This window comes from Myxococcaceae bacterium JPH2, from assembly GCA_016458225.1.
Classification (GTDB): Bacteria; Myxococcota; Myxococcia; order Myxococcales; family Myxococcaceae; genus Citreicoccus.
This window is the reverse complement of record JAEMGR010000030.1, coordinates 1-115343: the sequence shown is the minus strand read 5'-3', so window position 1 is coordinate 115343 and position 115343 is coordinate 1. Positions and strand designations below refer to the sequence as shown.

Below are 115343 nucleotides of genomic sequence, written 5' to 3'. Positions count from 1 at the left end.
CGTCCTGCGCGGACACCCCACCCTGCTCCAGGACATAGACGTCCTCGGCCACCGTGCCCGCGAAGGCCGTGACGCGCACGAGCCCCCCGGCCGCCAGCGGCAGCACACCCAGGCCCGCCAGCAGCACCGCGGCCACCACCCGCTCGGCGACCGAGAGGTACAGCGCCACCACGGCGAAGCCGATGAGCAGGACGGGCAGCACGCCCCAGCCCAGCACCAGCGGGAGGCTCAGCAGGAGCACACCCAGGACGGTGGACTGCCAGCGGGACACGACGCGGGGCAGGAGGTGATGGAAGTCATGCAGCGCATAGCGCAGCCGCCGCAGGATGAGGACGGCCACCACCACCATCGCCGTCGCGGCCCAGGCCAAGAGCCCCAGCGCGCCCAGGTCCGCCAGCGCGGGCCTTCGGTAGCGTGCGTCCATCGCGAGGGACATGAAGGCCTCGCGCAGCTCCCCGCCCCAGCGCCCGGCGGACAACGGATCCGCGGCCACGTAGGTCTCGGCACGCGCGAAGCGGACCGACGGCAGCCGGGGTGACAGCTCCACCGCGAGATCCAACAAGCGCAGCGCTCCGGACACATCTCCCGCGCGACGCCGCACGCTCGCCTCTCGCGCGAGCCCCACGCTCAATGGCTCCAGGCCCAGCGCGAGCACTTCGTCCTTCAGTCGGGCGAGGTCCTTCAGCGCCGCCTCGGCCGTGACGTTGTCGTTGCGACTGCGCGCCTGGCGCCAATGGTCCCACACCGCCAGCAGATCCGCGTCCGTCACCTTCGGAGCCAGCACCGGGGTCAACGCGGGGCGAGGCGGAGGCGGAGGCGTCACCGGGGCGGGCGCGGCGATGGGGGCCGTGGGCGGAGGCGCCACGACCTCGGCCGCGGCCTTGCCCTTGCCAGGGCGCGAGCGAGCGGGCGGCTCCTCGGCCTCCGGCTCGGGGTCGTCCTGCTCCTGGGTGTCATCCGGCGAGGTGGCATCCTCGGCGTCCGGATCCACCTCTTGAAGGCGCGTGGGCGCCTGGAGCTGCGCGGACGCCCCCAGAGGGACGAGGAGCACGAGGGCGCTGCAGAGGGCCAGCAGGGAGAACAGGCGGATCATCCGGGGCGCCGATGATAGGCCACGCCCGGGGCCCCTCAAAGGGGACGACCACTCCGGGGCCCTCGGATTTCCGAGCATGCCCCCGCCACAGCGCGTGTTACAGGACGCGCGAAATGAGCGGAGGTGAACGCATGGCGGCGCCCGGGACCGAGCTGGAACGACTGGTGGGAATCATGAGCCGGCTGCGTGCCGAGGGCGGCTGCCCCTGGGACCGCGAGCAGGACCTGCGCTCGCTCCGCCCGTACCTCATCGAGGAGGCCTTCGAGGTCCTCGACGAGATGGACCGCGTGGCGCTCGGCGGGCCGTGGCGACCGCTCTGCGAGGAGCTGGGCGACCTGCTGTTCCAGATCGTCTTCCACGCGCAGCTCGCATCGGAGCTGGGCGAGTTCACCATGGCCGATGTGTGCCAGGCCATCAGCGACAAGATCACCAGCCGCCATCCCCATGTGTTCGGCGCCGAGCAGGTGGAGGGCGCCGAGCACGTGCTCGCCAACTGGGCGAAGCTGAAGGCCGAGGAGCGCAAGCGCAAGACGGGCCGCGCGGGCTCGGTGCTGGACGGGGTGCCCACCGCGGCCCCGGCGCTCCTGCGCGCCGAGCGCCTCACCGAGAAGGCCAGCCGCATCGGCTTCGACTGGCCGGACCTCGCCGGGGTTCGCGGCAAGCTGGACGAGGAGCTGCGCGAGTTGGACGAGGCCATCGCCTCGGGCGACCGGGACGCCATCGAGCACGAGCTGGGGGATGTCCTCTTCTCGCTGGCCAACCTCGCCCGCTTCGTGAAAGCCCCCGCCGAGGACGCGCTGCGCATGGCCAGCCGCCGCTTCACCGCGCGCGTCCAGTACATCGAGGCCCGCCTGCAGGAAGAAGGGGTGCCCTTCGGCGAGGCGACGCTGGCCCAGATGGAGCGCCACTGGCAGGGCGCCAAGGCCGCCGGCAAGGCGCTCCCGCCTCCTGTGAAGGCCACGCGGACCCCGGTCACCACCCTGAACCTGCCCGTGGCGGACCTGAGCGCCCAGCGGGCCTTCTGGGACGCCGTGGCCCCCCGCCTCGGCTGGACCGTGGAGGCCCCCTCGCCCGAGGCCGCCTTCTACACAGACGGCGCCCTGCGCATCCGGTTCCAGCAGGGCCCCACACCCGCCCAGGGCACGGGGATGACCGTGGAGGCCCTCTCCCCCCACGCCGTGGGCCGCCTGGCGCGCCTGTTGGAGGCAAACCACCCAGGCAGCGTCCAGGCCCATGCGCCCGGCCGGCTGGCGTTCCGTGATCCTGCGGGGCTGGTGTGGGAATACGTCGCCCCTGCACCATGATTCCTCCCCGCAATCGTCGTCAGATCCTGCGCGCGGGCGTCCAGGAGCCGGAAATCCGGGCCCGGAGCGCACGCGCGCCTTGACGCCACGGGGGCGTCGCAGTAAGGACGGCCCCTCTTTTTCCTTGCCTTCCGCTGGAGCATTGCCTTGGCCAACACCAAGTCCGCAGAGAAGCGTCACCGCCAGTCCCTGAAGCGCCGCGCCCGGAACATCACGGTGCGGACCAACGTGAAGGACGCCGTCAAGGCCGCCCGCGAGGCGATCGCCACGAAGGACTCGGCGAAGAAGACGGACTCGCTGAAGGCCGCGTCCAAGAGCCTGAACAAGGCCGCGTCCAAGGGCGTCCTCCACAAGCGCACCGCCGCGCGCCGTATCTCCCGGCTGGCCAAGGCCGCCGCCAAGCAGGCCTGAGCGCGACTCACGTCGTGGAGGGCCGATTCCCGGCCCTCACCAGGCGCTGGCCAACCGAGCGTAGCCGTCCCGCATGAGCGCCTCCGCCAGGCGCGCGAGCGCTGCCTGCCGGTTGGCCTCCGCCTCCAGGATGTCTCCTGTTCCCTGAAGGTAGTCCTCCGTCCCGGAGACCACCGTCTCGCCGAGCACCCGCTCGTCCTTCATGAGTCGCAGTCGGACCATGGACGTGACGCGGTAGTTGTTGGCGATGATGGTGGGGGACGTGCCCACGTTCATCACCGTCCCCTCGATGCGGCCGTCACACGCGGCGCCGGTGCCGAGGCGTCCGGCCTGCGTGAGCTGCTGGCGCAGGAAGCGCGTGAAGAGCGTCTCCAGCGCGGGCTCGGCCGTTTCGTTGCCCATCACCGGGGCGCAGACGGAGTGGAGCCCCTCGGGCAGGTTCGCGCCCCAAGGCGTGAAGCGATAACCACACCCGACGCTCAGCCACGACACGAGGACCAGCGCCGCGCCCGCGCGAGGCCGGCGGACGCACCAGAAGGGACGCATGGCGGAGCACCCTACCCGCCCTCGCCCCTCCGTCAAGCGCGCGGGCGCTCAGACTCTTCTTGAGCCTCGGGAGCCACTGCGACGCCTCGCTCACGCGCCATCGCCGCGAGCGCCCTCCAGACGGCCTCCACGCGCGCCTGCCGCGCCGAGCCCCGGAGCGCCATGCCCAGCGGCCACCGCAGCCGCGCACCGCCCGTCACCTCCAGCGTGAGGGCGCAGTGACGGTAGAGCCCGGCCAGCAGCAGGCCCATGACACCCGCGACGAGCCCCATGACCTCCATGTCCCGCGTGGGCGCCCACAGTCCCAGCACCGCGAACGCGAGCAACCCGAGCGCCTCCAGGTACGGCCGGCGCTCCCACTCCAAGCGCCGCACCTGCGACCACGGCACCGTGGCGGGAGGCCCGGCCGGCCGGCCCCGATAGGTCAGCTGCTCGGGCCCCACGAAGAGGCCCCGGCCACGGCCCAGCTCCAAACGGACTTCCGCGGCGGGCCGTGGGGCCTCCGGCAGAGGCTCGCCACAGAACGCGCAGCGCGGCGGGCCCTCGGGCTGGGGCCTGCCGCACGCGCGACACATGACGAGGACCTCGGCCGGCACCAGGCCCTCGGCTCAGCCGACGACGAAGTTCACCAGGCGCTTGGGGACGAAGACGAACTTGCGCAGCGTCTTGCCCGCCAACGCGGCCTGCACCTTCTCGTCCGCCTCGGCCGCGGCGCGCACATCCGCCTCGACCGCGTCCGCCGCGACGTGGATCTCCGCGCGCAGCTTGCCGTTGACCTGCACGGCGTACGGAATCGTCTCGTCCACCACGAGCGCGGGGTCGAACGCGGGCCAGCCGTCCTGCACCGTGAAGCGCTTCGCGCCGTAGGCCTCCGCCAGCTCGTCCGCGATGTGCGGCGCGATGGGAGTGAGCACCACCGCGAGGATGCGGATGGCCTCGGCCATGGCCGCCTTCTCCGCGGGCGTCTCCGGCGTGCCGAGCAGGTAGAGCGCGTTGACGCACTCCATCACCCCGGCGATGGCCGTGTTGAACGACAGCCGCTCGATGGCCTCGCCCACGCGCTTGAGGCACTTGTGCGCCACGCGGCGGATGTCGAGCGCCTTGCCCTCATACGGCCCCTCGTGCGTGGCACCCACCACGGCGGCGTGGTGCGTGGCCGCGAGCGTCCACACGCGCTTGAGGAAGCGGAACACGCCCTCCACCTGCTTGTCGGACCAGTCGAAGTCGCGCTCCGGCGGACCGGCGAACAGCACGTAGGCGCGCGCCGTGTCCGCGCCGTACTTCTCCACGATGCTCGCGGGCGCCACCACGTTGCCCCACCGCTTGGACATCTTCCGGGCATCCGGCCCGTTGACGATGCCCTGGGTGATGAGCCGCGTGACGGGCTCGTCCACCGGCGACAGCCCGAGGAGCTTCATCACCCGGGTCCAGAACCGGAAGTAGAGCAGGTGCATCACGGCGTGCTCGGGGCCGCCCACGTACACGTCCACCGGCAACCAGCGCTGCGCCTCCTTGGGGTCGAAGGGGGCCCCTTCGAAGTGCGGCGAGAGGTAGCGCGCGAAGTACCAGCAGGAGTCGACGAAGGTGTCCATCGTCTCCGTCTCGCGGCGCGCGGGGCCCTTGCACTTCGGGCACGTCGCGTTGACGAACGACGGCACCTTGGCGAGCGGCGGCTCGCCCTTGCCCGTCAGCACCTCCTGCACGTCGATCTCGGGCAGGCGCACCGGGAGCTGCTCCACGGGCACGGGGATGCCCTTGCGCTCGGGATCGCACGTCTCGCAGTACACGATGGGGATGGGCGTGCCCCAGTAGCGCTGGCGGCTGAAGCCCCAGTCCTTCTGGCGGTACGTCACCGTGGACCGCCCGCGACCTTCCGCCTCCAGCTTCGCGGCCATCTTCTGCCGCGCCGCCGCGGACGTAAGCCCGGTGTACTCACCCGAGTCCACCAGCACGCCGTACTCCGTGAACGCCGCCTCGAGCGCATCGCCCGAGGGGAGCTTTTCCCCCGTGGCCGGCTGGATGACGACCTTCACGGGCAGCTGGTACTTGCGCGCGAAGGCGAAGTCGCGCACGTCATGCGCGGGCACGCTCATCACCGCGCCCGTGCCGTAGTCGCTCACCACGAAGTTGGCGATCCAGATGGGCACCGGCTGGCCCGTGAACGGATTCATCGCGTGCGCACCGGTGAAGACGCCTTCCTTCTCCGCGTCCTCGCCCAACCGCTCCGTCTTCGACTGCGCGCTCATCCGCTTCGCGAACGCCTCGACGTCCGCGCGCCGCTCCGGCGTCGTCACCTGCGCCACGAGCTTGTGGTCCGGCGCCAGCACCACGTAGGTGCAGCCGTAGAGGGTGTCGATGCGGGTGGTGAAGACGCGCATCGAGGCGTCATGCCCCTGGACCTTGAACTCGGCCTCGGCGCCATCCGAGCGGCCAATCCAGTTGCGCTGCATGGCCGTGATGCGCTCGGGCCACTCCTTGAGCGTGTCCAGCGAGTCGAGCAGGTCCTGCGAGTAGCGGGTGATGCGGAACGCCCACTCGGGCATCTCCTTGTCCACCACGGGCGAGTCGCAGCGCTCGCAGACGCCTTCCTTCACCTGCTCGTTGGCGATGACGGTGAGGCAGCCGGTACACCAGTTCACCTTGCTGAAGCGGCGGTAGACGAGCCCACGCTCCAGCATCTGGATGAAGAACCACTGGTTCCAGCGGTAGTACTCGGGCTTGCTGGTGTTGACCTCGCGCGTCCAGTCGTAGCTGTACCCGAGGCTGCGCATCTCCTTCTTGAACGAGGCGATGTTCTCCTCGGTGCGCACGGCCGGGTGCACGCCGTCCTTGATGGCCGCGTTCTCCGCCGGCAGTCCGAAGGCATCCCACCCCATCGGGTGCAGGACGTCGAAACCCTTCATCTGGAAGTAGCGCGCGAAGACATCCCCGATGAGGTAGTTGCGCACGTGCCCCATGTGCATCTTCCCGCTGGGGTACGGCAGCATCTCCAGGATGTACTTCTTCGGGGCGTCCGGGCTCGTGCCTGCCCGGAAGAGGCCCTCGCTCTCCCAACGGGTTTGCCACTTGCCTTCGATTGACTGCGGCTCGTAACTCTCGTTCATCGCCATGGCGTGTGAGTCTCTTATGAGAGGCCCGCCCCCCCGAGCAACAAGTCTCACCGCACGGGAGTTGCCCGCCTATCAGGCAATGCGAGCCCCAAGACGGGCGGACGACGCCATCACACCCGGCTGACAGGTGAAAACCTCCGGGTCCGCCCCCTTCCCTCCCGCCAGGCCCCAGGGGTCAGGCCTCCACGTCGGGGCCCCCTGGGTCGGGGCGGCGCCCGGCCGGCCGCGTGCCGGCGGACGGGAAGCGCGGGAAGGATGGTCTCCAGGCTTGCCCTCGGGCCCGGGCGCGGCTAACTCGCTTTTCCGACTTCGCTCAAGGGAGAGCGTCATGCAGGTGGTCAGTGTGAAGAGGGCCCTGTCGGGCTCGGTCGAGGCGGGGACGAAGGTGGAGGTGCGCGGTTGGGTGCGCACGCGTCGCGACTCGAAGGCCGGCATCAGCTTCGTCAACGTCAGCGATGGGTCGTGCTTCGACCCCATCCAGGTGGTCGCGCCCAATTCGCTGCCCAACTACGCCGACAAGATCCTTCACCTCACCGCGGGCAGCTCGGTCATCTGCCGCGGCACGCTGGTCGCGTCGCAGGGCAAGGGCCAGGCCTTCGAGATCCAGGCGGACGAGGTCCAGGTGCTGGGGCTCGTGGATGATCCGGACACGTACCCCATCCAGCCGAAGCAGCACTCGCTGGAGTTCCTCCGCGAGGTGGCGCACCTGCGCGTGCGCACCAACACCTTCGGCGCCATCACCCGCGTTCGCAACAGCGCGGCGCAGGCGGTGCACCGCTTCTTCCACGAGGAGGGCTTCTGTTGGGTGAACACGCCCATCATCACCGCCAGCGACGCCGAGGGCGCCGGGCAGATGTTCCGCGTGTCCACGCTGGACGCCATGAACCCGCCGCGCACGCCGGAGGGCAAGGTCGACTGGCACCAGGACTTCTTCGGCCGTGAGGCGTACCTCACCGTGTCCGGCCAGCTGAACGTCGAGGCGTACTGCCTCGCCATGTCCAAGGTCTACACGTTCGGCCCCACGTTCCGCGCGGAGAACTCGAACACCACGCGGCACCTGGCCGAGTTCTGGATGATCGAGCCGGAGATCGCCTTCGCGAACCTCCACGACGACGCGGACCTGGCCGAGCGCTTCCTCAAGTACGTCTTCAAGGCCGTGCTCAACGAGTGCGGGCCCGACATGAAGTTCTTCGAGGAGCGTCAGCAGAAGGGCGTCATCGAGCGGCTGGAGAAGTTCATCCAGTCCAGCTTCGAGCGCATCGACTACACGGACGCCATCGAGATCCTCAAGAAGGCCAAGAAGAAGTTCGAGTACGTGCCCGAGTGGGGCAAGGACCTGCAGACCGAGCACGAGCGCTACCTCGCCGAGGAGCACGTGGGCCGGCCCGTGGTGGTGATGAACTACCCGGAGCAGATCAAGGCCTTCTACATGCGCATCAACGAGGACGGGAAGACCGTCGCCGCGATGGACGTGCTCGCCCCCGGCATTGGCGAGATCATCGGCGGCAGCCAGCGCGAGGAGCGCCTGGACGTGCTCGACCAGCGCATGAAGCGCTTCGGCTTGGACCCCTCGCATTACCAGTGGTACCGCGACCTGCGCCGCTACGGCACGGTGCCACACGCGGGCTTCGGGCTCGGGTTCGAGCGCCTCATCGTCTACATGTGCGGCCTGCAGAACATCCGCGACGCCATCCCCTACCCGCGCGTGCCGGGCTGGGCGCAGTTCTGATGAATCCACCGCCTCGCGACCTCCCTGGATTGACGCCAGGGAGGCCGTGGCTATCGTGAGGCGGTGCTCCGGCGCATGCGTCAGATGATTCGTGGACTGAGCCTGGCGCTGACCTGCGCCATGCTCGCCCTCGGCGCGGGCGCATCGGCGCATCCCCTCCCCACTCGCGAAGATTCGATCGCGGTCGTCATCGGCCGGAGCGCTGCAGCCGCGCGCCCCAGTGCCGTGCGGCGCGCGGCGCTCGCTTCCCCGCCTCGCGTTCGAGTTCGCCGCGTCGAGGCTTCACGCCCTCGCGCGCATTGGACGACCACGCGCGGCACGGCGCCTCCTCGGCGCCTGTTCCTCCACCATCGCGCGCTCCTGCACTGAGCCGCTTCCGAGGCCTGTCCCCGGAAGTGTTCTCTCGTGCCCTGGAGCACGTCATGTCTTCGTTCGCACGTGCGGGCCGCGCCTTCGGGCGGGGTCTCGCGACGGGCGCGCGCCTGCTCACGCGCGCCTGCAAGCTCACGCTGATTCTCATCCTCGTCGCCCTGCCCAACCCCCTCGTCATGGTCCTCTCCGCGTTCATCCACCGGGAGCGGCGCAACCTTCCCGCGGAGGTGCTGCGCAAGAAGCAATAGGCCCGGCCACTACTTCGCAGGTGGCTCAAGCCCCGCTCGCTGCGCGGCGATGGCGCCCAAGGCCGACCAGTCCAACGCACCCATTCCCTGCGCCAGCCCGCCGAGAAAGTTGTCTCGGATGAGGCTGGCCAGGGGCATGGGGACCTCCGCGGCGCGCGCCGCGTCCAGCACCAGCGACACGTCCTTCAATCCCAGGCGCAGCGCGAAGCCAGCGGGCGAGTACTGCTCCTTGGCGACGGCTGTCGCGTAGCCCTCGAACACAGGCGAGCGCGCGAAGACGGCATGGAACACCTCCAGGAAGCGGGCCGGCTCCACTCCGGACTTGCGCACCAGCGCGAAGGACTCCGACAGGGCCTCCAGCATCGACGCGATGAGGAAGTTCCCGGACAGCTTCACGACGTTGGCCGCCGAGGCCTCCTCGCCCAGCTCCGTCACGCCACGCCCCAAAGCCGAGAGCAACGGGCGCACGCGCTCCACATGCGGCGAGGGCCCGGCCGCGAGGACCCAGAGCTGTTTCGATTCAGCGGCGGCGGGACGTCCGAAGACGGGCGCGGCCACATAGCCCTGGCCCGAGCCCGCGTGCACCTGGGCCAGCTTCCGCGCGAGCGCCACCGAGATGGTGCTCGACGAGACATGCACCGCGCCCCGCGCGAGCCCCGCATGGATGCCCGCCAGTCCCAACGTGGCGGTCTCGGCGGCCGCATCGTCCGCGACCATGCTGATGACGACCTCGGCCTCCCGCGCGGCATCGGCGGGCGTGGCGGCCACTGTCGCGCCCGCTTGCTTCAGGGGCTCGGCCTTCGCGGGCGTCCGGTTCCACACCGCGAGGGAGTGTCCAGCGGCGATCAGATTGCGCGCCATCGCCGAGCCCATGTTTCCCAACCCGATGAAGCCGACCTTCATGTGCCGCCTCCTCGCTCGGGCAGTGGCCGCCTTCCTCACCGAAGCGACACGTCTCGCGAGCGCGCGGAGTGTAGTGAGGCCGCGCGTGCCGACCCGTCACGAGGTTCCGGCAGTGTTCAACGGGCGGCGCATCGTGTGGCTACTCCGTCTGCTCATCCGCGAGGTCGAGCGCCTCGAAGACTCCTCCGAGCCAGCGAGTGCCCAACGAGACCTCGCCCGCGAGGACAGCCGCCGCCACGAGTCCCGCGACGAAGAAGGCCCACGCGCCGAACCGGTCGAACAGCGGGTAGCCCACCACCAGCGCCACGAAGGCCGCGGGGACCAGCCCCACCAACGTCACGACGAGCGTCCCCGCCAAGGTCAGCAACCGCTGCCCCAGCGCCTCGATGCCGCGCGCGCGCTCCATGCCCACGGGCACCCACGAGGGCAGCAGCACCACCGCCGCATTCTGCACGAACAAGCCCGCCAGCGAGAGCGCGGGTAAGAACGCCATCAGCCCGAGCAGCGCGGGCACCCATGCGCCCTCGAAGCCCAGGTCTTCCTCACGGCCCACGAGCAGCGCTCCCGCCAACAGCGCCACCTGGAACGCGCCCAGCGTCAGCGCGGAGGCCGCCAGCTCCGCGCCCACCACCTGCCAGCCCGCCAGCGGCATCACTCGCAGCAGCTCCAGCTTCGGCAGGTCCATGCGGAGATCCATCCGGAACGCGCTCGGGCCCACCACCGCCATCACCACCGCCAGCGTGAGACACAGCGGGCTCACGACCCGCCGCGAGTCCTCCAGCACCGTCGGATCTCCCAACAGCGCCGCCAGCGTCCCGCCGAGCACCACGGTGATGAGCAGCCAGATCAGCCCTCCGCCCATCCGCTTGCGGGCGATGAGGTTCTTCCAGATCAGCGCCACTTCCGGCCGGCCGCGCGCCCTCAGCGTGAACGGCTGGCGCCCCACGCGAATGCCTCCCATCGCGGCACCACGCCCCGGGGCTCGCACGGCCCGCTCCCGCTCGCGGGCCTCGGCGCGGACGAGCGCGGACTCCTCGAAGGGCGTCTGCGCCCACAACACCCAGACGTAATGCGCCACCAGGAGCAAGAGCACGGGCGGGAGCGCGGCAAGGAAGTCATCGGTGCTCTTGGCCAGGGCCGGGCCCACCAACAAACGCCCCGGCCACAGCACCGCGCGCGGGCCCGGAGCGTCGAGGAAGGACAGCAGCCACTGGCGTCCCTGCCGCGCCGACCCAATGCCCGAAGGCAGCGGATGCGTTCGCAGCGCGTCCAGGACCACCCATCCCACGCCCGCGAGCACCAAGGCCAGCACGGCCCATCTCGCGAACACGGCCCATCCACCGCGCGCCGCGAACCGCGTGCGCATGAACGAAGCCGCGGTGCCATGTAGCGACAGCGTCGTCAAAGACAGACATGCGCCCAGGAAGAAGAGCCCTGGAGTGGAGCTGACCCATCGCCCGACGAAGAGTGTCGCCGCCAGCGCGCCCGCGGCGGTGCCCATGACGCTCCTCGCGAGCTTGTAGTGCAGCAAGGCGCCACGCGTGACGGGCGCCGGAAACAACTGCTGCACCTCGGTCTCCGTGAACGTCAGCGAGGGGCGATCCGCGCCCAGCGCCCAGGCGCTGAACAGCGTCCCCCACACCGACACCACCAAGGACAGCTCAGCGAAGAGCCGCACGCCCGGAGGTGCGCTCCCTGCCCCCTCGCGGAACAGCAGCGTGCGCCCCACGAGGGAGTACAGATAGGCGAGCCCCACCAGCGCGCCCACGAGATAGCGCGGGCGCTTCAGCCGCTGGAGCTGACGCAGGACGCGATTGCGCCCCGAGCGCAGCCACACGAAAAACACCGCGCCGTGCAGACTCACGGTCCGCCAAGCTCCGTCCGCGCGTGGTCCAAATCGCCCCCCGTGATGCGCACGAACAAGTCTTCGAGCGAGGTGTTCGCGCCCCCAGGTCCGCTCAATCGCTCCCGGATCTCCGCGAGCGTGCCCAGCGCCACCACCTGTCCCTTGGCGATGACGAGGATGCGGTGGCACAGCTCCTCCACCAGCGGGAGCAAGTGCGACGACAGCACCAGCGCCGAGCCCTGCTCCGCCCTGCGCCGCAGCGATGCCTTCATCCGGCGGATGCCCAGCGGATCCAACCCCGTGAGCGGCTCGTCCAGGAGGATGAGCCGAGGCGAGTGCAGGAAGCCGCACGCGATGGACAGCTTCTGCTTCATGCCGCGGGACAGCTCTCCAGGCAGTGCACGCTCGCGGCCCCCCAGCTCCATCTCCTCCAGCAGCCCGCGCGCCCGAGCCTCCCAGTCCTCCACGCCGTAGAGCCGTGCCGTGAAGTTGAGGTGCTCCCACACCGTGAGGTACTCGAAGAAGCGCGGTTCATCCGGCAGGAAGGCCAGCTCTCGCTTCGCCTCCACCGACATCATCGCGAGGTCAAAGCCCGCCACGCGCACGCGCCCGGTCGAGGGCGGCAGGATTCCCGCGAGGCAGCGCAGCGTGGAGGTCTTCCCCGCGCCGTTGGGCCCCACCAAGCCCAGCACCTCACCGGGCGCCACCCGAAAGGTCAGCCCCTCCACCGCCCGCACCGCGCCATACGTCTTCGCCAGCCCTTGCACGTCCAGGACGGTTTCCATTCGCCTGCGCGGCTCCAGGGAAGTCATTCGAGGTTCAGCAGTTCCTTCACCGTATCCACCACCACCTTGGCCTGCACGGGTTTCACCAGATACGCGCTCGCGCCCAACACCATCGCGCGCTGGCGATCCACCGCAGCGGCCTCGGTGGTGATGACGACGATGGGCACGGTGCGGTGGTCGGTCGCCTGCCGGATGTGGCTGATCAACTTCAACCCGTCCATCAACGGCATGTTGATGTCCGTCAGCACCAGGTCGAAGCGCCCCTGCGTGGTGAGCTTCTTCAGGCCCTCGGCGCCGTCCTGCGCCTCGATGCAGGTGACCCCGCCGAGACGCTGGAGTGCGTACATGATGCTGCGCCGCATGGCTTGCGAGTCATCCACCACCAGCGCGCGGATCTGCTGCGACATGCTCGCAGCCTAACACCCTGGCCTCGCGCGGCCCCGGAATGTGTCCGGCGCTCCCCGCTCGAAATCCGACAACGCCCCTCAGGTGCCTCGCCGCCTGCGCACCAGCGACGCCAGGGCCGGCCCCATCTCCCCCAACGGCAACACCCGCTTCACCGCGCCCGTGGCGATGGCCTCTTGCGGCATCCCGAAGACGACCGCTGTCTCCTCGGACTCGGCCCAGACCTCGCCACCCGCCGCGTGCACGGCCCGGGCGCCCTGAGCGCCATCCGAGCCCATGCCCGTCAGCACCACCGCCACCGCCCGAGCGCCGAGCACCTGCGCCACGCTCTCGAACAAGCGGTCCACCGAGGGCGCGTACTTGTCCTGTCCCACCGGCGCCGGCGTGTGCAGCTCCAGCCGCCCCGAGCGCTCCGACACCACGAGGTGCCGCCCGCCTGGCGCGATGAAGACGTGCCCGGGCTCGACCACGTCGCCCTCGCGCGCCTCGGTCACCGTGAAGGGGCCCATTCGATCCAAGCGGTCCGCGAACGCGCGCGTGAAGTGCGCGGGCATGTGCTGGCCCACGAGCACGCACGGCGAGGGCTCGGACGTCAGTCCCTCCAACAGTCGCTGCACCGCGGGAGGCCCGCCCGTCGACGCGCCGATGGCGAGCACCTGAGGCGCCTCGCCCGCCACCACCGGGCCCCGAGCGGGCGCGGGCATGCGCGCGGCCGTCCGCACGTGGCGAGCGGCGCGCACCTTCTCCAGCAGCTCCGCGCGAAGCTGCTCCAAGGATTCGGGCGTGCCTCGCGCGGGCTTCGCGATGAAGTCGAAGGCGCCCAGCTCCAGCGCCTTGAAGACGTCCGACCGGTGCGCGTAGCTGGAGATGACGATGACCGGCGTGGGCGCCGTGCGCATCAAGAGCCGCAGGAACGTGTAGCCCCCCAGTCGAGGCATCTCCAGGTCCAACGTCACCACGTCCGGCTTGAGCTCGAGGACCTTGCGCAGCCCCTCCTCGCCATCCGCGGCCCGATCCAACACCCGCACGTCCGAGGCCGACTCCAGCAGCGTGGTGAGCGTGCGACGGTTCTGCGCCGAGTCGTCGATGACGAGCACGGAGAGCGGCCGGATCATCAGCGCACCTCTCCACCCGGCAGCTCGGGCTTGCGGTAGACGAGGTCCCCGCGCAGGTGCACCAGTTCGAAGTCCGCGCCCAGGTTGAGCAGGTTCTCCGAGTGGCCCAGCAGCAGGTAGCCGCCCGGGTTGAGCCGGTCGCGGATGATGCGCAGCACGCGGCGCCGCGCGGATTGATCAAAGTAGATCATCACGTTGCGGCAGAAGACGACGTCCATCCGGGCGACGAGATGGCTGCTGGCCTCGTCCAGCAGGTTCTGGTGTCCGAAGCTCACCCACGCCCGCACGTCGTCGCGCACGCGAACGCGGTTGCCCGGCAGCGGCACGAAGTAGCGCTCCAGCATCTCCGGCGCCGTGGCCCGGAGCGCGCTCGGCCCGTACTCCGCTCGCCGGGCCGTGGCCAGCACACGCCTGGAGATATCCGTCCCGTACACTTCCACGTCCCACTCGTCGAAGCGCCGGCTCTCCTTGAGCAGCATGGCCAGCGTGTAGGCCTCTTCGCCGGACGAACATCCCGCCGACCACAGGCGCAGCCGCTTCAACCGTCCGTTCCGCTTCTCCAGCAGGGGGAACAGCTCGTCGGTGAAGGCTCGGAGCTGAACGGGCTCGCGGAAGAAGTACGTCTCGTGCGTGGTGAGCGACTCGACGGCGGCCTCCAGCTCCGCGTGGCGCTGGACGTCGTAGCGCAGGAAGCGGTGGTAGGCGCCGAAGTCCGCCAGGCCCAGCGCCTCCAAGCGAGGCCACAGCCGGCGCTCCATCACGAACTTCATGTCGTCATGAACCAGGATGCCGCAGTGCGAGTAGACGTGGTCACGCAGCAGGCGGAACTGCTCCACCGTCATCTCTGGCCGACTCTCATCGAAGCGTGCCACCCGAGTCCCCCCTCCTCACCCTATCGCCGCGACAGGCGCTCCACCGTGTCCAGGAGCGCCCGCCGCGCCAGGCTGTCCGTCTCGGCGCCCAACGCTCGCTGCGCCAGCCGCAGGGCCTCTTCGGCTCCAGGCCCCTCCACGTCCCCCAGTACCCGCGCCGCCGCCGCGCGAACATCCCACTCGGCATGGCCCAACAGCGCTTCGGCCAACGTCCATCCCGGTGGCGTCCCCGCGCCCGCCGCCAGCGCGGCCTTGACCACCTCCGAGTCCGCATGGCCCGCCGCGCCTCGGAGCACCTCCGGCCCCGCCGCGCCCAGCCTCGCGAGCGCGCGCACGGCCTGCACCGCCAGCGCGCCGTCCTCGTGACGCGCGAGCATCTCCAGCTCCGGCACCCGCTCCAGCGCGCCACACTCGCCCACCGCGTCCACGCCCGCCAGCCGCACGCCCAGGTCCTCATCCGCGAGCGCGGGGCGCAGCAGCGCGGCCGCGTCCGGCCCGCCCAGACGTCCCGTGGCGCGCACCGCCGCGATGCGAACCGCCGCGGCCTCGTCCGCGAGCGCGCCACGCGCCAGCTCGCCGCCCGCGCGGAAGTCCACCTCGCCCGCGGCCTCCACCGCCGCCGCGCGCCACGCGGGCTCCGCATCCCGAGCCAGGCGCCGCAGCACCGGCAGCGCGAGCGCTCCCCCGACCCGACCGAGCACCGCCACCGCCGCGGGCGTCGCGCGTCGAGACACGGACTCATCCAGCGCCTTCAGCACCGCGCTCGCATGGGGCTCGGCCAGCGCGACCAACGCGCGCATCGCCGCGCCCGACAGTGATGGGTCTCCGAGCAGTTCGACCAGCGGACGCACCGCCTCGGGAGCGCTCGTGCGCCCGAGCGCCCGAACCACCACGGCGCGCAGATCGTCCTCGGCCCAGTCGAGCAGCGACTCCAGCGCCGGCACGGAGTCGGCATCCACCAGGTCCACCAGCGCCTCGGTCGCCGCCGTGCGCGCAGGCAGGGACAGCTCACCCATGTGCCGCAGCAGGACCCGTCCGCCCTCGGGCCCCAGTCGCCCCAGCGTGTGAAGCACCTCGCGCAGCAGCCGATCCTCTCGCGCCACCTCCGCCACGGGCACCGCGAGCGCCGCGTCCTCCAGCACGCCCGCGGCGAGCAACGCGCCTGCCCGCACCGACACGTCCTCCGACTCCAGCGCCCGCTGCACGCGCGAGGCTGCGTCGGGCAGCTTCGCCAGCGCACCTCGCACGAGCACATCCAGCTCGTCGCGCCGGGCTCCGTCACGCCGCGCCACCTGCGTCCCCAGCGCGCCCAGGGCCGCCTCGAGCACCGAGCGAGACGCCACCCCCAGCCCCGCGCAGACGCGCTCCAGGGCCGCGCGCTCGGGCCTCAGCCCCAGCACGCGCAGGGCGCTGCGCCGCAGGCTCACGTCGTCCGCCAGCGCCAGCGCCACGTCCAGCGGCGGCGGCTGGCCCAGCAGCGCCAGGCCCTCCAGCGCCGCCAGCCGGAGCAGCGACTCATCGGCGTCCAGGAGGGACTCCAGCGCCCGCGCCGCGCCCGCGCCCCCCACGCGCCCCAGCGCTTCGGCGGCGGACACGCGCACGTTGAGGTCCCCATCGCCCAGGGCTCGCACGAGCACGGACTCCACCACGTCGCCCCGCCGCCCGAGCTGCCCCAGGATGTCCGCCGCGAACTTGCGCTGATCCGGGTCCTCGTGCGCGAGCAAGCGCACCAGCGGCCCCAGCGCCGCGTCGCCCAGGCCCGCCAGCGCCTCGGCCGCGGCATTGCGTGCGCCCGCTTCGCCACGCTCTCCCAGGACGGAGATCAGCCGCGTCGCGACCCGGGAGGCCTCCGGCAGCCGCTGGAGTCCTTCCGCGGCGGCGTGCCTCACCCGCCAGCTCTCGTCGTGCAGGCCCCCGATGAAGGACTCCAGCGCGTCCGACGCGAGCGGATCCAAGGCCTGCATCGCCCGGTAGCGCGCCTCCTCGCGCGAAGGCACGTCGGCCACGTCGCTCATTCCGCCCCTCCGGGCCGCGCTGCCTCACGCTCCAGCTCCGAGCGCAGGAGCGCCTTGATGTCCAGCAACAGGCGCAGCCGCTCGGGAGGCCCGCACACGCCCACCACGAACGGAGAACGTCCCGCGCTCACCACGGCGGGCGCGGGCTGGATGTCGGCCCGGCGCACCCGCAGCACCTCGGCCACCCGGTCCACCCGCACCACCACGCGCCGATTCCCCACCCTGCACACGAGCAGCCGCGTCTTGGGCGTCGCGGGCCCCTCTTGTCCCTGCAAACGCCGCCGCAAATCCACCACGGGGAGGATGGCGCCGCGCAAGTGCAGCACGCCCTCCACGAACGAGGGCGTGTGCGGGATGGGGATGACGCGCTGGAGCGGGAGGATCTCCTCCACCCGCTGGATGTCGAGCACGTACTCCTCGCGGCCCACGAAGAAGGCGCACAACTGCACGACGGGGTCATGCGCGGCGGCGTCCGCTTCCGTCACCGCGCGAGGGCGGCGCGCCAACAGGTTCACGGGGTTCGTCATGAGGCGAGCGCCAGCTCGGGGTCCAGGAGGATGTAGAGCTGCGAGCCTCGGCGGCCCAGCCCCACCACGCAGTCGCGCTCGCCACGAAGTCCCGGCGGCGCCGCCTCCAACATCGAGGGCTTGAGCCGCACCACCCCCAGCACGCTGTCCACCCACACACCCGCGGGCCCCTCCTCCGTCTTCAGCACCAGGATGCGCGCCGCACGGGGCGCAGGCAGCGCCTCCGGCCCCGCCACCTTCGCGGGCACCTCCGCGAGCCGCAGGCGCAGCTTCACGTCGTACACGGGCAGCAGCTCGCCGCGCAGGTTCATCACGCCCAACAGCCAGGGCTCCGCGCGCGGAATCTCCGTCAGGGGCGGCACCTTGCAGATCTCCCGCACGGCGAGCAGCGGCACCGCGTAGCACTCGTCCTCCAGCAGGAAGGACAGGTACTCCTCGGGCACTTCTTCCACGGCCTGGGGCGTCGCGCCGTGGCTGCCAGCCGCGAAGTCCACCAGCCCCGAGACGTCCTCGTCCGGTCGGTAGAAGAAGTCGTCGAGCAGCGAGTCGAAGCGGGGCACAGCGGCCAAGGATAGCAGCCCGCACGGTGAGGTGCGCGGGGCTCAGGCGCGGCGCCGCTCCTGGGCGATGCCTTCCTCCAGCAGCTCCGCCACATCCAGCACCAACACGGTGCGGCGGTTGCCCAGGTCCGTGGCCCCCGAGATGCCCCGGACCGAGCGCAAGCGACCACCCAGGGGCTTGGTGACGATGTCCTGTTGCCCATGCAACTCGTCCACCGCGATGCCCATGCGCTGCTGCGCCAGGCCCACCACCACCACGAAGTGACGCCCCACCGGGCGCTCCGGCAGATGGAACAGCCGCGCGAGGCGCAGGAACGGCAGCGTCTGGCCCCGCAGGTCCAGCACCTCCCGGCGCTCCACCGTGCTGATGTCCTCCGGCCGCACCGCGAGGATCTCCAGCACGCTGTTGAGCGGCACCGCGTACGTGCGGCCGCTCACGCCCACCACCAGCGCGCGGATGATGGCCAGCGTCACCGGCAAGGTCAGGTGGAACGCGGTGCCGCGCCCTCGCTCGCTCCACACGTCGATGATGCCGGACAGGTTGCCCAGGTTGTTCTTCACCACGTCCAGGCCCACGCCTCGGCCGGACAGCTCGCTCACCCGGTCGCGCGTGGAGAAGCCAGGCAGGAAGATGAGGTTGAGCAGCTCACGACGGCTCATCTCCGCCGCCTGCGCGGGCGTGACGAGCCGCCGCGCGAGCGCCACGTCTCGCACCCCGGTCTCGTCGATGCCCGAGCCGTCGTCGCTCACGCTGATGACGACGTGGTTGCCCTTCTGCTCGGCGTGCAGCTGCACCACCGCGCGCCGCGACTTGCCCGCCGCGAGCCGCGCCTCCGGAGGCTCCGCGCCATGGTCGATGGCGTTGCGGATGAGGTGCATGAGCGGATCGCTCAGCTCCTCGACGATGAGCTTGTCCAGCTCGACCTCGCCGCCGCTGATGACGAAGTCGATCTCCTTCCCCGCATCGCGGGCGATGCGACGCACCAGTCGGGCCAGCTTGTCGAACACCTGACCCACCGGCACCATGCGCGCCTCGAGCAGCCCTTCCTGGAGCGCCTCCAGCTTGCGCTCGAGCTGCCGCGTCTCGCGCGCCAGCTCTTGCCCGAAGAGCTTCGACACCGCGATGGCGCCATCCTGCCGCGTCGTCTCCGCGAGCCGCTGGAGGTTCGCCTTGATGAGCAGGAGCTCTCCCACCATGTTGATGAGCCCATCCAGCCGCCCGATGTCCACGCGCACCGTCTGCGTCAGCGAGCGCAGCGACGGCTCCACCTCGGGACGCGCCGAGCCGGCCTCTGTCACCACGGGTGCCGCGCTCTCCACCGCCGGCACGGCGCGCATGCGCGGCGGAGCCACGGGCGCGGGGCGAGGAGCCTCGCCCGTCTTGCCCTCCGTCGCTGGGAGCACCGGGGGCTCTTCCGAGGGAGTCGGCGCGCGGGCCGCCTTCTTCCGGCCGCCTCCGCGTCGTGCCTTCGGGCTGGGAGCGGCCTCGGTCGGAGCCACCGCCGCCACGGGCATCGCCCCGAGCACCGGACGCACCGGAAGCTGGAACAGCTCCGCGGGAGTGCCCAGCAGCCCCGCCGTGAGCGCGTCGCCGTTGACCTGCGCGCCGAAGATGAGATCGAACGCGATGCCGTTCACCCCGCCCGGCCGCGCCGACGGCAAGGTGCTGATGATCTCCCCGAGCGGCTTGAGGCGCGCGTTCAGGTCCGCCAGCCCTTGATCAAAATCGGACAAATCGAACGCGGCACGCACCCGCCAGAGCGACACCTCCCGGCGCACGTTCTCGCGCAGCCGGTGCTCCTCGTACTCGGTGAAGACGGCGCGGACCTGCGGGTCCAGCTCCAACCGCTCGAGCGGATCCTCCTCGGCGGCGCGCGGCGGCGAACCCAGTCGGGCCAGCCGCGTCGCCATGTCCTCGGCGCGCCGGCTCAGGCCGTCCGTCTCCTCGCCTCGCGACGCTTCGGCCAGGAGGGACTGGAACGTGTCCAGCGCGTCCACCAGCGAGTCCAGCACCGCGTCGTCCAGCCGCAGGCGCCCCAGTCGCAGCCGGTCCAGCAGGTCCTCGGCGCCGTTCGCCAGCCGAGCGATGCGCTCCTGCCCGAACAGGCCCGCCAGCCCCTTGAGCGAGTGCGCCGCGCGGAACAGGCCGTTGACCCGCTCGGGGTCCGCGTCGTCGCGCCCGCGCACCTCGTCCAGGGCGAGCAGGTCCCGCCCGAGGGCATCCAGGATCTCCGTGGCCTCGGCGACGAACTCCGCCAATGCCTTGGCGCCGGTCATCACGGGAGCTTCAGGTACCGCCGCAGGAGCCCTTCCAGGCTGCCCGGCACGAACGGCTTCACCAGGTACTCCGCCGCGCCCAGGGCCATGCCGCGCTCTCGGTCCTGGTCACGCCCCTCGGTCGTGATGATGAACAGCGGCACGTCCCGGTAGTTGGGGTTCTTCTTGACGAAGTTGATGAGCTCCAGCCCGTTGATGTCGGGCATGTTGATGTCGGTGATGATGAGGTCGAACCGGTGGCGCGGCAGCAGCTTGAGCGCCTCGAAGCCGCTGGAGGTGCTGATGGCTTCCACCTCGTCCACGGCCTCCACGGTCGCGGCGATGAACTCGCGCGACGCCTTGGAGTCCTCCACGATCAGCACCTTGAACCTCATGCGCGCTCTCGCCCCGGGCCCCCGATGCTACCAGACTCGGGGTGCGTCCGCCGAGCGTCAGCCCTTGCGGGCTGGCAGCAATCGCACGAGCGCCTTGTCCGCCAGGAGGGACACCCGTCCTCCCTTGAACGCCGGCAGGAAGTGCCGCTGGTAGGCCTCCATCCGGGCGGTGTCATCCAGGAGCCCCCCCGCCGGGACCTCCAGGGCCACCGCGTTCACCTTCGCCCGGCCCAGCACCGTCGCCGCGCCGGCCAACGCCGCTCCCAGAGAAGCGGCGTCGAGCTTCTTCCGGGGGCCCAGGCCCACCACGAAGATGCGCGGCACGGGCAGCTTCCCGTCCGATGGCAACAGGAGCCAGTCGTCCTTCACTCCGGTGAAGAAGCCCCCCTGGAGTACCCGAGACAGCGCGCCGCACAGGCGCCAGTCCACGAACCCCGCCGTGGCCGGCAGGGGGCGATCGTCCTCGGCCACGAACAGACACAGGGCATCCACGTCGCCCAGCGCGTCCAGGCCCTCGAAGCCCACATCCAGGGGGGTCGTCTGGCTCACGGCTTCCCGAGTGCGACCGCCACGCGGTCCAGGAGTCCGTTGACGAAGGCGCTCGACTCCTCCGTCCCGAAGTTCTTGCCCAGCTCCACCGCCTCGTTGATGGACACCTTGCGGGGGATGTCCGGGCGGTACTTCAGCTCGAAGATGCCCAGCCGCAGCACGTTCCGGTCGATGCGGGACATGCGGTCCAGCCGCCAGTTGTGGCTGTGCTTCTCGATGAGCTGATCAATCTCGGTCAGGTGGCCCTGCACCCCGTCCACCAGCTCGCGGGCGAACTTCACCGCGTCGGGCTCCGGCTTGCCGTCCTCCTGGGAGGCCGCCCACGCCGAGGCAAGCGCCTCGGCCGAGCTGCCACTCGGGGTCATCTCGAGCTGGTAGAGCGCCTGAAGCGCCCGCTCGCGTCCCGTTCTACGCGCGCCCATCCGCGTTAACCCTTCTTCTCCGGCGCGGCCATGCGCGCGAAGAGATTCACCATCTCGATGCACGCCACCGCGGCCTCGGCGCCCTTGTTGCCCGCCTTCACGCCCGCCCGGTCAATGGCCTGCTCCACCGTATCGCACGTCAGCACGCCGAACGTCACCGCCGTCGCCGGAGTGCCCGCCGCCGCGTTGAACGCCACCGAGCCGATGCCCTTGGCGCACTCCCCGGCCACGTAGTCGAAGTGAGGCGTGCCGCCCCGGATGACGGCGCCCAGCGTAATCATTCCCGCGTACTGGCGCGTCTCCGCGACGCGGCGCGTGAGGCCGGGAAGCTCATACGTCCCCGGACAGCGGAAGACATCGATGTCCCCGTCCGCCACGCCGTGACGCACCAGCGTGTCCACTGCGCCCTTCAGCAGCTCCTCGGTGATGAAGCTGTTGAAGCGCGCCACGCAGATGGCGAACCGGCCCTTGGGCGGGAGGAAATCCCCTTCGAAATAGCGAGGCATGGCGCGCGTCCTACACCATCCGCGCGCCCGCGTCGCTACTCCCGAGCCCCGAAGCCCGCGGCCCGCAAGGCCGCCTCGGTCAGCCCCGGGCCCGCCTGCCCGCCCCGGAGCGTGAACAGCCGGGCCACGTACTTGCCAATCAGGTCCCCCTCCAGGTTCACCCGCGACCCCACCCCCTTGGCCCGCAGGGTGGTGCGCTCCTGCGTCTCCGGGATGAGCTGGACGCTGAACCGGTCCGCCCCCACGGTGTTCACCGTCAGACTGATGCCGTCGATGGCCACCGAGCCCTTCTCGATGAAGCACGGGGCCAGCTCGGGGGGCAGCGCGAAGACCATCACCCATGAGCCCCCTTCGGCGTACGTCTCCAGCACCTGGCTGACGGCGTCCACGTGCCCCGCCACCAGGTGCCCGCCCAGCCGGTCCCCCAGCGCCAGGGCGCGCTCCAGGTTCACCTTGTCCCCGGGCCGGAAGGCCCCCAGGGTGGTGCGCCGCAGCGTCTCGGGCGCCGCTTGGACCTGGAAGGTGTCCGCCGAGCGCGACACCACCGTGAGGCACGCGCCCTCCACGGCGATGGACTCGCCCAGCTCGAACTGGGCCGCGCCCAGCGCGGTGCGAATCCACAGGTCGGTCATCGCGCCGGGGACGACGCGCTCCACGACCCCCACATCCTGAATGAGACCGGTGAACATGGCGCCGGGCTTATCACCAAAGGCGAGCCCGGATGCGCCCGCGCGTCACAGCAGCGCTTGGAGCAGGACGTCCTCGCCGATGTGCTCCAAGGTGAGGTTCTTCACCTTCAAGGCCTGGGACATGGCCTGGACGCCCAGGTCGCCCGCCCAGGACAGGCCGGAGGCGCCAATCAGCTTGGGCGCCAGGAAGAGGGCGAGCGCGTTGGCCCGCCGCTCGCGCAGCAGGGAGGCGTACAGCTCGGAGCCACCCTCGACGAGCACGTGGCTCATCCCCGCCTTGGCCATGCGGCGCAACAGGGCGGTCAGGTCCACGCGGTCCTTCTTGGCGCGCACCTGCCACACGTCCACGCCCAACGCCGCGAGCTTCCGCGCCTTGCGGCCCTCGGGGTCCTCCAGCGTGGCCACCACCGTGCGCGCCGAGCTGCGCTGCGTGAAGACCGTGGCGTTGGCCGACAGCCGCAGCCGCGAGTCCACCACCACGCGCACCGCGTCCTTGCCGCCGCCACCGGGGAGCCGCGTGGTGAGCTTCGGGTCGTCCAGCCGCACCGTGTTGGCGCCCACGAGGATGGCGTCCACCCGGTCGCGAAGCTGATGCACCCACGCGCGCGCCGCCTCGCCCGTCACCCAGCGAGAGTCGCCGGTGGCCGTGGCCAGCTTGCCGTCGAGCGTCACCGCCGCCTTCATCGTCACCCACGGCAGGCCCGTGCGCAGCACGTGGAAGAAGGGCCGGTTGAGCGCGTCCGCTTCCTCCTGGAGCACGCCCGTCACCACCTTCACCCCGCCGCGCCGCAGCCGCGCCACGCCCTTGCCGCTCACCAGCGGGTTCGGATCCGCCGAGCCACAGAAGACGCGGCGCACGCCGGCCTCCAGGATGGCCAGGCTGCACGGCGGCGTGCGGCCATAGTGGTCGCACGGCTCCAGCGTCGTGTAGAGGTCCGCGCCGCGCGCCTTGGTGCCAGCGGCCTCCAGCGCGACGACCTCCGCGTGGGCCGTGCCGGCTTTCTTGTGAAAGCCGCGCGCGATGATCCTGCCGCCCTTCACCAGCACCGCGCCCACCACGGGGTTGGGGCTGGTGCGCCCCAGGCCCTTGGAGGCTTCCTCCAGGGCGATGCGCATGAAGAACTCGGCCACCGCGCGGTCGAAGTCCGCCGCGCGCTTCGCCCGAGGCGTCCGGGAGGCCTCCAACCGTGCCCGCGTCAGCAACCGCATACGCCCTTCCTAACCGCCCTTGACCGGAGGCGCAGCAGGCTTTGCCTTTCGCTCGCGCTCCGAGTCCTCGAGCAGGTCCTTCAACTCGTGCATGAACTCGGCGATGTCGCGGAAGCTGCGGTACACGGACGCGAAGCGCACATACGCCACTTCGTCCATCTGCTGGAGCCGGCGCATCACCTGCTCGCCCAGATAGGACGAGGGGACTTCCTTCTCCCCCATCCCCTGGAGCACCCGCTCGATGTCCTCGATGGTGGACTCCATCTGGTCCACCGACACCGGCCGCTTCTCGCAGGCCTTCTTCAGGCCATTGAGGATCTTCTCCCGGTCGAACGCCTCGCGCCGGCCGTCCTTCTTCACGATGAGCGGGTAGAGCTCCTCCACCCGCTCATACGTGGTGAAGCGTCGCTTGCACGCCAGGCACTCGCGGCGTCGGCGGATGACCGAGCCCTCGTGCGACTCGCGCGAGTCGATGACCTTGTTCTCGGCGTCCTGGCAGAAGGGGCAGCGCACGGGAGGGGACAGGCTCCTTCTACTTCAGCCGCGAGGCATACAGCGGGAAGCCCTTCGCCAGCTCCTTCACCTGCCCGCGGATCCGCGCCAGCGCCGCATCGTCCTGCGCGTGGTCCAGCGCGTCGCCGATGAGCCGGCCCACCACGGCCATGTCCGCCTCGCGCATGCCGCGCGTGGTGATGGCGGGCGTGCCCACCCGGATGCCGGACGTGACCATCGGCTTCTCCGGGTCGAACGGAATCATGTTCTTGTTCACCGTGATGCCAGCCTTGTCCAGGACCGCCTCGGCCACCTTGCCGGTGAGGTTCTTGGGGCGCAGGTCCACCAGCATCAGGTGGTTGTCCGTGCCGCCCGACGTCAGCCGCAGCCCCGCCGACTTCAGCGCCTCGGCCAGCGCCTTCGCGTTGGCGACGAGCTGCCGCTGGTAGGCCTTGAATTCGGGCGTCAGCGCTTCCTTGAAGGCCACGGCCTTGCCCGCGATGACGTGCATCAGCGGTCCGCCCTGGATGCCCGGGAAGATCTGGCTGTTGATGACCTTGGCGAACGGCTCGCGGCTGAGCACCATGCCGCCGCGCGGACCGCGCAGCGTCTTGTGCGTGGTGGTGGTGACGATCTCCGCGAAGGGCACCGGCGAGGGGTGCACGCCCGCGGCCACCAGGCCCGCGATGTGGGCCATGTCCACCATCATGGCGGCGCCCACGGCGTCGGCGATCTCACGGAACTTCGCGAAGTCGATGGTGCGCGGATAGGCGCTCGCGCCCACGACGATGACCTTGGGCTTGTGCTCCTTGGCCAGCGACTCCACCTGCGCGAAGTCGATGGTCTCCGTGTCGCGCGTCAGGCCGTAGTGGACGACCTTGTAGAGCTTGCCGGAGAAGTTGAAGGCCGCGCCGTGGGTGAGGTGTCCGCCGGAGTTCAGGTCCAGGGACAGCATGGTGTCACCCGGCTTCATCAGCGCCATGTACGCGCCCATGTTCGCCTGGCTGCCCGAGTGCGCCTGCACGTTGACCGAGTCCGCGCCGAACAGCTCCTTCGCGCGGCTGATGGCCAGGTTCTCGGCCACGTCCACCACCTCGCAACCGCCGTAGTAGCGCTTGCCGGGGTAGCCTTCGGCGTACTTGTTGGTGAGCACCGAGCCCACCGCCTCCATCACCGCCGGACTGACGAAGTTCTCCGAGGCGATGAGCTCCAGGCCCTCTTCCTGGCGCTGCGTCTCCTCGCGGAGGACGTGCGCGATCTCCGGATCAACCTGGACCAGCGTGCGGGTGTTCTCCATGGGTTCCCTCGGTGCAAAGACTGCGGGTAACGGGCGAACTAGCCCTGCGATTCCGCCTCGCGAATCTTCTGAACGCGCTTCTCGTGGCGCCCGCCCTCGAAGGCGGTGGACAGGAACGCCTCCAGGATGCCGCGCGCCACGCCGGCCCCCACCACGCGCTGGCCCAGGCACAGCACGTTGGCGTCGTTGTGGGCACGCGCCATCCGCGCCTCGAACTCGGTGGTGCACAAGGCCGCGCGCACGCCGCGGTGCTTGTTGGCCACGATGCTCATCCCAATGCCCGTGCCGCACACGAGTACGCCGAGCGTGGCCTCGCCCGCCGCCACGGCCCGCGACACCTTGGACGCGAAGTCGGGGTAGTCCACCGACTCACGCGTCTGAGGGCCCGCGTCCTCGAAGGCGACGCCGCGCTCCTTGAGCGCCGCGACCAGCTCCTGGCGCAGCTCGATGCCCGCGTGGTCGGAAGCAAGGAGGATTCTCACCCGGGACTCCGAAGAAGGCGGGGCGGTCAGGGCTTGCGCCCCCCGCCCCGGAAGAGAGGGTCTCGGCGAGGCCCGCGCCTGGAAGGACGCGAGCCGCCGAGCCGTGGACTACTTGAAGCGCTTGAACAGCAGCACCGCGTTGGTGCCACCGAAGCCGAACGAGTTGCTCATCACCGCGTCCACCTTCGCCTCGCGGGCGTGGTTGGGGACGTAGTCCAGGTCACACGTCGGATCCGGCGTGGTCTGGTTGATGGTGGGCGGCAGCACGTTGCGCGTGAGCACCTGCACGCTCACCACCGCCTCCGCGCCACCCGCCGCGCCGAGCATGTGGCCCGTCATGGACTTGGTGGACGACACCGCCAGCTTGCGGGCGTGGTCGCCGAACACCGCCTTGATGGCCTTGGTCTCGTTCGCGTCGTTGAACTCGGTGGAGGTGCCGTGCGCGTTGATGTAGCCCACGTCCTCGGGCCGCATGCCCGCCGTCTGCAGCGCCAGCCGCATGCACCGCGCCGCGCCCTCGCCCTCGGGCGCCGGCTGCGTCACGTGGTAGGCGTCCGAGTTCGCGCCGTAGCCCACCAGCTCCGCGAGGATGTTGGCGCCGCGCTTCTTCGCGGCCTCCAGCTCCTCCAGGATGATGATGCCGGCGCCCTCGCCCATCACGAAGCCATCCCGCTCCTTGTCGAACGGGCGGCTGGACCCCGCGGGGTCGTGATTGCGCGTGGACAGCGCCTTCATCACCGCGAAGCCACCCAGCCCCAACGGGGTGATGGAGGCCTCGGCTCCACCGGCGATGGCCGCGTCCGTCTCACCCAGGCGGATGGACTTCCAGGCCTCACCAATGGCGTGAGCGCTGGTGGCGCACGCGGACACAGGAGCCCAGTTGGGGCCCTTGCAGTTGTAGCGCATGGAGATGAGCCCAGGCGCCATGTTGACGATCATCTGGATGATGAAGAAGGGCGACAGCCGGTCGAACCCCTTCTCCAGGCCCTTGCGGTGCTGCTCCTCCAGGGAGGAGATGCCCCCGATGCCCGAGCCGACGATGACGCCCACCTTCTCCGGCGCATAGCCGTTGGGCGTATCCAGGCCGATGGGAATCCCAGACTCCTTCACGGCCATGTCCGCAGCGGCCATGGCGTACTGCGCGAACAGGTCCATCCGGCGCACTTCGCGCCTGTCGATGAACTCCTCCGGAACGAAGTCCTTCACCTCGCCCGCGATACGCGCGTCGATCTTTCCCGGGTCGAACCGGGTGACGAGACCGATGCCAGACTTGCCGGCGAGCATCGCCTGCCAGTTCTTCTCGGTCCCGGTGCCCAGCGCCGAAATCATTCCGGTGCCGGTGACGACGACTCGACGGTTTGTCACGTTCCTCTCCGCGCTGGCCGCGAAGGGCATGGGAACGCCGTTACCAGCGCTCCACCTGCCCCGACACGCCGTGGTGCTACAAGCTACTTCTTGTGGGTGTTGATGTAGTTGATGGCATCCCCGACGGTCTTGATGTTCTCGGCCTCCTCGTCGGGGATCTCGACCTCGAACTCCTCCTCCATCGCCATCACGAGCTCCACGATGTCGAGGCTGTCCGCGCCGAGGTCCTCGATGAAGGAGGACTCAGGCTTGATCTCATCCTCCCCCACCCCGAGCTGGTCGGCGATGATGGACTTGACCTTGGACTCGACGACCTTGGGGTCGATGGTTGACGTCGACATAAGTGTAGAACCCTCCAGGGGGAACCAGATGGGGCCCCGGCGTTACTCCCGGGCCGATGTAAGGCGGGCGCGGTATATCCCACGCCCGGCGGCAATCCAACCGTGGCTTACATGTACATGCCGCCGTTTACCTTCAGGACCTCACCGGTGATGTAGGACGCCGCGTCACCCGCGAGGAACAACACAGCCCCCGCGACCTCATCCGCATTGCCCAACCGCCCCAGCGGGATGCCCGCGGTCATCTTCTGCCGCAGGTCGTCATCGAGGTGAGACGTCATGTCCGTTCCGATGAAACCCGGAGATACCGCGTTCACGCGGATATTCCGACTCGCCAGCTCCTTGGCCACGGACTTGGTCAAGCCGATGAGGCCCGCCTTGGAGGCCGCGTAGGCGGCCTGGCCGCCGTTGCCCATCTCGCCCACCACGGAGGTGAGGTTGATGATGGCCCCGCCGCGCTGCTTCATCATGGGACGGCTGGCGGCGCGGATGAGGGCGAAGGCGCCCTTGAGGTTGGTGTCGAGCTGCTTGTCCCAGTCCTCGTCCTTCACGCGCATCACGAGCCCGTCCACCGCGACGCCCGCGTTGTTGACGAGCACGTCCAGCCGGCCGTGGGCCTTGATGATGCTGTCCACCGCGCTGCCACACGCGGTGGCGTCCGCCACGTCGAAGCGCACGGCCTCGGCCTTGGCGCCTTCCTTCTGGAGGAGGGCCACCGTCTCCTGCGCGGCCGCCTCGTTGCCCACGTAGCTGATGACCACGGTGGCCGCGCCCGCCTTCGCGAACGCCAGCGCACACGCCCGGCCGATGCCGCGCGAACCGCCTGTCACCAGCACGACCTTGTCCTTGAAGCCGCTCATTGCGCCCCCAGCGCCGCGAGCACCTTGTCCAGGGTCGCGGTGTTCTCCACGTTGAACGTCTCGATGTCCTTCGTGATGCGCTTCACGAGTCCGCACAGCACCTTGCCCGGCCCCAGCTCAATCACGCGCGTGACGCCCTCGGCCTTGAGGGCCTCCACGCACTCGATCCACCGCACCGGCGCGCTCACCTGCTCGAGCAGCAGCGGCACCACGCGGGCCACGTCCGAGTTCGGCCGCGCCTCCACGTTGGTCACCACCGGCACCTGGGGCGCGGAGAGCGACACGCGGCCCAGCACCTCGGCGAGCCGCGGCTTCACGGGGTCCATCAGCGCGCAGTGGAACGGCGCGGACACGGGCAGCGGCATGACCTTCTTGGCGCCCGCCTCCTTGCACAGGACGCCCGCGCGCTCGACGGCGGCGGCGTCTCCGGCGATGACGGTCTGCTCGGGTGAATTGTAGTTGGCCGGGGACACCACCTGCCCCTGCGCGGCCGCATCACACGCGGCCTTCACCTTCTCAGGCGCCAGGCCAAGCACGGCGGCCATGGCCCCCACGCCCGCGGGCACGGCGTCCTGCATGAAGGTGCCGCGCGCGCGCACGGACCGGGCGGCATCCGCCAGCCCCATGGCCCCAGCGGCCACCAGCGCGGAGTACTCGCCCAGCGAGTGGCCCGCCACGAAGGCCGGCGCGGGTCCGCGCTTGGCGAAGACCGCGTGGACGGCCAGGGACACCGTCAGGATGGCGGGCTGCGTGTTGGCGGTGAGCTTGAGCGCCTCTTCGGGGCCCTCGAAGCACGTCGTGGAGAGCTTCTCGCCGAGCGCATCATCCACGGCGTCGAAGACGGCCCGGGCCTCGGGGAATGCCTCGTAGAGATCCTTGCCCATCCCAACGACCTGACTGCCCTGCCCCGGGAAAACGAACGCGACCTTCGACATGTTGCGGTCCTACCTCCTGTTGTCCTACCAGCGCACCACCGCGGTTCCCCAGGTCATCCCCGCGCCAATGGCCATCATCACGATGATGTCCCCGCGCTTCAGGCGACCAGCGCGCAGCGCTTCATCCAGGGAAATGGGCAGCGAAGCGGACGACGTGTTGCCGTACTTGTGCAGGTTGAGCCAGCACTTTTCACGCGGAATCTCCAGCCGAGCCAGCACCGCCTCCAGGATTCGCAGATTGGCTTGGTGCGCAATGACGTGGTCCACCTGGCCCGCTTCGAGCCCATGCGCCGCCAGGGCCTCCTGGGTGCAGTCGACCAGGGCTCGCACGGCGAACTTGAAGACCTCCCGGCCATTCATGTGGACGGTGTTCAGCCGCTCGTGCAGCACCTCCTCCGTCATGGGCATGCGCGAGCCGCCGCCAGGGATGGTGAGAATCTCCGCGTGGGCGCCGTCCGTGCGCAGGTGCGTGGAGAGGATGCCGCGCGGAGGGCCGGAGTCCTCCGCCTCCGACGCGGGCGCCAGCACCAACGCCCCCGCCCCATCGCCGAAGAGCACACAGGTATTGCGGTCCGACCAGTCGAGCGACCGGCTGAAGAGCTCCGCCCCAATCACCAGGGCGCGCCGTGCCTGGCCCGTGCGCACGAACTGGTCCGCGACGCTGAGCGCGTAGAGCGAGCCCGAGCAGGCCGCGGCAACGTCGAAGGCAAAGGCGCGCCGAGCCCCCAGCTTCGCCTGCACGAAGGCCGCGCAGGAGGGCATGGGCATGTCGGGCGTCACGGTGCCGACGACGATGAGGTCCAGGTCTTCGGGCTGGAGCCCCGCCATGGCCAGCGCGGGCCTTGCCGCCTGGACGGCCATGTCGCTCGTGGACTCATCTGGAGCGGCCTGACGGCGCTCCTCGATGCCGGTGCGCTCTCGAATCCACGCATCGGTGGTGTCAACGAGGCGCTCCAAGTCCTGATTGGTGAGGACGCGCGCTGGGGCGTACGAACCGGTTCCGACGATTTGGGTGCGTTCCACGGGAACTCCGGAGTGTCTTCGGAACCCAACGCTCGGCCATCGTTCTCTAATCGGATTCGTTAGCGTCTGTCGCCTTCTTTCCCTTCTGCTGGGCAGGGAGCCATGCAGCTGCGTTGCGAATGCAACGTGTCATTTCCTCCTGCATGCCCGCGCGCGCCGCCTGCAGCGCCGTGACGAGCGCGTTGAAGATGGCGCGAGGCGAGGAACGACCATGGGCGACGATGCCCACGCCCTGGATTCCGAGGAGCGGCGCACCGCCGTACTCGGCGTAATCCATGACGCGGCGCAGCCCCGCGAGGGTCGGCTTGAGGAGCAGCGCACCGAGCTTCTCGGGCAGGCCGCCCCGCTTCTCGATGGCCTGCCGCATGAGCCCCGCCATGCCCATGCCCACGCCCTCGGATGTCTTGAGCACGACATTTCCGGTGAACCCATCCGTCACGACGACCTCCACGTCGCCGGAGAACAGGTCCTTGCCCTCAACGTAGCCCACGAACTCCAGCGGGGAGCCGCGCAGCAGCGCGCTCGCCTCGCGGGTGAGCACCGTGCCCTTGGAGGGCTCCTCACCGTTGGAGAGCACCGCCACGCGAGGACGCGCGATGCCCAATCGCATCCGCACGTACGCCTCGCCGAGCACGGCGAACTGGGCCAGGTGCAAGGGCCGGCAGTCCACATTGGCGCCCGCGTCCAACAGCAGGCACCGCCCACCGCCCTTGAGCGCTGGGAACAGCGCCGCGATGGCAGGCCGCTCGACTCCGGGGATGCGCCCCAGCGTCAGCAGCCCTCCGGCCATCACCGCGCCCGAGTTGCCAGCTGACACCAACGCGGACGCCTCGCCATCTCGGACGAGCTCGAAGCCCACCCGGAGCGAGGAATCACGCTTGCGTCGGAAGGCCGCCGACGCGTGTTCGTCCATCTCCACCACCTCGGAGGCATGGCGGAAGAGGACGTTCTCGGGCGGCTCCGCTTTTTCCAGCACGGGACGCACGCGGGCCTCATCCCCGACCAGCACGACTTCGTGCCCGGGGTAGGCCCGCGCGAACAGTACGCCCCCATCAACGACGGCACCGGGGGCGTGATCGCCGCCCATGGCATCGAGGACGAGGCGCACTGGCGTGGCGTCCGTGGACTACGCCTGCGTCGCGATGACCTCTCGGCCGCCGTACGTTCCGCACGCCGCGCAGGCGCGGTGAGGAAGCACCGGCTCCTTGCACTTGGCGCACTTGATGACCTGCACGGCCGACCGCAGGTTGTTGTTGGCCGCCCGGCGGCGATCCCGGCGCATCTTCGACGTCCGCTTCTTGGGAACTCCCACGACTCACCTCGGCTTCGATCCCGTCCCCCCTCGCGCCTTGCGAGGGGCATAGGGACCGTCAGTTCAGCTTGATGTTCTTGAGCGGTGCCAGCCGAGGGTCAACGACCTTCGTCTCACAGCCGCACTTCTTCTCATTGAGGTTCTGGCCGCACTGCGCACAGAGCCCCTGGCAGTCTTCCCGACAGACAGCGTTCATCGGGAGCGCGAGCAATACCTGTTCCCGGACGATCGGATCCAGATCGATCGTCTTTCCATCGAAGACCTGCTGGTCCGCCGACTCCAACTCGAACGAGCCGCCGGACTCCCCCTGCCCTCGCTCCTTCTTCTCCATGGAGGACTCGTCGTCATCCTTGAAGTCGTCGCCCCGGGCCAGGGACGCGGGCACCAGGTTGAGCAGGAAGGACACAGGCAGGTCGAGCGACACGTCGGCGAGGCAGCGCTTGCAGGGCGCCTTCAGGTGCGCCGTGAGCTTGCCCTCGAGCAGCACGCCGCCGCTGACCTTGCGGAAGGTCGCGTGGAGCGTGGACGGACCGGTCGCCTGAAAGCCGGTGTCCGTGCCGGACGCCGCGCCCTCCAGCACCTCCGTCAGCAGAGGGAGACCCACGGGCTCGTCGAGCGTCAGCCCCGTCTCTTTGATTTGTTCAATCTTTACGACCATCTACAAGGCTTCCAGGCAAAAGGGCGCGCAACATAGAGGGACTCCCCCTTGCAGTCAACACGCCGGATTCCACGATCGGCTCCGTGTCCCCGTTGCCCCATCGTAACGCGTCGGCTCACGCCCACCATGGATCCCCCAGACACGCCTCTGGTACTTTCCGCCCACTGATGCGTCGTCAAGCCACCAGCATGCGTGTGGGTGTCTGTATTCTGGGCGTGGCGCTCGCCGTGCCCAGCTCCGCCCGTCCCCTCTACCCTCCTCTTCCTTTCTCACAGATTGGGCTCGCGAGTCCGGAGATCACCCAGGCACGGGCCCAGCTGGACGCCGGTGAGTTCGAGGCGGCCCTGAAGACGGTGCAGGCCGGCCTGGACGCGCCGGACGTGACCGATGATCAGCTGGTGGAGCTCTACCGCCTGCAGGGCCTCACGGCGCTCTACCTCGGTGACGAGACGCTCGCGCGCGCGGCCTACGAGAAGCTGCTCCAGGCCCGTCCGGACTTCGAGCTGGCCCGCAGCGCGCCGCCGAAAATTCGAGCGCTGTTCGCGAAGCTGAAGGAGGACATCAAGAGCCGCCGGCTGCGCCCCGTCACACTGGAGGTGGACCCCATCCCGGACCCCACTCCGGGCGAGCCCGTGGTGGTGACCGCGACCATCCAGGACATGGCGCTCGGCGCCCGGGCGCGCCTCTTCTACCGGCGCGTGGGCGCGCAGGGCTTCAACTCGGTGGACTTCTCGCGTGAGCGTGGCGCGCCGGAGCACTACCGCGCGACGGTGCCCGCCTACGAACTGCCGGCGGAGCCCACCTCGTACGAGGTCGAGTACTACTTCGAGGTCGCGGACGCGGCGCAGCGCCGGCTGGCCGGACGCGGGGACTCGTATCAGCCGCTCGTGTTCCAGGTGATGCCCCGGGCCGTGGCGGCTCCGGCCGTCGCCGAGGACACCTCCCGGCCCTGGTACAAGAGCCCCTGGCTGTGGGTGGCCGTGGGCGCGGTCGCCATCGGGGGCACGGCGGGCGTCGTGGCCCTGTCGTCCTCGGGGGAGCGTGGTCGCGTCCCCATCACCGTCCGCGTGGATCCGCAATGAGCAAGCGCCTCTTTCTTTCCGCCGTGCTGTGCCTGGGGCTCTCCGCGTGCGGCGCCGAGTCCGCCGATGCGGGTGGAAACCTGGGCATGGAGCTGCGCGTCAGCGCCTCGGCCGCCAGCCAGCTCGGGGCCTTCCAGGTGGTCGTCCTCAAGGACGGCTCGCGCCGCAGCTGCGCCGACCTGCAGCGCACCTGTCTGGCCGGGCAGGTGACCTCCAACGACCTCCTCATGCTGACCAATGGCTCCGGGCACCAGGCCCGCGCGCTGCGCTTTCCGGTCAACCTGGAGAGCGCATCCCAGGCGCTGGAGGTGGATGTGCCCGTGGGCCGCGACTACGCCCTGGTCATCGAGGCGCTGTCCTCGGACAGCCCGCCGCGCTTCCTGGGCAGCTCCTGCAACTACCTCCGAGAGGTCAACGGGGGCCGCAACGCCACGCTGGTCGCCGCGCCGCTGACGCTCGCCGCCCAGGACTGCGACCCCACGCTCGCGCAGTGAGCGGCCTTCGGGTTGCCCGGCGAGAGGGCAAGCCCGGAGCGCTGGGGTTTCGTCGCAGGCTTGCTACAAAGCGCACGACACGGATTCTGGTAGGGGGGCCGGACACATGGCACGCATCCTGATCATCGAGGACGAGCAGGACCTCGCCGGGCTCGTCGACTACAACCTTCGCGCCGCGGGCTTCGAGACCGAGTCGTCGAACACGGGAGCTGGAGGATTGGCCCGTGCTCGCGCCGCCCCGCCGGACCTCGTCCTGCTGGACCTCATGCTGCCCGATGTCGCGGGCGGCGAGGTCCTGCGGATGCTCAAGAGCGATCCCGACCTCAAGAAGACCGCCGTCGTCATCGTCAGCGCGCGCGGACAGGAAGCCGACCGCATCCAGGGGTTGGAGCTGGGCGCGGATGACTACGTGGTGAAGCCCTTCTCGGTCCGCGAGCTGCTCCTGCGCGTCAAGGCCGTGCTGCGCCGCGCGGACGCGGAGGAAGGGCCCGCGGCGGTGCTCTCGGCGGGGGACATCAGCCTGGACACGTCGCGGCATCAGGTGCGCGTCAAGGGCGAGGAAGTGGTGCTCACCGCGCTGGAGTTCCGGCTGCTGCGCACCCTGCTGGAGCGCAGCGACCGCGTGCAGACGCGCGAGGTGCTCCTGTCCGATGTCTGGGGCATCCAGGCGGAGATCCACACCCGCACGGTGGACACGCACATCAAGCGCCTTCGCGAGAAGCTCGGCCCCGCCGGCGACATCATCGAGACGGTGCGAGGCGTTGGCTACAAGCTCAGCCCCCCCTGAGGCGACATGTCCCTGCGCACCCTCCTGGTCCCGCTGCTGCTTCCAGCCGCGCTGGTGGCCGTGTTGCTCGCGCTCTTTGGTCAGCCGGGAGGCGCGCTGGCCGCGTCGCTCGTGACGCTGGCGGGCTCCGCCATCGCGCTGGGGACGAGCCGACAGGTGTCCGAGCAGCAGCTCCGCGCCCTGGCGCGCAAGACGCTCGGGCGCGCCGACGGGACGTCCACCATGGCCCCGCCGTCGGACCGGCTCGATGAGTTCACGAGCCTGGAGGGCGCCATCGACTCGCTCCACTCCCAGCTATCCGCGCGCAACGCGGAGCTCATCCAGGGCGCTCGCACGCTGACCGCCGTCCTGGATGGCATGGCCGAGGGCATCTGGGTCACCGATGCCGAGGGCACCGTGGTGCGCCACAACGACGCGCTCACGCAGCTGCTCCACCAGCCCGCGGGCGGAATCATCGGCCAGCGCCCCCTCGCCCTCATCCGCAACGAGGCCCTCAACGACGCGGTGAGCCGCGCGTGCCGGGAGGGAGAGTCCACGCGGCTGGAGCTGACACTCGAGGGCCTGTTCCCCCGCACCCTGTCGCTGCGGGTGACGCCGCTCGGTGGGGACCTGCCCGGCAGCGCCGCCGTCTTCCACGACGTCACCGAGCTGCGCCGCCTGGAGAAGGTGCGCAAGGACTTCGTCGCCAACGTCTCGCACGAACTGCGCACGCCCATCACCGCGATTCGCGGCTACGCCGAGACGCTCCAGGGCGGCGCGCTGAACGACCCGCAGGTGGCCCCCAAGATGGTGGACATCATCCACCGCCAGTCCGAGCGCCTCTCCGAGCTGGTGGAGGACCTGCTCGAGCTCTCCCGCCTGGAGGCCCGTGAGGTGCATCTCCAGCAGGCCCGCGTCCCCCTGGCCATCGCGTCCGCGCGCGCCGCGGAGGCCGTGCGGCTCAAGGCCGAGGGCAAGTCACAGCACATCGAGCTGCACGTCCCCCCCGACCTGCGCGCCCAGGGCGACGAGCGGGCCATCGAGCAGGTGCTCCTCAACCTGCTCGACAACGCCGTGAAGTACACCCCCGCCGGCGGCCGCGTGGATGTCTACGGCACCCTCGAGGATGGCCGCTGCGTGGTGCGCGTCCAGGACACCGGCGTCGGAATCGAGCAAAAGCATCTTTATCGTATATTCGAGAGATTCTACCGGGTGGACAAGGGCCGCAGCCGGGACATGGGCGGCACGGGGCTGGGCCTCTCCATCGTGAAACATCTGGTGGGCGCCATGGCGGGGGAGATCAAGGTGGAGAGCCAGCCGAACGTGGGCAGCACCTTCACGATTTTTCTGCCCGCGGCTACCCCGGAGGCGGCGACCGGATAGGATGGGCGCGACCATGCGGGTCGCCATCCTCGCGGACATACACGGCAATCTTCCTGCCTGCGAGGCGGTCCTCGAGGACATCGCGCGCTCGGTCGCCCCCGACTACATCGTCGCGGCCGGTGACCTGGCGCTGCGCGGTGCCCACCCTCGAGAGACGGTGGAGCTGCTCACCAGCCGCTGCGACTCGCTGCTGATGGGCAACACCGACTGCTACCTCGCGGGGAACTACCTGGGCGGGGCGTACCGCGAGCGGGACCACTGGAAGACGGAGCTGCTGCGCTGGACGCGGGATCAGCTCGGCGACACGCTCTTGCAGCAGTTGGGGGGCCTGCCCTTCTCCGTGCGCTACACGCCGCGCAAGGGGCAGGACCTGTTCGTCTGCCACGCCAATCCCCGCAACCTCGAAGAGTCCCTGGACCCCACGCTGGATGACCAGGCGGTGCGGCGCTTCTTCACGCACCTGGATGCCGCGGCGTGCGCGTTCGGGCACCTGCACTTTCCCTATCGCCGCCGCGTGGGGCGGATGCTCATCGCCGATGTCGCCAGCGCGGGCATTCCCCGTGATGGTGACCTGCGCCCCGCCTACGGCGTCTTCACCTTCACGCCCAAGGGCTGGCGGGTGCAGATCCGCCGCGTGCGCTACCCGGTGCGCAAGGCCACCCAGGCGCTCACCGCGCGGCGCGTGCCCGGTGGACCGCTGCTCATCCACAAGCTGGTGGAGGCGCGCTACCGGCACCACCACGCGCTCATGGAGGCCGCGCGCCGCCACTCGGGCCTGCCCCCACCGGGGCCCGTGCTGCGACCGCCTCCGGGCTCTGCCTCGCGTCGGCCTGTCGCCGCGCCTTGCGATGACGCCCCGCCTCCCGATGTGGATCCGTCGTCGCTGCCCACCGACATGGACGGCACGGTGACGGACGCGACGCCGCTGCCGCTCGACGTGCTGCACGACCTGGACGGGTAGGTTCCCCGTCGACCAGCGGGCGTGTCCACTCCCGGACGTGCGTGCCCTGTTGTGACGTGCAGCGGGCTTTCACACCCGATGCCACGCATTTCCTCGCGCGCCTCCAGGTGCATCCACCGCTCCGACGCCTTAGCCATGGAGGGCGGCGGCTCGAGAGGAGGGGCGCATGTCCTGGTGGACGGTCGGACTGTCGGTGGTGACGCTGTCGCTCGCCCAGGCGGGCCCTCCTCCCGAGTCCCCCCGAACCACGCACCCCGACAGCGCCCCCTTCTGCGAGGGCGAGTACGCAGACAGCTTCTCGTCGCTGTCCGCCCAGGCACGGGCGTATGAGCAGTCCACGCGCAAGTACACCTACTGCGTGCGCAGCACCGCGACGTATGAGTGCCTGTCGTACGGCCCCGAGGGCAACGTGCGCCGCAGCCGGACCCAGGTGTCGGCGCACGGCACGGCGTTCGCCTATCGGCAGCAAGGCGGCGAGACGCTGCTGCTCACCAACGAGCACGTCACCGAGTGGCCCGCCGTCACCGACGAGTCCCATCCGGTGGAGGGCGTGGCGCCGGGGTGCAAGCGCGTGGGGGACGGGCTGCGCATCGTGGACAACGAGTCGGATGCCTTCGAGCGGGATGACATTCCGTTGTCCCGCGTGGTGAGTGATCCCCAGCTCGACATGTCCATCATCAAGACGAAGTCGCCGCTCGCGGTGATGCCGTGGAAGGTGGGCCGCAGTGCATCGCTGCGCGAGCGAACCGTGGTGGACGTGCGCGGCTTCCCGCTGGGCGTGTTCAACGCGACCAACGTCGGGAAGGTCATCTCCGCGTTCGACCACGACGAGTACAAGGACTGGAACCACGATGACTTCGTCGTGGACGCGCTCTTGTCTCCGGGCAACTCGGGCTCGCCGGTGCTGGCCATCTCGTGCAAGACGGGCGAGTTCGAGCTGGTGGGCGTCTATCACGCGGGGTACTCGCGAGGCAGCGCGCTCAACGTCGTCGTGGGAATCGATCAAGTGCGCGAGCTGATGACGACGCTGCGCCGCAGCACGCGGCGAGCCTTCGAGGAGAACGCACCGCTGGATGCGTCCGCGCGCGAGCGCATGGCCAAGCGAGTGGAGGCCACCGCCACGCCGTTCTTCCCTTTCGGGAACCACACCGCCGCGGTGTATCCGCGCACGGATGGCTCGCTGCTCTTCGCCATCTACGGGCAGGACTTCCCGCGCAAGGTCTATCCGCTCGTGGTGCTCGAGGACCTCAAGGCGCGCGTGGCCGGCGCCTTCGGTGAGCCCGGGCGCGTGTGGTTCGGTGGTGAGCGAGGTCTGCGCGAGAGCATCCGCGCCGAACAGGACGCGGAGCTGCAGCAACAGCTCGCGCGACTGCTGGATGCGCTGCGCCGGGACGCGACGCTCGCCTTCTCCTTCCAGGAGGCACTGCCTTCATCCGCGGAGTCGCGGCAGACCTTCGACGCCACGGCCCGGATGCAGAAGGCGCTCGACCGCGCCATCAATGCGCATCGCGACCTCAGCGATACCGCCGCGGAGCTGGCGGACCACCTGGCACCCAAGCCCACGGACGCGGCGACCCTGGCGGAGACACTCCTGACGCTGCCGCGACCTCCGCCGTCGGGCGTGGGGCTCCACCTGGGCGCGGCGCCGGCCACGCCGCCTCGCGCACCACGGGCGCCTGCATCCACGCCTGCGACCCAACGCGAGGCGAGGAACGACTCCGCGCCGTCCCGCCCTGCGGCACAGTAGCGGCATCGGCGTGTTCGTTCGGCGCGGAGAGCAAGCAGCACCATCGGCCCTCCCTCGCGTTCTGTGCGGTCGAGCGGGCAAGTGCCCAGGTCCCCGCGGGCCGAGCGCGACGCTCCGGAGATGTACCGTCGAGCGAGCGTGAGGCTTCGAAGCCGTACCGATGAGCACGTGCGGCGCTTGGGCGCCATGCCGGGGGACGAGCGAGGAGCCCTTCCCTCGCGGGCGGTGCATCCTCAGTCGCGTCCCTACATTGCGAGAACGTGGACACCACCCCTGAATCAGCGCGAGGTGATTCCCTCCCAGGCGGGCGGGCACGCCGGCCCTTGTCGCCCCAGCTCGGTGGATTGCTCAAGGGCCTGACGAATCAGGAGCGGCGCTTCTGGGCCATGGTGGTGGGCGTGGGCCTCATCTCCGGACTGGGCGCCGTGGCCCTGCTCCAGGTGCTGCGCGTCACCCAGAACCTGTTCTGGCACGTCAACGGCGACGAGTTCATCGCGGGCGCGATGGCCTCTCCTACCTGGCGCCGCTTCCTCGTTCCCGTCCTCGGCGGCGCGCTCGTGTCGCTGGTGTCCCTGCTCGTGGGCCAGCCGCTGCGCGGCCACGGCACCGCGGGCATCATCGAGTCCATCTGGGTGAAGTCCGGACGTCTGCCCCTGCCTCGCGCGTTGTTCCGCGGGCTCGTGTCCATCATCGTCGTGGGACTCGGCGCGCCGCTGGGACGCGAAGGTGCCCTGTTGCAGACGGGCGCGGCCAGCGGATCCGCGCTCGCGCAGCGTCTGCGATTGGGCCCCGGCCAAGCCCGGTTGCTCGTGGCCTGCGGCGCCGCGGCGGGCATTGCCTCCGCGTACAACGTGCCCATCGGCGCGGCACTCTTCGGGCTCGAGGTCCTGCTCGGCAGCTTCGCGCTGGAGCTGTTCGGCCCCATCGTCGTGTCGTGCGTCGTGGCAACACTGGTGTCCCGCACGCTCATCGCGGATCACCCCAGCTACGTCATCCCGCACTACGTCCTCACCCATCCGCGCGAGCTGCTCCTCACGCTCCTGCTCGGCGTGTTGCTGGGCGCCGCGTCCGCGGGCTACGTGCGTGGCATCAACGCGCTGTCGGATCTGCTCGACCGCGCGCCGACGTGGCTGGCTCCATTCCTCCCGCTCGCGGCCATGACGGTGGTGGGCCTGGCCGCGATGGGCTGGCCCTATCTGCTCGGCAATGGATACGACCCGGTGAACATGGCGCTGCATGGGAGACTCCCCTTGCTGCTGTTGTTGGGCCTGCCCTTGGCCAAGCTCGCCGTCACGTCGCTGTGCGCGGGCGCGGGTGTTCCGGGCGGGCTCTTCACGCCATCGCTCTTCTTCGGCGCGCTGCTGGGTGGCGCGTTCGGTGTCGTCGTGGGGCACTTCGCGCCCGGTGGCGCACCGAGCGGCGCGTACGCCCTGCTGGGCATGGGCGCGGTGCTGGCGGGCACCACGCACGCGTCCGTGTCCGCGGTGCTGATGATCTTCGAGATGACCGGTGACTATGGCCTCATCCTGCCCCTCATGCTGGGCGCCGTGGTCTCCACGGCGGTGAGCCGATGGCTCGAGCCCGAGTCCCTCTATACGTCGGTGCTCAACCGCCGCGACGTGCGCGTGCCCGACTCGGTCCCCTACTGGCTTCGCGAGGAGGGTGTGCGCGGCATGCTCACGCCAGTCACCTTGCGCGTGCCGCCCTCTGCGCCCTTCGACGAGGTGGTGGTGCTCCTCTTGGAGCAGCCCCCGGGCATGGACCTCTACGTCACGGACGAGAGCGGGCGCCTGCTGGGTGTCATCGTCCTGGACGAGCTGAAGGGGCACCTGCCGGACCACTCGCTCCTCCAGGCCACGGTGGCCGCGGACGTCATGGACCGACGCGTGCAGCCCATCACGCCGGGCCTGTCACTCGCGGAGGTGGCCACCCGCTTCGCTCGCACGCCCCTGGAGCGACTGCCCGTGGTGGATGACGCGCGGCACCTGCTGGGCACCATCTCCAAGACCGAGGTGTTGAAACACGGGCGCTTCTAGCCCCTCACGAGGAGACTCACCGCATGGACAACCGGGCCCGCGCGTGGAGCATCGCCGCCCTGGCCCTGCTGTGCTCCGTGCTCTCCTACGTGCTGCTGCGCTCGCCACCCCACCCGATGCGTCCGGAGCGCCCCGAGCCCGCCCCCACCGCGCCGGAGCACCCCTATGACGCGTACCGCGCCTGGCCCATGTTCCAAGGCTGGCCCCTGCCCCAGGTGCCGGAGACCCCACCCGCTCCAGAGCATCCCGAGCCAAAGCCCCCGCCGTAACGTCCTTCCGGGCCCGTGAGCAGCCGGCCAGCCGAGCCAGGGGCTGCCAAAGGGGTTGTGCGCGGGGCGCGGGAGAGGATGATGCGCGTCGCGTGCTCGCCACCCCCTTCAACTTCGTCGCGCTCGTGATGGTCGTCTCCGTCGTGGCGGGCCTGCTCGGCTCGCTGCTGGGACTCGGCGGCGGGCTCATCCTCATCCCCATCCTCACCCTCGTGCTGAAGGTGGACATCCGCTACGCGGTGGGCGCGTCCATCGTCTCCGTCATCGCCACGTCCAGTGGCGCCGCCGCGGCGTATGTGCGCGATGGCCTGGCGAACATGCGCGTGGCGATGTTCCTGGAGCTGGCCACCACGGCCGGCGCGCTCACCGGGGCGCTGCTGGCGGGCGTGGTGGGAGGCCGCGGGCTCTACCTCCTCTTCGGCGCGGTGATGGCGTACTCGGCGCTCGCGATGCTGCGCAAGCTGCGGGAGCAACCCTCGCGCGCGGTGGAGTCGAACGACGCGCTGGCGGATCGCCTGGGCCTGCACAGCAGCTACTTCGATGAGTCCTCCGGGAGCGAGGTGGCCTATCGCGTGCGCCGGCCGCTCATCGGGCTCGGGCTCATGTACGTGGCTGGGACGGTGAGTGGCCTGCTGGGCATCGGGTCGGGCGCCCTGAAGGTGCCCGCCATGGACCTGGCCATGGGACTGCCCATCAAGGTGTCCTCGGCCACCAGCAACTTCATGATTGGCGTGACGGCGGCGGCGAGCGCGGGCATCTACTTCGCGCGCGGAGACATCGACCCGTTCATCGCCGGTCCGGTGTGCGTGGGCGTCACGCTGGGCGCGTTCGCGGGCTCGCGCTTCATGACGAAGCTGAGCAGCGGCTGGCTGCGGGCCCTGTTCGTCGTCGTGCTGCTGTGGGTGGCCTTCGAGATGCTGCGCAAGGGCGTGCACGGATGAGCCTGTCCTCTCCCGAGCCGCGGCCGAGCGCTCCCGTCGCGGCCCCCATTCCCCAGGCGCCCGCGCTCACGCCGGAGCTGCTCATCAGCATGCTGCTTCGCGGCGGCGTCATGCTGAGCCTGTCGCTGGTCGCCGTGGGCATGGGGCTGACGTTCTTCCACCACCCCGACTACTTCTCGTCTCCCACGGCGCTGGAGCGACTCACCGCGCCGGACCACGGCCTGCATCGCCTCACGGATGTCTTTCAAGGCGTGCTCGCGGTGCGCGGGCAGTCCTTCGTCATGGCGGGCCTGCTGGTGATGATGTCCGTGCCCGTGCTGCGGGTGGCGCTGTCCCTGGGCGTGTTCCGCCTCCAGAGGGATCGCGTCTTCGTCGCCATCACCGCGGGAGTGCTCGCGCTGCTGCTCGTGTCCTTCTTCGTGGGTGGCGTGGAGTAGACAACGCCCGCGCAGTTTGCGCGCTTGTCAAACGCGGACGAACGGGCTGCTCTACAACGCGCGCCCATGGCCGCACACGACCTGCCCCTGCTCATCGTTCGCCACGCCGTGGCCGAGGACTCGAACTCGCTGGGCGATGAAGCCCGCGCCCTCACCTCCGAGGGCCGCATCGCCTTCCGCCAGCACGCGCGCAAGCTGGCGCGCCGCGTGCCCCTGCGAGGCATCCTCACCAGTCCCCTCGTCCGCGCGGTGCAGACCGCGGAGCTGCTCGCGGAGGCGTTCGGCCTCTCGGAGGTGGAGGTCTCGCCCGCGCTCATGCCGCTCAATGGCGCGCACAAGCGCATCGTCAAGCTGGCGCGCGAGCGAGGCCCGGGTTGGGCGCTGGTGGGCCACAACCCCTCGCTGGAGCGCGCCGTGGCGCTCGCGCTGGGACACAGCCTTCCGGACAAATTGAGGAAGGGCGCCGCCGTCGCGCTCATCCCGAACGATGAAGGCTTCACACTCGGGTGGGTCGCCTCGCCGGGCCGCGCCTTGCTTCGCCCCTGACATCGGCTCGCCCCACCACGCCGACTTCCGCGACGACGGGACGAGCGGCGCGACCACTGCCAATCATCCCCGCGCGACTCCCCATTCTCCGAGAAATCGGAGAGTGCGGAAGGCCCTTGAACAAGGCTTGCGCCGCACACAATTCCAGGTCAGGAATACGCCCTGCGGCGAAGTGTTCGGGGTGCAGGTGATGTGTCTTCAGAAGGCCAGACACGACAAGGCATCGGCTCAGGGTCCGAGCGGTGAGTCAGCGCGAGACGCGCAGGCCACCCACGGGCTCCGCTCGGCGCTTCGCTTGCCTCTGCTGGCGCTGATCATCATTGGCCTGGGGTTCCTCCCCGGCGTGATGGCGCCCGCCAAGCCCTTCACCTCCACGGTCCGTGTGGGCCAGGGACAGGGCAACGGCCAGCAGAGTCCCTTCGAGGAGGACCATCACCGGGCGGACCTCGAGTTCAAGGTCTTCGCCGCGAAGCCTCGGAGCGCGCCTCGGCTGGGAGGTCGTCCCCTCCTCGGCGGCCCCGAGCTGGATGCCTTCCTCGCCCGCCTCTTGAAGGCCCATCCGCTGCCCGCCGCGGGCCTCTCTGGCCCCAGCGAGCCGCCGGATGACGTGGCCTCGCGCTTGCGCCGCCGACAGCTTCCTCGGCGCTGCGCCGCGCCCGAAGACGAGCCGCTCGTCTAATCCTCGCAGTCTGACTCGCGACCCGTGTGTATCGGCGTCTGGCAACACCAGACGCCGAATGGCCTCGTCGCGCGCGCCATCCTGAACGTCCTCTCGCGGGCGTATCGCTCTTCGTGTGTCTTTGGACCCACGAAGCGACACTCATGGCCGGAGGCCCACCCTTCATTCGGTAACATGCTCAATCCCACACATCCTCAATCCATCGACGCCGTACCCCGTCGACCTCACGACGGGAGAAGAAGGCGCACGCCCCTCCCCGCGCCCCGCCCCATGCATGAGCGGGCGAAGGGCACGCCCCGACTCGCCACCGGAGCCGCGATGCCCCGGCACCCCTCGCGCGAGCTGTTCCAGGCCTGGACTCGCGCCTGGGGCGAGGTCTTCACCGGCCGCCACCTGCCCGCGGATCTCCTGGCGGGCGTCACCGTGGCGGCGGTGGCGCTGCCGCTCAACCTCGCCCTCGCGGTGGCGAGCGGACTGCCTCCGGCCGCGGGCCTCATCGCGGGGGCCATCGGAGGGGGGCTCGCGGCCATCTTCGGAGGCGCGCCCCTCCAGGTGACGGGACCGGCCGCGGCGCTCAACGTCATGGTGCTGGCCATCGTCGCGGAGTTCGGCGTGGCGGGCGCGGCGGCGGCGGCGCTGCTCATCGGTGGGCTGCAAATCACCATGGGCCTGGCGCGCGGCGGCAAGCTCATCCGCGTGGTGCCGGAGTCGGTGCTCGTGGGCTTCACCACCGGCGTCGGCATCAAGCTCCTGGATGGCCAGCTCCCGGAGCTCTTCGGCTTCGACTACACCGTGGCGCAGCTGGCGCAGATGCTGGACCGCCCGGAGTGGCTGCGCGAGGTCTCGTACACGGCCGTGCTCTGCGGCCTGTTCGTCGCGTTCCTGGTCGTCTCCACGCAGCAGTTCAAGCGCTTCCCCGCGGCGCTGGTGGGCATCGCGCTCATCACCGCGCTGGCCGAGTACCTCGGCTGGGGCATCGCGCGGGTGGGCGATGTGCCCTCGTCGCTCCCCTTCCCCGCGCTGCCCGTGATGGAGGGCAGCCAGTGGCTCTCCCTCGCGTGGAAGGTCCTGCCCCTGGCGCTGCTCGCGGCCGCCGAGTCCCTGCTCGCGGCGCGCGCGGTGGAGCGCATGGCGCCCACGGCCCCGCCGCCCCACCTGGACCTGGAGCTGATTGGCCAGGGCGTGGCCAACACGGGCTCGGCGCTCTTTGGCGGCATGCCCGTCACGGGCGTCATCGTGCGCTCGGGCGTCAACGTCCAGAGCGGAGCGAAGACGCGGCTGTCCGCGCTGGTGCACGCCGCCGCGCTGCTGCTCGCGGTGCTCTACCTGTCCCAGCAGCTCTCCATCATCCCCCTGGCGGCGCTGGCCGGACTGCTCTGCGTGGTGGGCATGCGCCTCATCGAGCTGAAGACGCTCCGGCACCTGTGGCACACGGAGAAGCTGGGCGCGGTGGCCTTCATCGTCACCGCGGCCGGCACCGTCACGGGGCACCTGGTGGCGGGGCTCGCGGCGGGCATGGCCATCCACGGCGTGCACCTCCTGCTCACCCGCAAGTCGCGGGCGCAGGCGCGCGAGACGCAGGCGCGCAAGGCCACCGGCATCCGCGCGGTGCTGCACAAGGACCGCGCCGAGGCCCGCCATCCCCACGGCCACGAGGCTCCGCCGCAGGACCACGCGTGGCTGCGCAACATCCGCGCGCGGGCGCACCGGGCCGCATCGGCCTTCGTCCATGAGCAGGCCGCCGTCATCGGGCGCGTCACCATGGGCGAGCACGTGCACATCGCCGCGGGCAGCTCCGTGCGCGCGGACGAGGGCTCGCCGTTCTTCATCGGAGACAACTCCAACGTGCAGGACGGCGTGGTCATCCACGCCCTCAAGGACAAGCGCGTGCGCGTGGGCGGCGAGGAGTGGGCCGTCTACGTGGGCCGCAACGTGTCCATGGCCCACGACGCGCTGGTGCATGGCCCGTGCTTCATCGGGGACGACACCTTCGTGGGCTTCAAGGCGGTGGTGCACGACTCCATCGTCGGCTCGCACTGCTACATCGGCATCGGCGCCGTGGTGGTGGGCGTGGAAGTCCCCGACGGTCGCTTCGTGCCGCACGGGATGATCGTCGACACCGCGGAGAAGGCGGAGAAGCTGCCGCTCGTCTCGGCGTCGCACCTCGAGTTCAACGAGGACGTGGTCGACGTGAACCGCGGGCTCGCGTCCGCCTACCACAAGTACGTCAAGTCCGGCGCCCTCGTGCACGTGCCCACCGGGCACGGACCGCACGGCGAGGCCCTTGTCCCGAGCAGTCCCGGAGCGAACTCCCGCAGGCCGCGAGGCCCGGGCCGCTTCTGACTCCCTTCCATCCCTTTCGGAGGTTTCTCTCGTGATGTTCTTGTTCGGAATCCTGGGCGGCGTCGCCCTCTACGGCGCCTTCATCCTGAGCCGTTGCTTCTTCCAAGTAGAGCAGGGCCAGCTCGCGGTGCTCACGTCCTTCGGTCGCGCCGTGCATCGCGAGGATGACTCGCAGCGGCTGCGCACCTACGGCCCCGGGCTGCACCAGAAGCGGCCCTGGGAGAAGGTCATCCACGTCCCGATGATGGAGCAGAACCTGGACCTGTCCGGCGAGGAGGGGGGCCGCACCGCCATGGCGGCGGACGGCACGATCCTCCGGCTGGACTCCATCCTCCGCTACGTGCCGGTGGAGCGGGAGCTGAGCCACTTCCTCTTCGGCCTGCGCTCGCCCATCGAGCACATCACCGGCCTGTTCACCTGCCTGTTGCGCAATGAGATCGCCAACTTCCGCGAGGCGCCGGACAAGGCCCCCAGCGGAGCGGAGGAGCCGGGCTCGTACGCGCTCATCCGCCGCGAGCGGCGCCTGCTCAACGCGCGCATCGAGGAGTTCTGCCGCGCGCGCATCGGCCGGCGCTACGGCGTGGGCTTCAACGCGGTGGACCTCACGGACGTGCTGCCCCCGGACGAACTGGCCGACGCGCTCAACGCCGTCATCCAGGCGCGCTCCGAGGCGGACGCCACCCACGCGCGCGCCGAGGCCGAGACGCAGCAGCGCGTGCTCGCCGCCGAGCGCGGGCTCGCCATCGCGCGCGCGCACTCCAAGGCCGTGGAGACGGAGATTGGCACCCTGGGCCGCTACCTGCGCGAGCTGGCCCAGAAGAACACCCTGCACCACTACGTCGCCCGCCGCCGCTCCGAGGTGACGTCCGATGCCCGCACCATCTACCGGAAGGACTCGCGATGAACTCCCCTGACACCCTGCACTTCCTCGGCGGCCTCGTCCTCGGACTCGCGGCCCTTCCCTTCCTCTTCGGCATCCTCCAGCGGCTCGCCCTCCAGGTGGAGGACGAGGAGGCCGTGCTCATCACGCGCTTCGGCAGGCTGGAGCGCGTCATCACCCGCCCCGGCTGGCACTGGTTCTTCGCCCGCGCCCTGCCCTGGGTGAAGACGGTGCCCGTCTCGCTGCGACGAGACTTCCGCGAGTTCAACAACATCCACGTCAACGACGCGCGCGGCACCACCGTCATCGTGGACCTGTGGCTGGAGTTCCGCATCGCGGACCCGGCCAAGGCCCTGTTCGACGTGGCGGACTGGGATCGCTCGCTCAACAACCTCGTCACCCACTCGGCCATCTCCATCCTCGGCAACCGCGAGTTCCAGCAGATCCTCTGCGACCGCAACGAGCTGGGAGACCTCTTGCAGCGCGACGTCGCCTCCGAGACGGCGCGCTGGGGCCTGGAGGTGGACGCCGTCCTCATCCGCAACGTCAGCCTGCTGCCCGAGGTGTCCAATCAAGTGCTGGAGACCATCTCCGCGCGACTGGAGCGCGCCAAGGCGGACATCGAAGAGGAGGGCCGACAGCGCGTGGCGCTCCTCGAGGCGGAGACCGAGGCGCACATCGCGGGCATGGTCGCCGAAGCCAAGGGCCAGTACCCGTCCGCGGTGGGCCGTGCGCTCTCCGCGCTGAGCCACGAGCCCGAGGTCCTGGTGGCGTACCAGGAGCTGTACGAGCTGTCCCTCATCCGGCCGCATCGCACCATCGCGTTCAGCGGCTTCAACGGCGAGCTGCGCGCGGTGGATGCCGCCATGCTGCTGAACCCCGCGGGCGCTGAGCACGCGGGACGCGAGCACGCCGGCCACGAGCCCAACGCGATGGAGCGCGCGGCCAAGCCCCTGCCGCGGAGCTAAGGGACCGCTCCCCCGCCCGCGCCCTTGCGTGACGCGGGCGGGGAGCGCAGTCACGAACTTGTTGCCGGCGTGTCACGCGGCAGCAAAGCGACGCGCTCAGAGTGCGAGGCCGCCATGTCCCATGTCCTCATCGTTGACGACGAGCGCGACCTCGCCGAGCTGATCGATTTCAACCTGCGCGCCTCTGGCTTCACCACCCGGGTGGCGGGCACTGGAGAAGCAGCCCTGACCTCGGCACGGGAGCAGCCCCCTGATGTCGTTCTGCTGGACCTCATGCTGCCGGACATGTCCGGCGTGGACGTCTGCCGCCAGCTCCGGGCGAACGCGCACTCGCGTGACGTGCTCATCGTCATGCTCACCGCCAAGAGCGAAGAGGCCGACCGCATCCGGGGCTTCGAGGTGGGCGCGGACGACTACGTGGTCAAGCCCTTCTCCGTGCGCGAGCTGGTCTTGCGCCTCAAGGCCATCGTCCGCCGCGGCGGCTCGCCCAAGGACGGCCAGCAGCCGCTCACGCTCGGGCCCTTGCGCCTGGATGTGGCGTCCCATCGCTTCTACGTCGACGAGCGCGAGGTGGCGCTCACCGCGCTGGAGTTCCGCCTGCTGGAGCACCTCATGACGCGGCTGGGTCGCGTGCAGACGCGCGAGCTGCTCCTGGAGGAGGTCTGGGGGCTGTCCAGCTCGCTGGAGACGCGCACCATCGACACGCACGTGATGCGCCTGCGCGACAAGCTGGGCACGGCGCGCGCGCTCCTGGAGACGGTCCGAGGCGTGGGCTACCGAATCGTGGATCCGTCGGCCTCCTGAAACTCGTTGCCACGTTGTCACGCGGGGGCCGTCAAATGGCCACAAGTGCTCCGTAGAAGACAGTCCGCGGTCTTCTCAGGAGCCCTTCAAACCCATGCGTAACCTCCTTGTTGCCCTCTTCACCCTGACCACCAGCGCGGCCCTGGCGCAGTCCGCGGAGCCCCAGACGCCCGCCCCCTCCGAAGCGCAGAGCACCGAGGCCGCCCCTGCCGCCGCCGAGCCGACCATCGAGGAGCGGATCGCGATGGACGAAGGCAAGGTCGCCGCCCTGGAAGAGCAGAACACGACGGCGCAGTCCGACCTCTCCGCCCTGAAGAAGCTGAAGATCTCCGGCTACATCCAGTCGCGCTACCAGTACCAGGAGTCGCTCGATGACTACGGCAATGGCGGCTTCAGCCGCTTCACCGTGCGCCGGGGCCGCCTCAAGGCCACGTACACCACGGACCTGGCCCAGGCGATGCTGCAGATCGACGCGTCTCCCGCGGGCGTGGTCCTGAAGGACGCCGAGGCCACCCTGTTCATCCCCGGCACCAAGCAGACGTGGTCGCTCACCGCGGGCCAGACCAAGTGGCCGTTCGGCTACGAGGCGCCCCAGTCCTCCGGCGACCGCGAGTTCCCCGAGCGCAGCCGCGTCATCCGCGCCTTCCTGCCCAGCGAGCGCGACCGCGGCGTGAAGCTCAACGGCCGCTATGACTTCCTGCGCCTCAACATCGGCGTGTTCGACGGCAACGGCACGGACTCCGGCACCGTCCAGGACAACGACAAGGACAAGGACGTCATCGGCCGCGTCGGGTTCGACCTCAAGTGGATCTCCGGCGGCGTGTCCGGCTGGTACGGCGACTCGCTCGGCAAGCTGGCCAATGACGAGTTCCGCACCGCCTACAAGCGCACCCGCATTGGCGCGGACCTCCAGGTCTACCTGGATGTGCTGCCCATCGGTGGCACCGCCCTCAAGGGCGAGTTCATCGCCGGCAAGACGTTTGGCGGTGCCAACAACGCCACCAACCTGAACGCCGCGGCCCACGGCTACTGGCTCTTGCTGGTGCAGAACCTGGGCCTGAGCGACGCGGTGGCGGTGCGCTTCGACAGCTTCGATCCTCGCAACGGCGCGGCCAACGTGGCCGCCAACGGCGTGCCGGGCGCCAACAACACCGTCAACACGGTGGGCCTGCTCGTGCAGCACTACTTTGGTGAGAACCTGAAGGTTTCGGCGGTCTACGAGATCCCCATGACCGCCAAGGTCGATGACGCCAAGGACCCGAAGGACAATCTCTTCACCCTGCAGATGCAGGCGCGCTTCTAGGCCACGACCTACCTTTCCCCAGGAGACAATTCCCATGAAGAAGACTCTGCTCTCGTCCCTCACCGCCCTGCTCGCCCTGGCCACCCCGCTGGCCGCCCAGGCCGGCACAATCACCGTGAAGGGCTCGGACACCATGGTCATCCTCGTCCAGCGCTGGGCCGAGGAGTTCATGAAGAAGAACCCGGGCACCAAGGTCCAGGTGACCGGCGGCGGCTCCGGCACGGGCCTCTCCGCGCTCCAGAACGGCACCACGGACATCGCCATGTCCAGCCGCGAGATGAAGGAGGCGGAGCAGGAGAAGCTGCGCGCCCGCTTCAGCACCACCGGCGTGGAGATTCCCGTCGCCAAGGACGGCGTCACGTTCTACGTGAACGACACCAACCCCGTGACGTCCCTCACCGTGGATCAGCTCAAGGGCATCTACCTGGGTGACACCACGAACTGGAAGGACGTGGGCGGCCCCGCGGCCACCATCGTCCTCTACTCCCGCGAGAACTCCTCGGGCACCTACTCCTTCGTGAAGGACAACGTGCTGGGCGGCGATGACTACGCCTCCAACGCCCAGACGCTGCCGGGCACCGCCGCGGTCGTCAACGCGGTGGCCAAGGAGAAGAACGGCATCGGCTACGGCGGCGCCGCGTACGCCAAGGGCGTCAAGGAGCTGAAGATCAAGAAGGGCAGCGAGGAGTTCGCCCCGACGGCGGACAACGTCAAGAGCGGCAAGTACCCGCTCTCGCGCAACCTCTTCTTCTACCTGCGCAACAAGCCGTCCGGCGAGGCGAAGGCGTTCATCGACTTCACGCTCTCGCCCGAGGGCCAGGCCGTCGTCACCAAGGTCGGCTACTTCCCCGTGAAGTAACGAGCGTCACACGAATGTCACGCGAGGCCCTCGGCTGCTATGGATAGACAGGCGCTCATGCAGGAGCAGAGTCTCGCGTCACCGGTGCCCGTGCCGACGCTGTCGGCGGCGGCGCGGCGCCGGCAGTTGAAGGAGAAGCTCATCGCGGGGTTGGTCACCGCGGTGGCTTTCACGGGCATCGCGGCCCTCGTCCTCATCCTCATCTTCGTGGCGAAGGAGGCGATGGGGCTCTTCACGGATCCGCATGCCCGTCAGGAGGCCAGCCTCTCCAAGATGTTCCTGCCCCAGGTGACGCGGCCCGGACGTCCGGCCACGTTCGTGTGGCAGCCCGTGTCCAGCGTCCCGAAGGTCAGCATGATTCCGCTGTTCATCGGGACGCTGAAGACGACCCTCGTCTCCATGTTCGTCGCCGTGCCGCTGGGCGTCTTCGGCGCCCTGTTCGCGGCGGAGTTCGCCCCGCGCCGGCTGCGCGAGGTGCTCAAGCCCACCATCGAGCTGCTCGCCGGAATCCCCTCGGTGGTGCTCGGCTTCTTCGCGCTGATGGTGATGGCCAGCTTCGTCCAGGACTTCTTCGGCCTGGAGTCGCGGCTCAACGCGGTGCTGGCGGGCCTGGGCCTGGCGCTGGCCATCGTCCCGGTCATCTTCACCGTGTCCGAGGACGCGCTCACCGCCGTGCCACGCAGCTACCGCGAGGCCTCGCTCGCGCTGGGCGCCACGCCCTGGGAGACGGCGTGGAAGGTCGTCCTGCCCGCGGCGGCGCCCGGCATCCTCGCCGCGTGCGTGCTGGGCTTCGGGCGCGCCATCGGTGAGACGATGATTGTCCTCATGGCCTCCGGCAACGCCGCCATCGTGTCGGCGCGGCTGGGAGACTCGGTGCGCTCGCTCAGCGCCACCATCGCCGCGGAGATGGGCGAGGTGGTGGTGGGCAGCCCGCACTACTCGCTGCTCTTCTTCATCGGGGTGGAGCTCTTCGCCTTCACCTTCGTGCTCAACATGTTCGCCACGTCCTGGACCCGCAAGGTCATGAAGCGACTGACGGGAGGCGCGGGATGAAGCACACCACGCGCAAGGCGGTGGGCCTGGCGCTCACGTCGCTCACCGGGCTGGCCGCGTTCGTCATCGTGGCCGTGCTGGCGCTCATCCTCCTGGACGTCTTCCGCGGGGGCGCGGCGAACGTCACCTGGGCCTTCCTCACCCAGCCCCCCAGCGACGGCATGATGGGCGGCGGCATCTTCCCCGCCATCTTCGGCACCGCGGCGCTCACGCTCCTCATGACGCTGGCGGTGATGCCGGTGGGCGTGCTCACCGCGCTCTATCTGCACGAGTACGCGCCGCCCAACTCGCGCATGGCGCGCTGGGTGCGCGTGGCCGTGGCCAATCTGGCGGGCGTGCCCTCCGTCGTCTTCGGCCTGTTCGGCCTGGGCTTCTTCATCCTCTTCGTCGGCAAGGGCCTGGACCGCGCGCTCGGCTACGAGGAGATGCACTGGGCGCAGCCCGGCATCCTCTGGGCCGCGCTCACCCTGGCGGTGCTGACCTTGCCCGTCGTCATCGTCTCCACCGAGGAGGCGCTGCGCGCCGTTCCGTTGGATCACCGCACGGCGAGCCTCGCGCTGGGCGCCACGCAATCCCAGACGCTCGTGCGCGTGGTGCTGCCGGGAGCCTTGCCGGGCATCCTCACGGGCGCGGTGCTGGCCATCTCCCGCGGCGCGGGCGAGGTGGCCCCCATCCTCTTCACGGGCGCGGCCTACTTCCTGCCGGACCTGCCCACGCACCTGAACTCGCAGTTCATGCACCTGGGCTACCACACGTACGTGCTGGCCACGCAGTCACCGGACGTGGAGGCCACGCGGCCGCTGCTCTACGCCACCGTGCTGGTGCTGCTGATGCTCACCTTCGCCCTCAACCTCGTCGCGGTCATCATCCGGTCGCGCACGCGCCGCAAGGCCGCCTCCGCCGGACACTGACGGTACACGCCCACCATGCCCCTCCAGTCCCCTTCCCCGCGCAACAAGATGGAGGCGCGGGAGCTCACCCTCCGCTATGGCAGCAAGGTGGCCATCCGCACCATCTCGCTGGCCATCCCCGAGCATCAGGTGACGGCGCTCATCGGCCCGTCCGGCTGCGGCAAGTCCACCTTCCTGCGCTCGCTCAACCGGATGAACGACCTCATCCCGGGCACGCACCACACCGGCACCATCCTCCTGGATGGCACCAGCATCCATGACCGCGCCCTGGACGTGGTGGACCTGCGCCGCCGCGTGGGCATGGTCTTCCAGAAGTCCAACCCCTTCCCCAAGTCCATCTTCGAGAACGTCGCCTACGGCCTGCGCGTGGGCGGCCTCAAGGACAAGGCGGCCCTGAGCGCGCGCGTGGAGAAGTCCCTGCGCGGCGCGGCCCTGTGGGACGAGGTGAAGGACCGGCTCGACGAGAGCGCCCTGGGCCTCTCCGGTGGCCAGCAGCAGCGCCTGTGCATCGCCCGCGCGATGGCCGTGGAGCCCGAGGTGCTGCTGATGGACGAGCCCGCCAGCGCGTTGGATCCCATCGCGACGGCGAAGATCGAAGAACTCATCCACGAGCTGAAGTCGACGTACACCATCGCCATCGTCACCCACAACATGCAGCAGGCCGCGCGGGTGAGCGACCGCACCGCTTTCTTCTACATGGGAGAGCTGGTGGAGTGCGGCCCCACGGAGCAGATCTTCACGAACCCGCGCGAGAAGCGCACCGAGGACTACGTCACCGGGAAGTTCGGGTAGGAAGACACCACATCATGCCGGCGACCCATACCGACAAGGCGTTCGAGCAGGACCTGCGAGACCTTCGCGAGAAGCTGCTCGCCATGGGGGCCAAGGTGGAGGCCCTCATCGCCAACAGCGTGCGCGCCCTCACCGAGCGCGACTCCCCCCTGGCCGAGAAGGTCGTCAGCGCCGACCGCGAGGTGAACCGCCTCGAGGTGGAGATTGACGACCTGTGCCGGCGCATCCTCGCGCTGCGGCAGCCCGCGGCCAGCGACCTGCGCCTCATCACCACCGCGCTGAAGATCGTCACCGACCTGGAGCGCATTGGCGACCTGGCGGTGAACCTGGCCGAGCGCGCCATGGACCTCAACATGGTCCCGCCGCTGGCGCCCTACGTGGACATCCCCCGGCTGGCGGACCTGGCCCAGCAGCAGGTGAAGAAGGCGCTGGATGCCTTCGTGTCCGGGGACGCGGACAAGGCCGAGGACGTCCTCAAGGGCGATGACCTGTTGGATGCCCTGTTCCTCAAGATCTTCAACGAGCTCCTCGCGTACATGATGGAGGACTCGAAGAACATCCGCCGCGCCACGGCGCTGATGTTCATCGCCAAGCACCTGGAGCGCATTGGCGACCACGCGATGAACGTGGCCGAGATGGTCATCTACATGGTGCGGGGCAAGGACGTGCGCCACCCGCGCAGCCGCAACCTCACCGAGTAGCCCGGCGCGGGCTTCACGCGGCTGTCACGCCGAGTTGCCCGCTCCGCCGTCCCCGCTTCGCGGGACCGCCTTGGAGAGTCTCTAGCCTGGAGGCATGATCCTCGCCTCCAGCCTTCTCCTGGCAGCCGCCTGTGTCGGCCTCACGGCCCTGGTCATCCAGTACGCGCTCGTGCTGCGGCATCGCCGCGAGCCCCCTGCCCGCCCCGCGAGCTCCGCGCGCCCCGGCATCTCCATCCTCAAGCCCTTGTGTGGCGTGGATGACGACCTGGAGGCGAACCTCGCCCAGTTCGCCGCGCTCGACTATCCCAACTACGAAGTCATCCTCGGCGTGAAGGACGTGAGGGACCCGGCCTGGGACGTGGCCGGCGAGGCGGTGGCGCGCTGGCCGCACCGCTTCCGGCGGGTGCAGCAGGTGGGCGAGCCCGGCCTCAACCCGAAGGTGAACCAGCTGGTCACGCTGGCCGCCGCCGCGCGCCATGACCTTTGGGTCATCAGCGACAGCAACACGCGCGTGGCCCCCGGCTACCTGGATGAGATTGCCGCGGCCTTCGAGGACCCGACGGTGGGCTGCGTGACACATCCCGTCGCGGGGCTGGGCGAGGAGACCTTCGGCTCGCTCTTGGACAACCTGTACCTGACGTCGAGCGCGGCCGCGGGGATGATCGCCGCCAAGCGCTTCGCGGGGCAGGACATCGTGGTGGGCAAGTCCATGGCCCTGCGGCGCGAGGACGTGGAGGCGCTCGGTGGCTTCTTCTCCGTGAAGGACGTGCTCGCCGAGGACTTCGTCATCGGCCTGTGGGTGACGCGCAAGCTGGGCCGGCGCGTGGTGGTGGCGCGCGCGCCGGTCTTCAACGTGTCGCTGCGAAAGAGCGTGGACGCCTTCTTCCAGCGCTACCTGCGCTGGAGTGTCATTCACCGCACGGCGGTGTCGCTGGGCACGTACCTGGCCCAATCGCTGCTCAACCCCGCGCCCTGGGCCCTGTTGGGCGCGCTGCTGGCGCCCTCGCGGTTCACGGCCGCCGCCGCCGCGCTGGTGGTGGCCGGCAAGGTGCTGGTGGACCTGGCCGCCCTGCGGGCGCTGCGCCCCGGGCCGGTGCCTTTGAGCGCGGCGGGCGCGGTGCTGGTGAAGGACGCGCTGCTCTTTGCCGCATGGTGCCACGGCCTGTTCTGCCGCACGGTGAACTGGCGCGGCACGAAGCTGCGCGTGGGCCCGGGCACGCGGCTCCTGCCGGCGCCCGCGCCGGGGCTCGAGCGCCGTCCCACGCCCGCGAACGAGGCCGTGCTCGCCGGCGATTTCATCGGGTGACCGAGGCGTTGCGCAGCGCTTGCCACGCATTCACACGGCAGCCCTTACGGTGCCTCGGGACGATGACTATCTCCTCCCCATGCCGCCCCCCCGAACGCTGGCACACCTGTCGGATCTTCATCTGGACCTGAGCCCCGCGAGCGACGCCGCGGCGGCCTCCCTGGTGGAAGCGCTGCTCAAGCGGAACGTGGACCACGTCGTGGTGACCGGCGACTTGACGCACCAGGGCGCGCGCTCGGAGTTCCACCGCTTCCGGCACCACTTCGCGCCGCTGCTCGACTCAGGACGGCTCACCTTCATCCCGGGCAACCACGACCGTCCGGGCGACGACGTGGGCCGAGGATGGATGGACGGACACAAGGTTCGCACCGTCGAGCGGGAGGGCCTCTTCCTCGTGTGCGTGGACTCCACCGGGGAACACAACCGCAACTTTTTCAACAGCCACGGCGAGCTGAGCCGCGCGGTGGTGGACCAGGTGGACGCCGCGCTGTCCGAGGCGCCCCGCGACGCCCTCGCCGCTGTGCTCCTGCACCACCACGTGCTGCCGCTCCCGGAGGAGAGCTTCCCGGAGCGACTGGCCACGCGGATGGGCTGGCCGCATGCGGCCGAGCTGGCGCTGGGCGCGGAGCTCGTGAAGCGAGTGGCCGGGCGCTGCGACCTGGTGCTGCACGGCCATCGCCATGTTCCCCGCGAGCGAGACCTGGGCAGCCCCGGAGGCCGCGCGCTGAAGGTGTACAACGCGGGCAGCTCCACCGACCTGGGCCGCTTCCGTCTGTTCGCGCACGCCGCGGGGCGACTGCAGGGCACGCCCACGTGGTGCCGGACGACGCGGCCCTCGCAGCCTCGCACGGCGGCCCACAACGTGATTCCCGCGCTCCAGTACCTGATGGGGCAGCTGGGCGGAGCGCGGGGGCACCGCCCGGCCGCCTGACCGCCCCGCGAGCGGCATGCGCGCGCCACTTGTCGCGAATGCCACCCTCCCCCAGGGGCGTTGTCCCCCTGTCAGGGAGGCTGCTTGGGTCGACTCGCCGTGGGAGATGAAGCGCGAAGGGTCCTCGTCGTGGATGACGACGCCGACTGGAGGGAGTTCCTCCGGCTGAGCCTGGAGGAGCTGGGCTACGAGACCACCGAGGCCGAGAACGGGCAGGAGGCGCTCGACTCGCTGCGACGCGGCGACCGCTACGGCGTGATGCTGCTCGACTTGAACATGCCGGGGGTGAGCGGCCAGGAGGTGGTGGCGCAGCTTCCGCCGGACTCGCAGCCGCGCATCGTGTTCCTCACCGCGGCCTCCGCGCAGGACGTGGGCGCCGACCTGTTGTCCGGTCCTCGCTACTACCTGCCCAAGGGAGCGAGCCGAGACCAACTGGCGCTCCTGCTGGAGTCGCTCGGCGCCTAGTGCGCGCCCGGCACGGAGGCCGCCATCGGCTCGGAGCTCGTCATCATCCTGGTGCTCGTGCTGGCCAACGGCGTCTTCGCGGGCGCCGAGCTGGCCATCCTGTCCGTGCGCAAGACGCGCCTGAGGGAGCTGCTCGAGGAGGGCAGTCGCTCGGCGAAGTCAGTGTCCGCGCTGCGCGACGACCCCGAGCGCTTCCTCGCCACGGTGCAGATTGGCATCACCGTCATTGGCGCCACCGCGGCGGCCTTCGGCGGCGCGAGCATCGCCCGGCGACTGGGGGACCTGCTCTCGGGCTGGGGGCTCTTGTCCGAGGCCCGCGCGCAGCAGGTCGCCTTCGCGGGGGTGGTGGCCTTCGTCTCCTATCTGTCCCTGGTGCTGGGCGAGCTGGTGCCCAAGTCGCTCGCGCTCAGGACCGCGGAGCGCTACGCGCTGCTCATCGGCCGGCCGTTGAATGGGCTCGCGTGGCTGATGCGGCCCTTCGTGTGGTTCCTCACCGCCAGCTCCAACGTGGTGCTGCGCCTGTTCGGAGACCGCACGAACTTCACCGAGTCCCGCCTGTCGCCGGACGAGCTGCAGCAGTTGGTGGAGGAAGCGGCGAAGCAGGGCGCGGTGGATCCCCGCGTGGGAGAAATCGCCACGCGCGCGTTCGAGCTGGGCGACCTGATGCTCCGCGACGTCATGGTGTCACGCGAGCGCATCGTCGCGCTGCGGCGCCATGCGCGGCCCGAGGAGATCCGCCGCGTGCTCTTGGAGCGAGGCCACTCGCGCCTGCCCGTGTACGAGGACACGCTCGACAACGTGGTGGGCTACGTCATCGCCAAGGACTTGCTCGGCATCGCGTGGGAGGGCGACCTCATCGTCCTGGAGGACGTGATGCGCCCGCCCTTCTTCCTCGTGGACACGATGCGGCCCATCCCAGCGCTGAAGGAGTTCCAGCGCCGGCACATGCAGCTCGCCGTGGTGGTGGACGAGCGCGGCGCGGTGGTGGGGCTCGTGACGGTGGAGGACCTGCTGGAGGAGCTGGTGGGCGACATCCTCAGCGAGTCCGAGACGCCCGTGGAGAAGATCCGCCGAGAGGGCCCGCACGAGGCGCTCGTCCTGGGCGAGGCGCCGCTGAGGCAGGTGAAGCGCGAGCTGGGCGTGGAGCTGGAGGAAGGCGACGACTACGCGACCGTGGCCGGCCTCACCATCGCGCTGTCGGGCGGAGCCATCCCGGAGCCCGGCACGCGGCTGCGCCTGAAGGACGGCCTGGAGCTGGAGGTGGTGGACGCCACACCGCGCCGGGTCCGCACGGTGCGCATCCACCTGCATCCATCCCCCGAGCCGCCTACGGATACGGAGTGATCTCGACGGCGGCCGCGGTCGGCCCTTGGCCCGCCTCGTTGAAGGCATTCACGACGAAGCGATAGGTGCCTGAGAGGTTCGCGTACACGGGCTGCTCGAGGTAGTGGTTGCCCGTCCCGGTGTAGCCAATCTCCGTGCCTCGAAAATAGGAGTAGATCCCGAAGCCGAGCTGGTCGCCGCCGCCCGTGTCCTCGACCTCGAACTCCAGGCGGATCCGCGCCGGCTTCCCGTCATCATGGAGAAACTCAATCTTCTTCACGATGGCGATCGACGGGATGGTGCTGGTGTGGAAGATGCCGCTGCGCAAGGGCGTCCCGCCCACCACTTCGTTGTTCGCCACCACCCGGGCGATGTACTCGACGCCGTTGGTGAGCCCGGTGAACGTGGCGGTCGTCTCGGTCACCGTCTGGGTCGCGACGTCCGTCTCCGTGCCTCGGTCGATGACCGTCACCGTGTACGAAACGATGGGCATGCCATTGGGCTCAGGCGGCAGCCAGGAGAGGACGACCTTTCGGTCGGTGGACACATTCGTGATGTCCCGAGGCGCGTTGGGGACGACCCGCGGACGAACCGCCGCCGAGCGCGGGGACTGCGGGCCATCTCCCAGTGAGTTGGTGGCGGCCACGCAGAAGGAGTACGGCTTGCCGTTGACCAGTCCGGTCACCTCGGCGCTGGTGCCACGGCCGGGCACCGCGATGCTCCGCGCGGCCTTGCCCTCCTCGAAGACCCAGACTGTGTAGCCCACGATGTGGCCACCGCCCTCGCTCGCGGGCGCATTCCATGTCAGCGCCACCTTGGAATCGCCCGCCGTGACGATGAGCGCCTCGGGCGCCCCCGCCTGCTCGATGCGCGGGACGACCACCGCGTTGTTCGCGGGAACCTCAGTGCCATCACCACAGGCCGCGCCGCCCCCCAGCGCCACCAGCATCCCCACCACACAGAATCCGAGACAACGCCTCATGTCCGCTCCTTGGTCCGGCCGGCCTGAACGGCGGTGGACTCTACGCAGCCCCTCTCATGTCACAAACAGGAAACCACACGGAGCGAAGGAGCAGCATTCACAAGGAGCGGATGCGAACTGTCGGCGACCGGGCTATTTGCAGACGCCATCACAGGGGTAGCGCCACCAGGAACCGCAGCCGCTGCTCTGTCGGTGGCACCTGCCGGGCTGGCACTTGCCGTGGCTGCAGAAGGCGCTCTGGAGGCTGCATTTGCAGAGGTTCGCGGTGGTGAGCGACAGGCCCGGATCCGTGTCGGGCGGCCCCAGCGTCCGCAGGAGCGTCTGGGCCTCCTGCGTGCCGAAGGCCTCGACCACGGCGGCCTCCACCTGGGAGGTGTCCACGGAGGAGGTGGGCACGAAGACGTCCGGGGTGAGCACCGAGAGGACAGCGTCGAGCACCGCGAGCTGCTTCAGCGTGAGCCGAGGATGGTCGCGGCGATAGGTCTGGACGTGCTCGCGCCAGAGCGCGGCCTGCTGCGCGGGGGACAGCACCTGGAAGGCGGCCTCGCGGTACAGCATGGGATGCGTGCTCAACCCATGCAGGTCCGTGGGCACGTTCCCGGACTTCTTCACCAGCCAGGAGACGAACTCCGTATTGTTCCCAGGGCAGTCGTCATCCGCGCGAGCCGTCACGGGCAGAAGACAGACAAGCCCCAACAGGAGAGCGGCCCCTCGTATCGCCAGCGTGCCGAGGTGTCTCATCGAGTGCTCCAGGGATGGGCGGCGGATTCCGCGTTCCACCACCCCTACGCTTCCCCGCAGGCGACTCGCGCCCCCATCCCTCCAATCTCAGACTGAACGACACCCGAGCGCACACCGGTCGACATCCCAGGGGTTGGCCAACCAACGCCCTCGGGCCGGAGTGAGCAATCCCATCATGCTATGTTCGTCAGGCAGCACTTCCACGCGACCCGGGGGAACATCCATGAGAGCAAGCTTGGTTGGCGCAGTGATTCTCGCAGCGCTGTTCAGCGGTTGTGGCGGCAGCGAAAGCGCGGAGCCCCAGAGCCTCGGGATGAGCTCTGCACAGAGCTACCCCGCGACACTGTATTGCGGGGGGACCCTCTGTGACGCGACGGGAAAGTACGGCTGCTGCCAGAATCAGCAAGGGTACGAGGTGTGTCCCGTGCTCGGGCCCGACGGGTATCACTGCCAGTCCTCAGGGGCCCCGGTGACCGCGGCTCGCATCGCGCCTGTAGCCCCACCGCACTGAGCGCATTGGGGCCTGGGCGACTTCGCGATTCAGCGCGACTCCTGCGCGACCATGAGCTGGCCGCGCATCTCGCCGTAGTACGTGTGCGCCTTGGTATGGAGGTTGAAATACAGCACGCCCTTGCGCGCGAGGTACTCCAGGCCTGACAGCGTCCGCGTCTGGTTTGGCAGGCCGATGTCGGACGGGCAGCTCTCCGGAAGCGAGGGCTTCAAGCCCGGCATGTCCTTCACGAAGCGCACGTTCTTGTTGGTCAGCTCCACCACGAGCTTCCCCTGCGAGAACAGCTTCGACGGACTGTCGACCTCGCCGAAGTCCACGATGATGGGCCCCAGGAATCCTGGCGGCCCGCAGTGGATGTGAAACATGAGGATGTCGGCGGGATTGACGCCTTGGATTTCCACCTCGACATAGGCGCGGCTCATGTCGCGGCTGAAGCGCAGCTGCCCGTGCCCCCGAGACTTGCGCTCCTCGCGCGGAATCGACGGGGCCGTGGCCCCCAGGCTCTTCTGGAGCAGCTTCGGCGTCTCGGACTCCTCGCCCGGCTCCTGCGCGGGACTGAGGAAGCTCTCATACGTGACGTAGGTCGTCGCCCCGAGCGCGGGGTCCTTGGCGTGAGCCTCCAGCGAAAGCAGCGGAATCGAGACCGCGAGAACCGTCAGGGCGCGCATGGGCGTTCTCCTCTCTGCAAGGGAGCGTCCTGAGTAGCGCCGTGCGGCCCGCGCTCGAAGTCCAAAGACGGCCAGCGGGTGGCCGGTATCTGTGCAGGGCCGCCCGCGAGCGCCGCGCCCGGCTCAGGCCCCCAGCGCGCTCCCCGCCGAGAACACAGGCCCCCCGGGCGCGTGGCGCAGGCTCCGGCGGAACTCACCGGGCGACTGCCCGATGTGCCGCTTGAACGCCTTGCCGAAAGCGCTGTCCGTCTCGTAGCCCACGGCCTCGGCGATGTCCGCCATGGACGCGTCGCCCGCCATGAGCTGGGTGGCCGTGTGCATCCGCCACCCCGTGAGGTACGAGAGCGGGCTCTCGCCCAGGACCTTCTGGAAGCGCGCCGCGAACGTCGAGCGGGACATGCTCGCGGCCCGCGCCATGGTGTCCACCGTCCACGGATGCTGCGGCCGCTCGTGCAACTGCTTCAAGACCTTGCCGAGCTGCGCGTCCTCCAGCGCGCGCAACCAGCCGCCCTTCTCGCCCGGGAAGGACTCGACGTGCCCGCGCAGCGCCTGGACGAACAGGACATCGGCCAGGCGCGTGGAGACCAGCTCATGGCCCGGCCGGCCCGCTTCCATCTCGGAGGCGACGAGCTGCACCAGCGACTCCACCCACCGCGTCGAGTGACTCCCGTCCCCCTTCATGTGCAGCACGCGAGGCAGGCCCGAGAGCAGGCGGCTCAGCCACGTTCCCCCGAGCCCGAAGCTGAACGAGATGAGCGTCGTCTGGGGCCCCGAACCGCCGTGGCGAAGGACCCCGCCGCACTCGGCTCCGACTTCCGCGTAGAGCTCAGGCAGCGGTCGCGTGGACGTCTTGGGTGAGTCCCGCAGCGCGTGGGGACCCTTCCCCAGGATGAACACCCAATCCCCCGCCGCCAGCGGGATCCGCTGGCCATCGACCTCCAACCAGCACCCCCCGCGAGACACCGCGTGGAAGAAGCCCGGGTGCTCCAGGTCGAGCGAGATGCCCCAGGGCGCGCTCAACTCCAACCGCCCGTACACCTCGGTCTTCAACTGCAGGCTGCGCAGCGCATCCGCCAGGACATCCATTTCCCGCTCCCGCCTTGGACGATTGGACCAGAGATGCGGAGTTTCGCACATGGTTCGTCCGGATGCATCGGACTACTTCTACGCCATCGAAGGGAGTCCAGACCATGCAGACAGAGACCTCGCAGTCCTCATCGCCCTCCTCCATCCCCGAGCCCGTTCGCGTGCTCGCGGCCGGACTGGCCACCGCCATCCCCGTCGTGCTCGTCACCACCCTCGCGGTGCACACCGCGCCCCACGTCCAGGGCATCGGCTTCTTCCCCGCGCTCCGCTACGCGGTCCTCACCCCGCTGTCCGTGGCGCTCGCGCTCGCCGCGGCCGCGCTCTATCGGTTGCTCGTCTCGCGCATCGCACGCCCGCGCGCCGTCCTGGGGGCGGTGCTCGCCAGCCTCGGGCTGGTGACCGTGAGCGCCATGGGCATCGCGGGCCCCGCCGGGCTGGTCAAGGCCGCCCTCCCCGCCGTGGCGGTGGGTGCGCTCGCACTGGCCTGGCTCACGCCGCGCGCCGTCCAGCGGACACCTCGCTCGCGCATCGGCCTCGCCGGGCTCCTGTTGCTCGGGGCGCTGGAGGGCTGGGCCTTCGTCGCCGCGTCCGCCCATGAGCCTTCCGCGCCCCAGGACACGAGCGTCGCCTTCGATGTCCCTCGCGAGCTGTTCGACGCGGCCCCCAAGTTCGTCAATCTCCCGAGCGGCGCGCGCATCCACTACGTCGACGAGGGCACGGGCCCCACGCTCCTCTTCCTGCACGGCAATCCCGCCTGGTCCTTCCAGTGGCGCACGCTCATCCAGGGACTGCGGGGCTCGTATCGCACCATCGCGCTCGACTACCCCGGCTTCGGAATGTCCGAGGCGCCCAAGGGCTATGGCTTCACGCCGCGCGAGCAGAGCCACGTCGTCGAGGAGTTCGTCGAGCAGCTGCAGCTCCATGACGTGACGCTCGTGATGCAGGACTGGGGCGGCCCCATCGGCCTGGGCTTCGCCACCCGCCGGCCCGAACTCGTGCAGCGCATCATCCTGGGCAGCACCTGGGCGTGGCCCACGCAGACGAACGTGCCGCGCGGCATCTTCTCCGTCATCGCCGGTGGCCCGGTGGGGGAGTTCTTCCAGATGAACTTCAACGGGTTCGCGTCGTTCGGACTCCAGAACGGCATCGTCCGCAAGCTGGCGTCGCAGGAGCTGGACACCTACCTGCGGCCCTTCGTCCCGCTGGAGCGCCGAGGCATCGCGGCGTTCTACCCGCGCCAGATCACCGCCGCGACCGACTACTTCACCGAGGTGGAGACCGCCCTGCCCCGACTCGCGAACAAGGACGCCCTCATCTTCTGGGCGCTCAAGGACGAAGGCTTCCCCCGCGAGGACCTGGAGCACTTCCAGCGCGTCTTCCCGCGGAACCGGACGCGCGAGTTCGCGGAGGCGAATCACTTCTTCTTCGAGGACACCGCGCCGCAGATGCTCCCGGAGATCCAGGCGTTCCTCTCCGCCCCCATCTCCAGCCGCTGACGTGCGCTGTCACTTCTTGCGACGCGGCAAGCGCGTGGCGAGGCCCTCCAGGATGCACTCCAATCCCTGGTCGAACGCGACGTCGAACGAGGGATGGGTGGCCTCGCGCATCACCTTCTCCAGCATGGGGAAGCGGCCCGTGGCCACCATGCGCTCGAGATAGGGCGACGTGGCCTCCTGCCACTCCTTCTTGGTCATGCCGCTCTCTCGCTCCGCGCTCCGCTCGCTGGCCTCGTTCCGGATGGCACCAATCACGAAGGCGTTGACGGTGCCCACGGCCTGCAGAATCGCGTCGACGCTCTCGAACCCGGGCGTCCCATCCAACGCCGCGAGCGCCGCCTCCAGGTACGCCAGGGCGTGAGGCCCCAGGTGGATCCGCCCGACCAGCAGGTCCACCAACCACGGATGCTCGTGCGCTGCCCGCCGCGTGCGGTGCGCCATGGCCCGGAGCGCCTCGCGCCAGGAGCCTCGCAGCGGGCCCTCGGCCACCAGCTCCCCGTAGACAGCGTCCACCATGAGCTCCAGCAGCTCCTCCTTGGTGGACACGTAGCCGTAGAGGCGCATGGGCCCGGCATCCAACGCCGCCGCCACCTTCCGCACCGACACCGAGGCAAGTCCCTCCGTGTCGGCCAGGGTGAGCGCGGCTCGCACAATCCGCTCGCGGCTCAGCGGCTCGGGCTTCGGGCGAGGGGCCGGCTCGGGGCGCTCCCAGATGAGGGCGGACTCCGGCTCGCGCGGCTTCTGGCTCATTCGGGCCCTCTATCCGCTCCCTGCCGACATTGACAACCCGCCCGGCCTGGATACGGTGTATCGAGCGATACACCGTATCGAAAGGACGGTACCTCAATGGAATCCACCCCAGTGCTCATTGTTGGAGGCGGGCTGGTCGGCTTGTCCGCTTCGCTGTTTCTCGCGTGGCGCGGTGTCCCGTGCGTGTTGGTCGAGCGCCACCCGGGCAGTTCGCCGCACCCTCGGGCGATTGGCTACACGGCGCGAACGCTGGAGCTGCTGCGCGCGGTGGGGCTGGAGGAGCGCATCCCGCCCATCCCCGCGAACTTCCAGCTGCGCCGCGCGCGCGTGGAGAGCCTCGCGGGCACCTGGTTCGAGGAGTCTCCGTGGACGCCCGCAAGCCGCTCGGAGGCCCAGGTGGAGCAGTCACCGTGTCGCGGCGCGGCCATCGCGCAGGACTGGCTCGAGCCCCTGCTGCGTGAGCGCGCCATCTCGCTCGGGGCCGACATCCGACTGGAGACCGAGTTGCTCCGATTCGAGCAGGACGCCACGGGCGTCACCGCCACCGTGCGCCGTCGAGGCGGGGGTGAGTCCACGCTGCGCGCGGCGTATGTCATCGCGGCGGATGGCCACCGCAGTCCGGTGCGCGAGGCGCTCGGGATTGGCCGCTCCGGACGCGGCCACATGCGAACGGTGCGCAGCGTCCTGTTCCGCGCGTCGCTCGACGAGTACCTCCAGGCCGGAGTGCGTCAGTTCCAGATTGAGCAACCCGGGTTCGAGGCGTTCCTGACCACGTATGGAGATGGCCGCTGGGTGCTCATCTTCTCGGATGACGAAGAGCGCGACGAAGTCACGCTGCGCGCGCTGATCGCCCGGGCCATCGGCCGCGCCGACCTGGACATCGAGCTGCTCACCACGGGCCGCTGGGAGCTGAGCGCGCTCATCGCGGACCGCTTCGCCTCGGGCCGCGTCTTCCTCGCGGGCGACGCCGCGCACACGCTCCCGCCCAGCCGGGGAGGCTATGGCGCGAACACGGGCATCGACGATGCCCACAACCTCGCGTGGAAGCTCGCGGCGGTGCTCTCCGGAGCCTCGGAGCCAGGGCTGCTCGACACCTACGACGCGGAGCGCCGGCCCATCGCCTGGCTGCGGCATGATCAGATCTTCGCGCGCCCGGACTACCGAGCCGAGGCCGCGGGCGTGGCCCAGAACACGCCCATCTACGATGACGACGCGATGGAGTTCGGGCAGCTCTATCGCTCGACCGCGGTGCTGGGGGCCACCTCCGAGCTGCCCCCCGCGCGCCGGCCCGAGCAATGGGCCGGACAGCCGGGCACGCGCGCACCGCACCTCTGGGTGCGACAGGATGATGCGCGGCGCTCCACGCTCGACCTGCTCCAGCGCGGCTGGGTGCTCGTCGCCGAGGACGCGGCCTGGGCCACCGCCGCCACGCATGCCTCGCGGGCCGTGGGCATTCCCGTCGCGTGGCTGAACATCGGCACCACCGTGCAGCCAGAGGACCTCTCCGCGTTCCGCTCGGCCTACGGCGTGAGCCCGGGAGGCGCCACGTTGATCCGCCCCGATGGATACATCGCGTGGCGCGCGATCGACCTGCCTGACTCACCGGCCCAATCCCTTGCGGAGGCACTCTCCACAACGGCTTGCGTCACGCCACGCGTGAGTCAGCCACGCACCTGACCCGTGCTAACTTGTTTCTCCGGCTTTCAATGGAGACCAACATGAACGTGTTGCGAACTGCGTTGTTCACCGGTGTGGGCTTCCTCCTCTCCCTGGCGCCGCTCAGCGCCCAGGCCGCCATCTCCTGTGACGCGTGCGACTGCGAGACGCCCTGTGCCACCCGGTGCGTCTCGGGGCACCGGCTCACCTACTGCGCGGACTTTGGACTGACGTGCAAGGAACAGTGCGTGGGCGTGGCGGGCGAGCAGCACGCTTCGCGGGATGACGCGGCGCAATCCCAGTCCATCTGCCGTGAAGACTTGCAGGCCGAGGAAGCGGCGGCCCGCGCGAAGAGCTGAACCCGGGTGGCGCGCGTGGAGCGCCTTTCGCGCCTCCACGTCGCGCCGCGGCGGGCTGTCGAACGAGCGCACCCGGGCCGCGAGGCCAGACATCCAGCAGCCTGCGCGCCCGGGCGAGCGGCATCGCTCACTGGATGGAGAGATTGGCATTCCGCCAGATGCCATCCGTGCCCTGGATGGATCCGCTGAACGAGCCACTCGTCACACCCGTGAGCTGGAAGGTGCGCTCCGTGCCAACGTAGACGCCCCCGCTGAAGATGGGGCTGGTGCTCGTCCAGGTCACGGCCGTTCCCGCGAAGGAGCCATAGAAGGCACCCGTGCTGTAGTACTCACGAGTCTTGACGGTGACGTTGCCGTTGAAGTTACCCGTCGTCGTCGTCTTGCCCGACGTCCCCTCGCACCCGATGGTCGCGTCGCACACCTGGAAGATGGTGAGGGAGGACGTCCCTGCCATCGCGGACTTCTCGCCCCGGGGCTCAGCTTGCGTCGACGTCTCGGGCTGAGTCGGCTCACCTGTCTCCGGGCCACACCCCATCATCGACAGACCGAGAAACACTACCGCGGCCGTGCTCACAGCCAGACGTGGATGCATCATGTCAGGACCCCCTGGGCGCACTCGAACCGGAATGGGCCGAGCACGTCGCAATAGCATACGTCTCCCAGTCAACACTTCAATCCCCCAATCACAGTCTTCGCGCGGGTCATCTTCGCGTCCCCCGAGTCAGTCACGGACTCTGGGTTGGAGCGGCCATGTGTCTGCACCCACCCGGTACGAAACATTCGGGACGCTGGCGGGGCCCTCCACGCAGGAGCCCCAGGCGCCTCTCGCCGCCATGGGTCATTCGCGGCCTCGCAGCCCTGTCTTTCGTGCAATCGCGGGACACGGGCGACGTATCCTCGACACCATGCGACTTCGTCCCCAGTGGCTTCTCCTCTCGCTCACGGTTGCCTGCGCCACCGCGCCCACGGCTCCGACGGCGACGTCCACTCCCGCGCCCACCCCGGGCAAGCCCCTCGCGCTGCCAAGCCAGCTCAAGGAGGGCCGGTTCATCGTCCACCCCCGCACCTCCACCGGGAAGGAGCTGGCGCTCTTCACGGACACGGGCGGAGGCCTGTACTTCGCCGAGTCCGCGGTCCGGGCACTCGGGCTCCCCATGGAGGGCGAGGCGAGCACGACGGGCGCGCCCGCGCGTCCCACCGTCCGCATCCCGGCCTTCAGCGCCGAGGCCTGGATCCCTCCCCTGACCAACGAGACGATTTCGGCCGCCGTCATGCCGGAGGGCATCGCGAAGGCAAACACGTTTGATTGGGACGGCATGCTCGGCCAGGCGTGGTTCGCCGGGCGGGTGTGGACCTTCGACTATCCCAACCAGAAGCTCTGGCTGCGCGCGCCCGGAGATGTCCCCACCGTCGACGCCTCGCACCGCGTCTCCCTGGGCTTCCCGACCAACGCCGAGGGAGCGCGCGAGACGAACTTCCCCCGCATCCAGATCAAGGTGGATGGGGAGACGCTGGACCTCCTCTTCGACACGGGCGCGTCGGTGCTGCTGACGCAGGGAGCCCAGGACGCGCTCGCGGACGGACGCCCGGCGGACCGGGCCACGAGCTTCATCACCCGCTCCGTCTTCGAGCGCTGGCACCAGCACCATCCCGAGTGGCGCGTCGTGGAGGACGCGGACCGCCGCGTCCCCCACTCGTCGCTCATCGAGGTGCCGTCCCTGGAGGTCGCCGGCCATACCGTGGGCCCGGTCTGGTTCACGACGCGAGCCGATCCGAACTTCCACCAGGGCATGTCCCAGTTCATGGACAAGACCGTCGAGGGCGCGCTGGGAGGCAGCGCGCTGGGCTACTTCCGCGTGACGGTGGACTATCCCCAGGCCGTCGCGGTGTTCGAGCGGCTCCCCTGAGCCGCTCGGGACGGAGGTCGGAGCGCGGCCGGGTTACGGGGCCTGACTCGCCAGGGGCGGGCTGACACCCTCGACGCGCGTGCGGCCGTCCTTTCCCACCTCCAGCCGGATCTGCGTCTTGCCTGCGGCGTCGCGCACCTCCACGGTCGCGGCGCCGCTCTCGTTGATGCCCAGGGTGATGCGCTCCTGCGGTGCGCTGCCGTCCTTCGAGCGCATCTCAATCAACGGTCGCCCGTTGAGGGTCGAGACGCAGACCGCCTCAAAGCCCTCCGCATTGTCAAAACACAGGCCGTGGAAGCCGCGCTCGTCCAGCATGGCCAGTCCACCCATCTCGTGGCCCGATGCGTCCAGGAACTGGAAGCCATAGCCCGGCGCGATCCGCGGCCCCGGGAGGGGCGCCCCGATGCGGACGCGTGTCTGACCTTGCGCATCCACGATGTTCAACTCCCGAACACTCATCGATGTCGGCGGCGGTTGACCGGTACAACCCCACAGCGAACCCGCCACGAAAACCACGCCCAAACCCGACGAGCATCGACCGAATGAACCGCGCATGTTCAGAGCGACCTTTCTGGAGTGCGAACCCACCTCGAGGATTCCGCGCCGGCAGAATGGAGGAGCCCAGAGCCCAATCGCAAGCAGCCGAAGGCATTCACTGCGCGCCAAGGCGTGGCGTGGTGGCCTGGACCATCCAGTGATGCAACTGCTGGTGGTCCTTTCGCGAGCCGTCCTGCCCCAAGGCCATGAACAGTCCCATCTGGAGCAGGGAGCGACCCGTGTCGGTGCGCGACACCACCGTCACGTCGTTCCTGGCATCGACAATCATGAACTGGCCGCCCCATCCATCCGCCCACACCACCCCATCATCCTGGTCCACCCACCAGAGATAGCCATAGGCATCGAACGGCCACTGCCCCGTCGCCCGGGACAGCGACGCGGTGCTCTCCGCGATCCATGCCGCGGGGATGAGCTGCTGGCCACCCCAGCGGCCTTGATGGGCATACAAGGCGCCAAACCGGGCGAGGTCTTCCGCGGACATGAAGATGACGAACTGCCGGTGCTCGGAATAGCGAGGCTGTTCATAGATGACGTGCTCGGGACGGAAGGTCTTCATTCCCAGGGGCGTGGCGAGCCACTCGAACAGCGCCTGCCCGATGCTCATCCCCGTCTGTCGCTCGAAGATGACGCCCAGGACGTTGAAGTCCCAGTTGTTGTAATAGAAATACGAACCCGGAGCGTGCGAGCCCCTTTGCGGCCGGCCGTCCTTCATTCCCTTCACCTCCCCAGCCGCCTCGAGGTAGATGCCCGAGCGCGCCATCAAGAGGTCCTTCACCGTCGCGTGCTTCTCGACCTGCGTGAGGGGCGCCTTCGCGTCGTCGATGCCCAGCTCCTCCAGCGTCTGGTTCAAGCGAATGAGGCCCTTCTGGACCGCAATCCCATACAGCCCGCTCAGCAGGCTCTTGCGCACCGAATGGGTGTTGATGGGCAGGTCCACCTGTCCCCAGCGGGCGATGAGCCGCTCGCCCTTCAGCGCGGTGAAGGCTGCGAACGGCGTCTCCGCGGGAAGGCCGTCCAGGGCCCGTCTGACTGACGTGGGGTCCGTCACCTCGGCTGGCAACAGCTCCACCGCGGACACATTCTGCGGCCCCGCGCGAACTCGCGGGTACGCCACGACGCAGACCGTGCCCACCAGGAGCGGAACAAGCAGCCAGCCCACGACCTTCCAGGGACCTCGACGAAGAGCCTTCATCCATGACCTCGAGCAGGAGGAGGAACCACGCGAGCACCCTGCCAGTCGGGCCTCGTCACCGAACGGGCCGGTCGTCACGACCTGGACGTGCCGGAAGTCACATTCCCTCCCCGCGGCTTGCTCAGGTCCCGGGCGTACCCGATGCTTTCGCCATGTCGCGCCGCTTCCTCGTCTTGCCGGCACCGTTCGTCCTGGTGTCGCTCCTCGTGTGGCTGACCATTGGAATCGAGCTGTGGAGTCGTCCCCTCTTCGGCACGGGGCTCGTCGCGAAGTCCTCGCTCGAGCTGGTCGCGGCGGGGCTTCACGCGGGGCTGCTCGTCTTCTTCCTCGCGGCGGTCCTCATCCCCTCCCGAGCCGTGGCGCGATGCGGCTGGATGGCAGGACAGGCCCTGTGCGTGATGGGGCTCCTGGCCGTCGTGCGCTACAACTCGGCCGCCGTGCTGCTCATCATCGTCGCGGGACAGGCGGCCCAGTGGCTGGAGCGCACGTGGATCGCCGCCGCCCTGCTCGCCGTCAACGTCGCGATGTATGGTGTGGTCCGAGCCCTGTGGAGCGACCTTCCCTCGCCGTTGCTGCACGTGTTGTTGCACGCGAGCTTTCAACTCTTCGCGGTGGCACTCATCTGGTTCGCGAGGTCTGCGGAGGAAGCGCGCGAGCGATTGGCGCACATCAACGCGGACCTCCTGGCCACCCGAGCCCTGTTGTCAGACAGCGCGCGAGACGCGGAGCGACTGCGGATGGCCCGCGAGCTTCACGACGTGGCCGGGCACAAGCTCACGGCGCTCGTCCTCAACCTGCGGGCCGTGGCGCAGGACGGGCCTCTGGACTCACGGCTGGTCCAGGCCCAGACACTCACCACGGAGCTGCTCACCGAACTTCGGGGAGTGGTCCAAGCGCTGCGCGCCGAACGAGGGTTCGACCTGGAGACCGCGATGCATGCCCTGGCCGCGCCATTGCCCGGCACGCGGCTGTCGCTCGACCTCGCGCCCGATCTGCACATCGAGGATCCGCGTGTCGCGGAGGCCCTGCTGCGAGTGGTCCAGGAAGCCCTCACCAACAGCGCACGCCACGCCGAGGCGACGTGCTTGAGCGTCGGCGTCTCGCGCGACGGCTCCCAGGTGAGGCTTCGCATCGACGATGACGGACGCGTGCGAGAGCCCCTGAAGCCCGGCCATGGACTCCAGGGGATGCAGGAGCGACTGCGAACGCTGGGAGGCGATCTCACCACCCGCATCACCGCGCGCGGCTCGCTCCAACTGGAAGGCTGGCTGCGGGGATGAGTCCCCGCCTCGCCTTGGCGGACGATCAATCCTTGGTGCGCGCCGGCCTGCGCGCCCTGCTGGAGCGCCGCGGCCTCACGGTGGTGTTCGAAGCGGAGGATGGCGCCAGCCTGCTCGCGGGACTGGCCACCCAGCCCGTGGATGTCGTGTTGATGGACGTCCGCATGCCCGGCGTGGATGGCATCCAGGCGCTGCGAACCTTGCGAGAGCGAGGCGACCAGACACCGGTGCTCATGCTCACGACGTTCGATGACGCCGAGCAGTTCCTCCGAGCCTCCGAGGCGGGAGCGCAAGGCTTCCTCCTGAAGGACGTCGAGCCGGAGGAACTCGAGGAGGCCATCCTGCGACTCGCCCGGGGCGAGACGCTCTTGCAGCCCGTCAGCACCACACCGGTGCGGGCCCGTTTTCAGTACCACGCGGACGACGCCCCACGCGCCACGTTCACCGAACGCGAGGTGAGCATCTTGCGGCTGATGGCCGGGGGCTATTCGAACCGCGAGATTGCCCGTGCCCTCTTCCTCGCGGAGGGGACGGTGAAGAATTACGTGTCCATCATTCTCGACAAGCTCGACATGAGGGACCGGACGCGAGCGGTGCTGAAAGCCATCACCCTGCGGGTCATCTGAGTCCGAGCGAGTCATGACAGCGCCGTTCGCCTGTCGATGAGACGGCAGCACGCGCCGACGCTCACCTCCCGCATCTCTTGGCAGCGCGACGCGCAACCACCGCATCGGATGGTTCGTTGAGCGAGTGACGAAGAGATTCATGGCGGTCGCGGCCCAAACTCCTTGCATCGGAAATCCTTGCTCAGACCAAGCAACCCAAGAAAATAAAGCAAAAGATCATAGACCCTCCAAGACATCCGCGCGTTAAGGATTAGGCCTGAGTGAATCCCTCACCAGGGCCGGCGTGGCCGGACCTGCCGACCCATCAACAAGGTACGCGACCGATGCGGAACAAGAGTTGTTTCCCCTGGATGCTGATGCTGAGCGGACTGACGCTGTTCTCTGCTTGCGAGCATGAGCCCAGACCTGTCGAGGTCATTTCCTCTCACGGACCTGGCGACCTCGCGTTGCTGATCGAACGAGAGGGAGGCACAGGTCCCTACGTCGCAAGTACAGCGGAGCACTTCCGGGTCGTCACCTCGGGAGAAGCGCTCAAGGCGGTGCGCTGGAGCGCCACCGCGGGTGCCTTGCAGCCCGACGCGGAGCGCGTCACCTGGACGTTGCCCCCGGCGGGGACCGCTTCCTTGTCCGTCACCGTCGAGACGGAGTCCGGGAAGACGGCGGAGGGCGCGTTCCACTTCAGCGTGGTGACCTCTCCCCTCGCCGCCAGCACGGCGATCGACACGGGGCCGGACGTCACGGGTGGCAACTGCGAACTCGCGTTCGACGACGCGGGCAAGGGGCATGTCGTCTACACGAACGACACCCACAACAGCCTCTGGTACGGGCTCTGGGACGGCACGACCTGGAAGACGGAGCAGATTGACGGCCCCGGATTCAACACCGGCGGCACCTTCATCACGAAGCCCGTGCTGGCGCTCGACGCGGCCACGGGCACGCCGCACGTGGGTTACCTCAAGGGCGCGGGCGTTCTCTCCACCGCGACGCTGCGCGTCGGGTATGCCACGCGAGCGAATGGCGCGTGGATTCGCGAGAATCTGGACTCCGGGGCGACGACCAAGATTGGCATCGCGCTCAACCCCGCGCAGGGCAAGCAGCCGGCCATCGTCTTCGCCAACAACTACGTGGGGACCCTGCGGGTCGCGACCCGGACGGCGGCCAACACCTGGCCCATCGCGGCGCCGACCCTCAACACCTCTCACCTCACGGGTGAGCCCGTCTTCGATGCGAGCGGGGCGCTGTATGTCATGACGAACCAGATCAACAATCCCGCCGTCAACTACCTCCGCGTCATCCGGGGCACCGTCGTCGATTCCTTCCGAGTGGAGGAGACCGGCACCGTCTCGCCCTGGCTCGCGATGGTCTGGGGTCAGGACCAGCACCTCCTCGCGCTTGCCAATGGGATCCCTGAAGGTGGCTGGTCCGCCATCGATGACATCACCTTGGGAACACCGCTGACGGCCAGCACCGTGAGTTCCTCCCCCGTCGACTACAAGTTCGACGCCTCGGACCTTGCGTACGGCGGGGGAAAGCCCGTCGCCGTCCTCCGCACTGGAACGACCCTGGAACTCAGCACGCCGGACGCGCAGGGGCTCTGGACCTATACCCAGTTGGGAACCGTGGATGATGGCATGCGCCCGAGCGTGGCGATCCGTCCCACGGACGGCACGCCGCATGTCTGCTATCAGCGGGGCGGGAAGGTGAGCTTCCAGTAGCCTTCCGCCAGCGGGTGCCAGCTTCGAAGCCGAGGCTGGCGCCTCCCCGCGCTAGGTCGTGACCACGGGCCGCGAGGAAGGCAGCCCCCATTCGCTCCAGGAGCCATCGTAGACCGCGAGGTGCTGACGCCCCACCGACGCGGCGGCGAGCGCCAGGATGCACGCGGTCACCCCGGAGCCGCAGGTGAAGATCAGCCGCTGTTCAGGCGCGACCTTCGAGGCGAACAGGGCCGCCAGCTCCGCGGTGGGGCGCATGTGGCTCCGAGCCTGGACCTGATTGAACGGCAGATTGAGGGCCTGGGGCATATGCCCGGGCCGGAGCCCTGCCCGGGGCTCCGGCTCGCGTCCGGAGAAGCGGCCTTCCGAGCGTGCGTCCAGCACCGCGAAGGTCTTGTCCTCCAGCGCGGCCGCGACCTGTTCGGCATCACAGAACAACTGCGGCCGAGGATGCGCGATGAAGTGACCGGGCTCGACGGATGGACCGACAAGGGGCTGGGTGGAATGGCCGGCCTCCAGCCATGCGGGAAGGCCGCCATCGAGCACTGCCACCTGCTCATGGCCCATGGCCTTGAACATCCACCAGGCACGCGGGCTGGAATAGACGCCCACGCGGTCATAGACCACGAGGAGGCTGTCATTCGACACGCCCAGCGCACGAACCTCCCGCTCGAAGAGTTCGGGCGGCGGCATCATGTGGGGGAGCGTCGTGTCCGGGTCGCAGATCTTCTTGTCGAAATCAAAGACTCGCGCCCTAGGAATGCGCGCCTCCGCCTCGGGGCTCGGGGCCGGACTGCCGCGCACGACCGGCTGGATGCTGGCATCCAGCACCACCAGTCGAGGATGGTGAAGGTGATCCGCCAACCAGCGAACGGAGACAAGGGGGCCTGGCAGGACGGGCGTTGTCATCGACATCCCTCGGGATAGGAGCGACAGCGCGTGAGTCTAGAGCGGCCGTGGGCGCGTGCGCGCGAAAAGGCACGTGCCTGTTCACGCTGGATAAGATGCGCCCATGCTCCTTTCCAAGAACGACTTCCTGTCGCGCGCGGAGGCCACGCTCGCTCGACTGGACGGTGCCCTCCGAGATGCGCTCTCCCATCAGGGGACACCCCTGGTCACGACCCTCGGGAGGGCGTTCCCCAAGGACGCGCCCCTTCAGCCCGCCGCGCTCGCGAAGGCGCTGTGCCCCGGGCCCGTGTCGCATGTCGGCTTGGCCGCCGTGGTGATGCGCGAGGTCCTCGAGCCCGTGGACGCCGTGCTGGAGGCGGCGCTCTCCAAGGCGACGGTCGTGACGGGCAACGCGAAGGCTCCTGGCTCACTGCTCGTCACCTGTCCCCTCCTCGTGCTCGGAGACCTGGTGGTCGATGGATTCCTGGACGACTGCGGACCGGATTCGACCATCGTCGTCCTGGGCCGCTGTGTCGCGCACGGCCTGCGGACGTCGGGGAACTTCCTGGTCCTGGGCGACCTGGTGGTCCGGGACGTCATCCAAGGCGTCTACAACGACGAGAGCCTCATCGTGGCGGGCAACTTGGAGACGCGCTTCCTGGATGAGAATGATCACGAGGTCGCGTGCTACGGAGAATTCCGCACGGAGCACCGCTTCGAGAACGGGCGATCCGATGAGGAGGCCACATCACAGGCCTCCACCTTCCTGGTACCCGGCCTCTGGAACATCGACCTCGGAGAAATCGACCACGACGAGCTCTTCGAGCGCATCCGAAGGAACGAACCGGTCTTCACCGAAACGAAGACGCACCCTTGAGGTGAATGGACTTCGGGGACGTGGCCTACCGCACCCCGGTCGAGTCCCTGGGATTGATCCCTCCATCGAAGACGGAGGACTGGACACTGCTGGGATACGACGTCGCCGACGCGGGCCTCACGAGCGGCCTGTCGAACTGCGGGTATCGGCCATCCGAACTCGCGCAGCTCCGAGCGTCGTGGGCCGCTCAGCTCAACGGGCATCACCTCTTCGAGGAATTTGGGAGCGCCCTTGCCTTCAGGGACGTGACCGCTCGCCGCGTCCCGGAGCACGCCCCCTTCTTCGTGTACGCGCTGTGGCGTGACGACTCAGGGTGACGGCGCGGCGTCCAGTCGCACGAACTCACCGATTCGAGGAGGGATGGAGCGCAACTCCAGGGAACGGCGAATCGTCGTGGTAGCTGACCACGAAGCGGCGATGAACAAAGCGCCACGTCCCATCGTCCTGCTTCTCGAGTTCGTCGTGATAGGTGCCGGCGACGCGCATCGAACCCCCGTCAACGAAACGCCCGAACTCCTGCATGGAGGTCCGAGCCGTCGCTCGCTTCTCACCCACGAGGTCCACGACGATGGGGCCTGTCGACTGAATCAGGAACACCGTGGCGCCAATGGTCCCGGTGATCCCCTGTTCGATCGCCGCCCGGCCCTCGAAGCGATGCGTGAAGGGTGGCGAGACCTCCCAGACTCCACGTTCAGCGAAGAGCGCCGCACACCGGGCGGTATCTCGCCGGTTCACCGCGTCGTGGAATCGCTCGATGGTCTCTCGTACAAGAAGCGTGTCGCTCGTCATCTGGGGCTCCTTCACGCAGCTGGTCAGTAGCAGCAGCCAGAGGGCTGTGGTTCGCATGCCCAGAGCAATCTCATTGACCACCCGATGAGTCGAGCGCGTTGTATACAACAAGATGTTGAGTCAGACTTGATGCATGTCGCTCGACGTCAGACACCTGCACCTGCTCGTTGCGCTCGACGAGCACGGCTCGCTCCACGCCGCGGCCTCGCGCCTTCATCTCTCGGCCTCCGCGCTCAGCCTTCAACTGCGCGACCTCGAGGACCAGTTGGGCGGGCAACTGTTCGAGCGGCGATGGCGGCGCCTCCACGTCACGCCCGCGGGCGAACGGCTGACCCGCTCCGCGCGAGCCATCCTCGGGGAACTGGCGCGCACCGAAGCGGAGACACGTGAACTCCTCGCGGGCCGCACGGGCGTGCTGCGAATCACCACCGAGTGCATGCAGTCCTACCGCTGGCTGCCCTCGGTTCTGCAAGGGTGGTCCAGAGCACACCCCAACGCCGAGGTGACCATCGTGCCAGAAGCAGGGCACACACCACTGGTTGCCCTGAGACAAGGCGCGGTCGATCTCGCGGTCGTCGTGGGAGAGCACGGTACGGAGGCACGCCTGCGCTTCACGCCGCTGTTTCGCGACGAGCTCGTCGCGCTCGTCAGCGCCACCCACCCTCTCGCCAGCCGTCGGCGTGTCACCGTGCGCGCGCTCGCACAAGAGGCCTACTGGGGTTCACTCGACAGCTTCGCGCCACAGACCCCGCTGGGCCGCGCCCTGGCCCAGGAAGGACTCACCTTCGCACGCGTCACGCCCCTGCCATTCTCCTCGGGTGCCCCTGTCGAGATGGTCCGAGCCAACCAGGGAGTCACCGTGTGCCCACGCTGGTTCGCCGAGTCGGACCTCGCGCGAGGTGACGTCATCGGCCTGCGCATCGAGCGAGGGCTGTGGCTCCAGTGGTCCGTGGCAACGGCCGAAGCCGGTGGCTCCCCCCTCGCCGACTCATTCGTCGCGGAGATGAAGCGACACTGCCCGCCCGCCGATGCGGAGGTTCGCGGCTGAGCTTACGCCCCAGCACGTCGAGCACCTCTCCGTCGTCGTGCACGTGGTGCGACTGGCACGACGAACCACCGGGGACGCTCGGAAGCGCGGGGGCGCATCCGAGCGTCGGAATGAGTGCCGCGAGCGCTCGTGCCCTGGCTCAAGCGCCCATCAAACGGTTGGCCTTGCTCGTGAGGATTCAGGACTGATGGTGCTGGGAGGCCGTATCTGCCGGCTGAGCCGGGGGGAAGGCGTAATGGACGATGTCCATGGCGTGGTACGAGGCATCTGGATCATTCGTGAGATAGAGCTCCTCCAGATGCTTGGCGAGCAGCGCATCGAGCTGCCCTGACTCCTTCGCCTTGAACTCACCCGTATTGGGGTCCATCAGCCGGAAACCCTGGGGCGACTTCACGAGGCCCAACACGTGGCCGCCCCCCGAATTGGAGAAGAGCGACACGCGATAGAACCCATCGTCCCGCAACGGGGTGCTGAGCTGCTGCATCAGCGCTTCGTGCCCCTGGGCAATCGGCGTTCGGTCCAAGACGTTGGAGGAGTTCAGCCCCGAGCCCCGTGCGTCCTGAAAGGCCTTGGTGTCGTTCTCCAGCTCAGTCAGTTGCTGGCTCCCACGCTGGATGGCCCGCGAGGTCCGATTGGCCTCTGGGACCACGCGGCGAATATTTGCCCGGTGCAAGGCTTCCTTGCGCAAAGGCCACGGGGTGGCCAGCGCCTCGGGGAGCCTGCGTCCATTCCCTACGTCCCGGAATCCAGCCGTCTCTGTTTGCTGTCCGTGCTTCAGGGCCGCCTTGGTCTGCTCGTTCGTCTGGAATCCCTCCAAGGCGCTGACGAGCGTATTGAGCAAATGCATCCGGCCCGCCTGCGCTGCCTGCAACTGGGCGCCTTGCTCCCGAAGGTCCTGTCCTTCAGCGGCGTCACCACGCTGTATATCTTTGACCTGATCAATCGAGGTCTTCAGGAACTCGTGGAACCCTTCGGAGGCCGCATCGAGCGCTCCGTGTTCGAGCCCCTGATTCATGACGTTGATCCAGACGTTGGTCATTCCACTGCAGACCCCTTCTCGGATGTCTGAGTCCTCGGGCTCGTCGTCGAGGATTTCGTTCTGGAAGATGAAGCCCGTGAACTCAACCCCAGGGACCTCCTTTGCCCAAGCGTCGCAGCATTTCAAGACAGCGCGTCGCAGCTGTGACAAGGGGTCATTGGCAAGCTCCTGTGAGGCATGGCTGCTGCCCAGCGCGGCCGGAGGCCTCACGGCCGTCCAGAGCGTTGAGCGTCGGGAGTGGAGCTGCTCCGCATCCGCCTTGGTTTGAAGCAGCTTCTGCATCGCGGTGTCGGGGGGTGCCGCGGCCTTCGTGTCTTTCTTGTCAGTGTGCCAGTCCGGTGCGCCCTTCGCGGGGCTCGCCTCAGGCGTCTTCGATGGATGGGGTGCGGAGGGGGCCTGGGTTGGGGCCTGACGCGTCGTGGACGTCGATGGACTCTGCGACGGGCCCTTCCCCACTCGATAGATCGTCACTCTTCACTCCAAGCGGTCAAACAGCGCAGCGAGCGTACTGGAAGCCTCCATGGCGATGAAGTGACGTTGGCGGCACGCCCAGCGCAGGAGCGCACGTAGCGTCTGGGCAACAACTCTGCGAGAGCATGGCGGCACTTCACCTTCACATGGGGACGATGAAGCCGGGGCACAAGTCCTCCAACCGCACACCTGGGCGCAACACCCATCCCGGTGCTCGACAGGCCGCGAGTGCGAACGCGAGACACAACGAGTACGCGCGCGTGGATGACATCCGTCACACGGACAGGCGATTGAAGACAGTCGTGCCAGCCATTTCGCTCCGTGCGCGAAGCTGCGGTACATCGCACGCAACGAGGGCAGCTCACGTGAGGATGCAATAGATGGGGGAGAAGGGAGCAGCACGCTATCGGGTGCGACGGATTGCGAGGAGACGTGCGCCGACCTCCTCCCCCTCGATGATGACCCACGGGCGCGCGATTCAGCTCCGGCTCATCGGCCTCGCGGCGTTCCTCTGCCTCGCCATCTTGGCGCTCCTCTACAGGAAGGCGGCCGTTCGGTACGGAGATGCCACTCCAGCTCGAGTCCTCGGTGCGCTCGTGGCCCTGCCTGTCATCGCCTTTCTCGTGCGACAGCGCCGGGGGGCAAAGCCCGCCCCGGTAGACTCCGAGTCGACGATCTCTACGCCGGGCATTGAAGGCGAGCTGCGTGACGGCACGCTGTCTCCAGGCGACCTCGTCCTCGAGGGCGAGCACTGGACTACCCTCATGGACAGCGTGCGGTTCGGGGACGTCGCCGGAGAGGCCCACGCGAGGCTTCGGCGCGCCGACTTCCTACAGATGGCTGTCCTCGTGGTGCTGGGTGTCGCGGGAGCAATACTCCTGCTCGCGACACTGGCGAACACAGGGAACATCATCATGTGGCTCATCGCGGACTGAGCCCCCGCTCGCACGCAGCGGTGCACGTCACCCAGGCGGCGCGAACCCGAACCAGGGGACGCTCCCCTCTCCTTCGCTCATCGCCGCCTCAAGCAAGCACAGCGCACACGGGCCACTGCGCAGCGCGAAGTCCACCATCTCGCAGCCGCGACCGAGGCGGCTACTGGCGAGCGAGGAGGATCGAAGTGGCAGCGAGCGCTACCGCGATGCCCTGGGCTACCGACTGAAGTGCTGGGGGGTTCACCGGCAAGGGGCCGGCACGTTCATCCCGGCTCACTCTGTCCGCCCGGCCTTCCGAACTTTGATGCTTGGAAGACCGGGCGGTTAGAGGAGCGCGGGATAGAGGATTCGAACCTCTGGCCTTTGGCTCCGGAGGCCAACGCTCTATCCAGCTGAGCTAATCCCGCAGGCCGATGTAACGGGGGCACAAGTAACCGAAGTCCCCCGCCGAATCAAGCACGCTTTCCGCGAACGGCGAACGGCCGACATCCCCACCCCGGCGCCCTCCTCAGGGAGTCCCCTCCCCGCGCCGCCGCCGAGCCGCCAGGAGCACCAGCCCGCCCAGCGCCACCCCGAGCAGGGATGCATCCCCCGCCCCTCCCGACGCACAGCTCAAGCCGCCGCCCTTCGTCCGGATGTCCCCGCCCAGGTACACCTTCCAGGAACGGCTCACGACCGTCCCCTCGTTGCCCGCCCGGTCCACCGCCCGCACCTTCAGCGTGTAGGTCCCCTCGGAGAGGTCTTCCCTCGCGAACCCGGTGCACGCTTCGAAGTCCGCGCCGTCAAAGCTGCACTGGAACGTGGAGCCCTCCTCGTTCGAGCCGAACTCGAAGAGCACCGAGGACGTCCGAATGCGCCCGTCCGGCCCCGAGACAATCGTCGTCGTCGGCGCCACCGTGTCCACCGTGAACGTCACCTGGTCCGAGAGCGGGCTCGCGTTCCCCGCGGCATCCACCGCCCGCACCGTCATCGCGTGCGCGCCCTGCGTCAGCGCCGACGGCGGCGTGAAGCTCCAGGCGCCGCCCAGCAGCGTGGCGGCCTGAGCCGGGCCGTCATCCACCGACACGAAGACCGTGCTGCCATCCTCCGCCGTCCCACGCAGCTCAGGAGTCAGGGTCCGGAACATCCGGTCCCGAACGTCCGCCGCCACCGTCGGTGCCGCCGGCGCCGTCGTGTCCACCTTCCAGGTGAACGTGGCCGGGGTCGCATCCACGTTGCCCGCGAGATCCTTCGCTCGGACGGACAACGTGTACGTGCCATCCGGGAGCGTCTCCTCGAACGGCGTGGTGCAGACCACGAACGCGGGCGTCGCCGCGAGCGAGGCGAACGAGGCCGCGGCCGAGGCCTGACACTCGAAGGTCACGCCCGGCTCCGAGCTGAACTCGAAGCGAGACAGCGCTTGCGCGGACAGCGCCGCCGGCTTCGTCGCGAAGCTCGTCTCCGGAGCCACCAGGTCCACCACCCAGGTGAAGATGGCGGGCTGCGGATCCGCGTTGTTGAGGCCGTCCCGCGCGCGCACTCCCAACGTGTGCGTGCCGTGGGCCAGACCGAAGAACGTCACCGTTGGATCGCAGCGCGTGTACCCCGCGTTGTCCAGGTTGCACTCGAAGGTCGTCCCCGAGTCCTGCGGCACGGCGGCGAAGCCAAACGCGGCGCTGGAGGAGTTGGAGGGGTTCAGTGGTTGCGTCTGAATGGTCGTGTCCGGCAGCGCACGGTTCACGGTCCACGACAGCGAGGCCGCGGGCAACTCGATGTTCCCCGCCGCATCCGTCGTGTGCACGGTGAAGGCATGCGTCACCACGGGGCTCGCCTGCACGATCGTGATCGAGACGTCGCCATCACAGTCCGCCACGGCGGTCCCATCCAGCTCGCACGAATACGTGACGCCCGACTCGTTGGCCGCGAACGTGAAGTGTGCCCCCAGCTCGTTGGTCACCGGAGGCGGCGTGAGACCGAATGTGGTGACGGGCGGATGCGTGTCCACCGTCCAGGACCACACGGCCGGCGAGAGGTCGACCAGCCCGGTCAGGGTGTCTCGCGCTCGCGCTTGCAACGAGTGCAAGCCGTCATTCACCGGGTACGAGGGATTGCACGGCGCATAGGCCGCGCCATCCAGGCTGCACTCGAAGGAGACGCCCGGCTTCGATGAGTCATAGGCAAACGTCGCGAGCGCCAGGTTCGTGAGCGCCAGGGGCTTGTCCGTGAAGAGCGTATCCGGGACCGCGATGTCCACCGTGAACGTGTGATCCGCGGACTCAGGACTCTGGTTCGTCGCGATATCCACCGCGTGAACCCGGGCCGTGTACTTGCCCGTGGCGAGTTCCTCGGCCTGCGTCACATCCACCTTCCACGTTCCGGAGTTGCTCGAGCGCAGCGTCCACTCGCGAGCCATGGCCGTCGACGGCGCCGGTCCGAACAACTTCAGCACCACGTCCATGTTCGGATCCGCGGTGCCCGTGAGGGTCGGCGTCGCCGTGCCCACGGTGTCGTTCAGCGCCGGGTAGGTGATGGCGGGCGTCGCGGGAGGAATCGAGTCCACCGTGAAGGTCAGCAGGCTCGACAACAAGCTCGTGTTCCCAGCGCCATCCTGGGCGATGGCCTCGACGGTGTAGCTGACTTGATCCAGGGCGCCCGCGGGCGTCAGCGACGAGACCGACCACGCCCCGTTCGCCGCCGCCGTCACAGTCCCCGTCTTGTCCACCACCGTGGAGTTGCTGACGCGCCGCAGACGGATCGTCACGGTGCTGTTCGCCTCCGCGGTCCCCTGAATCACGGGCGAGGTGACCGTCACATATCCCGACGGCGAGCTGACGATGGGCTGCGGCGGCGGCACCGTGTCCACCTGGAAAGTCAGCGAGCTGTCCGCGCTCTCGTTTCCAGCACGGTCCTTCGTGCGGAACGTGAGGGTCTGCGTGCCTTCACCGAAGGACAAAGGCGCATTGAACGTCCACGCTCCCCCTGAACTCACCGTCGCGGTGCCGATCCCCGTGCCCCCCTTCATGATGACCACGGTGGCGTCCGCTTCGGCGGTGCCGCTGAACGTGGGGCTGCCCGTATTGAGCAGCGCTCCGCTCGCGGGGCTGGAGACGACGGGCGCCGCGGGCGCCTGGGTATCCACCGTGAACGAGACCGTTGCCGCCGGGCTGTCGTGGGCGGCGGCATCCGTCGCGATCACCGTCACGGTCAGCGCGCCCTGACTCAAGGCCGGAGCGGTCAGCGCCCAGTCGCCCGTGCTGTTGGCGAGGGCCATGATGACGATGGCCCCCGGGAAGGTCGCCTTGACCGTGGCGCCCGGCTCCGCGGTGCCGCGCAGGAGCGGCGTCGTGGTCTTCACGAACGCGTTGCTGGCGGGCTCGACAATCACGGGCGCTGCCGGAGACAAAGTATCGATACGGAAAGCCACCGAAGCAGAGACGGCGCTCACGTGGCCCGCCGCATCCGTCGCGGTCGCCGTCACGACATACGTACCCCCCTCACTCAAGGGCGTCGCGGGGGTGAGCGACGAAATGGTCCAACCGCCCCCAGCAGCCGCGGTCGTCGAGGCAGTATATGGCCCGCCCGTGGTGGCGCCCGTCGCGGTCACCGCGAGCGACACGAAGCTGTTTCCCTCCGCCGTCCCGGAGAACGATGGCGTCTTGCTCGGCACGGCGCTGCCCTGCGTGGGCTGAGCAATCACGGGAGGCGCGGGCGTTTGTGTATCCATCGAGAAATTCACGTTCGTGACAGCGCTCAGGTTCCCGGCCACATCCGTCGCCTGAACTTTCAACAGATAGGCCCCGTCCGCGAGCGACACCGGGATGTCGAACGAGAAGGCCCCTCCCGTGGCGAGGACAGTCCCCAGCGGCGAGGACCCCAGCGTGAACGACACGGTGCTGCCGGCTTCAGCCGTTCCTGTGACGTGGACGACGTTGGAGGTGAGCGGAGGGCCGCCGTTCACGGGCTGAGACACAGTCGGTGCGGCGGGCGGCGAGACATCCACCGTAAATGTGACATTCGAGGTGCTCGCGTTGCCGTACGCATCCGTCGCGGTCACCACCATCGTGTAGGCCGTTCCATCCGTGAGGTTCGCGGCGGGCTGCAAGTTCCAGAGTCCGGGCCCGGCGCCAGCAGCCACGTTTACCGAGATGGGGCTCGATTGAATGGCTGCGGTCACCCCACTGCCCACCTCCGCGGAGACCTGAACCATCGGCTTCAGGGTAGGGACTCGCGCATTCATCGCAGGCGAGAGGATGACGGGCGCCGCGGGGGGTGTGACGTCCACCGTGAAGACTCGAATGGACATGGGGCTGACGTTGCCCGCCGCGTCCCGCGCCACGGCCTGGATGAAGTGACCACCGCTCGAGGTGAACACCGGCGTCAAGGTGACCGACCAGGTCATCCCCGTCACAGTCGCAGCCTGCGCGGTCGCACTACCATCCACGTAAACGTCCACAGACTGGCCCAGTCCGTCCACCGTGCCACTCACCGGAACCGAACCACCCACCATCTGTTGATGCGTGGGTGAGGAGATGACAGGTGCCGTCGGCGGCACGGTGTCCAACGTCCAGTCAAAGGTCCTCGGTGCCGCGGACACGTTGCCAGCGGCATCCTGTGCGAACACCTCGAAGTGATACGAGCCGTCAGTCGACACCGTTTCATCGTGAGGCATGGTGCAAGACACCGGCCCCGCGCTGCCCAGCTTGCACAAGAACGACGCCGCCACGTCGTCCGCCGCAGCGATGAACCGGACGGTGCCAAAACGTGTCGTCGCGCCGGTCAAGAGGGGCGAACTGTTCGCCGTCGCCAGCAGGCTCGTCACCGTGGGCGCGGTGCGATCCACGGTGAACGTTCGAGGCGGGGCCATCATGTTGGCCAGCCCATCCATCTTGGAGGTGGCTGTCAGGCTGTGAATCGGCGAGGACTCGGCGAGTCCCGACGGAACGGAATAGGAGAAGGTCGTCGTGCCGGCCGGGACGGTGAGCGACGTCAGGAGGACACCGTTCAAATAGAGCTCCACCGTGGCCACCGTCGACCCGGCGCCCGACGAGAAGTGCCCCGTGATCGCTTGCGTCGCGGTCGTGGAGTTGAGCGCGGCTCCCTCGGCCGGGAAGTCAATCGCGACGGTGGGCGCGTTCGTCAACCCTGCGTTGACAACGTTCGTCGTGCCCAGCTGTCCCGCGGTTCCATCCCAGGTGTTCGGACTCGATCCGCCCTTGGCTCCGGCCGTGACAAGGACATCGCCCGCGGCACATGTGGCCGCATTGGGAGCCTGGAGATGAATGCGCCCGCCTCCGCCACCTCCGCCGCTGGCAACCGCGCTGGCGTTGCCTCCACCACTGCCACCCGTCGCTTTGAACACGACATCGCCACAGGTCAGGGTGCCCACGACGCGAACGGAAAGCGTTCCGCCCGCACCACCCCCTGCGCCGCCAGCATGCGCCCCCCCCGCAGTGCCATTCGCACCGTTGGCGCGAATCTCGTGCGTGCCAGTGCCTGACTTCGCGATGGCGTTGGCGCGAATGTAGATGAGACCACCGCCCGCTCCGCCCTGAGAGGTCGCGGCCGTGTCATCAACATGTCCTGAGCCACCGCCGCCTCCGAGCGTCAGGCGCTGCGTCACCGTGTAGGTGATCTGCGCGCCGCCACCTCCGCCCGAGCTCGCGGTGGACGCGCCATTCTTGCCTCCGCTTCCACCGATGTTCCCATTGCCGCCTCCGCCGCCTCCGCCTCGAAGGCAGTAGCCCGCACCTCCGGCGTTGCCAACGCTCGCCCCGCCTAGCGGATTCGTCCCGCCACTGATGGCTGAGCTGGTGATCACACCGAAGCGGTCGTAGGCGAACCCCTCTCCCTTGAGCGCTCCCCACACAGCACTGTCGTTCGCGCTCGCGGTGCACGCATTCGCCCCGCTGGTGTTGTCGTCATTCACTGGCGAGGTGCCGCCGCGATACACGAACACCCCTCCGCGAAAGCCCTTTCCACTCGCGTCGATGGCCGCGTTATCCGCCAGCGTCACGGTGCCAGTCGCGAGGAAGGCCAGGATGCCGCCCGTGCGACCATCCCAGGCGGGCGGAGAAATCGTGGCGGAGGCCTGGACCGTCACATCATTCCACTCGGGTACGCGAACAACCTGGGCCCCCGGTGACACGTAGGAATTCACCAGCGGCTTGGTCAAGCCGATGCTCGAGGAGGACACCGACGCGACGACCGCGAACTCCCACTTCCCCACGGACGAGGTCGATGCATCCAAATCAAACGGCGAGGCCGACCCGGGCGTGAGCCCCGACTGCGCCGTCTGGATCACCATCACGAGATCGCCCACCGCGATGGATGACTCATCCCCCGTGCGGAACGTCACGGCCAGCGCCGAAGTCCCGCTGTTCGCATTCGCGGTCAGCCACGCGTAGCGATTGACGGCCTCGCCATTCGTGTACGTGTGATCCGTCGTCGTCTGGCGTCCCAAGAAGAACGTATCCAGCTCGGACCGCGCCGCGAGGGGGGCGAGCACGATGAGCCCCAGCACCAGCGCCTTCATGAGCGACACTTTCATGGTCTCTGCTCTCCTGGCACCCGGCTCGGCTCAGGGCCGAGGGGCCCCCGCCTTCTCGAGTTCCGGATCCACGATGACGAAGTCCACGCGCCGGTTGTTCTCCCGGCCAATGGACGTCGCGTTGCTGTCGATGGGGCGGTCCTGCCCGTAGCCCTGCGACTGCAAACGCTCAGCTGGGACCTTCTTCTGGATGAGGTACTGCCGCACCGCCTCCGCGCGCCCCTGCGACATCCGGCGGTTCGCGTCGGGGAAGCCTCGGTCGTCGGTGTGGCCGCCCACCACGACGAGCGGCATCTCCGGGTGCTCCAGGATGACGCGCGCCACCCAGTCCAACAGCTCGAACGAGCGCGACTGGATGCGCACCCCGGCCGCGTCGAAGAACACCTTGCCCTGCAACACGAGCCGGTCCCGCTTCAGCTCCACCAGCGGCTGCACGTGCTGCGGGCACCCGAGGTTCTCCACCGTGCCCGCCTCGTTGGCGCAGCTGTCCGCGCGGTTCGGCACGCCGTCCTTGTCCGTGTCCGACTCCGGGCAGCCATCGCGCTCGGGAGGACCGGCCTCGTTGGGGCACGCGTCCTTGTCGTTGTCGATGCCGTCCTTGTCCGTGTCCCGCACGGGGCAGCCTCGGTTGTCCGCCGGCCCTGGCGCCGTCGGGCAGCTGTCCACTTCGTCGGGCACCTCGTCCTTGTCCTGGTCCTGCACCGGGCAGCCCTGACGCGCCGCGGGCCCCGGCTCCACCGGACACGCATCCAGCATGTCCTCGATGCCGTCGCCGTCCGTGTCCTTGGCCGAGCAGCCCTTGCGCTCGACACTGCCGGGCTCGGTGGGGCAGCGGTCCACGCCGTTGCGCACGCCGTCCCCGTCCTCGTCCATCTCGGGGCACTCCTCCAGCGTGTGCACGAGCCCCGGCTCGCAGTTCACCGAGGACTCGCCCGGCCCGCGCCGAGGCGTCACGCCGCCGAAAGCTCCCCCCATCATCAGCCGGAACAGCGGCGTGCCCGGCGCTGACCCCACGCCCATGCCCGCCAACCCGAACAGCTCGAACGAGGGATTGACGAGGTAGCGGAAGCCCGGGAGCAGCTCCGCCGCGCCCGGCTGCTTCGTCAGCGGCACCATGCCGCGCACGTTCAGCTCCCACCGCAGGCGGCGCCCCGTGGTCGACAGCGCGGCCCCCACCCGCAGCTCGTTGCCGAGCTGATCCTCCGAGGCACCGAGTTGCCGGGTGATGGCGATGCTCGGCCGCTGCAGGAAGCCCACCTCCAACCCCGCGCGGATGAAGCCGAAGTGACGGCCCACCATCAGCCGGGGAGACAGCCGCCAGCCGCCGGGGTCCCTCGCGAGCACCGCCTCACTGCCCACTGGCAAGCCCGCCCCCAGCTCCGCCGCCACGTCCACGCCGCCCGCGTCGTCCTGCGTGAGCAATCCCACGCGCAGCGACACGCCGGGCGTCCCGAGCCCCACATGTGAAGGCTGCTCGAACCCGGAGTCCGCCTGGCTTCCGGTCATCTGGAAGGCCACCAGGGGCAACTGCAGCCCCACCTGGAGCCAACGCGTGGGGGCGTAGGCCGCCGCGACATGCAACGTGGCGCGTCCACTGACAATCGTGAACGTCTGCCCATCCTGCTCGAGTTGGAGCGGGGAGTGGGCGTAGTGCGCGACCACCGAGCCCCGGAACGTGCCGGGTGGCATCAGCTCACCCAATCCCAGCAAAAGTGAGCCTTCCGCGCCCGGATTCAAGTCCAGTCGCTCCAGCTCGAACGTGCGCAGGGTCGACGAAATCTGAGCCAGCGCGGCCGTCGAGGTCAGCGCAAGCGCCAGCGCGGCGGCGCGGCGCAGGGACGTGCGGAGTCTCATGGTTCTCCCAGATGGAACATTGGCCTTGGGTGCTCTGGACACGCCCGAGTGCCACAGGCCGCCCCCCTACGAGACGGACTCTAACGCGACCCGCCCTTCCGTTGTCACGGACCCGGCGTTTGAGATGGCGGCCACGGGAGCGTGCGTCAATTGTTGTCAGCCCCCCTTGCGACACACTTTCACGGCATGCTTTGAAGGCGTGTCGAGCCTGCGGTCCATCTCGGACCTGGCGCTCACGTCCTGGGGGATCTCGAATGATCGCGAACGCCGCGTTGCTCGCCAATCAGGCCGAGTTCGAGTTTCAAGCCGGCCCCCTCTCCGCGGACGAACTGGCCGTGCTGGGCTTCGAGGCGGAGGAAACCCTCTCTCAGCCCTACTCTGTCGAGGTCGCGCTGGCCGTGAAGCCAGAGGTGGAGGTGGATGAGAAGGCCTTGCTCGGCAAGGACGCCCTACTCACCGTCCTACTCGGCGACGGCGCGCGCTACTTCCAGGGCATCATCGCCCGCGTGACGCGCTGGGATGAGGGCAGCGGCCCCGAGCGCCGCCGCTACCGCGCCACCGTCGTGCCCAAGCTCTGGACGCTCAAGCACACGCGCAAGAGCCGCATCTTCCAGAACCTCACCGTCCCGCAGATCGTCCACAAGGTCCTGGACGAGGGAAAGGTGGAGCACGAGCTGTCGCTCACGGGGACGTACGTGAAGCGGGAGTACTGCGTGCAGTACCGCGAGTCGGATCTCGACTTCGTGTCGCGGCTCCTCGAGGAGGAAGGCATCTCCTACTTCTTCACGCACACCGAGGACGCCCACAAGATGATCCTCGGCGATGGCGTCTCCGCCAACCCGGACATGCAGGGCGAGCCCAAGGTTCTCTTCCGCGAGCGCTCGAAGATGGTCGCGGCGCACGAGTACATCCACGAGCTGGTGGCGCGCACGGAGGTGCAGCCGGGCGCCGTCATGCTGCGCGACTTCAACTTCACGAAGCCCACGCAGAGCCTGGCGGTCACCCAGAGCGCCGAGGGCGGCGAGGCCGCGCTGGAGATCTACGACTACCCGGGCCGCTACGACGCGACGGGCGCGGGCAAGTCGCTCGCCAAGGTGCGCATGGAGGAGCTGCGGGCCCGCGTGGAGACCATGACGGGCGTCAGCTACTCGCGCCGCATCTGCGCGGGCCACCTCTTCGAGGTCTCCGACCATCCCGACAGCCGCCTCAACATCCAGTACCTGCCGGTGTCCGTGCGGCACGTGGGGCACCAGTCCGAGGGCCTGCTGTTCGAGCAGTCCTCCACGCGCCAGCAGGAGTCGTACCGCAACGAGTTCGTCCTCCAGCCCGCCAGCGTGCCCTTCCGTCCGCCGCGCGTGACGCCTCGCCCCGTCATCCCCGGCGCGCAGACGGCCATCGTGGTGGGCCCCGCGGGCGAGGAGATCCACACCGACGAGTACGGCCGCATCAAGGTCCAGTTCCACTGGGACCGCGAGGGCACGCAGGACGACAAGAGCTCCTGCTGGATTCGCGTGAGCCAGTCCTGGGCCGGCCCCAGCTGGGGCGCGCTGTACCTGCCGCGCATCGGGCATGAAGTGGTGGTGGAGTTCCTGGAGGGCGACCCGGACCGGCCCATCGTCACGGGCAGCGTCTACAACGGCCAGAACCCCACCCCGGTGGACCTGCCCGGCGAGAAGACGCAGAGCACGCTGCGCTCCAGCTCCAGCCCCGGCGGCGACGGATCCAACGAGCTGCGCTTCGAGGACGCGGCGGGCTCGGAGCTCGTCTACCTGCACGCGCAGAAGGACTTCAACATCGTCGTCGAGAACGACAAGGACCAGCTCGTCGGCGGCAACGAGTCGCTGCTCGTGAAGAAGGACCGCAGCCGCGTCATCGAGGGCAACCAGGCCCTGGTGGTGAAGAAGAACGACGACTCCACCATCTCCGGCAACCAGTCCCTGGAGGTCACCGGCAACCGCTCCACCACCGTGGTGGGCAACCACACGGAGTCGGTCACCGGCGATCAATCCATCAGCGTGAGCAGCAACCAGGCCGTCTCCGTAGCGCTCGCCTCGGCGGAGAACGTGGGCCTGGGGAAGATGCTCAACGTGGGCGGCGCGCTGGCCGTGACGGTGGGCGCGGCCTTCAACGAGCTGGTGGGCGGCCTCAAGTCCGAGCAGGTCGGCGGCGCCAAGGTGGAGATGGTGGGCGCCAAGAAGTCGGAGATCGTCAAGGGCTCCCGGACCCTCCAGGTCGGCGGCGACCTCTCCGAAGAGGTGGCGAAGACTCGCACACTCAAAGTGGAGAAGGACTTGCTCTTGAGCGTGGGTGGAAAGCTCAACCACGCCGCCAAGGACGCATACGCGGTGTCCGCCAAGGAAATCGCGCTCGTGGCCGAGGACCAGTTCACCCTCAAGGTCGGCAAGGCCACCATCCAGGTCAAGAAGAACGGCGACGTCGTCATCTCGGGCGCCAAGTTCGAGTTCACCGCCGACGGCGACGTCATCATCAAGGGCTCGAAGATCAGCGAGAACTGAGGGCGGGTAAAAGCAGACACCCTGGGGTGGGTTGAATCATTTCATTGTGTCTGGCAGTTTACGTCCCGCGCAAAAGCATGCGGGACATTCCCGCGGGGGGGATCAGCGCACGTGCAATGGACGCGGAAGTTGGCGCAGGAGCACTCCAGCCTCGGGGCCGGCGTGAGACATTCCTGGACCCGCCCCCTGCTCACGGTCGCCGTGATTGTCTTCACCTGTGCCACGGGATGTATCAAGCGGGTGGCCGGGCCGTGTGAAACACCGCCGCCCTTCCAGGTGGTGGTGGATCCCTCCGAGCAGCTCAATCCCGATCAACGCGGGCGCTCGATGCCCACCGTGGTGCAGATTGTCCAGCTCAAGGACAGCGTCCGGCTGGAGCGCGCGGGCTTCAAGGATTTGTGGGGCCGGCCCGAGGAGTTCCTGAAGGATGACTTGCTCCAGGTGGCCGAGCTGGTCGTCGCCCCAGGCAAGCCGATGAAGCGCTGGGTGCAGCGTGATCCCAAGGCGCACTTCGTGCTGGCCATGGCGCAGTTCCGGCAGCCGCTCGGCTACGCGTGGCGCACGGTGGCGGTGCTGCCGCCGGTGGAAGCCGACCAGTGCGTGGAGCGCCCCGCGGGACAGCAGTCCGAGCCCAAGAGCGGAGACGAGGTGTTCCGCTACCGGCTGCAGGGCTACCAGATTGACCTGATGCTCCGGCCCGTCTCGCAGGGCCCGGAACCGCGGCACAACCCCCAAGCTGGCGACGAGCCGTCGCCCCGGAGAGGTGCATGAAGTCCGTGCAGCGCGTCGTGTGGTCCGAGGGCATGTTCATGAGCCCTCACCACCTCCAGCAGCAGGACCTGTACCACGAGCTGCTCCTGGAGATGCGGCTCGGGGCGCTGGAGCCGTATCCCTGGGGCGTGGTGGGGATGGAGGTGGACATGGAGGCGCTGCGCGCGGGCACGTTCCAGCTCGCGCGCTTCGTGGGCGTGCTGCCGGATGGGCTGCCGGTGTCCTTCGAGTCCGGGGACGCCGAGGCACCTCCGGCCCGGCCCGCCGACGGCTACTTCCCGCCGGCGCAGCGCACGCTGGAGGTCTACCTGGGCGTGCCGCGCGAGCGCAGTGGCGTGGAGAGCTACGGCGCGGGCGACAAGATTGGCGGCAGCCCGCGCTACTCGCCGAGCGCGCGCCCCATCAGCGACCTGACCGCGTCCACGTCCATCGCGCAGGTGTCGTTCGGCCAGCGCAACGTGCGGCTCTTGTTCGGCACCGAGTCGCGCGACGACTTCGACACCGTCAAGGTCGCCGAGCTCACGCGCGACAAGTCCGGCACGCTGGTGCTGGTGGACGCGTACATCCCCCCGTGCCTGCGGGTGGATGCCTCGCCGTACATCATGAACGAGGTGCGCACGCTCTTGCGGCTGATGGTGTCCAAGCAGCGGCAGCTGTCTTCGCGCCGGCGCCACCGCGACGCCTCCGCGCTGGAGTTCACGCCCTCGGACGTGACGCTGTTCCTGGAACTCAACGCGCTCAACGGCGCCATCCCGCTGCTGCAGCACACGCTCGACGCGGGCAACCTGCGCCCGCGGGACTTGTACCTGGCCCTGTCGCAGTGCGCGGGCCAGCTGTGCACGTTCTCGTCGGTGGCGGACCCCAGCACCCTGCCCGCCTTCCAGTTCACCAACCTGCGCACCACGTTCGAGGAGCTGTTCCGGCGCATCGCGGACCTCATGCGCTCGGTGGCCCTGGAGCAGTGCCTCACGGTGGGGATGGAGGCCGGCTCGGACGGCATGTTCCGCGGCAAGCTGGAGGACGAGCGGCTGGAGCGCTGCGGCCAGTTCATCCTGTCGGTGCGCAGCGAGCTGTCCGAGAAGCTGGTCGCCGAGCAGCTCCCCAAGCTGTCCAAGGTCGCCAGCTGGGACGACATCCGCAACCTGGTGCGCGCCGCCGCGCCGGGCGTGCCGCTGGCGGTGACGTACCGCCCGCCGCCCGAGGTGCCGGTGCAGCCGGGCGTCGTCTACTTCAGCCTCTCCCTGCAGGACACGTACTGGAAGAACGTGATGCGCGACCGGAACCTCGCGCTCTACCTGCCCCACCCGTTCGACGCGAGCCGCACGACCGTGGAGCTGCTCGCGGTCCCCACCGCCAACCGCTAGCGCAGGGCCTCCGACCATGGATCGAGTGACCGAAGCGACCAAGGATTGCCTCGACGCCGCCATCCAGCTGCGCAACTCGGACGCGACCGCCGTCCCGCCGCCGGAGACGCTGCATCACCGGCTGCGAGGCGTGGTGGACGAGATGCTCCGGCGCGCCGCCGTGCTGGGCTTCAGTCACCAGGACGCGCAGGACATGGCCTACGGCGTGGTGGCGCTCATCGACGAGGTCGTCCTCAACCGGCCCGAGGAGTACCGCCAGTTCTGGATGACCAACCCGCTGCAGCTCCACTACTTCAACGAGAACATCGCGGGCGACGGCTTCTTCAACCGGCTCAACACCATCCGGAAGGATCCGCACCGCGCCGAGGTCCTCCAGGTCTACTACCTCTGCATGCTCTTCGGCTTCCAGGGCCGCTACCGCATCCGCGGCGGCGAGCTGGAGCTGATGACGCTCATCGACACGGTGCAGAAGGACCTGGAGCGCGCCAAGCCCTTCGACTTCGACGTGCTGTCACCGCACGGTGACCGGCCCACCGAGACGCTGCTGTCCCAGAAGAAGAAGGCCTCGGTGATGACGCTGTCCGCGGGCGCGCTGGCGCTGGCGCTGCTGCTGTACGGCGGGCTCGTCCTGACGCTGAACAACAAGGTGTCCACCCTGCTCAAGGACATCGAGGTCCACATGGCCAAGAACACGGGGGGCGGCAAGTGATGCCCTTCCTCCTGTATCTGATGGGACTGGCCGGCGTGTCGTGGGCGGCCGTCACCCAGCTGGGCGTCCCCTGGCAGCTGGTGGCGATCGCCGCCGCGGTGCTCACGGCGCTGGTGGCCGGGGTGATGCTGCTCATCAAGCGCATCCGCTCGCGCCGGGCCGCCGCCAAGCTGGAGGACGCGCTCGCCGAGCAGGCCGAGGAACAGGCCAAGACGGTGCGGCCGGACCTGCAGCCCGAAATCAAGGCGATGCAGGGCGAGTTCACCAAGGCGGTGGAGGCGCTCAAGGCCTCCAAGCTGGCGCGCGGTGGCAAGGACGCGCTCGCCGTGCTGCCCTGGTACCTCATCATCGGACCGCCGGGCGCGGGCAAGACGACGGCGCTGCGCAACTCGGGCCTGAAGTTCCCCTACCTGTCCGCGCGCGGCGGCGGCATCCGGGGCGTGGGCGGCACGCGCAACTGCGACTGGTGGCTCACCAACGAGGCCGTCATCCTCGACACGGCCGGCCGCTACACCTCGGGCGAGGAGGATCGCCCCGAGTGGCTCGCCTTCCTGGACACGGTGTCCAACCACCGCCCCAGCCGCCCCATCAACGGCCTCATCGTGGCCATCAGCGTCAGCGAGCTGATGGGCGCGGATCCACAGGCGGTGGGCGAGATGGGCCAGACCATCCGCGAGCGCCTGGATGAAATCACCACGCGGCTGAAGATGCTGGTGCCCGTGTACGTGGTCGTCACCAAGTGCGACCTGTTGCCCGGCTTCGTGGAGATGTTCTCGGACCTGTCGCGCGTGGAGCGCGGACAAATCTGGGGCTTCACCGTCCCCATGGAGCAGCGCGCCGAGGCGAGCACGGACCTGTTCCGCGAGCGCTTCGACGAGATGCTCAACGTGGTGGAGCAGCGCGCCCTGCGGCGGCTGGGCCAGGAGCGACGGCTGGAGACGCGCGAGCGCATCTACCAGTTCCCGCAGCGCTTCGACTCGCTCCGCAAGAACCTCACGGAGATGCTCCAGCCGCTGTTCCTGGAGAACGTGTTCCAGGACACGCCGGTGTTCCGCGGCCTGTACTTCACGAGCGGCACGCAGGACCTGCGCGCGGTGGAGAAGGTGTCCCCCACGGCGGCGGACCTGTTCGGAAGCACCAACGGCAAGCCCCAGGTGGAGGGCGCCACGGAGGGCCGCAGCTACTTCCTCTGGGACGTCTTCACCAAGGTGATGTTCCTGGACCAGAAGATGGCCGTGCGCAGCTCGCTCGAGGAGGCGCGCGTGCGGCGGCGGCGGCTCGTCCTGGCGAGCGCGGCCTTCGCGGCCACCGTCTTCTTCCTGCTCTTGCCCACCCTCTCCTATTTCCAGAACCTCTCGCTGGCCAACGACGTCAAGGACGCCATCACCCGCGTGACGTTGGATCCGCGCGATGACATCCAGCGCGTGGAGGACCTCACGCCGCTGCGTCAGGAGCTGCAGCGGCTCACCGAGGACCGGGACCACGGCGCGGCCTTCTACATGCGCTTCGGCATGTATCAGGGCGAGCGGCTGCTGGCGCCCGCGCAGTCCTTCTACAACACGGCGCTCCGGCGGGTGCTGCTGGGTCAGCAGTTCGAGCGCATCGAGCAGGGCCTGGACCTGTTCGGCAAGAACCCCAACCTGCTGGAGATCAAGAGCGAGGCGGACTACCGCCAGCACTTCGAGGAGTACCGCCAGTACTTCGAGGACCTGAAGCTGTACCTGCTCGTCACCCAGCCGCGCGACCAGCGCGAGCCCGAGCTGGATGAGCAGCAGCAGGAGTGGCTGGTGCGGCAGATTGTCAGCCACTGGAAGAACGTGCGCGGCGACGCGAACATGGAGGCCGTCACCAAGCACGCGGCCACGTACATCCAGATGCTCGCGGGCGACACGGGCATGGCGTTCCGGCGCAACACCAACGTGGTGCGCGGCGCGCGGCGCTCGCTCAACAACGTGCCCCTGGTGCGGCTGGAGCTGGCGCAGCTCGTGGCCAACGTGAGCAACGAGTACCCGGACGTGACGCTGGAGCAGCTGGTGGGCGCCATGCCGCAGATGCACGCGGACAAGCGCGTGCGCGGCGCCTTCACGCGCAACGCCTACGAGCAGGTGGTGCGCCAGCGGCTGGACAGCGCGTTCCGCGACCGGCAGGCCTGGGTGTTGGATCGCGACGACAAGCTGAACGAGGAGCAGTCGCGGCGCGAGCTGCGCACGCGCTACTTCGAGGCGTACATCCAGGAGTGGACCGACTTCCTCAACGCCATCCGCGTGCAGTCCCCCGAGGACCTGTCGCAGACCGAGGAGCTGCTGGCCAACCTCACGCGCGGCAAGCCGCCGCCGTATGGCCGGCTGTTCCGCTCCGTCACCTACAACGCGCAGCTGGAGAAGCGCGAGGTGCCCGCGGCGGCCAGCAGCAGCGGCGTGGGCAAGGCGCTGGCGGGGCTGTTCAAGAAGGGCGAGGAGAAGGTGGAGGCGCGCCGGGAGCTCGTCGATCCGGACTCGCCCTCGGGGGAGAAGGAGAAGACGGCGCGCGACGTGGAGCGGGAGTTCGCGTCCATCGTCCGCTTCACCACCGAGGCGTCGCCCACCGAGGACCAGCAGGAGAAGCTCACCCCGCTGGACTTCTATCAGGACCAGCTCGCGCTCGTGCAGCTCACGCTCCTGGAGGTGAAGGACAAGCCCTCCGAGGCCGGCAAGCTGCTCGACAAGATCAAGTCCACGCGCGACACGGTGGAGCTGCTCGTGCGCAAGCAGGAGGGCAACACCGCCATCTTCGAGCGGCTCCTCTTGCCGCCGTTCCAGGAGATGCGCAGCGTCGTCTTCCGCGGCGTGGCCGAGGGCAAGAGCAAGCTGTGGTGCGAGCAGATCGTCGCGCCCTTCGCGCAGTCGTTCCTCAACCGCTATCCCTTCGTGAAGAGCTCGCAGAAGGACGCGCCGCTGCCCGAGGTGGCCGAGTACCTGCGCCCCGAGGGCGGCACCGTGCGCAAGTTCGTCAAGGAGCAGCTCCTGGAGGACGTGGTCCAGACGGGCCGCAAGTGGGAGTTCACCAGCTCGGGCACGAACATGTACCGGCCGGACCTGCTCAACTTCCTGGAGAAGAGCGGCGCGCTGGCCACCACGCTGTTCCCCGGCGGGGACACGGTGGATCCGCTCGTGCGCTTCCAGGTGCGCGTCCGCGCGGGAACGTCCGCGGACACGTCCGCGTCGGAGATCTCCTCCATCACCCTCACGCTGGACGGTACGGACGAGATGTACCGCAACGGCCCGGATACGCAGTGGAAGCAGATGATCTGGCCCGGGCAGGCGGGGAAGCTGGGCGCGCACATCCACGTGGAGAACGCGGGGGGCGCCACGGCGGACATCGACGAGCCGGGTGAGTGGGGCCTCTTCCGCCTGCTCGAGCGCGTGAAGCGAATCGAGCCGAGCGCGGACGGCCGCTACTTCACCGCCACGTGGGAGGTGGAGGAGATGAACGGCGCGCTGCTCGCCATCGACTTCCGGCCGGAGCGCACCGCGAACCCGTTCTTCGGCCTGGCTGGCAACACGTCCAAGCTGCTCGCCATCTTCCGCGACCCCGGCCTACAGCCGCCGCGCGGAATCTCGCGCAACAAGTCCGGCTGTGGCGGCGAGCTGCTGTCCGCTGATGGGTCACCCTGATGGCGGAGTCCTCGTCGCGCATCGGGCTGTTGGGCAAGACGCCCCGTCAGGCGGAGTTCATCCGCCTGCACGCGGCCACGCCCCTCGCGCTGCGCCTGCATGGGTGGCTGGAGGAAGGCGTGGAGCGTGCGCGGCGGGCGCGGGTGGCCTTGCCCTCCCAGCCCGTGCGCTTCGTCTTCACGCTCCCCGGCGCGAAGCAGGTGCTCGTGGGCTTGATGGCGCCCAGCCGCGACAGCGTGGGCCGAGACTTCCCGCTCGCCGTGTTCGCCGAGGTGCCCAGCAATGTCGTCGCGGGCCGCGGCGCGCTCGTGCCGGAGGGCTTCCGGCCCTTCTTCCAGGCGGCCACCGCGCTGGTCGAGCGCGCGGCCGAGATGGAAGTGACGCCGCTCTTGGAGCACGCCACCGCGCTGCCCCTGCCCGGCCCCGGAGACCTGGGGACCGCGGAGCGACTGCGCGTGGGCGCGCTGACGGGCCACGGCCCCGCGGAGCTGCTCAGCCCCATCGTCGAGGGCACGCCCGATGGCGGCCGCTACTACGCGCTGCACACCTTCCTCACCGCGTGCGCCGGTGAGCGAGGCCGCGAGCAGTCCGCCGCCACCGTGGGGCTGGACTGCCCCTTGTCCGCGAAGGTGGGGCCCGTGCCGTGGCTGGAGCTGGCCACGCGCCTGCTGAAGTGGAACACGCTGCCTCCCGCCTTCTTCTGGTCCGAGGGTGACGCGCCTCGCCTGCTCCTGTGTCTGGGCGCGGCCACGCCGTCCTACTTCCTCCACCTGGCCCAGCCCTCGCGCCCTGGCGCGCAGGTGTGGCCCCTGCGCACCGAGCGCCCCGCCGCGCTCGCCCAGGCCCGCGCCGCGCTCTCCGCCACGCAGCGACAAGTCATCGACTCACCCACCACCTCGCTCGAACACCTCCTGCGCGCACTCGCGCGCTGAGAACCGCACCATGTCCACCGCCGTCACCCTCGAAGAACTGCGAGCGCGAGTCCGCCCCTGGGTGGAGCCCATCCAGGGTGGCGCTCCCGCGGGCGTGCCGGCCAAGCACGACCCCGCCTACGAGGCGGTGGCGGCCGAGGTGGCGCGGCTGGAGTCTCCCGCGGGCGAGCCGGTGCGCTGGGACGATGTCGTGGTGGGCGCCAGCGGCCTGCTCCAGCACACCACCAAGGACCTGTGGCTCGCGGCGTACCTGGGCTACGGCCTCTTCTCCACACAGGGCCTGTCCGGCGCCGCCGTGGGCTTGAGCCTGCTGAGCGAGCTGAGCGAGCGCTACTGGGCGGACCTCTTCCCCGAGCTGAAGCGACTCAAGGGCCGGGCCAACGCGGTGACGTGGCTGGTGGACCGACTCGCGCGGATGCTCCCGGCCCTGCCCGCCGCGCAGGTGGACGCGGCGAGCCTGGAGTCCCTCGCGCAGTCCGCGCGCAAGCTCGCCGAGGTGTCGCGCCAGCGCTTCGCGGACCAGGCGCCCACGTTCGGCACGCTGAATGACGCCATCGCGCGGCTGCGCGCGGGCCTGCCCCAAGAGGCACCTCCCGCCCGGGCCCCCACCCCCGAGGCGCCCGCGGCGATGGCCTCGCCCCCCGCACCTTCGCCCGCCGCGCCCGCGCCCGCGCCCGTCGCGACGCCGACGCCGACGCGGGTGGAGCTGCCCGCGCCGCCGAGCCAGCCGCCCGTCACGGCCGAGGGCGCCACGGACTTCCTGCGCAACGTGGGCGCCGCGCTGCTCGGGGCCGCCACGACGCTGCGGCGCGCGAGTTCGGCGGATCCGCTCGCATACCGGCTCCAGCGCATGGGGCTGTGGCTCCACCTGTCCGCGCTTCCGACTGCGAACGCCCAGGGGAACACCGTCCTGGCGCCCTTGCCCGCCGCGTTGACGACACGGCTGGAGACCATGGCCAGCCACGCGCGCTGGAGCGAGGTGCTGGACGAGGCCGAGTCCGCGCTGCAGCAGCACCGCTTCGCGCTCACGCTGCACCGGTTCACCGTGGAGGCCCTGACAGGACTCGGCGCGTCGCATGCGGCGGCCCGTCACACCACCGTGATGGAGCTGGGCATCCTGCTGCGTCGCCTTCCCGGGGCGGAGACGCTGCTCGCCTCGGATGGCTCGCCGCTGACGGACGAGGCCACCCACGCGTGGCTGCGCACGGAGGTGCTGCGCTCCAGCGCCCCGGCCCCAGCACCGCGGGCACCGGTGGCGCTGACGCTGCCGCCCGCGGCGCCCCTGGCAATGTCAGGCAGCGGTAACACACAGGCCCTGGAGGACGAGGCGCGCGCGCTCGCGGACTCAGGTCAGCTCGCGGATGCCATTGCGAGACTTCAAGCCACCGTGGCCTCCACCCTCACGGGTCGTGAGCGCTTCGCGGCGCGCCTGGCCCTGGCGAGACAGGCCGCGAACGCGGGATTGTTGCCGCTCGCCCGCGCCTTGTTCGAAGCGTTGGACGCTGAAGTCAGCTCACACTCCCTGGATGCGTGGGAACCCGCGCTCGCCGCGGCGTGCCTTGAAGGCTGGCTGTCCACTCACACTGCAACACAGACGGATGTCGAGGGGGCTTGGTTGTCAGTCAAAGTTCGAAACCGCTATCGTCGCCTTTCGCAGCTGGACCCCACCGCTGCACTGCGCGTGCGTCAGTAGAAGCAACCCGATGGTCCCGCGGCGAAGCTCCCCCTCCATGCGACGCCCGCGTCTTTACCGATACACCCAAGGAGAAAGCCGCAGATGAGCAAAGAGAGTTCTGTCGCCCCAACCGAGCGCGTCAACATCATCTACAAGCCCGCCACGGGGAACGCTCAGGAGCAGGTGGAACTGCCCCTGAAGGTCCTGATGATGGGTGACTTCACCGGCCAGCAGGATGCTCGGCCCGTGGAGCAGCGCGCGCCCATCAACGTGGACAAGTCCAACTTCAACGAGGTCATGGCCCAGCAGAATCTGAAGGTCAGCCTCACGGCGGCGGACAAGCTCTCCAGCGAGGCGGGCGCGACCCTGAACGTGTCGCTCCAGTTCAAGAACCTCTCGGACTTCGCGCCGGAGAGCATCGTCAACCAGGTCCCCGAGCTGAAGAAGCTCCTGGAGCTGCGCTCGGCGCTCAACGCGCTCAAGGGCCCCCTGGGCAACCTGCCCGCGTTCCGCAAGAAGCTGCAGACCCTGCTGAACGACGAGGAAGGCCGCAAGAAGTTGATCCAGGAGCTGGGCCTCAAGACCGAAGCCGAGTCCAAGTAATCATTCGCGGGGGAACTCAAAACACCATGGGAACCGAGACCCAACTTTCGAAGTCCACGGGCAACGTCGCTGACGTATCCCTGCTCGACGAGATTCTTTCCGAGGCCAAGCTCAAGCCGAAGGACGAGGGCTACGACGTCGCCCGCCGCGGCGTGCAAGCCTTCATCACGGAAATGCTGGCACCCAACCGCTCCGAGGAGCGGGTGGACAAGGCGCTCGTCGACGCGATGATCGCGGAGATCGACAAGCGGCTGAGCTCGCAGGTCAATGAAATCCTCCACGTCCCCGAGTTCCAGAAGCTGGAGTCGGCGTGGCGCTCGCTGAAGTTCCTCGTGGACCGGGTGGACTTCCGCGAGAACACCCGCGTGGAGATGCTCAACCTCTCCAAGGAAGACCTGCAGAAGGACTTCGAGGACTCGCCCGAGGTCGTCAAGTCCGGCATGTACAAGATTGCCTATTCGAACGAATACGGCGTCTTCGGCGGCAAGCCCTACGGCCTGCTGTGCGGCAACTACGACTTCGGCACCGGCCCGCAGGACATGGAGCTCTTGCGCAAGTGCGCGTCCGTGGCGGCCATGTCGCACGCGCCCTTCATCGCCAACGCCAGCCCGGAGATGTTCGGCGAGGAGAGCTTCACGAAGCTGCCGGACCTCAAGGACCTCAAGTCCCTGTTCGAGGGCCCGCAGTACGCCCGGTGGCACTCGTTCCGCGAGAGCGAGGACGCGCGCTACGTGGGCCTGTGCCTGCCGCGCTTCCTGCTGCGCCTGCCGTACGGCGAGAAGACGATTCCCGTGAAGGCCTTCAACTTCAGCGAGGAGGTCGTCGGCTCCCACGAGAAGTACCTGTGGGGCTACGCCTCCACGGCGTTCGCCACGCGCGTGACGGACTCGTTCGCCAAGTTCCGCTGGAGCCCGAACATCATCGGCCCGCAGTCCGGCGGCGCGGTGGAGAACCTGCCCCTGCACCAGTACGAGGCCATGGGGGAGTTGCAGACGAAGATTCCCACCGAGGTCCTGCTCACCGAGCGGCGCGAGTACGAGCTGTCCGAGGAGGGCCTCATCGGCCTGGTGTTCCGCAAGGACGCGGACAACGCGGCGTTCTTCAGCGCGAACTCGGCGCAGAAGCCCAAGTTCTTCGGCAACACGCCCGAGGGCAAGTCGGCGGAGACCAACTACCGCCTGGGCACGCAGCTTCCGTACATGTTCATCATGACCCGCCTGGCGCACTACATCAAAGTGCTCCAGCGCGAGCAGATTGGAAGCTGGAAGGAGAAGTCTGATCTGGAGCGCGAGCTCAACCACTGGATCAGCCAGTACATCGCGGACATGGACGACCCGGCGCCCGCGGTGCGCTCGCGCCGTCCGCTGCGCGCCGCGCGCATCACCGTCGAGGACGTGGAGGGTCAGCCGGGCTGGTACCGGTGCAGCCTCCAGGTTCGCCCCCACTTCAAGTACATGGGCGCGTCCTTCACGCTGTCTTTGATTGGCAAGTTGGACAAGGAGTGAGCCCGTCTCTTCACGTCGGTATCTCCATCTAGGCTAAGGGCTCTGTCACACCCAGACTCGCGGTGAGTCTGGTTCAAACCGCGCGCCACCGCGCGCACTGCACGAGGTCACGCGAATGGCCGAAACAGTACATTTGTTCCTGAAGGCGAATGGGCAGGACATCCAGGGCGAGAGCACGCAGAAGAGCCTGGGCCGCGAGGGCTCCATCGAGTGCGTCTCTTATAACCAGGAGGTCAAGACCAATCGCGAGGCGGGCTCCGGCCTGGCGACGGGCCGCCGTCAGTATCAGCCGCTCGTCATCCGCAAGCGGATCGACAAGTCCTCGCCGCTGCTCATGAAGGCCCTCGCCGAGAACCAGGTCATCGAGGGCACCTTCAAGTTCTTCCGGCCGAACCCCACGGGTGATGGAACCACCGAGCAGTTCTACACGGTGTCCATCAAGCAGGCGCGTATCGCCAGCATCCACCAGACGGTGCCGGATGCGTTCGTGCCCACCAGCACGAACCACCCGCCCATGGAGGAGATCACCTTCGTGTTCCACACCATCAATTGGACCTTCACCAATGGTGGCGTGACGCACGAGGACACCTGGGATCAGCAGCGCTGAGGTCCTGTCCCCGACCGGTCGCCTGGGCCCCCCCGTGGTCCTGGGCGGCCGGGCCGGGGGCTCGAAGTGACGCCGACGAAACATGGGCTCCCGAGGACTGCTGTCTCGCATCGCGGAAGGCAATGGCGCGCTGGCTCCGTCCGGCGACGTTTTGGAGTCCATCGCGGAGCACCTGCGCGCGCTGTTGAACACGCGCAAGGGTGAATCCGTGGCGACGCCGCAGTACGGCATCCTGGACTTGAACGACATCATCCACAGCTACCCGTCCGCCATTCCCCGGATGACGCTGTCCATCCGGACGGCCATCCAGGAGTTCGAGCCGCGGCTGAAGAACGTGACGGTGACGTACGTGCCGGACGAGAACGACCCGACGGCGCTGCGCTTCGACATCACCGCGCAGCTGGCCACGCGGGAGCGCAAGGGAATGGTCCGCTTCCACTCGCAGCTGAGCCCGGGTGGACGGGTGGAGCTGTGGTGAGGACGGCGGATGCCGTGGGGACTGGGAGAGGGCGCGGATGTTCAGCAAGTACTACCTGAGTGAGCTGTCATATCTGCGCGAGATGGGGCGGGCCTTCGGCATGGCCAACCCGTCCGTCGCGGGCCTGCTGGTGGAGCGCGGCGCGGACCCGGACGTGGAGCGCCTGCTGGAGGGGTTCGCCTTCCTCACCGCCCGCATCCGCGAGCGCGTGGACGATGACGTCCCGGAGCTGGTGCACGGGCTGACGGAGCTCTTGCTGCCGCACTACCTGCGGCCCCTGCCCGCCTCCTCCATCGTCGAGTTCTCGCCGCACCTGCGCGCGCAGCGTGGGCGCGCGCACGTCCCGGCCGGGGCGGAGGTGGCCTCGCAGCCCATCGACGGGACGTCCTGCGTGTTCCGCACCACCGCGGACGTGGACTTCCTGCCGGTGCAACTGACGGACGCGCTGTTGGACCGCTCGTCGCTCACCTCGCCGGTGCTGCGGCTGTACTTCCAGACGACCGAGCAGGGGCGCGCCGAGGTGTTCCGCGCGCAGGGCCTGCGCCTGTTCATCCACGGCGAGATGTCCGCCAGCTCCGTGGTGATGCTGTGGCTCTTGCGCTACTGCAAGCAGGTGCGCGTGCGCGGCGCGTCCTCGCAGGGCGACGGCGTGCGCCTGCCCGCCCAGTGCATCCACCCGGTGGGGTTCGACCGGGACTTCCGGCTGCTCCCCTGGCCCCGCGCCAGCGAGGGCTACCGCCTGCTCCAGGAGTACCTCACGCTGCCGGAGAAGTTCCTCTTCTTCGACGTGCGCGGCCTGGACGCGGCGGCCGGCACCATCCAGGAGGACAAGTTCGAGATCGCCTTCCACCTGGAGCGACCACCGCCCATGGACGCGCGCATCCACCGGGAGATGTTCCGGCTGCACTGCGTGCCCGTCGTCAACCTGTTCAGCGTGCCCTCGGACCCCATCCTCCACCACGCGTTGGATCGCGAGCACCTCCTGCGCGCGGCGGACCTGCCCGCCCACCACGCGGAGATTTATTCGGTGGACTCGGTGACGGGCCTCCAGGCCGGGCGCAACGACCGGCGCACCTATCGCCCCTTCTTCGACTTCACGCACACCGCGGGCGAGGGCGCCGAGCAGTCCTTCTACCGGCTGCGGCGAATGCACTCGCCGCTGGATGAAGGCATCGACACGTTCATCACCCTGGAGACGCCGCGCGACATGGCCCCGGTGCTGGGCTCCGAGGAGGCGCTCTCCATCGACCTGACGTGCACCAACCGCTCGCTGACCGCGCGGCTCCAGGTGGGGGACCTGACGGCCTCCACCCCCCAGAGCCCCACCAACGCGCGCTTCAGGAACATCTCGCCGGTGAGCCGGCCGGCGCGCGCGCCCCTCGGGGCAGAGCTGCACTGGCGGCTCCTGTCACATCTGGCCATCAACCAGCACTCGCTGGCGGACGCGGCGGCGCTGCGGCGGCTCATGGAGCTGTACAACTTCCACGCGCTCACGGACAACCTCTCCGCGCGCGCCAGCCGCCTGCGCATCAACGCCATCCGCGCGGTGGAGACCAAGGCGGTGACGCGGTTCCTGGAGGGCGCGCCCCTGCGTGGCCACCGCACGCTCGTGGACCTGGACGAGACGAACTTCATGGGCATGGGGGACACGTTCCTCTTCGGCAGCATCCTGGACGAGCTGCTCGCCTCGCACGTCACCATCAACTCGTTCAATGAGCTGACCATCCGGCTCCACCCCTCGCAGACGGAGTACTCGTGGCTTCCGAGGAACGGCTCCCAGCGGCTCTTGTAGACAACGCGAAGACGCTGCAGGAGGCCGCGCCGAGGCTCGGCTTCTTCCAGGTCGTCGCGGCCCTGGAGCGGCTGACGGCGCAGGCGGCGCGCGTGGGCGGCGCGGGGCCCGTCAGCGAGGAGATGATCCGCTTCCGGCACGACCCCTCGCTGGCCTTCTCGGCCGGGGAGGTGAGCGAGGTCACCCTGCGCGAGGTGCCCGTGCGCGCCGAGGACGCGTACGCCCGGCGCCCGCTGTTCGAGGTGGTGACGCGCTTCCTGGGACTCACGGGCTCGGTGAGCCCCCTGCCCCACTATCTGGCCGAAGAGGTGGCCCAGGAAGACCCAGACTCGGCCGTGCGCCGCGAGTTCCTGGACCTGTTCCATCACCGGCTCCTGTCGCTGCTGTATCGCATCGAGTCCAAGTACCGGGTCTCCAGCGAGACAAACTCGACCTTCACGGACCAGTGGTCGCGGCGGCTCCTGGCCCTGGCGGGGTTCGACACGTACGAGAAGCCGCGCGAGGGGCGACTGCCCACGTGGCGGCTCTTGCGCATCGCGCCCCTCTTGGGCTGCCGGGCGCGCACGGCGGATCAGCTCGAGGTCGCGCTGCAGGACGTGCTGGGAGATGACCTGGAGGGCGCGCAGGTGTCGGTGCGCCAGTTCGTGGGCCGCTGGGTGGACATCGACGCGCGCGTGCAGCTGGGCCGAGCCAATCACGTGCTCGGGCGCAACATGCTGCTGGGCGGCAAGGCCTTTGACCGGACAGGGAAGATCCAGATCCACATCAGCCCGCTGCCGCCGCGCGCCTATCGCCGGCTCATGCAAGAGGGCGACTTGCAGCCGCTGGTGCGCGAGGTGGTGTCCATCTTCGTGAGAGATCCGCTGGAGTATGACCTGGAGCTGGGCCTCACCGAGGGCGTCCAGCAACAGTTCCGCTTGTCGCGCCAGGAGCCGAGCCAGTTGGGGCGGGACACCTGGCTGGGCACGAGCCGGCAGACCCGGCTGAACGTGCCCGTGCTGTGAAGCGTCAGAAGGGGCGAGCGCGGGGATTTACCGCGCGCGAGTCGCTGGGTATACCGTTGACCACCGTCTGTCTTTGGGGGCTCCCATTCACGTCGATCCGAAAGCGCTCGTCCGTCGCCTGACGCCCACCGCTGTCCGACTGCTGGAGGGGGCCGTTGCCCGAGCGAGCGCCGGGCACTTCTACGAGATCGTCCCCGAGCACCTGCTCGCGCAGATGCTCGAGGCGGAAGACTCGGACGTCGCGCGCATCCTCCACCACTTCCAGGTGGACCGGCATCGCGTGGCCGCGAGCATGGAGCGCGCCATCCAGTTCCTGCGCTCGGGCAACACGGCGCGACCGGTGTTCTCCGAGACGCTCTTCCAGTGGTTCGAGGAGGCGTGGCTCCTGGCCTCCGTGGAGCACGGGGCCATCCGCCTGCGCTCGGGCATGCTGTTCGTCCAGTTCCTCCAGCGCCGCTCGCGCTACACCGCGGAGCTGTTCCCGGAGCTGGATGCCATCACCCGCGACGAGCTGATGGGCTCGCTCGACGAGGTGTTGCGTCCGTCGCCGGAGAACGTGGAGGCCTTCCCCGCCGACAGTGGCGGCGCGGCCCCGAGCGGACCCGCGGGCGCGCGAGGCGACGAGGCGCTGCGGCGGTTCGCCACCTCGTTCACCGGGCGCGTGCGCGAAGGAAAGGTGGACCCCATCTTTGGCCGTCACCGGGAGATCCGCCAGATGGTGGACATCCTGTCGCGGCGCCGGAAGAACAACCCCATCCTGGTGGGCGAGCCGGGCGTGGGAAAGACCGCGCTCGTGGAGGGCCTGGCCTGGGCCATCGTGCGCGGCGAGGTGCCGGACGCGCTGAAGAACGTGGAGCTCCTGGGCCTGGACCTGGGACTGCTCCAAGCGGGCGCGGGCGTGCGGGGCGAGTTCGAGAACCGGCTGAAGGCCGTCATCGCCGAGGTGAAGGCCTCGCCCACGCCCATCATCCTGTTCATCGACGAAGCGCACACCATCATCGGCGCGGGCGGCGCGCAGGGAGGCACGGACGCCGCCAACCTGCTCAAGCCCGCGTTGGCGCGCGGCGAGCTGCGCACGCTCGCGGCCACCACCTGGGCCGAGTACAAGAAGTACTTCGAGAAGGACGCGGCGCTCGAGCGGCGCTTCCAGCCCGTCAAGGTCGAGGAGCCGAGTGAGGCGGAGGCCGAGCTGATGCTGCGCGGCCTGCGCCCCACGTATGAGACCGCGCACGGCGTCATCATCCGCGACGAGGCCGTGGTCGCCGCGGTGCGACTGTCCGCGCGGTACATCAGCGGGCGGCTGCTGCCGGACAAGGCGGTGGACCTGCTCGACACCTCGGCGGCGCGCGTGAAGGTGGAGCTGTCCACGCGCCCCGAGGAACTGGTCGCGATGGACCAGGAGATCTCCGGCCTGGAGCGCGAGCAGGCCGCGCGGAAGCGAGACCTGGCGGACGGCTCGGCGACCGAGGACGAGGTGCTGACGGACCTGGAGGCCCGGCTGCGCGCCCGCGTGGATCAACGGGCCGCGCTGCACGCGCGCTGGGAAGGCGAGCGCGCGGCCGTGGCGGCGCTCCTGGATGCGCGCAAGGCCCTGCACTCCGCGGCTCCGGACGCGGATGTGCCAGCGCTGAAGGCCACGGTGGAGGCCGCGAGCAAGCGGCTGGAGGAGCTGCGCGGCACGGAGCCGCTGGTGCACGCGGACGTGGACGCGGACATCGTCGCGCGGGTGGTGGCGAGCTGGACGGGCGTGCCCGTGGGCAAGATGCGCAACGACGTGCTGGACGCCGTGCTGAACCTGGAGTCCCGGCTCACGTCGCGCGTGCGCGGCCAGGACGCGGCGCTGCGCAAGGTGGCGGAGCTGATCCGCATCTCGCAGGCCGGCATCCGCAACCCGGACACGCCCATTGGCGTGATGCTCTTCGTGGGCCCCAGCGGCGTGGGCAAGACGGAGACGGCCTTGGCGCTGGCCGACGCGCTCTATGGCGGCGAGCGCTTCATGACCACGCTCAACATGAGCGAGTTCCAGGAGAAGCACACGGTGAGCCGGCTCATCGGCTCGCCGCCCGGCTACGTGGGCTTCGGCGAGGGCGGCATGCTCACCGAGGCCGTGCGCCAGCGTCCCTACTCGGTGGTGCTGCTGGACGAGTGCGAGAAGGCCGACCTGGAGGTGATGAACCTCTTCTACCAGGTGTTCGACAAGGGGATGCTCACCGACGGCGAGGGCCGCGCGGTGGACTTCAAGAACACCGTCATCATCCTCACGAGCAACCTGGGCTCGGACCTGGTGATGCGCATGTTCGAGGACGGCAACACGCCCACCTCCGAGCAGGTGATGACGACCATCCGCCCCGTGCTCAGCAAGCACTTCAAGCCCGCGCTGCTGGCGCGAATGACCGTCGTCCCGTACGGGCCGGTGCAGCGCGACGTGATGCGGGAGATTGCCCAGATGAAGCTGGACAAGCTGGTGGGCCGGCTGCGCTCCGCGCACGGGGTGGAGACGACGCTGGCGCCAGAGCTGCTGGACGAGCTGGCGCGCCGGTGCACCGAGTCCGAGATGGGCGCGCGCAACATGGAGCAGATCCTCCAGGGCTCGCTCATGCCGGTGCTGTCGCGCGAGCTGCTCCAGCGACTCGTCTCCGGCGCGGTCCCCCCGCGCCTGCACATCGCCCTCACCGCCGAGGGCGACTGGGACTTCCAGTTCGCGAATGCCTGAGGAACCTTCCATGAGACGAACGCTCCTCGTTCCCACCGTCGCGCTGTTCCTGCTGGCCGGGTGCGCCACCGTGCCCAAGCCGGCCATGTGCTTCTCCGAGGCGGGCCCCAACGCGCGCTCCTTCCCGGCGCCGGACACGTGGTTCGCGCTGCTGCTCCACGGCTACGACAAGGACACGGGGGCCGCGCCGAAGCCCGCCGTGGACTGCGCCGGCGCGCCCGTCTGGTGGCAGGACCCTGTCGCCGACGAGTGTCACGAGGCCGGCCCGGACTCGCTGCCCTTGCCGCCTCCGGAGAAGCTGACCGAGGGCGACCTGGTGCTGGAGACGCTCCAGGCCAACCGCCGGCTCGTGTGGGTCATCACCCGCCGCTTCACCAATGGCGAGGCGCTGGGCCCGGTGGCGCTGGTGGAGACGACGGAGCAGGGCTTCCGCGTGGAGGCGCTCGGCTCGCTGCGCGCCATGCCCAAGAACACCAAGCTGCGCCTGGAGCACGTCAGCGGCACGGACCTGCTGGTGGCCGAGGGCGACGCCTGCCTCGCCGAGGGTGGCGAGGAGGTGTGCCGGCGCCACGCGCGCATCCTGCCGCTGCGCCGCAACCGGTTCTTCAGCGAGTCGGTGTCCGACAAGGCACGCGCATGCCAGGGCGCCGCGTGGTTCCCCTTGGCGCGCGAGCAGCTCTTCGAGCTGCCCAACAAGCTGCAGCGCAAGTTCGAGCTGACCTCCACCCTCACCTTCAACGCGAACGACATCAGCGTGCAGGAGCAGGTGCAGGTGAGCGACTCGGATCCCTCCCAGCCCAACGTGGCGCCGCGCCTGTATCGCCGCGCGCAGGACGTGCGCACGCTGGTGGTGGCGGAGAACGCGCTGGTGGGTAACAAGGCCTCGCTCTGGTCGCGGATGATGGAGCAGCAGGTGCGCATTGGCGCGCGCATCGTCCCGGAGAAGCCCATCTTCGCGATGCCCGCCAAGGCGCCGCCCGCGACGGAGGAGGCCCAGGCCCCCGCCCCCGCGGAGCCGGCGAAGACGCCCGCCGAGGTGGCGAAGACGGCCACCACCGCCGCCTCGAAGGCCGCCGCTCCCACAAAGCCCGCCCCTGCGCCCGAGGCCACGGCGAAGAAGGCGGGGCCGTAGGTCGCGCTAGAGTCGCGCCCATGCGCTTCCAGCCACCCTGGGGCGGAGCCTTCCGCCTCCAGACGTTCGTCCACCGCACGCCCGAGGCCCTCAGCGCCGAGGCGACCGAGTCCATCCGCGCGGCCATCCTCGACTCGCCGCTGCTGGGTGAGACGAACCTGTCCCAGCAGTTCTCGGGCACGTATGGCTTCTCGCTGACCTTCCGCCGGGACGCGCTGCCGGAAGTGACGGCGCGCTTCCCCGCGTTCGCGCCCTTCCTGGACGCGGCGCTGCTGCCGGACTGCGACGCCTTTCTCCTCAACCCGCTGCTCGTGCAGCGAGGGCGCGGCGTGGCGGCGCACATCGATCGCAGCCTCGAGTTCTATGGCGCCGGCATCGGCTGTCCCGTCGCGGTCAGCGTGCTCTATGTCCAGGTGCCGCCGGGGCTCGTCGGGGGCGAGCTGCGGCTGTACCACCGAGGCCAGCGCGTGGCCGAGCTGACGCCGCGGCCGCGCACGCTCTTGATGTTCCGAGGAGACGTGGTGCACGAGGTGACGCCCGTCCAGGGAGTCGCGCCCGCGCTGCCCGAAGCGCGCATCAGCCTGGTGGTGGAGCAGTACCGCGTGCCCCCGGCCCTGCTGCCCGACGTGCCTCGCTTCCAGGTGCGGACCCGCGCCGGAGCCCAGTCATGAGCGAGCTGCGCCTGGAGCAGCGGGTGGCGGTGCCGCCGAGCGACGTGTTCGCGGCCATGGAGGATCCGTTCCGCCTGCGCCGCTGGTACGGCGCTCCGCCGGGAGGCCATCGGCTCGGTGCCGAGGGTGACGTGGGGGCAGGAGAGCCCTTCCGCGTTCACGTAATCGACGCGCGCGGCGAGCGCTTCACCCAGTCGGGACGCGTCCTGGAGGTCTCCCCCGGCGCGGGGCTGGCCCTGGAGATGACCTGGGACGGCGGCCCCTACGGACGCGAGGTGACGCGCGCATCCCTGAGGCTGCACCCCGAGGCGTCCGGCACGCGCATCGAGGTGCACCAGGGCCCGTTCTCTGATCCGCGCGCGATGGAGGCGCACCGCGAATACTGGGAAGCCAACCTCGGACGTCTGGCGCGAGTGGCCGCGGGCGAGCCGGTCCCCTGCTTCGAGGAGTTCTGGGAGGAGTCTCAGGGCTTCTCGGGTCCCCTCGGCGCCGCGACCCATGCCGTCCTCGCGGGTCTCCGAGAGGCCGGCGCGGCACCCGACGTCGTCGCGCAAGTCGAGGACGCGCTCTACACCCACCTCGCGCGTCTGCCCGCGGATGTCACGATTGTGCTCTCCGCCGTCCTGCGCGCGCGCCTGCGGGACTAGTCACATCAGAAACTGAGAAGGTGTGAAGGCGGGCAGTCCCTGCGGCCCCGAGTCTCGGCTTCAAAGCCTTCCATCGCTACAGGCATGTATTTCTTGAAACACGCGCGAGACACGCGCTCCGTCACAGTGGCCCCGGGCTCTCGGTGCATTCGGGGGCAATCATGACAGGCCGTGTCGGCGCGGAATAATATGATTCTGACGAATCTGACCAACCCCGCGTAGCTCCCGGGAGAGCTGTGCAGGGCGTCATACCGGCATCTGAAGATGCAGGACGTCGCGGGGCCGGAGCACGGGCCGCCGCGAGGCAGAGCTGTGTTCCCAGCGCGGAGTACACGAGATGAGCAGCGACCTGTCGAAGCGAATCGCGAACCTGTCTCCGGAGAAGCGCGCGGAGCTCCTCAAGAAGGTCGCCGCACAGAAGGCGGCGGCGGGCAACACGGCCAGGGGCACCATCGCGATCCAGGACCGCTCGCGTCCGCTTCCGCTCTCCTTCGCGCAGCAGCGGCTGTGGTTCGTGGATCAGCTGGAGCCTGGGACGTCGCTCTACAACGTGCCCATGGCGGTGCGCATGGAGGGCGTGGTGGACGTCGCCCTGCTGGAGCGCGCCCTGCTCGAGGTGACGCGCCGCCACGAGGTGCTGCGCACGACCTTCGTCGAAGAGGGCACCGGCCCCGTGCAGCGCGTGGCGCCCGAGCCGACGCTGGCGTTGGAGGTGCGCGACGTCACGGGCGCGAGTGACGAGGCGCTCTGGGACGCGGCGCGCGAGGTGGCGGCCCGGCCCTTCCAGCTGAACCAGGGCCCGCTCATGCGCGCGTTGCTCCTGCAGCGCGGCGCCAAGGACCACCTGCTCACCCTCGTCATCCACCACATCATCTCCGACGGTTGGTCGATGAACGTGCTGGTGCGCGAGGTGGCCATGCTCTACGGCTCCTTCGCGCGGAACCTGCCGTCGCCGCTGCCGCCGCTGCCCATCCAGTACGCGGACTACGGCGTGTGGCAGCGGGAGTGGCTCCAGGGTGAGGTGCTGGACAAGCACGTCACCTACTGGAAGCAGCAGCTCGCGGCCGCGCCCCCGGCCCTGGAGCTGTACACCGACAAGCTGCGGCCGGCGAAGCGCAGCGGCGCGGGCGCCCGGCACGACTTCCACCTGTCGCGCGAGCTGATGGAGGGCCTCAAGGCGCTCGGCCAGCGCGAGGGGGCGTCGCTGTTCATGGTGCTGCTGGCGGGCTGGCAGGTGCTGCTGGCGCGCTACGCGGGACAGGAAGACGTGAGCGTGGGCTCGCCCATGGCGGGCCGCGCGCGCGGAGAGACGGAGGGCCTCATCGGCTTCTTCGTCAATACGCTCGTGCTGCGCACGCAGGTGGAGAGCACGCTGCCGTTCCGCACCCTGCTCGCGCGCGTGCGAGAGACGGTGCTGGGCGCGCAGGAGCACCAGGGCCTGCCCTTCGAGCGGCTGGTGGAAGCGCTCCAGCCCGAGCGCATCCAGGGCCGCAGCCCGCTGTTCCAGGTGATGTTCACGCTCCAGGCCTCGCTGGGCGCGGGCCCGGTGTCCGTGGAGGGCGTGAAGCTGGAGGCCAGCGAGCTGGACACGCGCACGTCCAAGTTCGACCTGGTGTTGCAGGTGCTGGAGACCGAGCGCGGCCTCCAGGCGTTCCTCGAGTACGACACGGACATCTTCCTCGCCAGCACCATCCAGCGCATGGTCGAGCACCTGCGCGTGCTGCTGGAGGGCGCGGTGGCGCGCCCCGACGAGACGGTGGCGCGGCTGCCGATGATCACCGCCGCCGAGCGGGTCCAGGTCATCTCGACCTGGAATCCCCCGCTGCCCGCGCCGCTCGGCTGGCACACGCAGCACGCGTCCTTCGAGGCGCAGGCGCAGCGCACGCCTGACCGCATCGCGGTCTACTTCGGGGATGCGTCGCTGACGTATGCCCAGTTGGAGGCGCGCGCGTCGCAGCTCGCGCGCTACCTGGTGCGACTGGGCGTGGGCCCTGACGTGCGCGTGGGCCTGTGCGTGGAGCGCTCGCTGGAGTTGATCGTCGCGGTCATCGCGGTGCTGAAGGCGGGCGGCTCGTATGTGCCCTTGGACCCGGCCTTCCCCGCGGACCGGCTCGCGTACACGATTGAAGACACGGGCATGCCCGTGGTGGTGACGCAGCGGTCGCTGATGAGCACGCTGCCCCAGCACTCGGCCCGCGTGGTGATGCTGGACGAGGATGCCGCGGCCATCGCACGCGAGGACGCCTCGCCGCTGCGCATCGACGTGCCCGCGGACTGCGTGGCCTACGTCATCTACACCTCGGGCTCGACCGGACGCCCCAAGGGCGTGCAGGTGCCGCATGGCGGCGTGGCGCGCTTCCTGGAGGCCATCCGAGCGACGACCGGGTTCTCCGAGCGCGACGTCATCGTCGCCGTCACCACGCTGTCGTTCGACATCCACGTGCTGGAGCTGTTCCTGCCGCTGATGGTCGGCGGCCAGGTGGTGATCGTCCCCCGCGACGTCGCGATGGACGGCAAGCGGCTCGGCGCGGTCATGAAGGCCCGTGGCGTCACCGTGCTCCAGTGCACGCCGAGCACGTGGCGGCTGCTGCTGGAGGCGGGCTGGGATGGCCGCGGCCTCATGGGCATGATTGGCGGCGAGGCGCTCCCGAGAGACCTCGCGGACTCGCTGCTCGCGCTCGACACGGCGCTGTGGAACGTCTACGGCCCCACCGAGACGACGGTGTGGTGCACGGCGCATCTCGCGGAGCCCGGCAAGAGCGCGATCCCCATCGGCAGCCCCATGGCGGGCACGCTCGCGTATGTGCTCGATGAGAGCCTGCAGCCCGTGCCGCCCGGCGTGCCGGGAGAGCTGTATCTGGCCGGTGAGGGCGTCACGCGCGGCTACCTGGGTCGCGAGGACCTGACGGCGGATCGCTTCCTGCCCGCCCTCTACGGCGCGACGCCGGGCGGACGCATGTACCGGACGGGCGATCGCGTGCGCTGGAGCGCGCGCGGTGCGCTGGAGTACCTCAACCGCGTCGACAACCAGGTGAAGGTGCGCGGCTATCGCATCGAGCTGGGTGAGATCGAAGCGGTGCTGCGTGAGAACCCGTCCGTCCGAGACGCCGCGGTCATCGTGCGCGGCGAGGGCGCCGACAAGCGGATCCTCGGCTACGCGGCACCGCGGCCTGGGCACACCCTGGATGCGCTCGTCCTGCGCGCGAACCTCAAGGCGCGGCTGCCCGAGTACATGGTGCCCGCCGTCGTCACGGTGATGGACGCGCTGCCCCTGACGCCCACGGGGAAGATCGACCGCAAGGCGCTGCCCACTCCGGACGCGCCGCAGTCCGAGCGACAGCATGTCGCGCCCCGCACGCCGACCGAGACCCTCCTCGCCAGCATCTGGTCCGAGGTCCTCAAGGTCCCTCAGGTCGGTGTCATCGACAGCTTCTTCGAGCTGGGTGGCCACTCGCTGCTCGCCACGCAGGTCATGTCTCGCGTCCGCACCTCCTTCGCGGTCGAGCTACCCCTCCAGGCCTTCTTCGAGACGCCGACCGTCGAGGCGCTCGCGCAGCGCATTGACACCCTGCTGCCCACCGCGTCCCTCGCGATGCCCCTGGGCCCTTCCGCGCGCGACGCGGCGCTCCCGCTCTCCTTCGCGCAGCAGCGCCTCTGGCTCATCGATCAGCTCGACGCTCGGAACACGGCGTACAACCTCCCGTCCGCGTTGCACCTGCATGGTCGCGTGGACGTGGAGTCCTTGCGCCGCGCGTTCGAAGCACTCATCGAGCGCCACGAGTCCCTGCGCACCACCTTCGCCGAGCACGAAGGCGAGCCGGTCCAGGTCATCCAGCCTCCCGCCCGCTGGGCCCTGGAGGTCACGGACCTGTCGTACCTGCCCGAGCCCGAGCGCGAGGCCGAGGTACGTCGCCGCGCGACGCATGAGGCCTCCCAGCCCTTCAGCCTCGCGAGCGGCCCGCTGCTGCGCACCGCCCTGCTTCGCCTGTCCGAGGAGCACCACGTCCTCTT

103 protein-coding genes and 1 tRNA gene (1 of these 104 running past the window's edge) are annotated in these 115343 nt (G+C 69.3%); 59 read left to right on the top strand and 45 right to left on the bottom strand.

What is annotated here, in order from left to right:
• A protein-coding gene (locus tag JGU66_30615) for a hypothetical protein (GenBank protein ID MBJ6765139.1) crosses the window boundary here: on the bottom strand, window positions 1-1093 show its 5' portion. Its footprint begins 1055 nt before the window's first position; only the first 1093 of its 2148 coding nucleotides appear in the window; its start codon is at window positions 1091-1093; its stop codon lies off the left edge, out of view.
• A 131-nt stretch (window positions 1094-1224) separates the two neighbouring features.
• Between JGU66_30615 and mazG the strand changes: the two genes are divergently transcribed.
• Window positions 1225-2397, top strand: coding sequence for a nucleoside triphosphate pyrophosphohydrolase (gene mazG / locus JGU66_30610; GenBank protein MBJ6765138.1), 1173 nt, complete (start codon window positions 1225-1227; stop codon window positions 2395-2397).
• Window positions 2398-2544: 147 nt separating this feature from the next.
• Complete coding sequence (gene rpsT / locus JGU66_30605) at window positions 2545-2808, top strand: 30S ribosomal protein S20 (GenBank protein MBJ6765137.1); 264 nt, start codon at window positions 2545-2547, stop codon at window positions 2806-2808.
• A 36-nt stretch (window positions 2809-2844) separates the two neighbouring features.
• Here the strand turns inward: rpsT and JGU66_30600 are convergent, their stop codons facing one another.
• Genes JGU66_30600 through JGU66_30590 form a run of 3 tightly spaced genes read right to left on the bottom strand, consistent with a single transcriptional unit; the run spans window position 2845 to window position 6464 of the window.
• Complete coding sequence (locus tag JGU66_30600) at window positions 2845-3354, bottom strand: hypothetical protein (GenBank protein ID MBJ6765136.1); 510 nt, start codon at window positions 3352-3354, stop codon at window positions 2845-2847.
• Between the two features lie 32 nt (window positions 3355-3386).
• Window positions 3387-3950: a hypothetical protein gene (locus tag JGU66_30595; protein MBJ6765135.1), complete on the bottom strand. Its 564-nt coding sequence runs from the start codon at window positions 3948-3950 to the stop codon at window positions 3387-3389.
• Window positions 3951-3962: 12 nt separating this feature from the next.
• Window positions 3963-6464, bottom strand: a complete 2502-nt coding sequence (locus JGU66_30590; protein ID MBJ6765134.1) for a leucine--tRNA ligase — start codon at window positions 6462-6464, stop codon at window positions 3963-3965.
• Window positions 6465-6792: 328 nt separating this feature from the next.
• On the opposite strand from JGU66_30590, the gene asnS reads away from it, so the two are divergent.
• Window positions 6793-8193, top strand: a complete 1401-nt coding sequence (gene asnS, locus JGU66_30585) for an asparagine--tRNA ligase (GenBank protein ID MBJ6765133.1) — start codon at window positions 6793-6795, stop codon at window positions 8191-8193.
• 422 nt (window positions 8194-8615) lie between these two features.
• Window positions 8616-8813 (top strand): hypothetical protein, encoded by a 198-nt coding sequence (locus JGU66_30580; protein ID MBJ6765132.1) that lies wholly within the window; start codon window positions 8616-8618, stop codon window positions 8811-8813.
• A gap of 9 nt (window positions 8814-8822) precedes the next feature.
• Here JGU66_30580 and JGU66_30575 read toward each other — a convergent pair whose 3' ends face one another.
• From JGU66_30575 to JGU66_30445, 27 genes are all read right to left on the bottom strand, one after another.
• Window positions 8823-9716 (bottom strand): NAD(P)-dependent oxidoreductase, encoded by an 894-nt coding sequence (locus tag JGU66_30575; GenBank protein MBJ6765131.1) that lies wholly within the window; start codon window positions 9714-9716, stop codon window positions 8823-8825.
• A 139-nt stretch (window positions 9717-9855) separates the two neighbouring features.
• Window positions 9856-11580: an ABC transporter permease gene (locus JGU66_30570; GenBank protein ID MBJ6765130.1), complete on the bottom strand. Its 1725-nt coding sequence runs from the start codon at window positions 11578-11580 to the stop codon at window positions 9856-9858.
• Window positions 11577-12347, bottom strand: a complete 771-nt coding sequence (locus JGU66_30565; GenBank protein ID MBJ6765129.1) for an ABC transporter ATP-binding protein — start codon at window positions 12345-12347, stop codon at window positions 11577-11579. Before JGU66_30565 ends, JGU66_30570 begins: the two co-directional genes overlap by 4 nt.
• A gap of 23 nt (window positions 12348-12370) precedes the next feature.
• Window positions 12371-12754: a response regulator gene (locus JGU66_30560; GenBank protein ID MBJ6765128.1), complete on the bottom strand. Its 384-nt coding sequence runs from the start codon at window positions 12752-12754 to the stop codon at window positions 12371-12373.
• A gap of 78 nt (window positions 12755-12832) precedes the next feature.
• Window positions 12833-13867, bottom strand: coding sequence for a chemotaxis response regulator protein-glutamate methylesterase (locus JGU66_30555; protein ID MBJ6765127.1), 1035 nt, complete (start codon window positions 13865-13867; stop codon window positions 12833-12835).
• Window positions 13867-14739: a protein-glutamate O-methyltransferase CheR gene (locus JGU66_30550; GenBank protein ID MBJ6765126.1), complete on the bottom strand. Its 873-nt coding sequence runs from the start codon at window positions 14737-14739 to the stop codon at window positions 13867-13869. The genes JGU66_30555 and JGU66_30550 overlap by 1 nt, the downstream gene beginning before the upstream one ends.
• Before the next feature lie 20 nt (window positions 14740-14759).
• Entirely contained in the window at window positions 14760-16754 is a 1995-nt protein-coding gene (locus tag JGU66_30545; protein ID MBJ6765125.1) for a HEAT repeat domain-containing protein, read from the bottom strand.
• Window positions 16751-17281: a chemotaxis protein CheW gene (locus JGU66_30540; GenBank protein ID MBJ6765124.1), complete on the bottom strand. Its 531-nt coding sequence runs from the start codon at window positions 17279-17281 to the stop codon at window positions 16751-16753. The genes JGU66_30545 and JGU66_30540 overlap by 4 nt, the downstream gene beginning before the upstream one ends.
• A complete protein-coding gene (locus tag JGU66_30535) occupies window positions 17278-17841 on the bottom strand; it encodes a purine-binding chemotaxis protein CheW (GenBank protein MBJ6765123.1) in 564 nt (187 codons plus the stop codon). Before JGU66_30535 ends, JGU66_30540 begins: the two co-directional genes overlap by 4 nt.
• Window positions 17842-17883: 42 nt before the next feature.
• Window positions 17884-20121, bottom strand: a complete 2238-nt coding sequence (locus JGU66_30530) for a chemotaxis protein CheA (protein ID MBJ6765122.1) — start codon at window positions 20119-20121, stop codon at window positions 17884-17886.
• Window positions 20118-20492 carry a response regulator gene (locus JGU66_30525; GenBank protein MBJ6765121.1) on the bottom strand — a complete coding sequence of 125 codons (375 nt, stop codon included), beginning with the start codon at window positions 20490-20492 and terminating at the stop codon, window positions 20118-20120. Before JGU66_30525 ends, JGU66_30530 begins: the two co-directional genes overlap by 4 nt.
• A 57-nt stretch (window positions 20493-20549) precedes the next feature.
• Window positions 20550-21041, bottom strand: a complete 492-nt coding sequence (locus JGU66_30520; protein MBJ6765120.1) for a peptidase M17 — start codon at window positions 21039-21041, stop codon at window positions 20550-20552.
• Window positions 21038-21463, bottom strand: coding sequence for a transcription antitermination factor NusB (gene nusB / locus JGU66_30515; protein MBJ6765119.1), 426 nt, complete (start codon window positions 21461-21463; stop codon window positions 21038-21040). The genes JGU66_30520 and nusB overlap by 4 nt, the downstream gene beginning before the upstream one ends.
• Before the next feature lie 5 nt (window positions 21464-21468).
• Window positions 21469-21969, bottom strand: coding sequence for a 6,7-dimethyl-8-ribityllumazine synthase (gene ribE / locus JGU66_30510; protein MBJ6765118.1), 501 nt, complete (start codon window positions 21967-21969; stop codon window positions 21469-21471).
• A 35-nt stretch (window positions 21970-22004) separates the two neighbouring features.
• Window positions 22005-22658, bottom strand: a complete 654-nt coding sequence (locus JGU66_30505; GenBank protein ID MBJ6765117.1) for a riboflavin synthase — start codon at window positions 22656-22658, stop codon at window positions 22005-22007.
• Between the two features lie 45 nt (window positions 22659-22703).
• Complete coding sequence (gene ribD, locus JGU66_30500; GenBank protein MBJ6765116.1) at window positions 22704-23867, bottom strand: bifunctional diaminohydroxyphosphoribosylaminopyrimidine deaminase/5-amino-6-(5-phosphoribosylamino)uracil reductase RibD; 1164 nt, start codon at window positions 23865-23867, stop codon at window positions 22704-22706.
• 9 nt (window positions 23868-23876) lie between these two features.
• Window positions 23877-24380, bottom strand: coding sequence for a transcriptional regulator NrdR (gene nrdR, locus JGU66_30495; GenBank protein MBJ6765115.1), 504 nt, complete (start codon window positions 24378-24380; stop codon window positions 23877-23879).
• 19 nt (window positions 24381-24399) lie between these two features.
• Window positions 24400-25656 carry a serine hydroxymethyltransferase gene (locus tag JGU66_30490; GenBank protein MBJ6765114.1) on the bottom strand — a complete coding sequence of 419 codons (1257 nt, stop codon included), beginning with the start codon at window positions 25654-25656 and terminating at the stop codon, window positions 24400-24402.
• A gap of 38 nt (window positions 25657-25694) precedes the next feature.
• A complete protein-coding gene (gene rpiB / locus JGU66_30485; protein ID MBJ6765113.1) occupies window positions 25695-26138 on the bottom strand; it encodes a ribose 5-phosphate isomerase B in 444 nt (147 codons plus the stop codon).
• 108 nt (window positions 26139-26246) lie between these two features.
• Window positions 26247-27503 carry a beta-ketoacyl-ACP synthase II gene (gene fabF, locus JGU66_30480; protein MBJ6765112.1) on the bottom strand — a complete coding sequence of 419 codons (1257 nt, stop codon included), beginning with the start codon at window positions 27501-27503 and terminating at the stop codon, window positions 26247-26249.
• An 83-nt stretch (window positions 27504-27586) separates the two neighbouring features.
• Window positions 27587-27844 carry an acyl carrier protein gene (gene acpP, locus JGU66_30475; protein MBJ6765111.1) on the bottom strand — a complete coding sequence of 86 codons (258 nt, stop codon included), beginning with the start codon at window positions 27842-27844 and terminating at the stop codon, window positions 27587-27589.
• Between the two features lie 107 nt (window positions 27845-27951).
• Complete coding sequence (gene fabG, locus JGU66_30470; GenBank protein ID MBJ6765110.1) at window positions 27952-28701, bottom strand: 3-oxoacyl-[acyl-carrier-protein] reductase; 750 nt, start codon at window positions 28699-28701, stop codon at window positions 27952-27954.
• On the bottom strand, window positions 28698-29636 hold the full coding sequence (gene fabD / locus JGU66_30465) for an ACP S-malonyltransferase (protein MBJ6765109.1): 939 nt from the start codon (window positions 29634-29636) through the stop codon (window positions 28698-28700). Before fabD ends, fabG begins: the two co-directional genes overlap by 4 nt.
• Window positions 29637-29660: 24 nt before the next feature.
• Window positions 29661-30659: a ketoacyl-ACP synthase III gene (locus tag JGU66_30460; protein MBJ6765108.1), complete on the bottom strand. Its 999-nt coding sequence runs from the start codon at window positions 30657-30659 to the stop codon at window positions 29661-29663.
• Between the two features lie 46 nt (window positions 30660-30705).
• Window positions 30706-31767 (bottom strand): phosphate acyltransferase PlsX, encoded by a 1062-nt coding sequence (gene plsX, locus JGU66_30455; protein MBJ6765107.1) that lies wholly within the window; start codon window positions 31765-31767, stop codon window positions 30706-30708.
• Between the two features lie 18 nt (window positions 31768-31785).
• The gene (gene rpmF / locus JGU66_30450; GenBank protein ID MBJ6765106.1) at window positions 31786-31971 is read right to left on the bottom strand and encodes a 50S ribosomal protein L32; all 186 of its coding nucleotides are present in this window, start codon (window positions 31969-31971) and stop codon (window positions 31786-31788) included.
• Window positions 31972-32029: 58 nt separating this feature from the next.
• Entirely contained in the window at window positions 32030-32629 is a 600-nt protein-coding gene (locus JGU66_30445; protein ID MBJ6765105.1) for a DUF177 domain-containing protein, read from the bottom strand.
• Between the two features lie 167 nt (window positions 32630-32796).
• Between JGU66_30445 and JGU66_30440 the strand changes: the two genes are divergently transcribed.
• From JGU66_30440 to JGU66_30315, 26 genes are all read left to right on the top strand, one after another.
• Window positions 32797-33711 (top strand): hypothetical protein, encoded by a 915-nt coding sequence (locus tag JGU66_30440; protein MBJ6765104.1) that lies wholly within the window; start codon window positions 32797-32799, stop codon window positions 33709-33711.
• Window positions 33708-34205, top strand: coding sequence for a hypothetical protein (locus JGU66_30435; GenBank protein MBJ6765103.1), 498 nt, complete (start codon window positions 33708-33710; stop codon window positions 34203-34205). Before JGU66_30440 ends, JGU66_30435 begins: the two co-directional genes overlap by 4 nt.
• 106 nt (window positions 34206-34311) lie before the next feature.
• The gene (locus JGU66_30430) at window positions 34312-34992 is read left to right on the top strand and encodes a winged helix-turn-helix domain-containing protein (protein MBJ6765102.1); all 681 of its coding nucleotides are present in this window, start codon (window positions 34312-34314) and stop codon (window positions 34990-34992) included.
• A gap of 6 nt (window positions 34993-34998) precedes the next feature.
• The gene (locus tag JGU66_30425; protein MBJ6765101.1) at window positions 34999-36354 is read left to right on the top strand and encodes a PAS domain-containing protein; all 1356 of its coding nucleotides are present in this window, start codon (window positions 34999-35001) and stop codon (window positions 36352-36354) included.
• 13 nt (window positions 36355-36367) lie between these two features.
• Entirely contained in the window at window positions 36368-37315 is a 948-nt protein-coding gene (locus tag JGU66_30420; protein MBJ6765100.1) for a metallophosphoesterase, read from the top strand.
• Between the two features lie 166 nt (window positions 37316-37481).
• A complete protein-coding gene (locus JGU66_30415) occupies window positions 37482-39062 on the top strand; it encodes a trypsin-like peptidase domain-containing protein (protein MBJ6765099.1) in 1581 nt (526 codons plus the stop codon).
• Window positions 39063-39448: 386 nt separating this feature from the next.
• Window positions 39449-41098 (top strand): chloride channel protein, encoded by a 1650-nt coding sequence (locus JGU66_30410; GenBank protein MBJ6765098.1) that lies wholly within the window; start codon window positions 39449-39451, stop codon window positions 41096-41098.
• Window positions 41099-41121: 23 nt separating this feature from the next.
• The gene (locus JGU66_30405; GenBank protein ID MBJ6765097.1) at window positions 41122-41367 is read left to right on the top strand and encodes a hypothetical protein; all 246 of its coding nucleotides are present in this window, start codon (window positions 41122-41124) and stop codon (window positions 41365-41367) included.
• A gap of 128 nt (window positions 41368-41495) precedes the next feature.
• Complete coding sequence (locus tag JGU66_30400) at window positions 41496-42308, top strand: sulfite exporter TauE/SafE family protein (protein ID MBJ6765096.1); 813 nt, start codon at window positions 41496-41498, stop codon at window positions 42306-42308.
• Window positions 42305-42745 carry a DUF1634 domain-containing protein gene (locus JGU66_30395; protein ID MBJ6765095.1) on the top strand — a complete coding sequence of 147 codons (441 nt, stop codon included), beginning with the start codon at window positions 42305-42307 and terminating at the stop codon, window positions 42743-42745. Before JGU66_30400 ends, JGU66_30395 begins: the two co-directional genes overlap by 4 nt.
• Before the next feature lie 66 nt (window positions 42746-42811).
• Window positions 42812-43291 carry a histidine phosphatase family protein gene (locus JGU66_30390; protein ID MBJ6765094.1) on the top strand — a complete coding sequence of 160 codons (480 nt, stop codon included), beginning with the start codon at window positions 42812-42814 and terminating at the stop codon, window positions 43289-43291.
• 295 nt (window positions 43292-43586) lie between these two features.
• Window positions 43587-43970 (top strand): hypothetical protein, encoded by a 384-nt coding sequence (locus JGU66_30385; protein ID MBJ6765093.1) that lies wholly within the window; start codon window positions 43587-43589, stop codon window positions 43968-43970.
• Between the two features lie 318 nt (window positions 43971-44288).
• A complete protein-coding gene (locus JGU66_30380; GenBank protein ID MBJ6765092.1) occupies window positions 44289-46313 on the top strand; it encodes a hypothetical protein in 2025 nt (674 codons plus the stop codon).
• A 31-nt stretch (window positions 46314-46344) separates the two neighbouring features.
• Complete coding sequence (locus JGU66_30375) at window positions 46345-47217, top strand: SPFH domain-containing protein (GenBank protein ID MBJ6765091.1); 873 nt, start codon at window positions 46345-46347, stop codon at window positions 47215-47217.
• A complete protein-coding gene (locus JGU66_30370) occupies window positions 47214-48161 on the top strand; it encodes an SPFH domain-containing protein (GenBank protein ID MBJ6765090.1) in 948 nt (315 codons plus the stop codon). Before JGU66_30375 ends, JGU66_30370 begins: the two co-directional genes overlap by 4 nt.
• 114 nt (window positions 48162-48275) lie before the next feature.
• Window positions 48276-48965 carry a response regulator transcription factor gene (locus JGU66_30365; protein MBJ6765089.1) on the top strand — a complete coding sequence of 230 codons (690 nt, stop codon included), beginning with the start codon at window positions 48276-48278 and terminating at the stop codon, window positions 48963-48965.
• A 94-nt stretch (window positions 48966-49059) separates the two neighbouring features.
• Entirely contained in the window at window positions 49060-50268 is a 1209-nt protein-coding gene (locus tag JGU66_30360) for a porin (GenBank protein ID MBJ6765088.1), read from the top strand.
• 34 nt (window positions 50269-50302) lie between these two features.
• Entirely contained in the window at window positions 50303-51127 is an 825-nt protein-coding gene (locus JGU66_30355) for a phosphate ABC transporter substrate-binding protein (GenBank protein MBJ6765087.1), read from the top strand.
• 39 nt (window positions 51128-51166) lie between these two features.
• On the top strand, window positions 51167-52180 hold the full coding sequence (pstC, locus tag JGU66_30350; protein MBJ6765086.1) for a phosphate ABC transporter permease subunit PstC: 1014 nt from the start codon (window positions 51167-51169) through the stop codon (window positions 52178-52180).
• On the top strand, window positions 52177-53091 hold the full coding sequence (pstA, locus tag JGU66_30345) for a phosphate ABC transporter permease PstA (protein MBJ6765085.1): 915 nt from the start codon (window positions 52177-52179) through the stop codon (window positions 53089-53091). Before pstC ends, pstA begins: the two co-directional genes overlap by 4 nt.
• 48 nt (window positions 53092-53139) lie before the next feature.
• Window positions 53140-53883, top strand: a complete 744-nt coding sequence (locus JGU66_30340) for a phosphate ABC transporter ATP-binding protein (protein ID MBJ6765084.1) — start codon at window positions 53140-53142, stop codon at window positions 53881-53883.
• A 14-nt stretch (window positions 53884-53897) separates the two neighbouring features.
• Window positions 53898-54584 (top strand): phosphate signaling complex protein PhoU, encoded by a 687-nt coding sequence (gene phoU, locus JGU66_30335; GenBank protein MBJ6765083.1) that lies wholly within the window; start codon window positions 53898-53900, stop codon window positions 54582-54584.
• Window positions 54585-54678: 94 nt separating this feature from the next.
• Complete coding sequence (locus tag JGU66_30330; protein ID MBJ6765082.1) at window positions 54679-55890, top strand: glycosyltransferase; 1212 nt, start codon at window positions 54679-54681, stop codon at window positions 55888-55890.
• 79 nt (window positions 55891-55969) lie between these two features.
• Complete coding sequence (locus JGU66_30325; protein ID MBJ6765081.1) at window positions 55970-56821, top strand: metallophosphoesterase; 852 nt, start codon at window positions 55970-55972, stop codon at window positions 56819-56821.
• 84 nt (window positions 56822-56905) lie between these two features.
• Complete coding sequence (locus JGU66_30320) at window positions 56906-57286, top strand: response regulator (GenBank protein ID MBJ6765080.1); 381 nt, start codon at window positions 56906-56908, stop codon at window positions 57284-57286.
• Window positions 57287-57337: 51 nt separating this feature from the next.
• Window positions 57338-58630 (top strand): HlyC/CorC family transporter, encoded by a 1293-nt coding sequence (locus tag JGU66_30315; GenBank protein ID MBJ6765079.1) that lies wholly within the window; start codon window positions 57338-57340, stop codon window positions 58628-58630.
• On the opposite strand, the gene JGU66_30310 is transcribed toward JGU66_30315, so the two are convergent.
• From JGU66_30310 to JGU66_30295, 4 genes are all read right to left on the bottom strand, one after another.
• Entirely contained in the window at window positions 58614-59591 is a 978-nt protein-coding gene (locus tag JGU66_30310) for a fibronectin type III domain-containing protein (GenBank protein MBJ6765078.1), read from the bottom strand. The genes JGU66_30315 and JGU66_30310 overlap by 17 nt on opposite strands.
• A gap of 132 nt (window positions 59592-59723) precedes the next feature.
• On the bottom strand, window positions 59724-60332 hold the full coding sequence (locus JGU66_30305; GenBank protein ID MBJ6765077.1) for a bacteriocin fulvocin C-related protein: 609 nt from the start codon (window positions 60330-60332) through the stop codon (window positions 59724-59726).
• Window positions 60333-60872: 540 nt separating this feature from the next.
• A complete protein-coding gene (locus JGU66_30300) occupies window positions 60873-61511 on the bottom strand; it encodes a CHRD domain-containing protein (protein MBJ6765076.1) in 639 nt (212 codons plus the stop codon).
• Between the two features lie 123 nt (window positions 61512-61634).
• Window positions 61635-62597: an AraC family transcriptional regulator gene (locus JGU66_30295; GenBank protein MBJ6765075.1), complete on the bottom strand. Its 963-nt coding sequence runs from the start codon at window positions 62595-62597 to the stop codon at window positions 61635-61637.
• A gap of 104 nt (window positions 62598-62701) precedes the next feature.
• Here JGU66_30295 and JGU66_30290 point away from each other — a divergent pair, with 104 nt between their 5' ends.
• Window positions 62702-64093 carry an alpha/beta fold hydrolase gene (locus tag JGU66_30290; protein MBJ6765074.1) on the top strand — a complete coding sequence of 464 codons (1392 nt, stop codon included), beginning with the start codon at window positions 62702-62704 and terminating at the stop codon, window positions 64091-64093.
• A gap of 9 nt (window positions 64094-64102) precedes the next feature.
• On the opposite strand, the gene JGU66_30285 is transcribed toward JGU66_30290, so the two are convergent.
• Complete coding sequence (locus JGU66_30285; GenBank protein ID MBJ6765073.1) at window positions 64103-64843, bottom strand: TetR/AcrR family transcriptional regulator; 741 nt, start codon at window positions 64841-64843, stop codon at window positions 64103-64105.
• Window positions 64844-64939: 96 nt separating this feature from the next.
• Between JGU66_30285 and JGU66_30280 the strand changes: the two genes are divergently transcribed.
• Entirely contained in the window at window positions 64940-66520 is a 1581-nt protein-coding gene (locus JGU66_30280) for an FAD-dependent monooxygenase (protein MBJ6765072.1), read from the top strand.
• Window positions 66521-66561: 41 nt separating this feature from the next.
• Window positions 66562-66858, top strand: coding sequence for a hypothetical protein (locus JGU66_30275; GenBank protein ID MBJ6765071.1), 297 nt, complete (start codon window positions 66562-66564; stop codon window positions 66856-66858).
• Between the two features lie 127 nt (window positions 66859-66985).
• Here the strand turns inward: JGU66_30275 and JGU66_30270 are convergent, their stop codons facing one another.
• The gene (locus tag JGU66_30270; protein MBJ6765070.1) at window positions 66986-67312 is read right to left on the bottom strand and encodes a hypothetical protein; all 327 of its coding nucleotides are present in this window, start codon (window positions 67310-67312) and stop codon (window positions 66986-66988) included.
• Between the two features lie 451 nt (window positions 67313-67763).
• Here JGU66_30270 and JGU66_30265 point away from each other — a divergent pair, with 451 nt between their 5' ends.
• A complete protein-coding gene (locus JGU66_30265) occupies window positions 67764-68765 on the top strand; it encodes a hypothetical protein (protein MBJ6765069.1) in 1002 nt (333 codons plus the stop codon).
• A 33-nt stretch (window positions 68766-68798) separates the two neighbouring features.
• Here the strand turns inward: JGU66_30265 and JGU66_30260 are convergent, their stop codons facing one another.
• Together JGU66_30260 and JGU66_30255 are read right to left on the bottom strand one after the other, a co-directional pair.
• Window positions 68799-69320, bottom strand: coding sequence for a hypothetical protein (locus JGU66_30260; protein ID MBJ6765068.1), 522 nt, complete (start codon window positions 69318-69320; stop codon window positions 68799-68801).
• Window positions 69321-69417: 97 nt separating this feature from the next.
• On the bottom strand, window positions 69418-70515 hold the full coding sequence (locus tag JGU66_30255) for a serine hydrolase (GenBank protein MBJ6765067.1): 1098 nt from the start codon (window positions 70513-70515) through the stop codon (window positions 69418-69420).
• Between the two features lie 152 nt (window positions 70516-70667).
• On the opposite strand from JGU66_30255, the gene JGU66_30250 reads away from it, so the two are divergent.
• The 3 genes from JGU66_30250 (at window position 70668) to JGU66_30240 (ending at window position 74136) form a co-directional block, all read left to right on the top strand.
• Window positions 70668-71795 carry a hypothetical protein gene (locus JGU66_30250; GenBank protein MBJ6765066.1) on the top strand — a complete coding sequence of 376 codons (1128 nt, stop codon included), beginning with the start codon at window positions 70668-70670 and terminating at the stop codon, window positions 71793-71795.
• Window positions 71792-72421 (top strand): response regulator transcription factor, encoded by a 630-nt coding sequence (locus tag JGU66_30245; protein MBJ6765065.1) that lies wholly within the window; start codon window positions 71792-71794, stop codon window positions 72419-72421. Before JGU66_30250 ends, JGU66_30245 begins: the two co-directional genes overlap by 4 nt.
• 446 nt (window positions 72422-72867) lie before the next feature.
• Window positions 72868-74136: a hypothetical protein gene (locus JGU66_30240; GenBank protein MBJ6765064.1), complete on the top strand. Its 1269-nt coding sequence runs from the start codon at window positions 72868-72870 to the stop codon at window positions 74134-74136.
• 51 nt (window positions 74137-74187) lie between these two features.
• Here the strand turns inward: JGU66_30240 and JGU66_30235 are convergent, their stop codons facing one another.
• Window positions 74188-75042 (bottom strand): sulfurtransferase, encoded by an 855-nt coding sequence (locus tag JGU66_30235; protein ID MBJ6765063.1) that lies wholly within the window; start codon window positions 75040-75042, stop codon window positions 74188-74190.
• A 103-nt stretch (window positions 75043-75145) separates the two neighbouring features.
• Here JGU66_30235 and JGU66_30230 point away from each other — a divergent pair, with 103 nt between their 5' ends.
• Together JGU66_30230 and JGU66_30225 are read left to right on the top strand one after the other, a co-directional pair.
• Entirely contained in the window at window positions 75146-75898 is a 753-nt protein-coding gene (locus tag JGU66_30230) for a hypothetical protein (GenBank protein ID MBJ6765062.1), read from the top strand.
• 5 nt (window positions 75899-75903) lie between these two features.
• A complete protein-coding gene (locus JGU66_30225; GenBank protein ID MBJ6765061.1) occupies window positions 75904-76215 on the top strand; it encodes a hypothetical protein in 312 nt (103 codons plus the stop codon).
• A gap of 25 nt (window positions 76216-76240) precedes the next feature.
• On the opposite strand, the gene JGU66_30220 is transcribed toward JGU66_30225, so the two are convergent.
• Window positions 76241-76687, bottom strand: a complete 447-nt coding sequence (locus JGU66_30220; protein ID MBJ6765060.1) for a nuclear transport factor 2 family protein — start codon at window positions 76685-76687, stop codon at window positions 76241-76243.
• 133 nt (window positions 76688-76820) lie between these two features.
• On the opposite strand from JGU66_30220, the gene JGU66_30215 reads away from it, so the two are divergent.
• Window positions 76821-77735: a LysR family transcriptional regulator gene (locus JGU66_30215; protein ID MBJ6765059.1), complete on the top strand. Its 915-nt coding sequence runs from the start codon at window positions 76821-76823 to the stop codon at window positions 77733-77735.
• A gap of 178 nt (window positions 77736-77913) precedes the next feature.
• Here JGU66_30215 and JGU66_30210 read toward each other — a convergent pair whose 3' ends face one another.
• The gene (locus JGU66_30210) at window positions 77914-79056 is read right to left on the bottom strand and encodes a hypothetical protein (GenBank protein ID MBJ6765058.1); all 1143 of its coding nucleotides are present in this window, start codon (window positions 79054-79056) and stop codon (window positions 77914-77916) included.
• Window positions 79057-79625: 569 nt separating this feature from the next.
• On the opposite strand from JGU66_30210, the gene JGU66_30205 reads away from it, so the two are divergent.
• Window positions 79626-80180 carry a hypothetical protein gene (locus JGU66_30205; GenBank protein MBJ6765057.1) on the top strand — a complete coding sequence of 185 codons (555 nt, stop codon included), beginning with the start codon at window positions 79626-79628 and terminating at the stop codon, window positions 80178-80180.
• A 333-nt stretch (window positions 80181-80513) separates the two neighbouring features.
• On the opposite strand, the gene JGU66_30200 is transcribed toward JGU66_30205, so the two are convergent.
• The 3 genes from JGU66_30200 to JGU66_30190 all read right to left on the bottom strand — a co-directional run bounded on the left by JGU66_30200 (window position 80514) and on the right by JGU66_30190 (window position 88560).
• Window positions 80514-80587: transfer RNA gene (locus JGU66_30200), tRNA-Arg, on the bottom strand.
• 101 nt (window positions 80588-80688) lie between these two features.
• Window positions 80689-86706 (bottom strand): Ig-like domain repeat protein, encoded by a 6018-nt coding sequence (locus tag JGU66_30195; GenBank protein MBJ6765056.1) that lies wholly within the window; start codon window positions 86704-86706, stop codon window positions 80689-80691.
• Window positions 86707-86736: 30 nt separating this feature from the next.
• Window positions 86737-88560, bottom strand: coding sequence for a thrombospondin type 3 repeat-containing protein (locus JGU66_30190; GenBank protein ID MBJ6765055.1), 1824 nt, complete (start codon window positions 88558-88560; stop codon window positions 86737-86739).
• A 254-nt stretch (window positions 88561-88814) separates the two neighbouring features.
• Here JGU66_30190 and tssI point away from each other — a divergent pair, with 254 nt between their 5' ends.
• The 18 genes from tssI to JGU66_30100 form a co-directional block, all read left to right on the top strand.
• On the top strand, window positions 88815-91076 hold the full coding sequence (tssI, locus tag JGU66_30185; protein MBJ6765054.1) for a type VI secretion system tip protein VgrG: 2262 nt from the start codon (window positions 88815-88817) through the stop codon (window positions 91074-91076).
• 186 nt (window positions 91077-91262) lie between these two features.
• Window positions 91263-91847 carry a type VI secretion system lipoprotein TssJ gene (tssJ, locus tag JGU66_30180; protein MBJ6765053.1) on the top strand — a complete coding sequence of 195 codons (585 nt, stop codon included), beginning with the start codon at window positions 91263-91265 and terminating at the stop codon, window positions 91845-91847.
• Window positions 91844-93211, top strand: a complete 1368-nt coding sequence (gene tssK / locus JGU66_30175; protein ID MBJ6765052.1) for a type VI secretion system baseplate subunit TssK — start codon at window positions 91844-91846, stop codon at window positions 93209-93211. Before tssJ ends, tssK begins: the two co-directional genes overlap by 4 nt.
• A gap of 16 nt (window positions 93212-93227) precedes the next feature.
• A complete protein-coding gene (locus tag JGU66_30170; protein ID MBJ6765051.1) occupies window positions 93228-93920 on the top strand; it encodes a DotU family type IV/VI secretion system protein in 693 nt (230 codons plus the stop codon).
• Window positions 93917-97573 carry a type VI secretion system membrane subunit TssM gene (gene tssM, locus JGU66_30165; protein MBJ6765050.1) on the top strand — a complete coding sequence of 1219 codons (3657 nt, stop codon included), beginning with the start codon at window positions 93917-93919 and terminating at the stop codon, window positions 97571-97573. Before JGU66_30170 ends, tssM begins: the two co-directional genes overlap by 4 nt.
• Complete coding sequence (gene tagF, locus JGU66_30160) at window positions 97573-98505, top strand: type VI secretion system-associated protein TagF (GenBank protein MBJ6765049.1); 933 nt, start codon at window positions 97573-97575, stop codon at window positions 98503-98505. Before tssM ends, tagF begins: the two co-directional genes overlap by 1 nt.
• 10 nt (window positions 98506-98515) lie before the next feature.
• The gene (gene tssA / locus JGU66_30155; protein ID MBJ6765048.1) at window positions 98516-100198 is read left to right on the top strand and encodes a type VI secretion system protein TssA; all 1683 of its coding nucleotides are present in this window, start codon (window positions 98516-98518) and stop codon (window positions 100196-100198) included.
• A gap of 84 nt (window positions 100199-100282) precedes the next feature.
• Window positions 100283-100783 carry a type VI secretion system contractile sheath small subunit gene (gene tssB, locus JGU66_30150; GenBank protein ID MBJ6765047.1) on the top strand — a complete coding sequence of 167 codons (501 nt, stop codon included), beginning with the start codon at window positions 100283-100285 and terminating at the stop codon, window positions 100781-100783.
• A gap of 26 nt (window positions 100784-100809) precedes the next feature.
• Window positions 100810-102288, top strand: a complete 1479-nt coding sequence (gene tssC / locus JGU66_30145) for a type VI secretion system contractile sheath large subunit (GenBank protein MBJ6765046.1) — start codon at window positions 100810-100812, stop codon at window positions 102286-102288.
• Window positions 102289-102403: 115 nt separating this feature from the next.
• Window positions 102404-102895, top strand: coding sequence for a type VI secretion system tube protein Hcp (hcp, locus tag JGU66_30140; GenBank protein ID MBJ6765045.1), 492 nt, complete (start codon window positions 102404-102406; stop codon window positions 102893-102895).
• An 82-nt stretch (window positions 102896-102977) separates the two neighbouring features.
• The gene (gene tssE, locus JGU66_30135) at window positions 102978-103373 is read left to right on the top strand and encodes a type VI secretion system baseplate subunit TssE (GenBank protein ID MBJ6765044.1); all 396 of its coding nucleotides are present in this window, start codon (window positions 102978-102980) and stop codon (window positions 103371-103373) included.
• Window positions 103374-103410: 37 nt separating this feature from the next.
• Window positions 103411-105165 (top strand): type VI secretion system baseplate subunit TssF, encoded by a 1755-nt coding sequence (tssF, locus tag JGU66_30130; protein ID MBJ6765043.1) that lies wholly within the window; start codon window positions 103411-103413, stop codon window positions 105163-105165.
• Window positions 105129-106169 (top strand): type VI secretion system baseplate subunit TssG, encoded by a 1041-nt coding sequence (gene tssG / locus JGU66_30125; protein ID MBJ6765042.1) that lies wholly within the window; start codon window positions 105129-105131, stop codon window positions 106167-106169. Before tssF ends, tssG begins: the two co-directional genes overlap by 37 nt.
• Window positions 106170-106242: 73 nt before the next feature.
• Window positions 106243-108882 (top strand): type VI secretion system ATPase TssH, encoded by a 2640-nt coding sequence (gene tssH / locus JGU66_30120; protein ID MBJ6765041.1) that lies wholly within the window; start codon window positions 106243-106245, stop codon window positions 108880-108882.
• 10 nt (window positions 108883-108892) lie between these two features.
• On the top strand, window positions 108893-110014 hold the full coding sequence (locus JGU66_30115; protein MBJ6765040.1) for a hypothetical protein: 1122 nt from the start codon (window positions 108893-108895) through the stop codon (window positions 110012-110014).
• A gap of 20 nt (window positions 110015-110034) precedes the next feature.
• A complete protein-coding gene (locus JGU66_30110; GenBank protein ID MBJ6765039.1) occupies window positions 110035-110685 on the top strand; it encodes a 2OG-Fe(II) oxygenase in 651 nt (216 codons plus the stop codon).
• Entirely contained in the window at window positions 110682-111332 is a 651-nt protein-coding gene (locus JGU66_30105; protein ID MBJ6765038.1) for an SRPBCC domain-containing protein, read from the top strand. The genes JGU66_30110 and JGU66_30105 overlap by 4 nt, the downstream gene beginning before the upstream one ends.
• A gap of 337 nt (window positions 111333-111669) precedes the next feature.
• A partial coding sequence (locus tag JGU66_30100) for an amino acid adenylation domain-containing protein (GenBank protein MBJ6765037.1) occupies window positions 111670-115343 on the top strand: 3674 nt, incomplete at its 3' end.

Bases quoted from the DNA above. Each gene is read 5' to 3' on its own strand.
- mazG (MBJ6765138.1), top strand. From the start codon at position 1,225: ATGGCGGCGCCCGGGACCGAGCTGGAACGACTGGTGGGAATCATGAGC.
- JGU66_30600 (MBJ6765136.1), bottom strand. From the start codon at position 3,354: ATGCGTCCCTTCTGGTGCGTCCGCCGGCCTCGCGCGGGCGCGGCGCTG.
- JGU66_30590 (MBJ6765134.1), bottom strand. From the start codon at position 6,464: ATGGCGATGAACGAGAGTTACGAGCCGCAGTCAATCGAAGGCAAGTGG.
- asnS (MBJ6765133.1), top strand. From the start codon at position 6,793: ATGCAGGTGGTCAGTGTGAAGAGGGCCCTGTCGGGCTCGGTCGAGGCG.
- JGU66_30580 (MBJ6765132.1), top strand. From the start codon at position 8,616: ATGTCTTCGTTCGCACGTGCGGGCCGCGCCTTCGGGCGGGGTCTCGCG.
- JGU66_30575 (MBJ6765131.1), bottom strand. From the start codon at position 9,716: ATGAAGGTCGGCTTCATCGGGTTGGGAAACATGGGCTCGGCGATGGCG.
- JGU66_30565 (MBJ6765129.1), bottom strand. From the start codon at position 12,347: ATGGAAACCGTCCTGGACGTGCAAGGGCTGGCGAAGACGTATGGCGCG.
- JGU66_30560 (MBJ6765128.1), bottom strand. From the start codon at position 12,754: ATGTCGCAGCAGATCCGCGCGCTGGTGGTGGATGACTCGCAAGCCATG.
- JGU66_30555 (MBJ6765127.1), bottom strand. From the start codon at position 13,867: ATGATCCGGCCGCTCTCCGTGCTCGTCATCGACGACTCGGCGCAGAAC.
- JGU66_30545 (MBJ6765125.1), bottom strand. From the start codon at position 16,754: ATGAGCGACGTGGCCGACGTGCCTTCGCGCGAGGAGGCGCGCTACCGG.
- JGU66_30540 (MBJ6765124.1), bottom strand. From the start codon at position 17,281: ATGACGAACCCCGTGAACCTGTTGGCGCGCCGCCCTCGCGCGGTGACG.
- JGU66_30525 (MBJ6765121.1), bottom strand. From the start codon at position 20,492: ATGAGGTTCAAGGTGCTGATCGTGGAGGACTCCAAGGCGTCGCGCGAG.
- nusB (MBJ6765119.1), bottom strand. From the start codon at position 21,463: ATGGGCGCGCGTAGAACGGGACGCGAGCGGGCGCTTCAGGCGCTCTAC.
- ribE (MBJ6765118.1), bottom strand. From the start codon at position 21,969: ATGCCTCGCTATTTCGAAGGGGATTTCCTCCCGCCCAAGGGCCGGTTC.
- JGU66_30505 (MBJ6765117.1), bottom strand. From the start codon at position 22,658: ATGTTCACCGGTCTCATTCAGGATGTGGGGGTCGTGGAGCGCGTCGTC.
- ribD (MBJ6765116.1), bottom strand. From the start codon at position 23,867: ATGCGGTTGCTGACGCGGGCACGGTTGGAGGCCTCCCGGACGCCTCGG.
- JGU66_30490 (MBJ6765114.1), bottom strand. From the start codon at position 25,656: ATGGAGAACACCCGCACGCTGGTCCAGGTTGATCCGGAGATCGCGCAC.
- acpP (MBJ6765111.1), bottom strand. From the start codon at position 27,844: ATGTCGACGTCAACCATCGACCCCAAGGTCGTCGAGTCCAAGGTCAAG.
- fabG (MBJ6765110.1), bottom strand. From the start codon at position 28,701: ATGAGCGGCTTCAAGGACAAGGTCGTGCTGGTGACAGGCGGTTCGCGC.
- fabD (MBJ6765109.1), bottom strand. From the start codon at position 29,636: ATGTCGAAGGTCGCGTTCGTTTTCCCGGGGCAGGGCAGTCAGGTCGTT.
- JGU66_30445 (MBJ6765105.1), bottom strand. From the start codon at position 32,629: ATGGTCGTAAAGATTGAACAAATCAAAGAGACGGGGCTGACGCTCGAC.
- JGU66_30440 (MBJ6765104.1), top strand. From the start codon at position 32,797: ATGCGTCGTCAAGCCACCAGCATGCGTGTGGGTGTCTGTATTCTGGGC.
- JGU66_30435 (MBJ6765103.1), top strand. From the start codon at position 33,708: ATGAGCAAGCGCCTCTTTCTTTCCGCCGTGCTGTGCCTGGGGCTCTCC.
- JGU66_30430 (MBJ6765102.1), top strand. From the start codon at position 34,312: ATGGCACGCATCCTGATCATCGAGGACGAGCAGGACCTCGCCGGGCTC.
- JGU66_30425 (MBJ6765101.1), top strand. From the start codon at position 34,999: ATGTCCCTGCGCACCCTCCTGGTCCCGCTGCTGCTTCCAGCCGCGCTG.
- JGU66_30420 (MBJ6765100.1), top strand. From the start codon at position 36,368: ATGCGGGTCGCCATCCTCGCGGACATACACGGCAATCTTCCTGCCTGC.
- JGU66_30415 (MBJ6765099.1), top strand. From the start codon at position 37,482: ATGTCCTGGTGGACGGTCGGACTGTCGGTGGTGACGCTGTCGCTCGCC.
- JGU66_30410 (MBJ6765098.1), top strand. From the start codon at position 39,449: ATGGTGGTGGGCGTGGGCCTCATCTCCGGACTGGGCGCCGTGGCCCTG.
- JGU66_30405 (MBJ6765097.1), top strand. From the start codon at position 41,122: ATGGACAACCGGGCCCGCGCGTGGAGCATCGCCGCCCTGGCCCTGCTG.
- JGU66_30400 (MBJ6765096.1), top strand. From the start codon at position 41,496: ATGGTCGTCTCCGTCGTGGCGGGCCTGCTCGGCTCGCTGCTGGGACTC.
- JGU66_30395 (MBJ6765095.1), top strand. From the start codon at position 42,305: ATGAGCCTGTCCTCTCCCGAGCCGCGGCCGAGCGCTCCCGTCGCGGCC.
- JGU66_30390 (MBJ6765094.1), top strand. From the start codon at position 42,812: ATGGCCGCACACGACCTGCCCCTGCTCATCGTTCGCCACGCCGTGGCC.
- JGU66_30380 (MBJ6765092.1), top strand. From the start codon at position 44,289: ATGCCCCGGCACCCCTCGCGCGAGCTGTTCCAGGCCTGGACTCGCGCC.
- JGU66_30370 (MBJ6765090.1), top strand. From the start codon at position 47,214: ATGAACTCCCCTGACACCCTGCACTTCCTCGGCGGCCTCGTCCTCGGA.
- JGU66_30365 (MBJ6765089.1), top strand. From the start codon at position 48,276: ATGTCCCATGTCCTCATCGTTGACGACGAGCGCGACCTCGCCGAGCTG.
- JGU66_30360 (MBJ6765088.1), top strand. From the start codon at position 49,060: ATGCGTAACCTCCTTGTTGCCCTCTTCACCCTGACCACCAGCGCGGCC.
- JGU66_30355 (MBJ6765087.1), top strand. From the start codon at position 50,303: ATGAAGAAGACTCTGCTCTCGTCCCTCACCGCCCTGCTCGCCCTGGCC.
- pstC (MBJ6765086.1), top strand. From the start codon at position 51,167: ATGGATAGACAGGCGCTCATGCAGGAGCAGAGTCTCGCGTCACCGGTG.
- pstA (MBJ6765085.1), top strand. From the start codon at position 52,177: ATGAAGCACACCACGCGCAAGGCGGTGGGCCTGGCGCTCACGTCGCTC.
- JGU66_30340 (MBJ6765084.1), top strand. From the start codon at position 53,140: ATGGAGGCGCGGGAGCTCACCCTCCGCTATGGCAGCAAGGTGGCCATC.
- phoU (MBJ6765083.1), top strand. From the start codon at position 53,898: ATGCCGGCGACCCATACCGACAAGGCGTTCGAGCAGGACCTGCGAGAC.
- JGU66_30330 (MBJ6765082.1), top strand. From the start codon at position 54,679: ATGATCCTCGCCTCCAGCCTTCTCCTGGCAGCCGCCTGTGTCGGCCTC.
- JGU66_30325 (MBJ6765081.1), top strand. From the start codon at position 55,970: ATGCCGCCCCCCCGAACGCTGGCACACCTGTCGGATCTTCATCTGGAC.
- JGU66_30310 (MBJ6765078.1), bottom strand. From the start codon at position 59,591: ATGAGGCGTTGTCTCGGATTCTGTGTGGTGGGGATGCTGGTGGCGCTG.
- JGU66_30305 (MBJ6765077.1), bottom strand. From the start codon at position 60,332: ATGAGACACCTCGGCACGCTGGCGATACGAGGGGCCGCTCTCCTGTTG.
- JGU66_30300 (MBJ6765076.1), bottom strand. From the start codon at position 61,511: ATGCGCGCCCTGACGGTTCTCGCGGTCTCGATTCCGCTGCTTTCGCTG.
- JGU66_30295 (MBJ6765075.1), bottom strand. From the start codon at position 62,597: ATGGATGTCCTGGCGGATGCGCTGCGCAGCCTGCAGTTGAAGACCGAG.
- JGU66_30290 (MBJ6765074.1), top strand. From the start codon at position 62,702: ATGCAGACAGAGACCTCGCAGTCCTCATCGCCCTCCTCCATCCCCGAG.
- JGU66_30285 (MBJ6765073.1), bottom strand. From the start codon at position 64,843: ATGAGCCAGAAGCCGCGCGAGCCGGAGTCCGCCCTCATCTGGGAGCGC.
- JGU66_30280 (MBJ6765072.1), top strand. From the start codon at position 64,940: ATGGAATCCACCCCAGTGCTCATTGTTGGAGGCGGGCTGGTCGGCTTG.
- JGU66_30275 (MBJ6765071.1), top strand. From the start codon at position 66,562: ATGAACGTGTTGCGAACTGCGTTGTTCACCGGTGTGGGCTTCCTCCTC.
- JGU66_30270 (MBJ6765070.1), bottom strand. From the start codon at position 67,312: ATGGCAGGGACGTCCTCCCTCACCATCTTCCAGGTGTGCGACGCGACC.
- JGU66_30265 (MBJ6765069.1), top strand. From the start codon at position 67,764: ATGCGACTTCGTCCCCAGTGGCTTCTCCTCTCGCTCACGGTTGCCTGC.
- JGU66_30260 (MBJ6765068.1), bottom strand. From the start codon at position 69,320: ATGCGCGGTTCATTCGGTCGATGCTCGTCGGGTTTGGGCGTGGTTTTC.
- JGU66_30255 (MBJ6765067.1), bottom strand. From the start codon at position 70,515: ATGAAGGCTCTTCGTCGAGGTCCCTGGAAGGTCGTGGGCTGGCTGCTT.
- JGU66_30250 (MBJ6765066.1), top strand. From the start codon at position 70,668: ATGTCGCGCCGCTTCCTCGTCTTGCCGGCACCGTTCGTCCTGGTGTCG.
- JGU66_30245 (MBJ6765065.1), top strand. From the start codon at position 71,792: ATGAGTCCCCGCCTCGCCTTGGCGGACGATCAATCCTTGGTGCGCGCC.
- JGU66_30235 (MBJ6765063.1), bottom strand. From the start codon at position 75,042: ATGACAACGCCCGTCCTGCCAGGCCCCCTTGTCTCCGTTCGCTGGTTG.
- JGU66_30230 (MBJ6765062.1), top strand. From the start codon at position 75,146: ATGCTCCTTTCCAAGAACGACTTCCTGTCGCGCGCGGAGGCCACGCTC.
- JGU66_30225 (MBJ6765061.1), top strand. From the start codon at position 75,904: ATGGACTTCGGGGACGTGGCCTACCGCACCCCGGTCGAGTCCCTGGGA.
- JGU66_30220 (MBJ6765060.1), bottom strand. From the start codon at position 76,687: ATGACGAGCGACACGCTTCTTGTACGAGAGACCATCGAGCGATTCCAC.
- JGU66_30215 (MBJ6765059.1), top strand. From the start codon at position 76,821: ATGTCGCTCGACGTCAGACACCTGCACCTGCTCGTTGCGCTCGACGAG.
- JGU66_30210 (MBJ6765058.1), bottom strand. From the start codon at position 79,056: ATGCAGAAGCTGCTTCAAACCAAGGCGGATGCGGAGCAGCTCCACTCC.
- JGU66_30205 (MBJ6765057.1), top strand. From the start codon at position 79,626: ATGGGGGAGAAGGGAGCAGCACGCTATCGGGTGCGACGGATTGCGAGG.
- JGU66_30195 (MBJ6765056.1), bottom strand. From the start codon at position 86,706: ATGAAAGTGTCGCTCATGAAGGCGCTGGTGCTGGGGCTCATCGTGCTC.
- JGU66_30190 (MBJ6765055.1), bottom strand. From the start codon at position 88,560: ATGAGACTCCGCACGTCCCTGCGCCGCGCCGCCGCGCTGGCGCTTGCG.
- tssI (MBJ6765054.1), top strand. From the start codon at position 88,815: ATGATCGCGAACGCCGCGTTGCTCGCCAATCAGGCCGAGTTCGAGTTT.
- tssK (MBJ6765052.1), top strand. From the start codon at position 91,844: ATGAAGTCCGTGCAGCGCGTCGTGTGGTCCGAGGGCATGTTCATGAGC.
- JGU66_30170 (MBJ6765051.1), top strand. From the start codon at position 93,228: ATGGATCGAGTGACCGAAGCGACCAAGGATTGCCTCGACGCCGCCATC.
- tagF (MBJ6765049.1), top strand. From the start codon at position 97,573: ATGGCGGAGTCCTCGTCGCGCATCGGGCTGTTGGGCAAGACGCCCCGT.
- tssA (MBJ6765048.1), top strand. From the start codon at position 98,516: ATGTCCACCGCCGTCACCCTCGAAGAACTGCGAGCGCGAGTCCGCCCC.
- tssB (MBJ6765047.1), top strand. From the start codon at position 100,283: ATGAGCAAAGAGAGTTCTGTCGCCCCAACCGAGCGCGTCAACATCATC.
- tssC (MBJ6765046.1), top strand. From the start codon at position 100,810: ATGGGAACCGAGACCCAACTTTCGAAGTCCACGGGCAACGTCGCTGAC.
- hcp (MBJ6765045.1), top strand. From the start codon at position 102,404: ATGGCCGAAACAGTACATTTGTTCCTGAAGGCGAATGGGCAGGACATC.
- tssE (MBJ6765044.1), top strand. From the start codon at position 102,978: ATGGGCTCCCGAGGACTGCTGTCTCGCATCGCGGAAGGCAATGGCGCG.
- tssF (MBJ6765043.1), top strand. From the start codon at position 103,411: ATGTTCAGCAAGTACTACCTGAGTGAGCTGTCATATCTGCGCGAGATG.
- JGU66_30115 (MBJ6765040.1), top strand. From the start codon at position 108,893: ATGAGACGAACGCTCCTCGTTCCCACCGTCGCGCTGTTCCTGCTGGCC.
- JGU66_30110 (MBJ6765039.1), top strand. From the start codon at position 110,035: ATGCGCTTCCAGCCACCCTGGGGCGGAGCCTTCCGCCTCCAGACGTTC.
- JGU66_30105 (MBJ6765038.1), top strand. From the start codon at position 110,682: ATGAGCGAGCTGCGCCTGGAGCAGCGGGTGGCGGTGCCGCCGAGCGAC.